This window comes from Actinoplanes awajinensis subsp. mycoplanecinus (assembly GCF_001509495.1).
Classification (GTDB): domain Bacteria; phylum Actinomycetota; class Actinomycetes; order Mycobacteriales; family Micromonosporaceae; genus Actinoplanes; species Actinoplanes palleronii.
Genome location: NZ_LLZH01000281.1, coordinates 57672 through 170822, shown reverse-complemented (window position 1 = coordinate 170822; position 113151 = coordinate 57672). Strand labels below are relative to the sequence as shown.

101 protein-coding genes, 1 pseudogene and 1 riboswitch (2 of these 103 running past the window's edge) are annotated in these 113151 nt (G+C 71.4%); of the genes and pseudogenes, 46 read left to right on the top strand and 56 right to left on the bottom strand.

What is annotated here, in order from left to right:
• The 8 genes from ADL15_RS29345 to ADL15_RS29315 form a co-directional block, all read right to left on the bottom strand.
• A protein-coding gene (locus ADL15_RS29345) for a hypothetical protein (RefSeq protein WP_157441678.1) crosses the window boundary here: on the bottom strand, positions 1-345 show its 5' portion. Its footprint begins 198 nt before the window's first position; 345 of the gene's 543 nt are visible here — the first part of the coding sequence; the start codon lies at positions 343-345; its stop codon lies off the left edge, out of view.
• 387 nt (positions 346-732) lie between these two features.
• Positions 733-1314, bottom strand: a complete 582-nt coding sequence (locus ADL15_RS29340) for a hypothetical protein (RefSeq protein ID WP_067697935.1) — start codon at positions 1312-1314, stop codon at positions 733-735.
• A gap of 22 nt (positions 1315-1336) precedes the next feature.
• Positions 1337-1792, bottom strand: coding sequence for a hypothetical protein (locus ADL15_RS55725; protein WP_232344462.1), 456 nt, complete (start codon positions 1790-1792; stop codon positions 1337-1339).
• Positions 1729-2079: a methyltransferase domain-containing protein gene (locus tag ADL15_RS55720; RefSeq protein WP_232344460.1), complete on the bottom strand. Its 351-nt coding sequence runs from the start codon at positions 2077-2079 to the stop codon at positions 1729-1731. Before ADL15_RS55720 ends, ADL15_RS55725 begins: the two co-directional genes overlap by 64 nt.
• A gap of 120 nt (positions 2080-2199) precedes the next feature.
• Entirely contained in the window at positions 2200-3378 is a 1179-nt protein-coding gene (locus ADL15_RS29330) for an aminotransferase class V-fold PLP-dependent enzyme (RefSeq protein ID WP_067697933.1), read from the bottom strand.
• Complete coding sequence (locus ADL15_RS29325) at positions 3371-4687, bottom strand: pyridoxal-phosphate dependent enzyme (protein ID WP_067697931.1); 1317 nt, start codon at positions 4685-4687, stop codon at positions 3371-3373. The genes ADL15_RS29330 and ADL15_RS29325 overlap by 8 nt, the downstream gene beginning before the upstream one ends.
• Complete coding sequence (locus tag ADL15_RS56560) at positions 4684-6114, bottom strand: type III PLP-dependent enzyme domain-containing protein (protein ID WP_067697929.1); 1431 nt, start codon at positions 6112-6114, stop codon at positions 4684-4686. The genes ADL15_RS29325 and ADL15_RS56560 overlap by 4 nt, the downstream gene beginning before the upstream one ends.
• A gap of 182 nt (positions 6115-6296) precedes the next feature.
• The gene (locus ADL15_RS29315) at positions 6297-7868 is read right to left on the bottom strand and encodes a lysyl oxidase family protein (protein ID WP_067697927.1); all 1572 of its coding nucleotides are present in this window, start codon (positions 7866-7868) and stop codon (positions 6297-6299) included.
• Between the two features lie 131 nt (positions 7869-7999).
• Between ADL15_RS29315 and ADL15_RS29310 the strand changes: the two genes are divergently transcribed.
• Positions 8000-9205 carry an MFS transporter gene (locus ADL15_RS29310; protein ID WP_067697925.1) on the top strand — a complete coding sequence of 402 codons (1206 nt, stop codon included), beginning with the start codon at positions 8000-8002 and terminating at the stop codon, positions 9203-9205.
• Between the two features lie 241 nt (positions 9206-9446).
• Here the strand turns inward: ADL15_RS29310 and ADL15_RS29305 are convergent, their stop codons facing one another.
• The gene (locus tag ADL15_RS29305; protein ID WP_067697923.1) at positions 9447-10496 is read right to left on the bottom strand and encodes a pectinesterase family protein; all 1050 of its coding nucleotides are present in this window, start codon (positions 10494-10496) and stop codon (positions 9447-9449) included.
• Positions 10497-10728: 232 nt separating this feature from the next.
• Between ADL15_RS29305 and ADL15_RS29300 the strand changes: the two genes are divergently transcribed.
• Positions 10729-11418, top strand: a complete 690-nt coding sequence (locus ADL15_RS29300; protein ID WP_067697920.1) for a GH12 family glycosyl hydrolase domain-containing protein — start codon at positions 10729-10731, stop codon at positions 11416-11418.
• 44 nt (positions 11419-11462) lie between these two features.
• Here ADL15_RS29300 and ADL15_RS29295 read toward each other — a convergent pair whose 3' ends face one another.
• The 5 genes from ADL15_RS29295 to ADL15_RS29275 all read right to left on the bottom strand — a co-directional run bounded on the left by ADL15_RS29295 (position 11463) and on the right by ADL15_RS29275 (position 15246).
• Positions 11463-11801, bottom strand: a complete 339-nt coding sequence (locus ADL15_RS29295; RefSeq protein ID WP_157441677.1) for a hypothetical protein — start codon at positions 11799-11801, stop codon at positions 11463-11465.
• A 239-nt stretch (positions 11802-12040) separates the two neighbouring features.
• Positions 12041-13207, bottom strand: a complete 1167-nt coding sequence (locus ADL15_RS29290; protein WP_067697917.1) for a S8 family peptidase — start codon at positions 13205-13207, stop codon at positions 12041-12043.
• Positions 13208-13296: 89 nt separating this feature from the next.
• Positions 13297-13749: a DUF6114 domain-containing protein gene (locus ADL15_RS29285; RefSeq protein ID WP_198171063.1), complete on the bottom strand. Its 453-nt coding sequence runs from the start codon at positions 13747-13749 to the stop codon at positions 13297-13299.
• A 2-nt stretch (positions 13750-13751) separates the two neighbouring features.
• Positions 13752-14357, bottom strand: a complete 606-nt coding sequence (locus tag ADL15_RS29280; RefSeq protein WP_067697915.1) for a DUF6230 family protein — start codon at positions 14355-14357, stop codon at positions 13752-13754.
• 157 nt (positions 14358-14514) lie between these two features.
• Positions 14515-15246: a TetR/AcrR family transcriptional regulator gene (locus ADL15_RS29275; RefSeq protein WP_067697913.1), complete on the bottom strand. Its 732-nt coding sequence runs from the start codon at positions 15244-15246 to the stop codon at positions 14515-14517.
• 183 nt (positions 15247-15429) lie between these two features.
• Here ADL15_RS29275 and ADL15_RS29270 point away from each other — a divergent pair, with 183 nt between their 5' ends.
• The 3 genes from ADL15_RS29270 (at position 15430) to ADL15_RS29260 (ending at position 18096) form a co-directional block, all read left to right on the top strand.
• Positions 15430-16341: a hypothetical protein gene (locus ADL15_RS29270; protein ID WP_067697911.1), complete on the top strand. Its 912-nt coding sequence runs from the start codon at positions 15430-15432 to the stop codon at positions 16339-16341.
• Between the two features lie 25 nt (positions 16342-16366).
• Positions 16367-17026, top strand: coding sequence for a hypothetical protein (locus tag ADL15_RS29265; protein WP_067697909.1), 660 nt, complete (start codon positions 16367-16369; stop codon positions 17024-17026).
• A gap of 296 nt (positions 17027-17322) precedes the next feature.
• Positions 17323-18096, top strand: a complete 774-nt coding sequence (locus tag ADL15_RS29260; RefSeq protein ID WP_067697907.1) for an RNA ligase family protein — start codon at positions 17323-17325, stop codon at positions 18094-18096.
• Here ADL15_RS29260 and ADL15_RS29255 read toward each other — a convergent pair.
• Positions 18093-18389: a hypothetical protein gene (locus ADL15_RS29255; RefSeq protein WP_067697905.1), complete on the bottom strand. Its 297-nt coding sequence runs from the start codon at positions 18387-18389 to the stop codon at positions 18093-18095. The two genes, ADL15_RS29260 and ADL15_RS29255, sit on opposite strands and share 4 nt — an antisense overlap.
• Before the next feature lie 351 nt (positions 18390-18740).
• Here ADL15_RS29255 and ADL15_RS29250 point away from each other — a divergent pair, with 351 nt between their 5' ends.
• The gene (locus ADL15_RS29250) at positions 18741-19355 is read left to right on the top strand and encodes a nucleotide sugar dehydrogenase (protein ID WP_067697903.1); all 615 of its coding nucleotides are present in this window, start codon (positions 18741-18743) and stop codon (positions 19353-19355) included.
• A gap of 118 nt (positions 19356-19473) precedes the next feature.
• Here ADL15_RS29250 and ADL15_RS29245 read toward each other — a convergent pair whose 3' ends face one another.
• The 5 genes from ADL15_RS29245 to ADL15_RS29225 all read right to left on the bottom strand — a co-directional run bounded on the left by ADL15_RS29245 (position 19474) and on the right by ADL15_RS29225 (position 26008).
• Entirely contained in the window at positions 19474-20844 is a 1371-nt protein-coding gene (locus tag ADL15_RS29245; protein ID WP_067697901.1) for a glycoside hydrolase family 43 protein, read from the bottom strand.
• Positions 20841-21704: a family 43 glycosylhydrolase gene (locus ADL15_RS29240; protein ID WP_067697899.1), complete on the bottom strand. Its 864-nt coding sequence runs from the start codon at positions 21702-21704 to the stop codon at positions 20841-20843. Before ADL15_RS29240 ends, ADL15_RS29245 begins: the two co-directional genes overlap by 4 nt.
• Before the next feature lie 181 nt (positions 21705-21885).
• A complete protein-coding gene (locus tag ADL15_RS29235; protein WP_067697897.1) occupies positions 21886-24585 on the bottom strand; it encodes a helix-turn-helix transcriptional regulator in 2700 nt (899 codons plus the stop codon).
• A gap of 257 nt (positions 24586-24842) precedes the next feature.
• Positions 24843-25451 (bottom strand): VOC family protein, encoded by a 609-nt coding sequence (locus ADL15_RS29230; protein WP_067697895.1) that lies wholly within the window; start codon positions 25449-25451, stop codon positions 24843-24845.
• A gap of 98 nt (positions 25452-25549) precedes the next feature.
• Positions 25550-26008, bottom strand: a complete 459-nt coding sequence (locus tag ADL15_RS29225) for a DUF6174 domain-containing protein (protein ID WP_157441676.1) — start codon at positions 26006-26008, stop codon at positions 25550-25552.
• A 241-nt stretch (positions 26009-26249) separates the two neighbouring features.
• Positions 26250-26455: riboswitch (cyclic di-AMP (ydaO/yuaA leader) on the top strand.
• 43 nt (positions 26456-26498) lie between these two features.
• Between ADL15_RS29225 and ADL15_RS29220 the strand changes: the two genes are divergently transcribed.
• Positions 26499-26999 (top strand): LysM peptidoglycan-binding domain-containing protein, encoded by a 501-nt coding sequence (locus tag ADL15_RS29220; RefSeq protein ID WP_232344454.1) that lies wholly within the window; start codon positions 26499-26501, stop codon positions 26997-26999.
• Between the two features lie 7 nt (positions 27000-27006).
• Here the strand turns inward: ADL15_RS29220 and ADL15_RS29215 are convergent, their stop codons facing one another.
• Positions 27007-28128: a hypothetical protein gene (locus ADL15_RS29215; RefSeq protein ID WP_067697889.1), complete on the bottom strand. Its 1122-nt coding sequence runs from the start codon at positions 28126-28128 to the stop codon at positions 27007-27009.
• A gap of 189 nt (positions 28129-28317) precedes the next feature.
• On the opposite strand from ADL15_RS29215, the gene ADL15_RS29210 reads away from it, so the two are divergent.
• Positions 28318-31113 carry a GH92 family glycosyl hydrolase gene (locus tag ADL15_RS29210; protein WP_232344452.1) on the top strand — a complete coding sequence of 932 codons (2796 nt, stop codon included), beginning with the start codon at positions 28318-28320 and terminating at the stop codon, positions 31111-31113.
• Between the two features lie 499 nt (positions 31114-31612).
• Here the strand turns inward: ADL15_RS29210 and ADL15_RS29205 are convergent, their stop codons facing one another.
• Complete coding sequence (locus tag ADL15_RS29205) at positions 31613-32380, bottom strand: class F sortase (protein ID WP_083971879.1); 768 nt, start codon at positions 32378-32380, stop codon at positions 31613-31615.
• A 9-nt stretch (positions 32381-32389) separates the two neighbouring features.
• Complete coding sequence (locus ADL15_RS29200; protein ID WP_067697885.1) at positions 32390-33178, bottom strand: LPXTG cell wall anchor domain-containing protein; 789 nt, start codon at positions 33176-33178, stop codon at positions 32390-32392.
• A 210-nt stretch (positions 33179-33388) separates the two neighbouring features.
• Between ADL15_RS29200 and ADL15_RS29195 the strand changes: the two genes are divergently transcribed.
• Positions 33389-34639, top strand: a complete 1251-nt coding sequence (locus ADL15_RS29195) for a GDSL-type esterase/lipase family protein (protein WP_083971877.1) — start codon at positions 33389-33391, stop codon at positions 34637-34639.
• Between the two features lie 333 nt (positions 34640-34972).
• On the top strand, positions 34973-35767 hold the full coding sequence (locus ADL15_RS29190; protein ID WP_067697883.1) for an NYN domain-containing protein: 795 nt from the start codon (positions 34973-34975) through the stop codon (positions 35765-35767).
• A gap of 10 nt (positions 35768-35777) precedes the next feature.
• Here the strand turns inward: ADL15_RS29190 and ADL15_RS29185 are convergent, their stop codons facing one another.
• The 3 genes from ADL15_RS29185 to ADL15_RS29175 are packed head-to-tail and all read right to left on the bottom strand — an operon-like array spanning position 35778 to position 37120.
• On the bottom strand, positions 35778-36053 hold the full coding sequence (locus ADL15_RS29185; protein ID WP_157441675.1) for a hypothetical protein: 276 nt from the start codon (positions 36051-36053) through the stop codon (positions 35778-35780).
• Positions 36054-36094: 41 nt separating this feature from the next.
• Positions 36095-36493, bottom strand: coding sequence for a hypothetical protein (locus ADL15_RS29180; protein WP_067697878.1), 399 nt, complete (start codon positions 36491-36493; stop codon positions 36095-36097).
• A gap of 36 nt (positions 36494-36529) precedes the next feature.
• On the bottom strand, positions 36530-37120 hold the full coding sequence (locus ADL15_RS29175) for a hypothetical protein (protein WP_067697876.1): 591 nt from the start codon (positions 37118-37120) through the stop codon (positions 36530-36532).
• A gap of 102 nt (positions 37121-37222) precedes the next feature.
• Here ADL15_RS29175 and ADL15_RS29170 point away from each other — a divergent pair, with 102 nt between their 5' ends.
• Positions 37223-37492 (top strand): phosphoribosyltransferase, encoded by a 270-nt coding sequence (locus tag ADL15_RS29170; protein WP_083971876.1) that lies wholly within the window; start codon positions 37223-37225, stop codon positions 37490-37492.
• A 3-nt stretch (positions 37493-37495) separates the two neighbouring features.
• Here the strand turns inward: ADL15_RS29170 and ADL15_RS29165 are convergent, their stop codons facing one another.
• Positions 37496-37687: a hypothetical protein gene (locus ADL15_RS29165; protein ID WP_067697874.1), complete on the bottom strand. Its 192-nt coding sequence runs from the start codon at positions 37685-37687 to the stop codon at positions 37496-37498.
• 114 nt (positions 37688-37801) lie between these two features.
• A complete protein-coding gene (locus tag ADL15_RS29160; RefSeq protein ID WP_269748390.1) occupies positions 37802-39400 on the bottom strand; it encodes a Na+/H+ antiporter in 1599 nt (532 codons plus the stop codon).
• Positions 39401-39591: 191 nt separating this feature from the next.
• Here ADL15_RS29160 and ADL15_RS29155 point away from each other — a divergent pair, with 191 nt between their 5' ends.
• The gene (locus ADL15_RS29155; RefSeq protein WP_067697870.1) at positions 39592-40281 is read left to right on the top strand and encodes a hypothetical protein; all 690 of its coding nucleotides are present in this window, start codon (positions 39592-39594) and stop codon (positions 40279-40281) included.
• 7 nt (positions 40282-40288) lie between these two features.
• Here ADL15_RS29155 and ADL15_RS29150 read toward each other — a convergent pair whose 3' ends face one another.
• On the bottom strand, positions 40289-41074 hold the full coding sequence (locus tag ADL15_RS29150; protein ID WP_067697868.1) for a polysaccharide lyase family 7 protein: 786 nt from the start codon (positions 41072-41074) through the stop codon (positions 40289-40291).
• A gap of 387 nt (positions 41075-41461) precedes the next feature.
• On the opposite strand from ADL15_RS29150, the gene ADL15_RS29145 reads away from it, so the two are divergent.
• The gene (locus ADL15_RS29145) at positions 41462-42835 is read left to right on the top strand and encodes a glucose-6-phosphate dehydrogenase (RefSeq protein ID WP_083971874.1); all 1374 of its coding nucleotides are present in this window, start codon (positions 41462-41464) and stop codon (positions 42833-42835) included.
• Between the two features lie 38 nt (positions 42836-42873).
• Positions 42874-43635, top strand: a complete 762-nt coding sequence (locus ADL15_RS29140) for a hypothetical protein (RefSeq protein ID WP_067697864.1) — start codon at positions 42874-42876, stop codon at positions 43633-43635.
• 3 nt (positions 43636-43638) lie between these two features.
• On the opposite strand, the gene ADL15_RS29135 is transcribed toward ADL15_RS29140, so the two are convergent.
• Together ADL15_RS29135 and ADL15_RS29130 are read right to left on the bottom strand one after the other, a co-directional pair.
• Entirely contained in the window at positions 43639-45237 is a 1599-nt protein-coding gene (locus ADL15_RS29135) for an AMP-binding protein (RefSeq protein ID WP_067697862.1), read from the bottom strand.
• Between the two features lie 2 nt (positions 45238-45239).
• Complete coding sequence (locus ADL15_RS29130) at positions 45240-47861, bottom strand: type II toxin-antitoxin system Rv0910 family toxin (RefSeq protein WP_067697860.1); 2622 nt, start codon at positions 47859-47861, stop codon at positions 45240-45242.
• Between the two features lie 121 nt (positions 47862-47982).
• Here ADL15_RS29130 and ADL15_RS29125 point away from each other — a divergent pair, with 121 nt between their 5' ends.
• From ADL15_RS29125 to ADL15_RS29110, 4 genes are all read left to right on the top strand, one after another.
• Positions 47983-48603 (top strand): TetR/AcrR family transcriptional regulator, encoded by a 621-nt coding sequence (locus tag ADL15_RS29125; RefSeq protein WP_067697858.1) that lies wholly within the window; start codon positions 47983-47985, stop codon positions 48601-48603.
• A gap of 2 nt (positions 48604-48605) precedes the next feature.
• Entirely contained in the window at positions 48606-49757 is a 1152-nt protein-coding gene (locus ADL15_RS29120; RefSeq protein ID WP_067697856.1) for an acyl-CoA dehydrogenase family protein, read from the top strand.
• 101 nt (positions 49758-49858) lie between these two features.
• Positions 49859-50665 (top strand): SAM-dependent methyltransferase, encoded by an 807-nt coding sequence (locus ADL15_RS29115; protein ID WP_067697854.1) that lies wholly within the window; start codon positions 49859-49861, stop codon positions 50663-50665.
• Positions 50662-52701 carry a putative bifunctional diguanylate cyclase/phosphodiesterase gene (locus ADL15_RS29110; protein ID WP_067697852.1) on the top strand — a complete coding sequence of 680 codons (2040 nt, stop codon included), beginning with the start codon at positions 50662-50664 and terminating at the stop codon, positions 52699-52701. The genes ADL15_RS29115 and ADL15_RS29110 overlap by 4 nt, the downstream gene beginning before the upstream one ends.
• 77 nt (positions 52702-52778) lie before the next feature.
• Here the strand turns inward: ADL15_RS29110 and ADL15_RS29105 are convergent, their stop codons facing one another.
• Both ADL15_RS29105 and ADL15_RS29100 read right to left on the bottom strand, forming a co-directional pair.
• On the bottom strand, positions 52779-53864 hold the full coding sequence (locus ADL15_RS29105; RefSeq protein ID WP_067697850.1) for a hypothetical protein: 1086 nt from the start codon (positions 53862-53864) through the stop codon (positions 52779-52781).
• On the bottom strand, positions 53861-54211 hold the full coding sequence (locus ADL15_RS29100; protein ID WP_067698049.1) for a PadR family transcriptional regulator: 351 nt from the start codon (positions 54209-54211) through the stop codon (positions 53861-53863). Before ADL15_RS29100 ends, ADL15_RS29105 begins: the two co-directional genes overlap by 4 nt.
• Before the next feature lie 83 nt (positions 54212-54294).
• On the opposite strand from ADL15_RS29100, the gene ADL15_RS29095 reads away from it, so the two are divergent.
• A complete protein-coding gene (locus ADL15_RS29095; RefSeq protein WP_067697848.1) occupies positions 54295-54735 on the top strand; it encodes a hypothetical protein in 441 nt (146 codons plus the stop codon).
• Between the two features lie 121 nt (positions 54736-54856).
• Positions 54857-55903: a LacI family DNA-binding transcriptional regulator gene (locus ADL15_RS29090; protein WP_067697846.1), complete on the top strand. Its 1047-nt coding sequence runs from the start codon at positions 54857-54859 to the stop codon at positions 55901-55903.
• Here the strand turns inward: ADL15_RS29090 and ADL15_RS55705 are convergent.
• The 4 genes from ADL15_RS55705 to ADL15_RS29070 all read right to left on the bottom strand — a co-directional run bounded on the left by ADL15_RS55705 (position 55896) and on the right by ADL15_RS29070 (position 59052).
• Positions 55896-56999: an Imm51 family immunity protein gene (locus tag ADL15_RS55705; protein WP_067697844.1), complete on the bottom strand. Its 1104-nt coding sequence runs from the start codon at positions 56997-56999 to the stop codon at positions 55896-55898. The genes ADL15_RS29090 and ADL15_RS55705 overlap by 8 nt on opposite strands.
• The gene (locus ADL15_RS29080) at positions 56999-57457 is read right to left on the bottom strand and encodes an Asp23/Gls24 family envelope stress response protein (protein WP_067697842.1); all 459 of its coding nucleotides are present in this window, start codon (positions 57455-57457) and stop codon (positions 56999-57001) included. The genes ADL15_RS55705 and ADL15_RS29080 overlap by 1 nt, the downstream gene beginning before the upstream one ends.
• A gap of 79 nt (positions 57458-57536) precedes the next feature.
• Positions 57537-58589: an NAD(P)-dependent alcohol dehydrogenase gene (locus ADL15_RS29075; RefSeq protein WP_067697840.1), complete on the bottom strand. Its 1053-nt coding sequence runs from the start codon at positions 58587-58589 to the stop codon at positions 57537-57539.
• A 1-nt stretch (position 58590) separates the two neighbouring features.
• Positions 58591-59052: a DUF4334 domain-containing protein gene (locus tag ADL15_RS29070; RefSeq protein ID WP_067697838.1), complete on the bottom strand. Its 462-nt coding sequence runs from the start codon at positions 59050-59052 to the stop codon at positions 58591-58593.
• 58 nt (positions 59053-59110) lie between these two features.
• On the opposite strand from ADL15_RS29070, the gene ADL15_RS29065 reads away from it, so the two are divergent.
• Entirely contained in the window at positions 59111-59461 is a 351-nt protein-coding gene (locus ADL15_RS29065; RefSeq protein WP_232344442.1) for a hypothetical protein, read from the top strand.
• A 59-nt stretch (positions 59462-59520) separates the two neighbouring features.
• Positions 59521-59877, top strand: coding sequence for a nucleotide pyrophosphohydrolase (locus ADL15_RS29060; protein ID WP_373872805.1), 357 nt, complete (start codon positions 59521-59523; stop codon positions 59875-59877).
• Between the two features lie 10 nt (positions 59878-59887).
• Here ADL15_RS29060 and ADL15_RS29055 read toward each other — a convergent pair whose 3' ends face one another.
• Both ADL15_RS29055 and ADL15_RS29050 read right to left on the bottom strand, forming a co-directional pair.
• Positions 59888-60319: a hypothetical protein gene (locus ADL15_RS29055; protein WP_083971897.1), complete on the bottom strand. Its 432-nt coding sequence runs from the start codon at positions 60317-60319 to the stop codon at positions 59888-59890.
• A 61-nt stretch (positions 60320-60380) separates the two neighbouring features.
• On the bottom strand, positions 60381-62093 hold the full coding sequence (locus ADL15_RS29050; RefSeq protein WP_157441674.1) for a proline-rich domain-containing protein: 1713 nt from the start codon (positions 62091-62093) through the stop codon (positions 60381-60383).
• 678 nt (positions 62094-62771) lie between these two features.
• On the opposite strand from ADL15_RS29050, the gene ADL15_RS29045 reads away from it, so the two are divergent.
• From ADL15_RS29045 to ADL15_RS29035, 3 genes are all read left to right on the top strand, one after another.
• On the top strand, positions 62772-64793 hold the full coding sequence (locus ADL15_RS29045) for a hypothetical protein (RefSeq protein ID WP_157441673.1): 2022 nt from the start codon (positions 62772-62774) through the stop codon (positions 64791-64793).
• An 88-nt stretch (positions 64794-64881) separates the two neighbouring features.
• Positions 64882-69189, top strand: coding sequence for an AAA domain-containing protein (locus tag ADL15_RS29040; RefSeq protein WP_232344440.1), 4308 nt, complete (start codon positions 64882-64884; stop codon positions 69187-69189).
• Positions 69190-69246: 57 nt separating this feature from the next.
• Positions 69247-70920, top strand: a complete 1674-nt coding sequence (locus tag ADL15_RS29035) for a DEAD/DEAH box helicase (protein ID WP_067697821.1) — start codon at positions 69247-69249, stop codon at positions 70918-70920.
• Between the two features lie 92 nt (positions 70921-71012).
• Here ADL15_RS29035 and ADL15_RS29030 read toward each other — a convergent pair whose 3' ends face one another.
• Entirely contained in the window at positions 71013-71618 is a 606-nt protein-coding gene (locus ADL15_RS29030) for a hypothetical protein (RefSeq protein ID WP_067697819.1), read from the bottom strand.
• Between the two features lie 199 nt (positions 71619-71817).
• Between ADL15_RS29030 and ADL15_RS29025 the strand changes: the two genes are divergently transcribed.
• Together ADL15_RS29025 and ADL15_RS29020 are read left to right on the top strand one after the other, a co-directional pair.
• The gene (locus ADL15_RS29025) at positions 71818-72630 is read left to right on the top strand and encodes a hypothetical protein (RefSeq protein WP_067697817.1); all 813 of its coding nucleotides are present in this window, start codon (positions 71818-71820) and stop codon (positions 72628-72630) included.
• Positions 72631-72675: 45 nt separating this feature from the next.
• Positions 72676-72942 (top strand): hypothetical protein, encoded by a 267-nt coding sequence (locus tag ADL15_RS29020; protein ID WP_067697815.1) that lies wholly within the window; start codon positions 72676-72678, stop codon positions 72940-72942.
• A 79-nt stretch (positions 72943-73021) separates the two neighbouring features.
• Here the strand turns inward: ADL15_RS29020 and ADL15_RS29015 are convergent, their stop codons facing one another.
• Positions 73022-73489: a hypothetical protein gene (locus ADL15_RS29015; RefSeq protein WP_157441672.1), complete on the bottom strand. Its 468-nt coding sequence runs from the start codon at positions 73487-73489 to the stop codon at positions 73022-73024.
• Between the two features lie 113 nt (positions 73490-73602).
• The gene (locus ADL15_RS29010) at positions 73603-74736 is read right to left on the bottom strand and encodes a GGDEF domain-containing protein (RefSeq protein ID WP_198171062.1); all 1134 of its coding nucleotides are present in this window, start codon (positions 74734-74736) and stop codon (positions 73603-73605) included.
• Between the two features lie 111 nt (positions 74737-74847).
• On the opposite strand from ADL15_RS29010, the gene ADL15_RS29005 reads away from it, so the two are divergent.
• From ADL15_RS29005 to ADL15_RS56555, 3 genes and pseudogenes are all read left to right on the top strand, one after another.
• A complete protein-coding gene (locus tag ADL15_RS29005) occupies positions 74848-76164 on the top strand; it encodes an extracellular solute-binding protein (protein ID WP_067697809.1) in 1317 nt (438 codons plus the stop codon).
• A 159-nt stretch (positions 76165-76323) separates the two neighbouring features.
• Entirely contained in the window at positions 76324-76731 is a 408-nt protein-coding gene (locus tag ADL15_RS55700) for a DNA/RNA helicase domain-containing protein (RefSeq protein WP_067697807.1), read from the top strand.
• A pseudogene (locus ADL15_RS56555) lies at positions 76646-76819 on the top strand (hypothetical protein); the annotation flags it as partial. The gene ADL15_RS55700 and the pseudogene ADL15_RS56555, both read left to right, overlap by 86 nt.
• 162 nt (positions 76820-76981) lie before the next feature.
• Here the strand turns inward: ADL15_RS56555 and ADL15_RS28995 are convergent.
• The 4 genes from ADL15_RS28995 to ADL15_RS28980 form a co-directional block, all read right to left on the bottom strand.
• Complete coding sequence (locus tag ADL15_RS28995; protein WP_157441669.1) at positions 76982-77692, bottom strand: hypothetical protein; 711 nt, start codon at positions 77690-77692, stop codon at positions 76982-76984.
• Positions 77679-77918, bottom strand: coding sequence for a hypothetical protein (locus ADL15_RS28990; protein WP_067697803.1), 240 nt, complete (start codon positions 77916-77918; stop codon positions 77679-77681). Before ADL15_RS28990 ends, ADL15_RS28995 begins: the two co-directional genes overlap by 14 nt.
• Positions 77919-78397: 479 nt before the next feature.
• Positions 78398-78985 (bottom strand): DUF7711 family protein, encoded by a 588-nt coding sequence (locus ADL15_RS28985; protein WP_067697801.1) that lies wholly within the window; start codon positions 78983-78985, stop codon positions 78398-78400.
• Positions 78986-79010: 25 nt separating this feature from the next.
• Positions 79011-79697, bottom strand: a complete 687-nt coding sequence (locus tag ADL15_RS28980) for a Crp/Fnr family transcriptional regulator (RefSeq protein WP_067697799.1) — start codon at positions 79695-79697, stop codon at positions 79011-79013.
• A gap of 186 nt (positions 79698-79883) precedes the next feature.
• Here ADL15_RS28980 and ADL15_RS28975 point away from each other — a divergent pair, with 186 nt between their 5' ends.
• Genes ADL15_RS28975 through ADL15_RS28965 form a run of 3 tightly spaced genes read left to right on the top strand, consistent with a single transcriptional unit; the run spans position 79884 to position 83598 of the window.
• The gene (locus ADL15_RS28975) at positions 79884-80642 is read left to right on the top strand and encodes a hypothetical protein (protein ID WP_067697797.1); all 759 of its coding nucleotides are present in this window, start codon (positions 79884-79886) and stop codon (positions 80640-80642) included.
• The gene (locus ADL15_RS28970; protein ID WP_067697795.1) at positions 80639-82786 is read left to right on the top strand and encodes a hypothetical protein; all 2148 of its coding nucleotides are present in this window, start codon (positions 80639-80641) and stop codon (positions 82784-82786) included. Before ADL15_RS28975 ends, ADL15_RS28970 begins: the two co-directional genes overlap by 4 nt.
• On the top strand, positions 82783-83598 hold the full coding sequence (locus tag ADL15_RS28965; protein WP_157441668.1) for a hypothetical protein: 816 nt from the start codon (positions 82783-82785) through the stop codon (positions 83596-83598). Before ADL15_RS28970 ends, ADL15_RS28965 begins: the two co-directional genes overlap by 4 nt.
• A 6-nt stretch (positions 83599-83604) precedes the next feature.
• Here ADL15_RS28965 and ADL15_RS28960 read toward each other — a convergent pair whose 3' ends face one another.
• A complete protein-coding gene (locus tag ADL15_RS28960; RefSeq protein WP_067697791.1) occupies positions 83605-84759 on the bottom strand; it encodes a hypothetical protein in 1155 nt (384 codons plus the stop codon).
• Between the two features lie 66 nt (positions 84760-84825).
• Between ADL15_RS28960 and ADL15_RS28955 the strand changes: the two genes are divergently transcribed.
• The 10 genes from ADL15_RS28955 (at position 84826) to ADL15_RS28910 (ending at position 101103) form a co-directional block, all read left to right on the top strand.
• Entirely contained in the window at positions 84826-86175 is a 1350-nt protein-coding gene (locus ADL15_RS28955; RefSeq protein ID WP_067697790.1) for a DUF6880 family protein, read from the top strand.
• A 75-nt stretch (positions 86176-86250) separates the two neighbouring features.
• Positions 86251-86988 carry an NUDIX hydrolase gene (locus ADL15_RS28950; RefSeq protein ID WP_067697788.1) on the top strand — a complete coding sequence of 246 codons (738 nt, stop codon included), beginning with the start codon at positions 86251-86253 and terminating at the stop codon, positions 86986-86988.
• Positions 86985-88130 (top strand): 5'-methylthioadenosine/S-adenosylhomocysteine nucleosidase family protein, encoded by a 1146-nt coding sequence (locus ADL15_RS28945; protein ID WP_067697786.1) that lies wholly within the window; start codon positions 86985-86987, stop codon positions 88128-88130. Before ADL15_RS28950 ends, ADL15_RS28945 begins: the two co-directional genes overlap by 4 nt.
• Positions 88127-90127: a hypothetical protein gene (locus tag ADL15_RS28940; RefSeq protein ID WP_067697784.1), complete on the top strand. Its 2001-nt coding sequence runs from the start codon at positions 88127-88129 to the stop codon at positions 90125-90127. Before ADL15_RS28945 ends, ADL15_RS28940 begins: the two co-directional genes overlap by 4 nt.
• A gap of 120 nt (positions 90128-90247) precedes the next feature.
• Entirely contained in the window at positions 90248-91825 is a 1578-nt protein-coding gene (locus ADL15_RS28935) for a TIGR02677 family protein (protein WP_067697782.1), read from the top strand.
• Positions 91822-93147: a DUF2398 family protein gene (locus ADL15_RS28930; protein WP_067697780.1), complete on the top strand. Its 1326-nt coding sequence runs from the start codon at positions 91822-91824 to the stop codon at positions 93145-93147. The genes ADL15_RS28935 and ADL15_RS28930 overlap by 4 nt, the downstream gene beginning before the upstream one ends.
• Before the next feature lie 22 nt (positions 93148-93169).
• Positions 93170-97315 carry a TIGR02680 family protein gene (locus ADL15_RS28925; protein WP_067697778.1) on the top strand — a complete coding sequence of 1382 codons (4146 nt, stop codon included), beginning with the start codon at positions 93170-93172 and terminating at the stop codon, positions 97313-97315.
• On the top strand, positions 97308-98501 hold the full coding sequence (locus ADL15_RS28920) for a TIGR02679 family protein (protein ID WP_067697776.1): 1194 nt from the start codon (positions 97308-97310) through the stop codon (positions 98499-98501). Before ADL15_RS28925 ends, ADL15_RS28920 begins: the two co-directional genes overlap by 8 nt.
• Positions 98502-98510: 9 nt before the next feature.
• Positions 98511-100544: a helicase-associated domain-containing protein gene (locus ADL15_RS28915; RefSeq protein WP_067697774.1), complete on the top strand. Its 2034-nt coding sequence runs from the start codon at positions 98511-98513 to the stop codon at positions 100542-100544.
• Between the two features lie 97 nt (positions 100545-100641).
• The gene (locus ADL15_RS28910) at positions 100642-101103 is read left to right on the top strand and encodes a hypothetical protein (protein WP_067697768.1); all 462 of its coding nucleotides are present in this window, start codon (positions 100642-100644) and stop codon (positions 101101-101103) included.
• A 29-nt stretch (positions 101104-101132) separates the two neighbouring features.
• Here ADL15_RS28910 and ADL15_RS28905 read toward each other — a convergent pair whose 3' ends face one another.
• Positions 101133-102041, bottom strand: a complete 909-nt coding sequence (locus tag ADL15_RS28905) for a DUF5995 family protein (protein WP_067698039.1) — start codon at positions 102039-102041, stop codon at positions 101133-101135.
• Between the two features lie 343 nt (positions 102042-102384).
• On the opposite strand from ADL15_RS28905, the gene ADL15_RS28900 reads away from it, so the two are divergent.
• Entirely contained in the window at positions 102385-102726 is a 342-nt protein-coding gene (locus tag ADL15_RS28900) for a hypothetical protein (protein WP_067697766.1), read from the top strand.
• Complete coding sequence (locus ADL15_RS28895) at positions 102726-103127, top strand: roadblock/LC7 domain-containing protein (protein WP_067697764.1); 402 nt, start codon at positions 102726-102728, stop codon at positions 103125-103127. Before ADL15_RS28900 ends, ADL15_RS28895 begins: the two co-directional genes overlap by 1 nt.
• A gap of 51 nt (positions 103128-103178) precedes the next feature.
• Here ADL15_RS28895 and ADL15_RS28890 read toward each other — a convergent pair whose 3' ends face one another.
• On the bottom strand, positions 103179-105317 hold the full coding sequence (locus tag ADL15_RS28890; RefSeq protein WP_198171061.1) for an Ig-like domain-containing protein: 2139 nt from the start codon (positions 105315-105317) through the stop codon (positions 103179-103181).
• A gap of 299 nt (positions 105318-105616) precedes the next feature.
• Positions 105617-106753, bottom strand: a complete 1137-nt coding sequence (mycP, locus tag ADL15_RS28885; RefSeq protein ID WP_157441667.1) for a type VII secretion-associated serine protease mycosin — start codon at positions 106751-106753, stop codon at positions 105617-105619.
• Between the two features lie 121 nt (positions 106754-106874).
• Here mycP (ADL15_RS28885) and mycP (ADL15_RS28880) point away from each other — a divergent pair, with 121 nt between their 5' ends.
• Complete coding sequence (gene mycP / locus ADL15_RS28880; protein WP_232344438.1) at positions 106875-108077, top strand: type VII secretion-associated serine protease mycosin; 1203 nt, start codon at positions 106875-106877, stop codon at positions 108075-108077.
• A 168-nt stretch (positions 108078-108245) separates the two neighbouring features.
• Here the strand turns inward: mycP (ADL15_RS28880) and ADL15_RS28875 are convergent, their stop codons facing one another.
• From ADL15_RS28875 to eccCa, 6 genes are all read right to left on the bottom strand, one after another.
• A complete protein-coding gene (locus ADL15_RS28875) occupies positions 108246-109580 on the bottom strand; it encodes a WXG100 family type VII secretion target (RefSeq protein WP_067697752.1) in 1335 nt (444 codons plus the stop codon).
• A gap of 22 nt (positions 109581-109602) precedes the next feature.
• Complete coding sequence (locus tag ADL15_RS28870; RefSeq protein WP_067697751.1) at positions 109603-110175, bottom strand: hypothetical protein; 573 nt, start codon at positions 110173-110175, stop codon at positions 109603-109605.
• 32 nt (positions 110176-110207) lie between these two features.
• Entirely contained in the window at positions 110208-111635 is a 1428-nt protein-coding gene (gene mycP / locus ADL15_RS28865) for a type VII secretion-associated serine protease mycosin (protein WP_067697750.1), read from the bottom strand.
• An 89-nt stretch (positions 111636-111724) separates the two neighbouring features.
• A complete protein-coding gene (locus ADL15_RS28860) occupies positions 111725-112006 on the bottom strand; it encodes a WXG100 family type VII secretion target (protein WP_232344436.1) in 282 nt (93 codons plus the stop codon).
• A gap of 31 nt (positions 112007-112037) precedes the next feature.
• Entirely contained in the window at positions 112038-112352 is a 315-nt protein-coding gene (locus ADL15_RS28855; RefSeq protein ID WP_067697749.1) for a WXG100 family type VII secretion target, read from the bottom strand.
• Positions 112353-112551: 199 nt separating this feature from the next.
• Positions 112552-113151, bottom strand: the end of a protein-coding gene (gene eccCa / locus ADL15_RS28850; protein ID WP_067697748.1) for a type VII secretion protein EccCa. 3354 nt of this gene lie beyond the right edge of the window; the window shows 600 of its 3954 coding nt (coding positions 3355-3954); its start codon lies beyond the right edge, outside the window; its stop codon occupies positions 112552-112554.

Here is a 113151-nt window from a genome sequence, read left to right as displayed (position 1 = left end):
GCGGGAGCCGCCCTTGTCATCGCCAGGCTCGGCGTGGCGGGTGCGGGAGCCGCCCTTGTCGTCGCCGGATTCCGATCGCTTCCGGTCACCACCGTGATCGTCCACCCGGCCCGAAGCCGACGGGGAGGCCGATCGCTTCCGGTCACCACCGTGGTCATCCACCCGGCCCGAAGCCGAAGCGGAGGCCGAGGGTGACACCGAAGCGGACGCCGACACCGAAGCCGACGGCGACGCCGAGGACCGCGGGCTGTCATCGGCCCCGTCGGACGCCAGCGCCGTCCCGGCCAGCCCGAGAACGGTGAGAGCGCCGGCCGCGAGCGCCACAGCGGTACGAATCTTGTTCATCTCAAAACCTCCAGGTCGATCTGACCTGCAAAGAATCGCGCCCGGAGACCTATCGGCACGCTGTCCGACCGTTAAGGCCCGGCTAAGAACCGATCCCTTCCGGTCACTGCCACACCCTTTTCGGTACGAATACCGAGCGACCGCCCGCAGGCTACAAGCCGAGTCCCGTGGTGATCTCGCGCGACGCCGCCCCCACTCCCGACCGCGGCGCGCCCCCAGACCTCGGCTGGCGCTGAGGGGTCCCTCAACAGCCCGGAGACAACCCTCACCGCCAGCCGGAGCAGTCGAGCTGGCGCTCAGGGCTGCCTCGACGCCCGCGAGACAACCCCCAGCACCAGCCGGGACCCGGGAGCGCACCGCGGCCCGGGGTGGCGGTGGCCTCGCGGGTCAGGCGAGCGGGGTCCAGGTGCGCTGGTAGGTGCCCAGCCAGCGGTGGGGGGCGTAGGAGCGGACCGCCTGCTCGATCCGGGCCGGGACCGCTGACGCGTCCGGCATCGGGAGGCGGAACCGTTCGGACGGCAGGCCCGGGTGCGGCGGCGGCTCGGTGGCCGGGCGCAGGCCCGCGACCCGGTCGGTCAGGTCGACGCCGGGTGCCGGGAAGAACTCCAGCACGTGACCCTGGCGGCGGACCCCCTCGGGCAGCGGCACCTTCTGCGGGGCGGGGTTGACCTTGTAGGCGATGCCGACGCCGGCCAGGTCGGACCAGGGGATGCCGTGGATGCCGGCCTGGTCGACGGTGACACCGGTCCGGCCGAGCAGCTTCGGCGCGAAGATCACCAGGGCACCGAACGGGATCAGGAACAGGAACGTGCAGACCCAGGCCAGGAACCGGGTCGTCGGGTCGTCGCCGCCGACCAGGTGCTCCTCCGGGTTGACCGCGGCCATCAGCGCCGCGAACCCGAAGAAACCGGACCCGAGCACCCCGCCCGCCCAGACCCGGAAATTACCCTGACGGAAGTCGATGTACATCCGCGCGATGATAGCCGCGCGGTCAGCGGCAGGCGGCCAGCGCGGCGTGGCGGCCTTCGCGCCAGAGCGCTCCGGCTTCGCCGAATCCGGCGGTCCGGGCCGCGGCGGCGTGCCAGCTCAGCCCGGCCGTGAAACCCGCCGGCGGACGATCGCGGAACAGCGCGGCGCGGGCGTCCATCAGGCCGCCGATCTCCGGTACGGCGGACAGCTCACTCCACCACCGCGCCCAGGCGAGTTCGGCGGCCGCCTCGCCGGGGCCGGGGTCGAGCACCCGCATCAGCCCGGGCAGCCCGTCGTCGGGCATCAGGTCGGCGACGACGAGCACTCCGCCGGGCGCGAGCGCCTCCCGGGCCGCGGCGTAGAGCGCGTGGATCGCGGCCGGGGACAGGTAGTGCACGGTCATCACCGCGGTGATCAGGTCGTGGCCGCCGCCGGCGCGGGCCGTCCACGCGGTCGAGGCGAGGTCGGCACCGACCACCCGATCACGTCGGGCAGGCCGGCCCGGGCCAGTTCGAGCAGCACCGGGTCCAGGTCGACGAGGGTGACCGTGGCGTCCGGCCAGCGGGCGGCCATCCGTTCGGCGAGCAGTCCCGGGCCGCCGCCGAGGTCGAGCACCCGGCGCGGCGGGCCACCGCGCAGCGCCTCGACGGCGGTGCCGAGCGCCCGTTCCAGGCCGGCCAGGCCGGGGATGAAGCCGGTCATCATCGCGTCCCAGGTGCTGCGCCAGGCGGCGACGCGCACCGGGTCGAGAGCGATCGGGGTCATGGCGGCTGCTTTCGTGGCTCCACGGCGTCGTGTCCCGGAACCCGGCCGGTCGACGGCACGCGGCGGGGCTCCGGAACACATTCTGAAATGACAACCGTTTTTAACAGACCGGGGTGGCGTTCAGTCGTGATTCAGCGCGGCGAGCCGCTCGAGCAGGCGGTCGATCTCGGCGGGTGAGTTGTGCACGTGCAGGCTCACCCGTACCGAAGAGGTCTTCTCCCCCTCGTCTCCCTGGCAGTGGCCGTCGGCCCGGACCAGCAGGCCGTCCGCGGCCAGGATGAAACCGAGGTCGTTGGAGCCGATCGTGCGGTGCCGGAACGTGACGATGCCCTGCCGGCGCTGTGTCGCCGAGGCCGCCGCGAGACTGCTCTGACAGCCGAGCACCTGATAGGCGTCCAGCTCGGCCAGACCCGCGGTGAGCCGGGCGCCGAGGTCGCGGGTCCACCGCTCGATCCGGTCGACGCCGGCCGCGTCCAGCCAGTCCAGCGCCGCGACCAGGCTGACGATGCCGCTGGTGTTCGGGGTGCCGCGCCAGCCGGCCTCGGCATACGCCGGTCCGCGCCGGTTGCCGGACCAGATCGCGCCGGTGCCGGGCAGCGCGAGGGCCTTGTGGCCGGAGAAGACCAGGAAGTCGACGTCCAGCGCGGCCAGCGAGATCGGCAGGTGCCCGACGCTCTGCGCGGCGTCCAGGCAGATCGGCACGCCCGGGCCGGCCGCCGCGCGCAGCCGGGACACGTGCATGTCGTTGCCGTAGACGTGGTGCACGTGGGTGGCGGCGATCAGCCGGGTCCGCGGGGTGACCAGCCGGGCCAGCCGGGCGGCGTCGTAGTCGTGGGCGTCGTCGTACGGCATGGGGCGCAGGGTGACGTGGGCGCCGCGGGCGCGGGCCAGGGCGGCGGCCTCCTGCCAGGGGACGATGTTCGCGTTGTGGTCGGCGTACGGGACCACGATCTCGTCGCCGTCGCGCAGCTGCGGGGCGAGCCAGTCCCGGGCCACGGCGCGCAGGCCCTCGGTGGCGCCGCTGACGAAGTGCACCCCGGAGCGGTCCGGCGCCGGGTCGCCGAGGAAGACGCGCACCCGGTCACGGGCCTGCTCGATCCGGGCCGTGGTGCGGTTGGCCCAGGGGTACGTGCCCCGGGCGGCGTTGGCGTTCTCGCCGGTCAGATAGTCGAACACGGCGTCCAGGACGGGTTGCGGCTTCTGCGAGGTGGCCGCGCTGTCCAGGTAGGCCACGTCCGGGTGGCCGGTGACGATCGGGAAGTGGGCGCGCAGCTCCCGCTGCCAGGCCGGGTCAGTCACGGACCAGCTCGGCTCCGGCGTCGCGCCAGGCGATGATCCCGCCGTGCAGGGAGCGGGCGTCCGGGTGGCCCATCCGGGTGAGCAGCGCGGAGTATCTCGCGGACTTCTCGCCGACCGGGCAGACCAGCAGCACCGGGCGGCGGCGACTGAACGGCAGCCCGGCCGGCAACAGCTCGGCGAACACCTCGTCGACGATGTTGATCGAGCCGGCGATGTGCAGCGCCTGGAACGCGTACGGGCTGCGCAGGTCGACCACCACGGCGTTCGTCTCGGCGAGCCAGCGCTGGGCGTCGCCGACGCCGAGCACCGGCGCGGCGGCCAGCTCGGCGCCGGTCAGGGTGCCGGCCGAGTTGCGCCGCGGTGGCCGGCCGAACAGCTCGGGGCGGCGGTCCCGCACGTAGGAGAGGTAGCTCTCCACCCGGTCGCAGACGATGAACACCGCCGTCTTGCGACTCGTGAGGCCGGCGTCGATCGTACGAAGGAAGCGGACCGCCCCCTGGAACGCGCCGCCACCGGTCGGACCGGTCAGGATGCCGCAGCGCCGCACCAGGGTCAGCAGGCCGTCGATCGCGTCGTCCGCGTCGATGGTCTCCAGGGCGTCGTAGACGGCCGGGTCGAACAGACCCACCTCGTGCACCTCGTCGATGGTCCGGATCCCCGGGATGAAGTCGCCCTTCGCCGCGACCAGCCCGACCACCTCGACGTCGGCGTGGTGCTGGCGCAGCACCCGGGCCACCCCGGTGGACGAGCCGGCCGTGCCCACGCAGGCGACGAAGTAGTCCGGCGCGCGCCCGTCCAGGTCCTTGACGATCTCCGGGCCGGTGCCGTACGCGTGGGCGTCCACGTTGCGCTCGTTGAAGTACTGGTCGGTGTGCAGGTAGCCGCCCCCGGACGCGGCCAGCCGCTGGTGCATCCGGGTGAGCGGGTCGTCGGTGTCGGTCGGGTCGAGGCACTCGGACTGGCCGGGCAGCTCGTCGATCTCCGCGCCGAGCAGGAGCAGCAGCTCCTTGATCTCGGGCACCTTCATCCGGTTGGTGACGCTCTTGAACGGCACGCCGTGCATCCCGGCGAGCAGCGCGAGGGCCTTGGCGGTGTTGCCGCTGGACAGCTCGACCAGGGTGTCGCCGGGCGCCGCGCCGGACAGCAGCGGGGCGGCCATGTGCCAGGCGGCCCGGTCCTTCACCGAGCCGAACGGGTTGAGCAGCTCCAGCTTGGCGTACAGGTCGACGTTGGCCAGGCCGTGCACGGCCGGGTCGATGCGGACCAGCGGGGTGGCGCCGATCGCCTCGGTGATGTCGTCGTATCTCATCGGGTCTCCTGCCGGGGGTGGACAGGCCAGTACTGCTCGTCGAGGCACCAGCGGTGGCGGCCGCCGGACCGGTGGACCGCCACGGTGCGGGCCACCGGCTGGCGCAGGGCGGTGGTGGCGCTGAAGTCCATGAAGTAGCCGGCCGTGTTGACGAAGGCGAGCAGGTCACCGGGGCGGGGCAGCACCGGCAGGAACACCGTGCGACGGGTGATCAGGTCGGCCTCCAGACAGAGGTTGCCGAACAGGTGGACGGCGGCCGGGCCGGCGCGGCGGTCACCGGTGCGCGGGATCACCACCGGATCCATCAGTACGCCGTGCTCCTCGAGGCTGACGTCACGGGCGTTGAGGTCCAGCCGGACCGCGTCGCCGTCGGCCGACAGCACCCGGGCCAGGACCAGGCCGCACTGGTCGAGCAGGGCGCGGCCGGGTTCGATGTCCAGGTCGTACATGTGGTCGAGCAGCAGCTCGCCGAGCGGGCGGCCGAGCTCCGGTGCCGGGGTGCCGAGCAGGCGGTCCAGGTAGGCGGCGCCGGACACCGGCCGGTGGGCCGGGTACAGCGCCAGGGTCCCGCGCAGGGTGCCGTTCTCGGCGCGCAGGCCGTACCCGTGGCCGTCCCAGGTCATCGGGGGCCGGCGGCCGAGCACGGCCTGCCCCAGCTCGGTGGTCCAGCGGTCCCACTCGGCGCCGTCGGCCAGGTAGTTCACGCCGAAGCCGCCGCCGATGTCCAGCGACCGCGGGCGCAGGCCCCGGGCCCGGCACGCGTCCAGAGCGGCCAGGCAGCCCTCCAGCGCGACCGCCTTCTCGGGCAGCCCGACGGTGTCCAGGTGATAGGCCACCCCGGTCAGCTCCAGCTGGTCGGGGTGTTTCTCCAGCACGTCGAGCAGCTCGGGCAGCCGGCCGGCCGGGGTGCCGAACCGGCTGCGGCGGGTCAGCACCCGCACCCCGGTCGAGGTGAATCCGGCCAGTCGCAGGCTGACCGGCACCCGCGGCAGCCGGTGCCCGGCCACGATGCCGGCCAGCTCGGCGAGCTCGTCGGCGGAATCGAGGCTGACGGTCACCCCGGTGCGGGCGGCGAGCCAGAGGAATTCGCGATTCTTCGGCCCGGTCGCGACGATCCGGTCCGGGGTGAATCCGGCGCCCAGGGCGTGTTGCAACTCGCCGAGGGAGGCCACGTCCACCCCGGTGTCGCCGGCCGCGAGTTCTCGCAGCAGCGCGCCGGAACGGTTGGCCTTGTGCGCGTAGTAGAGGCGGCCGGCGAGACGGTGCCGGCGGTAGGTCTCCCGGAACGCGGCGACGTTCGCCGCCAGCTGGCGCGGCAGGACCAGGTTGAGGGGTGAGCCCAGCGCGTCCAGCAGTTCGGCCAGGAATTCGTGGTCGTCGAGCAGGGATTGGAGGTTCGTGTCGATTCTCGGCGTCAGACTCAGCATCTGCGTCTCCCGATTTCACCGGCGTTTTCTCAACGTATCTGACAACGAGTTTCATCGCCAGTCCGGATCGGGTGAATGCCGTGTCAACGGTTCTGTCGGCAATTCCTTGAAATGCTCATATGAGCACCTACGAATAAATGGGCGGCCGAGGGCCGCCCATCCATTCACTCATTCCGTTTCATTCAGCCCCTGATGCCGTAGACCGCCGGAACGCTCAGGGTGCGTGCGGTCTTGGTGCCGCCCAGCACGATCTTCCGGTACGAGATGTTGTTCTTCGTGCTCAGCTCGCTGAGCTTGCCGACCGGGTTGGCCTTCACCCGGATGTAGTAGGTGCCGTTGGCCAGGCCGGTGACGTCGAACGACTGACCCGGACGGTCCTGGCTGTAGGTGTCACCGTTGCCGATGTCGAGCACCTCACGCACCGCCACCGCGGTGTTGCCGCCGCACGCCGTGGACAGGTCGGTGTTCTCCGGCCGCCACTTGGCGCTCTTCAGCGTGTAGTCGACCGCGTCCGTGTTGGCCAGGCAGAACGCCTCCTTGCCACTGCGGACCGCGAGCTTCTTGTCGGCTTTCAGCAGGTCGTAGCGCGCGAAGTCGGTGAAGTGCCAGTGCTTGTGGCCCTCCCGCTTGTCCCACTCCATGGTGCCGGCCGCGAACGAGCCGACCTGCTTGCCCTTGGCGTCGAAGACGTACTGGTAGGCGTCCATCAGCTCACTGCCGGTGCGGCGGAAGCCGTCGACGAGCAGCGGGGACGAGCCGGCGTTCCAGACGGTGGCGCCGAAGTTGACGTACCACCGGCCGTTGACCTGGCCGGTCGTCTCGTTGCGGCCCTTCTCCAGCGAGATCCCCCAGGCCGGCAGCGAGCGCAGGTCGGGGCGCGGGCCGGTCTTCGGCGCGACCTTGGCCGCGGTCGGACGGGACGCCGGGGCCCGGAACTGCGGCAGATAGTCGGAAATCTGCGCGGACTCGTCGCCCTCGCCGTGGTTGTGCCCGCCCGGCGTGGTCTTCGGCGCCACCGCGGCGGCACTCGCGGCCTTCTGCTCCGGCGTGACGTTGACGACGGTCACCGCGACCGACGCGGTCGCGCTCTTCACCGGGACCTTGAAGAACTTCCGGTACGCCGGGTTGAGCGCGACGCTCACCTGGTACTTGCCGGCGGCCAGGTCGAACGCCTTGCCGTTGGTCGGCATCGGGTTGATCCCGGCGTTCCAGCCGGCCTGGATGCCCCACACCGAACCGAGCAGGAACGGGTTGCCGCCCTCGCTGGTCCGGCCGGCGCAGTACCGCGGGTACGGCGTCTGGGCCGGGGCGTCCCGGCGGGTGCGCACCGAGTCGTAGGTGTTCGGGCAGAAGTCCGTCTGGTACTTCTTGACCACCTTGCCGGCGCTGTTCTTGATCGTGATGGTGGTGAAGTTGCGCAGGCCACTGAAGTCGCTGACCGAACCGGCCGGCAGCTTCACCGCGGTCTTCTTACCGTTCTTGGTCACGATCTGCCGCGCCACGATCTTGCTCTGGTACGACGTGCGGGTGGTCCGGATCTCCAACGGGGACTTGCCCGCGATCACGTTGACACCCAGGTCGAGGTAGATACCGCTGCCCTCGTCGCCGACGTAGCGCTCCGCGATGACGCTCTTGGTGGCCGCGACCAGGCTGATCGCCCCCGGTGCGGGGGCCGCCTGCGCGACCCCGATCCCCGAGCCGAGCAGTACCAGCGTGGTCGCGCCGGCGACCACTGCCCTTCGCTTACCGGTCATGCGTTTCCCCCAGGTTCTGTCCTACGTGTGGGGGTCATGCAACCGGGTTACCTGTGTGGTGGCTGTGAACAAGACGGTGAAACCTGTCGAAGCAGTTTGCAAACCGTACGTACGTCTTGTTAGATCGCAGCATGCCCGTGCTTCTCCTGGCCACGCTGATCAACGCGTTCGGCAACGGCGCCTACCTGACCACCAGCGTGCTCTTCCTGACAACTGTCGCCGGGCTGAGCCCCGCGATGATCGCCATCGGACTCAGCGCCGGCGCGGCCGCCGGGGTGCTGGCGATGACCCCGCTCGGGTACGTCGCCGACCGGTACGGGCCGAAACGACTGTCCATGCTGTCCATGGTGGTGCTGGCCGGCGCGTACACCGGGCTGCTCGCGGTGCACTCGGTCGTGCCGTTCGCGCTGCTCTCCTGCCTGATCGCGGTGGCCACCGCGATGGTCAAGGGCGCGAACGGGGCCCTCGCCGCCGGTGGCGTGCCGCCCGGGCAGCGGCTGGCGATGCGGGCCCGGATGCGCACCATGTCGAACGCCGGGATCGGACTGGGCACGCTCGCCGGGAGTGTGCCGCTGCTGGTGCACCACGACCTCGCGTACGTGGTGGTGCTGCTGGTCAACGCGGCCACGTTCCTGGTGGCGGCGGTCCTGCTGACCCGGGCGCCGGCCGTCGCACCCCAGGTCACCCCGGCCGGTGGGCCGCGTCTGGTGGCGTTGCGCGACCGCCCGTTCCTGGCCTTCGCGGCGCTGGACGGGTTGCTCTCCAGCACCTACAACGACCTGCTCGCCATCGGCCTGCCGCTGTGGCTGGCCACCGGTGCGCACGCCCCGCTCTGGCTGATCTCGGTCGCCCTGGTGATCAACACAGCCGGGTGCGTGCTGCTGCAGGTACGGATGACCCGCGGGGTGCACGACCTGGCCGCGGCCGGCCGCTCCGCCCTGCGCGGCAGTGTGGTGATCGCCCTGGCCTGCGGGGTGTTCGCGGCGACGGCGGGCCGGGCGCCGTGGACGGCCGGAGCGCTGATCGTGGTGGCCGCGGTGGTCCACGTGCTCGGCGAGCTGTGGCTGTCGACCGGGAGCTGGGGCATCCTGTTCGAGCTGGCGCCGCCCTGGGCGCAGGGGCAGTACCAGGGGACGTACTTCGCCGGGCGCGGCCTCGGCGACATGGTGGCGCCGCCGCTGATCACCGCGTGCGTGCTGGGCCTGCACGCCGGTGGCTGGCTGGTGCTGGGCCTGTTCTTCGCGACGGGCGGGCTGCTCTACCGCCCGCTCACCCGCTGGGCCGGCGCTCAGGGGTCCCTCAGCGTGCCGGAGGCACCGCTGAGCACCAGCCGGTAACCGCAAGGCGCGCCACGGCCCGCACCGGCCGGCAACCCCGCGAGCCCGCGCGGCGCGCGAGAGCCGCGCGGCGCCCGGCTGGCCGTGAGGGGTGCCTCAGGGTGCCGGAGGCACCCCTGAGAACCAGCCGGGACCGGGAGGCGCGCTGCGGTCCGGGGTCGACGCGGGCGTCGCGCGAGACCACCACGGGACGCGGCTCGTAGCCTGCGGACAGGGAGTCATAGTTCGTACCGTAAAAGGGTTAAACCGCGCGGCGGGCGCACTCCGGTGACCAGGCGTCGGTGCCTCGCAGGAAGTCCGGGATCTCCGCGGCGGCGGCCTCGGCGCGGGCCAGTTGCGGGCGGTCGGCGGTGACCAGCGCGCCCGGGCCGGTGTTGCGGTATTCGGCGAGGCGGGCGTCGCGCCAGGGCCAGGTGCCGAAGTCGCTCCAGGCGGTGGCGCCGATGTGCGCGCCGATCCAGGAGTCGCGGATGATCGTCTGGCCGACGGCGTTCGGATCGTTGCTCGGGTGCCAGGGGCGGCCCAGGAAGACCGTGCCGGCCGGTGCGTCCGAGGTCAGCCGGCAGTAGCTGAACAGCAGGCCGTGCGGGTTGGTGAGGTCGGTGCTGGGCGCGGTGACGTAGCCGTTGGGGCTGCTGCCGCGGTCGAGCGAGTGGATCCGGCAGCGGTCGAAGACCGCCGTGGCCCGGCCGAAGATGAAGTCGACGTCGCCCTCGACGTAGCAGTCGCGGAAATACGCGCGGGCGACGACGCCGGCCGCGGTGCTGTTGACGTAGAGGGTGTCCTGGTTGGCCAGGAACCGGACCCGGTCGAAGACCAGCTTGTCGGCGCGGGTGAGCACGGCGACCGCCTGCCGGTTGGTGATCTCCGGGTGGGCGGCCTCGTCGAAGAGGTTCGCGAAGGTCAGGTTCGTGGCGCGGAACCCGGCGCCGTTGATCGTGACCGAGGCGCTGCCCGAGGTGCCCCACGGGGTGCCGTCCGGTTTGAGGGTGCCGTTCGCGCGGTCGTCGGCGATCACCACGTCGGACGGCGAGCGGCCGAGGCCGCGCAGCTCGATCGCGGTCTTGCCGGCCGGGACGATCACCTGGCCGAGGTAGGTGCCGGGGCGGACGCCGATCACGTACGGCGTGGTCGCGCCGGACGGTGCGGCGTCGATCGCGGCCTGGGCGGTGGTGACGTCGCCGGAGCCGTCGGCGGCGAGGACCAGGTCCAGCCGGGGATGGGCGGCGGCCGGGGTGCCCCAGGCGACTCCGGCACCGGCGGTCAGGGCGAGAAGGGTTCGACGGCGCATGGCTGGCTCCCTGCGGGAAAGGGCTTTCCTCCCGGCACCGTAGGCGAACGGATCCAGGCTCGTCAATCACCCGTGGCGTAACACGTCGGCAATCGTGGTGTTGCACGAGCGGGATCCGCGCCCTAGGTTGAGGGACACGCCACATCGAACAGCGCCGATGCCCATCCCCCATCGTCGAAGCGCTTCGACGGTCGGGCTCCGGCGCTGCCATCCCCCTCGAAGGAGGCGCTTCATGCGCAAACTACGGATCGCGGTGTCCGCCCTCGTCGCCGCCGCCTTGCTGTTCGTCGCACCCCAGGCCGCCCAGGCCGCGGTGTGGGGCTCGTCCGACCAGTGGGCCACCTGGAGCAACGGTGGTTACACGCTCTACAACAACATCTGGGGCAGCGGGGCCGGCCCGCAGTCCATCTGGGCGAACTCGTACAGCAACTGGGGCGTGTGGGCGAACCACCCGAACACCGGCGGGGTCAAGGCGTACCCGAACGCCAGCAAGAGCGTGAACAAGAAGTTGAGCGCGCTGGGCAGCGCCACCAGCAGCTTCAACGTGACGGTGCCGTCCAGCGGGGCGTACACCACCGCCTACGACATCTGGGCCAACAACAACGCATACGAGATCATGCTCTGGATGAACAAGCAGGGCGCGGTCGGCCCGCTCGGATCGTTGCAGGCCACCGCCACGGTCGGCGGGCACACCTGGAACGTCTACAGCGGATCGAACGGGGCGAACGCGGTGTACTCGTTCGTCCGGACCGGCAACACCAGCGCCGGCACCGTCGACATCAAGGCGATCATGAACTGGATCAAGGGCAAGGGCTGGTTCGGTGACGTCACCCTCGGCAACATCCAGTTCGGCTACGAGATCACGTCGTCGAGCGGCGGCCTGAACTTCGTCACCAACAGCTATTCCGCGTCCGCTTCCTGAAGCAATTACCGGGCGGGCGACGGCGCCCGCCCGGTAATCCACTCTCAGCAGTACTCCCGGAATCCCGCGCCGAATCCGCGATCGAATCCCCGGTCGTATCCGCGTTCGTAGTCCCGCTCCCGGTCACGGAAGCCCCGGTGCATGCTCATCGCCCGGCGGCAGTCGTCCTTGGCCTGGTCCCAGCCGTCGCCGTACCCGTCCCGGTAGCCCTGACGGTAGTCCCGATCACTGACCGGGGCGCCGGCGTGCGCGCTGCCACCGACCACGACAGCCGGCACGGGCGCGGCCGCCGCGGCCGACACGGTGACGCCCTGAACGACGCCGATGCCGCCCAGAAACAGCAGGGTCCCGGCCACCGCGCTCATTTTCCTGATACTCGTCATCACATCTCCCCCAGATTGATGATCCGGGCCGACGACCCGGCACCAAGAAATGTACGCCGCCGTTTCCGGACCGCTGGAGAACACGAATTTCCGTACGAATATCAGCGCGTTATCGGACACCGTTCGCACCTAGGCCGAATCCCGGTTCCCCCATTCGGTCCAGGGCGGTTCGACCGTTCGTCGGAGTGGGCACGCCACCGCGGCGCCGACCGTGATCGGCGCCGCGGTGACACCCGGATTCAGCTCACGAACAGCAGCAGGTTCGGCGAGCCGGTGCCGGGGCTGGTCACCTTGCCACTGGTGGCCTTGCCGGTCAGGTACGCCGACACCTGCGCCGGGGTGTACGACGGGTTCGCCTGCAACGCGAGCGCCGCCGCACCGACCACGTGCGGGGTGGCCATCGAGGTCCCGCTGATCGTGTTGGTGGCCGTGGTGCTCGAGTACCAGGCCGAGGTGATCGACGAGCCGGGCGCGAACAGGTCGAGACAGGTGCCGTAGTTGGAGTAGGACGCCCGGGCATCCGTGCTGGTAGTGGCGCCGACCGTGATCGCGGTGGGCACCCGGGCCGGCGAGTAGTTGCAGGCGCTGCGGTTGTTGTTGCCGCCCGCCACGCCGTACGTGATGCCGGCCGCGACCGAGTTGCGGACCGCGGTGTCCAGCGTGCTGCTGGCCCCGCCGCCGAGGCTCATGTTCGCCACGGCCGGTTTGATCGCGTTGCTGGTCACCCAGTTGATCCCGGAGACCACGCCGGCCGTGGTGCCGCTGCCCGAGCAGTTCAGCACCCGGACGCCGACCAGCTGGACGGCCTTGGCCACACCGTACGTCGAGCCGCCGACGGTGCCCGCCACGTGGGTGCCGTGCCCGTTGCAGTCGGTGGCGTTGCTGTCGTTGTCGACGAAGTCGTACCCGCTGACCGCGCGGCCGCCGAACTGGGTGTGCGTGGTGAGGATGCCGGTGTCGATGATGTACGCGTGCACGCTCGACGCCGTGTTCGGATAGGTGTACGTGGTGCTCAGTGGCAGGCTGACCTGGTCGATCCGGTCCAGGCCCCAGGTCGCGCCGGTCTGCGTGTCGGCGACCGTGACGACCTGGTTCTGCTCGACGTAGGCGACGGCCGGGTCGGCGGCCAGCCGGCGGGCGGCGGACGCCGACATGCTCGCGGCGAAGCCCTGCAGCGCGCTGGCGTAGACCTCGCGCACCGTTCCGGTGTACTTCCTGGTCAGTGCGCCGGCCTGGGTGGTGGCGACGCCGCCGTCCTTGAGGACGACGAGGTAGCTGCCGGCGATGGCGGTGGACGAGTCGGCCTGGCGGATCTCACCGTAGGCGGGCGCGGCCGCGGCAGGGGTGCCCAGGCCGGCGATGACGGTAGCGGTGAGCGCGGCGATGCCGAGGTGCTGGATTCTCACGTGCCGTGGTCCTCTCGATCGACATGGAGAAGAGGAGCCCCCGTGGAATGTGGACGCTACCAGTCATGCATTGACCAAGATAGATGGCTTCAGGCTTCGGTCCCGGCCGGCTCACTGGGTGTCCAGGCGAACGCCAGCGCCCCGCCGACCAGCGCCAGCAGCAGGCCGACGAGGAAGCCGCCCATGTTCGACGTCAGCCAGGAACCGAGCGCGCACACGATCGCGATCAGCGAGTAGAAGACCCGCTGGATCGGGTGGAACCAGAGCAGCAGCCCGCACAGGACGAGCACGATCGGCACCACGTACCCGATGAAGCTCTGGATGCCGACGTGCAGCACCACGCCGAGCGGCGCCCACACGGTCAGCAGGATCTCCACGCCGCCGAGCAGCACGAACAGGCCACCCCAGAACGGCCGGCTGCGCCGCCAGCCACGCCAGGCCCGCCAGGCGGTGACGCCCGGCGGAGCCCGGTGCGACGCGGTCCGAGCCGGCTCCGGGTGCGACGGGTCGGGGGGACCCACCGGGACGCCGATCTCGGACATGGTCAGCAGCCGTCCGAGGTGAACGACATCCGCAGGTTGGGCAGGTGGAACGTGGCCGCCGTGGTGGCGTAGTTGTTCTGCCGCAGGTTCTCGATGGTCACCTCGTCGGCCTGCTGGCCGAAGACGCCGATGCCACCCTTGGCGCCCGGCACCTTGTCCAGCGTGCTGGCGTCCTGACCGATGTCGATCTTCTTGAAGTCGGCGTTGCCGCTGATCACGTCGGAGTCGACGACGAGCTGGTCGGCGGTCACCTTGTTGGTGGCGCTGCCCGCGGTGAGCTTCAGGTTGATGCCGCCGAGGCTGATGGCCTGGCACAGGCCGTCCAGCTCGGCGTCGTTGATCGCGGAGACGATGAGGATCATCTGGCCGCCGGTGTCGCCCTCGTTCGGGCTGCCCGGCTCCATGTTGTCGAGCACCGCGTACTGCTCGAAGCCGTAGCCGTGCAGCTTGGGCGAGGTGACCGTGAACGGCATGCCGGAGATCGAGAAGGACGCCGCGAGCACACCCTTGCCGGTCAGCAGGACCAGGCCGACGGTGGCCGCGAGGCCGGTGAGCAGCATCGCGGTGAACCGGCGCCAGCGGGTCCGGCCGTGACGTGTGGAGGACATCCAGTCTCCTTTGCGATTCCTCTGTTGACGGGGTGAGACGCCGGTGCGGGCACTGCGGATGCCGCACGAACGGGTCACCATTGGCGTTGCTCGATGGATTTCGAGGAAGTTACGCCGCAGTAACAGAGGCCGTCAAGAGGAGCGGGCCGTCATTCAGTCAGTGAAAAACCCCGTCGGTATCTGATGTGGCGCACGGGGCCACCACCCGGGCACCGGCCGGTGGCGTGACCAACTCCCGGGCGGCGGCCTCGCGACCCACGAACGGCGCCATCATGAAATACCCGAGCATCGGCAGCAGCTGCGGCAACTCGGCGACCCGGCCGGTGGAGACGTGCCCGTAGATGGTCGAGTAGACGCCGCCCACCACCGTGTCGACCAGGCCGTCCGGCACCGGCGGGGCGTCGGCGAAGAACCGGGCGAACCGCCCGAGCAGCTCGGTACGCTCCCGGCGCGCCTGCGGACCGGCCGCGTCGATCTCCACGATCGCCATGGTGGCGAACGCGGGGACGCTGGCCAGCACGTCGAGCAGCACCTTGAGCGCGACCCGGGCGCCGTCGCGCCAGTCCTGCTCGCGCAGGTACGCCTCGTCCATCAGCCGCAGCACCACCTGGGTGCCGTGCCGGTAGGTGTCCAGGAACGCGTCCTCCTTGCCGGCGAAGAGCGCGTAGAACGCCGGGCGGGTCACTCCGGCCGCCGTGCAGATGTCGCTGACCCGGGCGTTCGCGTACCCCTTCTCGGCGACCGTGTGCACCAGCGCGTCGAACAGCCGCTCCCGCTGCGTCGCCGCGATGACCTCGGGCGGGAGCGAGCGCGGGCCGCGTTTGATCGCCCGGGACGGGTCCCGGCCGGGCCGGGCGCCGGGCAGGGGACTGATCGTCGGATTCGTCATCGTCGCCCCTCAATGTCTTGACATGGGATACCGCCGGGGTTTCTCATACCGTCAGGCACGGACCTCGATGGTGCAAGTGGCGGCGTCCCCCAGTATCGCCTCCCGTACAAGCCCCGGAACGCTGCGGAAACGGCCGGGGCGGTCATCTCACCGTCCACCGCGCTACCAGCGAAGGAGTGACGCATGACAGCGTCACGGCTCAGATCCGTCCTGGCCACGATCGCCACCGCAGCGACGATCCTGGCCCTCACCACGACTCCGGCTCAGGCGGCTGCGCCGGGTGGCGCCTACACCGGCCTCGGCAACTGCCCGCTCACCTCGGCCACCATGAAGGACCCCAGCAACGTACAGGTCGGCTGCTTCTTCTCGGTGACCAACGGCGGCAGCGTCACGATCGGCTCCACCACGGTGGCCTTCGACAGCCCGATCACCCTGCAGTTCGGCGTCTACTGGCCGGCCGCGGCGCCGGTCCGGGAGTTCCCGGACGGCACCGTCGCCAACGTCTACTCGACCGTCCCGGCCGCCAACGGCAAGACCCTGGTGGCCAAGCCGCTGCAGGTCACCCTGCCCGGGATCGCCAACATCATTCCGGGCGTGACGAGCGTCTTCGCCCAGGTCGAGCTCGCCGGGCCGATCACCGAGTTCGTTCCGCTGGCCACCGGCGAGAACACCCCGGTCTTCGTCCTGCCGGTCAAGCTGCACCTGTTCAACGCGCTGTTCGGCACCAGGTGCTACATCGGCTCGGACAGCACGCCGATCCGGTTCAGCCCGACCACCGGCACCACCAGCCCGCCGGCGCCGAACCAGCCGGTCACCGGCGACGCCGGCACCCTCACCGTGGAACCGGACCCGAACGGCTTCGAGACCCTCGGCGTCGGCTTCACCGGGGCGACCCTGGTCGACAACGCGTACCCGGTCCCGAAGGCGACCGGCTGCGGACTGATCCCGGGCAGCCTCGACCCCCTGATCAACCTGGCCTTCGGCCTGCCCTCGGCGGCCGGCAAGAACGCCGTGGTGTTCAGCGGCAACAACACCACCTTCGCGCTCTCTCCCAGCCTGGACGACCTCAACAAGGCCCTGGCCGCCTCGGCCTGAGCCCCCAAGGAAAGGTGATCCCCCCATGCGCACCTCTCGTCTCACCGTCGCCGCCGTCGCCGGCGCCACGCTCGTCTCCCTGCTCACCGCCGCGCCGGCCCTGGCCTTCGACGCCACCGTGCTGACCACCGACACCCTGGCCGGCCCGGCCGTCGCGGTCGGCGACACCATCTCGGCGAGCATCGCCACCGGCAGCCAGGCCCTGTTCGCCACCGCGCCGGCCGGCCCGAACGGCATGAAGTGCAACACCTCGAGCTTCAGCGCCCTGGTCAACGACAACCCGGCCGCGCCCGGCGCCGCCGCGCTCGGCTCCACCCTGGCCGTCTCGAACTGCACGGTCACCGGCATCCCCGGGGTGACCGGCGTCAACAGCGTCACGATCACCAACCAGCCGTATGCCACCACGGTCGCCAGCGACGGCACCGTGGCGGTCGCCGGCACCGCCACCGCACCGATCTCCGCGACCCTGGTGCTTCGCTCCCTGCTCGGCACGGTGACCTGCGTCTTCGTCGCCAACAACAACGCGATCACCGGCGTCGCCGACAACACCGACAATTCGATCTCGTTCACCGACCAGCAGTTCAACAAGGTGACCGGCCCGGCCGCCTGCGTAGCGAACGGCTACTTCACCGCCAAGTACACCCCGGTAGTCACCGGTAGTGCCGCTCCGGTCTTCGTGAACTGAGCCGACCCCGCGCCGGCGCCTCATCCCCCAACGAGTCGCCGGCGCGGCCCAAAAACATCCATGGGTACGCATACGGAGCGCACGTCCGCAGGCTACGAGCCACGTCCCGCCCGTGAGGCGAACGCGCCGCGGCTGCCCACTCCGGACCGCAGCGCGCCCCACGGCCCCGGCAGTTCTCAGGGGTGTGTCCGAGCTTGCGAGGCACCCCTGAGAACCAGCCGAAGCCCGGAGTCGCGCCGCGGTCCGGCGCGCCTAAATGCGTGGCGGTGGGGGCGGGGGCGTGACATACCTGGGGCATGGCCGATTTCGATCTGCGGAGTGCGGATCTCAGAGCACTGAACTCACTGACCAAGTACCCGTCGATCCCGACCTACCACGAGCTAGACCCGCGCAACGGCGGCCTGACCGGGAGCGTGACCGCGTTCCCCGGCCCGGTGCTCGGCACCGAGAAGGTCGACGGCACGAACTCCCGGCTGATCATGTTGCCGGGCGGCGACTACCTGATCGGCTCCCGGGAGGAGCTGCTGCTCGCCCGCGGCGACCTGATCGGCAACCCGTCGCAGGGCATCGTGGCCGCCCTGCGCGCGGTGGCCGACGCCCTGCCGGATCAGCAGCTGCCCGTGGACACCCTGCGGGTGTACTTCCTGGAGCTCTACGGCGGCAAGATCGGCGCGCAGGCGAAGCAGTACAGCACCCGCGGCGCGGTCGGCTGGCGGCTGTTCGACGTGGCCGAGGTGCCCGATCTCGCGGAGCGGCTGACCTGGCCGGCCGAACGGATCGCGGCCTGGCGCGACGGCGGCGGGCAGAGCTTCGCGACCGAGGACGCGTTGCAGGCAGTGACCGGCTTCGAGCTGACCCCGCGGCTGTTCACCGTGGACGGCGCGGACCTGCCCGCCGACGTGGCCGGCATGCACGCGTTCCTCGGCGAGCGGCTGCCGGAGACCCTGGTCGCGCTGGACGACAGCGGCCAGCGCCGGGCCGAGGGCATCGTGCTGCGCTCCCCGGACCGGTCGGTGATCGCCAAGGCCCGCTTCCAGGACTACGAGCGCACCCTCAAGCGCCGGGGTTAGCTCTTCTCGTCGGCCTGGTGCTGGCGGCGCTGGAGGCGGCGTTCGTGCAGGCGGCGCCAGCGGTCGTATACCTCGGCGGCGGCGGCCGGCGGCTCGGCGGCGCGGCCGGCGTTCCACTGGCGGGGCAGGAACGCCTCGGCGCCGGCCCAGAGCAGCTCGCTCATCGGGACCGTGCCGCCGTGCAGCTTCATCAGCTCGGCGGCCACCGCGGCGGCGTGATCGCTGCGGCGCCAGCGTTCCACCATCGACGTGCCGTGCACCAGGTCGTCGTAGTCCTGCGGATCCAGTTCCATCCCGGTTCCCCTCACCGTCTGTAACCGTATGCCGACTGGCGTGTTGCCGGAGGGCAGGGTGCCGAGACGTCCGAGATCAACAGGCCTTAGGCGCTACACCCTGCTGGGAAGGGCCGCGCATGTCAAGGTCGAAGGTCACGCTTCGTGCACTCCAGCGGAAACAGTCATCCGTACGTTCCGTGACGGTTCCGGCTCAAGCGACTGACCGGATACCGACAGCGGAATCGCTCGAACGGCGCGGAAAGCACCGTTCGGGTGACCACCGGCGAGCGATTACCGACAGAGCCGAACTCGTTTACGGTTCTTTCTCGTCCGTTCTCGTCACCGATGGCAAGGAGCCCCGTCATCGTCATGTCACCCGAGCCCGCCACGCACGGCCACCGCGTCGCCGTGATCGGGCAGGACCGCGCCGGTCTCGCCCTGGCCCGGACGGCGGTCACCGCCGGGCACACCGTCGCCGGGTTCGACACCGACCCCGAGGTGATAGTCAAGCTGCGCGCGGGACGGTCGCCGATCGGCGCCGACCTCGAGGCCATGCACGAGACCGGGCGATACCACGCCACCGACGATCCCGGCTGGCTCGCCGGGTGCGTGGTCTACCTGGTCGCGGCGCCGGTCCCGCTGCGGCGCGGCCGGCCGGACCTGAGCCTGGTGCTGGCCGCCGCGGACACCGTGGCCGGGCATCTGCGGGACCGGGACCTGGTCGTCCTGGAGTCCTGGGTCGCACCCGGGACCACCCGCGGCGTCTTCCAGGACGCGCTCGCGGCGCGCAGCAGCGCGCGGTACCACCTGGCCTTCGCACCGGAGCGCCAGGGCCGGGCGAAGCTGGTCGGCGGGGTCGACCGGCGGTCGGCCCTCGCGGCGACGGCGTTCTTCCGCACCATGCACGACGTGGTGGTGGCGTGCGCGAACGCCGAGGAGGCCGAGGCGGCGAACCTGGTCGCGGCCGAACGGCGGTCCGCCTAGGAACGAGCCGGTCGTTGTCGCCGCCGCGGTCCCGGTGGCCGCGACAACGACCGGCGCTTGTGGAATCCGGCCCGCGCACGTCGGCTGAGGAGGCGAGCGCGGGCCGGGGTCTAGGTGATCAGTAGCCGATCCGGAACGTCGCGTCCTGCTTGACGGCGGCGGTGGAGCTGCTGGTGACCGGGTCGATGCGCAGCACGTAGTTGCTGTGCCTCAGGTACCGCTCCGGGTAGTTGTAGGAGCGGAACGACGTCCAGCCGGAGTCCGCGAACCCGGCGGCCTTGTAGAACGTGGCGTCGGCGGCGAACGTGCTGGTCCCGTCGTTGGCGTTGAGCACCATCGCGTAGTTGCTGTGCCGCAGGTACCGGTCCGGGTAGTTGACCGAGCGGAACGACACCCCGGCCGCGTCGGCCAGCCCGGGCACCAGCGTCCACTGCTGATCCTGGTACGGGTCGAACGGGTACGCGTCGATCCGCCCCACGTTGCTCGCGTGCCGCACGTACCGGTCCGGGTAGTTGTACGACTTGATCCGGTTCCAGGCGGGTGTCCCCCACTTGGCGGTCAGGTTCGCCACCTCGGTCCCGGTCAGCGGCGTGATGCCCAGGTGCTTGGAGTTCAGCGGCTGGGTGTACGCCCGGTCGTTGAGCAGCGTCCACGCGCCACCGGCCAGGCTGGTGGTCTGCCAGCAGAAGAACCGCCCGTTGGGACTCCAGGTGTCGCCCCACATGTACCAGACGTCGGACGTGTTCGACTTGCTGATCTGTGGTGCCTCGACCCCGCGCCCGGGAGTGATCGCCCCGGTGTAGACGCTGAAGCTGCCCGCGGCGAGCGACGAGGACTTGGTGCCCAGCAACGTACTGTTGGAATTGTTCTTGTAGTACATGTAGTTCACGCCGCCGGCCGTGACGAAGCTGCCGTCGATCGCGTCGTAACCGGGGTCGTAGAAGACCGCGTTCGCCGAGGCGGTCACGAAGTCGCTGGTGTAATTGACCATCAGGACGTTGTGGCCGGTGCCGTTGACCGCCGAGTAGACGATCGCGTACTGCCCGCGCGACGCGTCCCAGTACGCCTCCGGCGCCCACGCGTGGGTGGCCAGCGAGTGCACCTTGAGCAGCCGGTAGTTGCTGAACGTGCGCAGGTCGGCGGAGTCCCAGACGTGCAAGTACTGGCTCTGGTACGACCAGTCGGTCCCGTTCAGGTCGGTGGCCAGCACCACGAACGTGCCGTCCTGTTTGCGCAGGATGAACGGGTCGCGCAGGCCTTTGCTGCCCAGCGTCGGGGTGGCCACCGCGTTGTTCTGGTTCAGCGGCGTCCAGTTCAGCCCGTCCGTGCTGACCGCCAGGTGCAGGCCGTAGTTCGCGCCGGTCATCGACGGGGACTCGGTGAAGTACGCCATCGCGTAGCCGGAGTAGGTGGCCGCCCGGGCCGCGTCGGGCAGCAGCACCGTGGACGCGCCGGCCAGACCGGCAGCGAGTACCGAACGCCGCTTCACTTGGCGATCGCCGTCCCGTGCCGACACCCCGAGCAGGTGATCTTGCTGAGGCTCGACCAGGTGTTCAGGTCGGTGCTGGTGGCGGTGTAGATGCCGTCGCCGGCGCTGTAGTGGTCGACGTACATCCGCCAGCTGCCGTTGTCGAGCTTGACCAGCGACGGTCCCTCGTAACCGGACGCGAACAGGTTGCCCTTGTTGACCCAGCCCTCGGTGAGGTTGGCCGTGGTGGTCCAGTGCTCGATGTACTTGGTGGTCTCGTTCTTGGTGAACGCGTGCCAGGTGCTGCCGGACTTCACCACGAACGTGTCGATGTGGTTGGTGCCCAGTCCCCACATCTGCGCCGGGCCGCTCCAGCTGGTCAGGGCGGTGTTCTGCGCGGTGTAGACGTACGGGCGGAAGCAGAACGAGCAGCTGGTCGCCGCGACACTGGTGATCAGCTTGACGGTGCTGCCCTCGACGTAGAACTCCGGCGCCCAGGTGTAGTTGGCGCCGCTGATCCCGGCCGGGATGCTGGCGATGTTGGTCCAGCTGGTCAGGTTGGTGCTGGACGCGACGTTGAAGTACGTGCTGTTCGTCGTCCAGGACTGCACCGTGTACGCGAGGTAGTAGACGCTCCCCCGCTTGAGGATCGTCGGGTCACGCAGCACACCGGTCGGCCCGTGGAAGTTCGTGTCGACCAGGGTGCTGTAACTGGTGCCGCCGTTGGTGGACTGATAGATCCACAGTTCCTCGTCGGCGGCGGCGTCACCCTTGAACGTGGCGTAGATCAGGGTGGTCGCCGCGGACGCGGGCTGGGGCAGGACGAAGACACCGAGAAGCAGGGCGAAAACAGCGGCCACGCCGCCGATGAGGCGCTTCACAAACGTTCTCCCATTCGACTGTTAGCGCTAACAAATCAGCGCGTACGGGGATGTGCCGAGGGCAGAGCAGGGGGATCCAGCCATGTCGGGCCGGGGGGGCAACCCATTCATGGTTCGAAGTTTCTGAATGATTGCGCTCAGATTGCGGCGCTGTCAAGGAGTCCGGCCCCAGTGACCGGCATCAACGGACGACGGCCGCCGCCAGCTCCTTGCGGGACGTGATGCCCAGCTTCGGGAAGATCTTGCGAAGGTGCCATTCGACGGTCCGGGGGCTCAGGAACAGCACCGCGCCGATCTCCGGATTGGTCCGGCCCGCCGCGGCCAGCCGGGCGATCTGCGACTCCTGCGCGGTCATCTCGGCGGTCGTACCGGCCACCCGCTTGCGTACCGTCTCGCCGGTCGCGGTCAGTTCCCGGCCGGCCCGCTCGGCGAAACCCTCGGCACCCATCGCGCGGAACGCCTCGTACGCCGGGCGCAGCTGCTCCCGGGCCTCCGCGCGCCGGTTCGCGCGGCGCAGCCATTCGCCGTACAGCAGCCGGGCCCGCGCCTCCGGCAGCCGCAACCGGCTCGCCGCGAACTGCTCGACCGCCTCCCGGTAGTCCGCCTCGGCGTCGTCGACCAACGCGTCGGCCAGCGCCCGCGCGCCCCGCGCCCACGGCGTCCCGCCCGCCGTGCGGGCCCGCGCCACCAGCTGGTCCCGGGCCTGCGCCGCGATCTCCCCCGCCCCGGAGCGCACCGCCGCCTCGACCAGCTCGCCGAGTGTCCACTGCAGCACCGCGAGATCCTCGTACGACGCGGCCTCCCGCGCGGCGGCCAGCGCCGCCGCGTAGTCGCCGTGCCCGTTGTGCAGCACCGCGTTGCTGTACCCGGCCACCCCGAGCAGCCAGCCGACCCCGCCGGACGACGCGTCCCGGGTCAGCCCGCCGATCAGCGCCGGCGCCTCGCCGTCACCGCGGAACGCCGCCAGGATGCTCGCGGCGGCCGGATGCGGCGCCGGGCCGGTGACCCGGGCCAGCGCGGTCGCCTCGTCGATCAGCTCGGCGGCCTCGTCGAACCGCCCCGCGTAGATCAGCGCGGTGGACCGGAAACTCAGCGCGCCCGGCAGCCGGGACAGCGCCCCGGCCGCCCGGGCGACCGCGACCGCCTGCTGGGTGCGCTCCAGGAACGCCGCGTCGTCCCACACCTCGGTGACCAGCATCCCGGTCAGCCAGAGCAGGTCCAGCTCGCTGTCCGGCGGCACCGCGTCCAGGGCGAGCCGGAACGCCGGCCCGGCAACCGCGTGGCCCCTCCGGCTCCACGTGATCAGCGCGGCCAGCAACCGGCCCGCCGGTTCGTCGCCGGCCGGCCCGTCGGCCGCGGCGTCCACGGCCCGGCGCAGGTCGTCGCCGCCCAGCCGCCCGGCGTTGATCGCGGCGCCGACCGCCGACAGGTACGTCTCCCGGGCCGCCACCGGATCCAGCTCCTCGAGCCGGCGGGCGGCCGCCAGCAGCGGCGGCACCTCGCGCCCGGCGGTGAGCACGAACGCCACCCGGGCCCGCAGCCGTTCCACCCCGGCCTGCCGCACCGGGTCGGGCGGTCCCAGCTCGACCGCGGCGAGAAGCTCCGGCACCGCGGCCGCGGCACCCGAGGCGAGCCGGGCCCGCGCAGCCGCCAGGGTCCGGTCGGCGCGCGGACCGGGCGCCGGGGTGAGCGCGGCGGCCCGTTCCAGGAACGCCGCGGCGGCGGCCCGGCCACCCCGGGCCAGGGCCCGCCCGGCCGAGCTCGCCAGGTCCCCGGCGACCGCCTCGTCGGCGCCGAACGCGGCGTACCCACGATGCCAGGCGCGCCGGTCCGGGTCCCGATCGGCGTCGGTCACCTCGGCCAGCGCACGGTGCACGGCACGCAACTCCGCCGGCTCGGCGCCGCGCCAGGCCGCCGACCGGACCAGCGGATGCCGGAACCGCACCCGGGCGCCGATCTCGACAAGTCCGGCCGCCTCGGCGGCGGCCGCCGCGTCCGGGCTGATCCCGAGGTGATCGGCGGCCGCCCAGAGCAGCGGCACGTCACCGACCGGTTCGACCGCGGCGGCCAGCAGCAGGGTGCGGCTCGCCGCGGGCAGGGCCACGATCCGCCGCGCGAACTCCGCCTCGACCCGGCCCGCGACGGAACCGGTGGCCGGGATGCCGTAACCGAACGCCGGATCCGCCTCCCGGGACAGCTCCAGCAGCGCGAGCGGGTTGCCCCGGGTCTCGGCCACGATCCGGTCCCGGACCCGGGCGTCGAGCAGACCGGGCAGCACGGTCGCCAGCAGCGCCCGGGCGTCGGCCTCGGGCAGCCCGTCGACCTGCAGCTCGGGCAGCCCGGTGAGCAGTGCGTCGCCGGCCGGGGTACGGGCCGCGAAGACCAGCGCGACGGATTCGGCGTCCAGCCGGCGCGCCACGAACGTCAGGATCACCTCGGACATCCGGTCCAGCCACTGCGCGTCGTCGACGACCACGACCAGCGGCCGGTCGACGGCCGCCTCGGCGAGCAGCCCGAGCACGGCCAGCCCGATCACCAACGCCTCCGGCGGCGGCCCGGCACTGAGCCCGAACGCGGTCGACAACGCGGCCCGCTGCGGCTCCGGCAGCCGGTCCAGACGGGTCAGCAGCGGCGCGCAGAGCTGCTGCACCGCGGAGTAGGCCAATTCGGTCTCCGGCTCGACCCCGGCGGTGCGCACCACCTGGGCCGCCGTGGCGTGCCCGGCCAGGTGGTCGAGCAGCGCGGACTTGCCGGCCCCGGCTTCTCCGCGCAGCACCAGCACCCGGCTCTGCCCGCCCCGCACGTCCCGCAGCAGCCGATCCAGCCGCTCCGTCTCCCGGCCCCGCCCCAGCAGCCCGCCCGTCTCCACAGCCCTCGGCACGGCGAAAGCCTACCCAGCCCGCTCCCGACCGCTTCCGGTCAAACCCCTATTCGGTACGCCTACGGAGCGCCCGCCCGCAGGCTACGAGCCGAGTCCCGCCCGTGAGGCCACGCGAGACCGTGGCCACTCCCGGCCGCAGCGCGACTCCCGGCCCCGGCTGGCTTCCAGGGGTGCCTCCGCGCTGCGGAGGCACCCCTGGGGACCAGCCGAGCCCCGCCGGCGCGCGGCGGTCCGGGGCGGTCACGGTCTCGCGGGGGTCAGGAGGTGAGGCCGGCGGCGGTGGCCATGTGGGCGGCGTACCAGGTGGGCCAGGCCTCGTCGTGGACGCCGTGCAGGGTTTCGGCCTCGTAGACGCCGTGGGCGGTGGCGGCGTCGCGGAGGGCCTGTTCCAGGGCGGCCGCCGAGTCGTAGACGACGTGGTCGACCCGGCCGGGCAGGCGGCGGGTGACCTCCTGCAGGGTGAACAGGTTGCCGTCCGGGTCGGTGAAGGTGAGGAACGAGCCGTAGGTCTGGCGCTCCGGATGCGGGCCGGCCAGCCGGGCCTCGGCGCCGGCGTGGTGGAAGACGCCGCCCGCGTCGTGGAAGATCTCGCTGGGCGCCGCGCCGCGTTCGGTCAGCTCCTTGTGTGCCGCCTCGATGTCGTCGACGACCAGGTGCACGCCGTGGTCCGAGCCGGGGGCGGCGTCGGTGACCCGGCTGCCGATGATGATCGAGGCGGCCGAGCCGGGCGGGGTGAAGTGCACCACGCGGAAGCCCTCCGGGCCGGTGTAGTCGACGTCCTCGCGCCAGCCGAGCCCCCGGTAGAACGCCTGGGACCGATCCACGTCGGCGACGGGCAGGACGACGATCTCGAGCTTGAAATCCATGACGGCTCTCCCTACGGATTCTGTGGTGCCTTCACCATCGCGCGCCGGGCCGCCCCGCGGAACCAGGGACAGTCACTGGCCGGCACCCGGGCCCCGGGTCAGCGCGACGCGACCGGGGCGGACGGCAGCGGCTGGATGTCGGTGATGTCGTAGCACTCCTCGTCGTCGATGGCGTTCGGACGGTGGTCGATCGACACGTGGGCGGGGCGGCCGGCCGCGTCGGTGGTGAACTCGACCACCGCGTCCGGTTCCGCCGACTCGACCTGCTCGACGATGTACTTCAGGGTCGGGAACGACGCGAGCGGCACCTGCACGGTCGACTCCGGGTCGGCGGGTTCCGCCGAGACCACGACGTCGCGGTCACGGACCACGATGCGGAAAGTACCGATCACGGCGCGTTCGCCACAGCTCGCCGTGACGACGTACGAGTAATGGTCGGGCAGAGTGCCGGCGACCGCGCGGACGGTCGTACCGGAGGGGGTGCTCGAACACCCGGAAAGGGTGAGGGCGGCGGTGACGGTGAGCAGCGCGGCCCGGCGCGGCCGGAGATCGGTCATGTGGTGTTCGACGCACGGTGACCGGCGCCGGTTCCGCGCCTTCTGCCGGAGCTGCGGCATAACGACAGGAGGGACGGAACCTCGGGTGTCGGAAATGCCTGTCATTCCAGGTCACGAACAAGATCAAATCGGTCCAATACCGTGAAGAACGTCACTATTAGGTACGTAAAACTTGGTCGATGCCCGTCCGGTGTGGTTACCGTCGGTCGTCCCGCGATGGCGGGCACTGTGGACGGACCGCCGAGTCCTGCCGCCGATCCACAGACACGAAGAGATGGCAGGAGCGGGGGAACCACGTTTTCCGGCGCGCACCGCGCACGGTTCGGGAGTCGGCCGGCTTCCGAAACGGGTGACAGGGGGCGCGTCTTGGGGTGAAGCCGCATAGGACGGCCGGGCCACTCTGCCCGAACCCGACAGCTCACCTCGTAGGCGTGGAGGAATTTCCATGTCTCGGATCGGTAGACGAACGCGCCTTGCTGCCCTCAGCCTGGTGACCGCCGGCGTGACCGGAGCGGGCCTCTTGCTCGCACCGGCAGCTCCGGCCCTGGCCGCCAGCGTCAACTGGGACGTGGTCGCCAAGTGCGAGTCCGGCGGCAGGTGGCACATCAACACCGGGAACGGGTACTACGGCGGTCTGCAGTTCGACCGCGGCACGTGGAAGGCGAACGGCGGGGCCAGGTACGCCTCGACCGCCGACAAGGCCACCAAGGCCGAACAGATCAAGATCGCCAACAAGCTGTACGCGAAGCGCGGCCTGAGCCCGTGGCCGGTGTGCGGCAAGAAGGCCGGCGTCTACAAGAAGGCGACCGCCAAGCCCGCGAAGAAGGCCAAGGCGAGCGGCAAGACCTACGTGATCAAGTCTGGTGACACGCTCGCCAAGATCGCCAAGCGCTATCACGTCAAGGGAGGCTGGCGGGCGCTCTACGCGCTCAACAAGGACCGGCTGAGCAGCCCGAGCCGGATCTTCCCCGGTCAGCGCATCCGGCTCTGACCTCCGCTCACGCCAGCCAGCCCCGCAGGGTCTGCACGGTGTGCGGATCGAGCGGGAAGGTGACCCGGTCGTAGCGGTCCCAGCGCTCGAGGGACCAGTAGTTGCGCTCCTGACGCACGGTCACCTGGACGTTCGTGGCGGCGCCGTGCCACACGGCGCCGCTCGCGGACACCCCGTAGCGGCCGCGCTGGAACATGCCGACCTTGGTGAGAGCGGCACAGGCCGGGCAGCGGCCGTCCGGGGTGGCCACGCAGTCGCCGCAGACCGTGCCCTGGCACAGGCGGCACGGGCGGACCGCCTCGGAGCAGAGCCGGCAGGTCGGGTTCAGGCAGTGCGTGCACCAGTCGAGGGCGCCGGTGAGGTGGTGGTTGCGGCAGGCGTGCAGCGCGCTGAGCGGCGCGCCGGTGGTCTCGTCGGTGACGTACCCCTGGGTCTTGCCCGGCGCCACGTCGTAGACCAGCGGCAGCTCGAAGCCGTCCGGCAGCCGCCAGGTCTCGGCGATCCGCAGCCCGACCGCGATCCGGACCGCGTCGGCGGGTTTGCGGCGCAGCCGGCGCACCAGCTCCGCGGTCAGCTCCTCGGGCAGGTCGAGCGGCGCGGCCGGTGACTGCGCCGCGAGGGTGGTGACCGAGCCGCGGATCATCGCGGGCGGGATCTCCTCGCCCGGCGGGTGCTCGACGACACGCGGGACGACGAGCTGCTGGATCCGTTCGGCGCCCTGGACCTGGACGCCGACGAAGTCGTCCCGGCGGGTCAGCGCGGTGACCTCGGCGAGCCGGCCGGGCGCCAGCAGGGTGGCGCCGACCAGGCCGCGGTTCATGTCGTCGGGTGACTTGCTCAAGCCGTGCCAGACCGGCCGGCCGGCGTCGTGCCGGACACCGAGCTGGGCGTGGCCGCCGACCCGGACCAGGGCCGCTTCCCAGACGCCGAGGCGGGCGTAGGCGACGATCTCCGGCTGCGGCTGCCAGTCGCCGGCGGCCCAGCTGCCCCGGTTGCCCGGGTCCTGCCACTCCGAGACGATCTCCTCGCGCTTGTCCGAGGCGTCGTCAGGGGCGCGGTCGACGATGCCACGACCGTCGATCCCGATCACCGCGCCCGGGACGCTGTCGTCGAGGACCAGCCAGTTCACCGTGTTCTTACCTCTCCCCGTCGTGACCTCGATGGTAGTCGGCCGGGCACAGCGGCCACCCGGGCCGTGACCCGCGCGCCAACTGTCTGATGTTTTTTCGACATGCGCCGGTCCTCTGCGGACAGTTAGATCGACGAAATGATTAGCTTTCCGTCCAGAAGAGCGTGGCTGGCGGGGATCCTCGCGCCGGTGCTGTCGACGGTGGCGCTGGCCGCACCCGCGACCGCGGCGCCGGCGCTCGCCCCGTTCGACGCGGTGAACCAGTTCATCGGCACCGAGCTGGACACCACGCAGAACAAGAGCAACGACGCGTACGGCAACACGTTCCCCGGCGCGGCCGTCCCGTTCGGGATGGTGCAGCCCAGCCCCACCACGTACAAGCCGGGCAACGCCGGGGTCGGCGAGAAGGGCGGGTACGAGTACACCGCGAGCCTGATCCGGGGCTTCGGGATGACCCGGCACTCCGGCACCGGGTGCACCGGACGGTTCGGTGGCTACGAGTTCCCCACCATCCCGTACGCCGGTGACTCCCTGCCGGTGAACCCGGCCACCGACGTCAAGGGGTACTACCTGAGCTTCAGCCACGCGAACGAGGTGGCCCAGCCCGGGTACTACAAGGTGGCGCTGGACAACGGGGTGACCACCGAGCTGACCGCGACCACGCGCACCGCGGTGAGCCGGTACGCGTTCGCGGGCGCGGCCACCCTGCTGCTCGACGTGTCCGGGCAGAACAACCGGTCGTTCGGCAGCGAGATCACCATCGACCCGGCGAGCCGGACGGTCTCCGGGTGGATGTACGGCACCGACGTGTGCGACGTCGGGAACCTGTACAAGGCGTACTTCTCCACGACGTACGACCAGCCGTTCAGCTCCTACGGGACGTGGAACGACGCCGAGATGGTCACCGGGAGCACCCACGCGGAAAAGAGCGGCACCGACACCGGCGTGGACTTCCGGCACGACACCGGCGGGTGGCTCACGTTCGCACCGGGGACGACGGTGACCGCGAAGACCGGGCTGAGCTACGTCAGCGTGGCCGGTGCGGCGGCCAACCGTGATCGGGAGACGGGCGGGAAGAGCTTCACCGACGTACGAAAGCAAGCGAAACGGTCCTGGCAGGAAGCGCTCGGGACCGTGACAGCGGCCGGCGGCGACGACGCGCAGCGGACGTCGTTCTACACCGCGCTCTATCACGCGTTCCTGCACCCGAACGTCCGCGAGGACGTCACCGGCGAGTACCTCGGTTATGACGACGAGGTGCACACCGTGGCGCGCGGGCGGCACTTCTACCGCGACATCAACTTCGCCGGGTCGGGCTGGGACATGTACCGCAGCCAGGCGCAGCTGATCGCGCTGACCTTCCCGCGGGTGGCCGACGACATCAACCAGTCGATCGTGGCGCTGGTCCAGCAGACCGGCAGGTGGGCGCCCGGCGCGGCCCGGATGCAGGGCGACAACCTGCAGGTCATCCTGGCGACCCTGGACGACATGGGCGCGACCGGTTATGACCGGCAGGCCGCGCTGGCCTCGATGGTCGCCACCCAGCGGCTGCCGGCCACCACGACCACGCGCAGCGACGGGTATCAGTACTTCGCCACCGGCATGATCGAGAACCGCAAGGGTGACTTCGCGACGTCGCGGGTCCTGGAGTACTCGGTCGACGACTTCGCGATCGCGGAGCTGGCCGGGCGGCTCGGCTCGGTGGCGGCGCGCGACTTCTTCATGGGGCGCGCGCAGAACTGGATGAACGTCTTCGACCCGGTGACCGGGCACCTGCGGCCCCGGGAGCGGACCGGTTTTGATCGCTCGTTCGACCTGCGGACGCGCGACGACGGCAGCGGGCGCGGGCAGTTCAACCAGTCCACCGGATATCAGTACGGGTGGATGGTCCCGCACAACCTGGCCACGCTGATCGCCAAGCGGGGCGGTGTCGCGGCGGCCACCGCGCAGCTGGACACGCTGATGGCGCAGTTGGACGCGGGCGCGTACACGCAGACCGGGAACTACCTGTCCAACCAGCCGGCGTTCACCACGCCGTGGGTCTACAACTGGCTGCAAGCGCCGGCCCGGACCGCCGACACGCTCCGGCGGGTGGTGTCGGAAATGTACGACACGACGCCGTCCGGGCTGCCGGGCAACGACGACCAGGGGTCGCTGAGCGCCTGGTACGTCTTCGCGCAGCTGGGCGTGTATCCGGCGATCTACGGGACCGGCGACCTGGTGATCTCCGGCCCGATGTTCTCGAAAGTCACGATCGACCCGGTCGGCGGTCGTCCCGTCAAGATCACGACCTCGGGCGCAGGACGTTATGTCAGCTCGCTGAAGGTCGACGGGGTGCGGCAGACCGCGAGCTGGGTGGACGCGTCGTTCGCGCGGCGCGGTGGCACGCTCGCCTTCACCATGTCGGACACGCCCGGCACGTGGGGCACCGCGGCCGCGGACGTGCCGCCGTCCTACACCGCCGGCGCGGACGCCCGCAACAGCGTCGGCACCACGCCGGACGGTCAGGGGAACCTCGGTTCGCTCGACCTGAGCGACTGGTCCCTGCCCCGCTCCGCGTTGCCCGCGCCCGGCGCCGCGATCGCCGGCTTCACCTGGCCCTCGGCCGCGCCCGGCACGCCGGACAACTGGATCCCGCACGGCCAGCGGGTCGACCTGCCGGATGCCGCCGCGACCAGCGTGTCCTTCCTCGGACTGGCCACCAACGGGCCGGCCACGGGTGTCGCCACGGTCCAGTACACGGACGGTTCTTCCCAGCAGGTGAACGTCACCTTCGGTGACTGGGCGGCGGGAGCGGTGGGCGGCAACGTCGAGGTTCTCTCGGTGCCGGCCCGCAACAACGCCAACGGTACGAGTGCAGCCGGCACGTTCCGGGTGTTCTCGGCGTCGGTGGCGGTCGACGCGGCGCGGACGGTGGACGCGGTGCTGCTGCCGGAGGGCACCGACAAGGGCATCATGCACGTGTTCGACGTGGCGGCATCATGAGCGCAAGGGCGCGGCGGGGCGGCGCGAGCACGCAACCGGCAACGGCAGGGCGGTAGGAGCACGCAACCGGCATTGGCGGGGCGGTAGGAGCACGCGAACGGTGGGGTTCGGGGGGCGGTGGCGGCACGCGATCGGGTTATGCGGACGTTTGCAGCCCACCTGGGGGCGACAGGAGCACGCAGTCGTCGATTGCGTGCTCGCACCGCCCCGCCGCCGGCTTGAAATGGCCGGGCCGAGCCGTTGGCTGCCAGGCTGAAAACGACCAGGACGACAACGGTCCGGCCGCTCCGCCCGCTGCCGGGTTGAAAGACCCGGGCGAAAACGGCTGCGCCGCACTGCCGTCTGCCAGCCGAAACGGCCAGCCACCGGGCTGAGAACGATCAGGGGAAAACGGTCAAGGCCGGGCGATGCCGCCGCATCGCCCGGCCCTGACCTCCCGTCCCGTGGATCTCCCGGATCCCGGCGGGGGATCAACACGGGGACGGGTGGTTCCGGTGGGTCACGCGGGGTGGGCCATCGCCAGGTCCGCGTAGACGACGATGTTGTCCTCGTAGTGGCCGGCGGCGCTGTCGAAGTCGCCGCCGCAGGTGATCAGGCGCAGGCCGGCGCGGTTGATCGCGCCGTAGACCGCGTCGGTCGGGAACCGGTCCTTGGCGTAGCGGTCGACCTTGACGACGCGGAACATCGCCATGCTGCCGTCCGCGCGGTCCACGTTGATCGAGTCGCCGGCCTTCAGGTCGGTGAGCTTGTTGAACGTGCCCGGCTTGTTCTTGAAGTCGACGTGCCCGGCGAGCACCGCCGGGCCGAGGGCGCCAGGCGTGGGCGCCCGGGTGTACCAGCCGACGGTCTTGGCGTCCGTCGGGACCTGCATCGCACCGTCGGCCTGCAGTCCGAGACCGGTCAGCGGCACGTCGACGTCGAGGGCCGGGATGACCACCCGGGTGGGCACCGACGTGCTCATCAGCGGGCCGACGGTCAGGGTGCCACCGGCGGCGGTCGAGGTGGCGGCGGCACCGGCGGACGGCGCGGTGCCCGCGGGGGTCACGGCACCCTCCGGCGGGGCCGCGCCGACGACCGACGCGGCGAGCGGTGGCTGGTGCGGCTGCTCCCGCGCGCCGGTGACCAGGGCGGTGATCCCGACCGCGGCGAGCACCAGGACCGCCGCCGGGAGCGCATAACGCCCCCAGCGACTGCCGGCCTTCGTCGCCGCCGGTGCGGGGTGGTCAGCGCCGGCCACGGCCGGCTCGGTTCCCTCGGCGTCGGTCATCGGACCGGCTCAGCTCTGGCCGGTGAGGCGGCGGCGGGCCAGGAAGACGCCGGCCGCGCCGAGCAGGGCGACCCCGCCGAGCGCGTACATGGGGGTGGAGTCGTGGCGGGTGCTGCCGTCACCGGTGGCGACGCCGCCGACCGGCACCGAGCCGACCGCCGCGCCGGCCACCATGCCGCAGACCGCCGGGTCGGTGACCTCCTCCGGGATGCCCTTCAGGCCGGCCGCCTTGGCCAGCGTGGACTCGCCGAGGCCGGCCAGGTCGTACTTGCCGTTCTTGTTCGCGTCGATGCCGTGCTCGACCACGTGCAGGTCCTTGAGGTGCGTGATCGTGCCCGCGGGCAGCTCGGCGCCCGGGATGGTGCGGTCGTAGGAGAGGTTGCCCTTGGCGTCGGCCGTCGGCATCCGGTCGACGGCCAGGCCGCTCTTCGGGGTGGTGTCGCCCTTGGTGGTCAGCGAGACGAAGATGTCGCCGTAGTCCGGCATGCCCTCCTCGGTGCTGACGTAGCCGTTGCCGTCCTTGTCGGCCGACATGTCCGGGCAGTGGAAGTCCATGCCCTCGGTGGAGCCGTGCAGGTGCTGGGCGTGCGGCGCGTTCGGGACCAGGCCGGTCGACCGGATGCTGATCTTCAGGTCCCCGTTGGACAGCGCGGTCAGGGTCGCGGCGCCGGACGCGCCGGAGTGGTTCAGGGCGTCGAGCTTGACGTGGACGCTCTCGTCGGCGAACGCGGCGCTCGGCACGGCGAACAGGATCGCGGCGGCGGCGGGCACGGCGAGCAGGGTGCGGGCGAGTTTCACGGGCGGGCTCCAGACGAGGGGGGTTCGACTTTCTTGATCACCATGGATTCGGAGCGGTCGCTCGAGCGGATTGGTGCGAGCCTCCGTCCGATCGCCGTGGAGCCCGCCGGACGTGCCGAATGCCATGAATCTCTGGTGTTGACAGCCCGCACACAAGGTCGAATGTGAGGATGTTCCGCGAAGCGCGGACGAAGTGAACACGGGGGTTTCATGCGGTCGATTCCTGCTGCCTGGGTGGCCGGTAGCACGATCTTGCTGCTCACCGCATGCAACACGGCACCGCCGTACGCGTCCGGAGCCTCGGCACCGCCCTCGGCGGGCGCCTCGCCGTCGGCGCCGGCCGGACCGGCCTGGGTGGCGACCTGGGGTGTGGCGATGACCGACGGCGGGCAGGCGTTCGCCAAGCAGACGCTGCGGCAGATCGTGCACACCAGCGTCGGCGGGGACGGCGCCCGGCTGAAGATCTCCAACGCGTTCGGGACGCAGCCGCTGGTCCTCGGCGGGGTGCGGATCGCCCAGCGGGTGAAGGACGCGGCCATCGACCCGGTCACCGACACCGCGGTGACCTTCGGCGGGAAGACCACGGTGACGCTCGCACCGGGCGCCTCGGTGGTCAGCGACCGGGCGGAGTTCGCCGTCGCGGCCGACACCGATCTCGCGGTCAGCGTCTACCTCCCGGCCGCGACCGGCGAGACGACCCGGCATCCGCTCGGGACGCAGACCAACTTCATCGGTACGGGTGACCAGGCCGCCGCGACCACGATCAGCGGCGCCACCGCGGTGAGCAGCTACTTCTTCCTGACCGCCCTGGACGTGGTGAACCAGGAGGCGGCCGGCACCGTCGTGGCGTTCGGCGCGTCGATCACCGACGGGCGGGGCTCCACGCCCGGGGCCAACCTGCGCTGGCCGGACCTGCTCGCCGACCGGCTGCGGGCCTCCGGCCGTACGTTCGGTGTGGTCAACACCGGGATCAGCGGCAACCGGCTGACCAAGAACGGCAAGGACGGCCGCGGCGAGAGCGCGCCGAAACGCTTCCAGCGCGACGTGCTGGACCGCACCGGGGTGGCGTGGGTGCTCATCTCCGACGACCCGCTGAACGACCTGGGCAGCCGCAAGCCGGTCACCAGCGACCAGATCATCGCGGTGCTGAAGCAGCTGATCGCCCGCGCGCACGCGGCGGACATCCGGGTGATCTGCTCGACGCTGACGCCGTTCGAGCGCGCGGGGTACTGGTCGGCCCGGGGTGAGCAGGGGCGGACCGCCTACAACGCGTTCGTGCGCAGCCCGGAGAGCGGCTGCGACCAGGTACTCGCCCAGGACACCGCGACCCAGGACCCGGCCGACCCGACCCGGTTCTTGGCGGTGAACGACTCCGGCGACCACCTGCACCCTGGCGACAAGGGTATGCAGGCGATCGCCGGAGCTGTCGACCTCGACTGGTTCGGCCCGGCCACCAGGTGACCGGCGGCGCTCTCGGGTCGATGCGCCGACGGCTGGGCTAGCAGCCGGAACCAGGAAGTACGACGTTGGAGCAAGTCTTGAGGTGCAGGAATGCGCTTTCCGAGCCAACCTACGGCAACAATTTAGAAACGTCAATGCACTAAAACGAGGGCCGCCGGGACCACCGGATCCGGCCCGGCGGGGCGTCGCGGCCCGGTGCGGGCCGGGCGTCGCGTGGAGGCCCGGGAGCGGGCCGCTGCTTCTGTGACGGCCGCCAGGTCGTACCGAAAGGGTCTGCGGCAGTGATCTGTCGCGGTCTGATGGGTAGTGTCGGACCCGGTGGCGGGAGGGCCGATGAGTATCAGCAGCAACGAGATCGCCCGGTTGGCGGTGCTGGTCGACGCGGACAACGCGCAGCCGGCCATCGTCGAAGGGCTGCTCGCGGAGGTCGCGAAATACGGCACCGCGCACGTCAAGCGGGCCTACGGCGACTGGACCGGGACGAACCTGCGCGGCTGGAAGGAACATCTGCTGGCCTACAGCATCCAGCCGATCCAGCAGTTCGCGTACACGACCGGCAAGAACGCGACCGACGCGGCGATGGTCATCGATGCCATGGATCTGCTGTACTCCGGGCGGCTCGACGGTTTCTGCATCGTGTCCAGCGACAGCGACTTCACCCGGCTGGCCGCGCGGATCCGGGAGTCCGGGCTGACCGTGTACGGCTTCGGTGAACGCAAGACGCCGAAACCGTTCGTGGCGGCCTGCGACAAGTTCATCTACACCGAGAACCTGGCCGTGCACCACAGCCCGATCGAGCCGGCCGACACACCCGCCGCTCCGCGTCCGCCACTGCCCGCCGCACAATTGAAATCGGACAGCGCGCTCGTCAACAAGCTGCGCAACGCGGTCGAGGCGGCGTCCGACGACGACGGCTGGGCGGCGCTCGCGGCCGTCGGGCACATCCTGACCAAGCAGAGCCCCGACTTCGACGCTCGCAACTGGGGTTACACCAAGCTCAGCGATCTGCTGCTGACCACCGGGCTGTTCGAGTCGGAACGGCGGCCCACCGAGCGCGGCAAGACCTCGGTGATCTACGTCCGGGACCGGCGCCGGCGCTCCGAGCGCAAGGCGGCCGAGCCGCTCTGACGCCGGCGCGTCACTCCAGGTCGAGCTGCAGGTGGCCGGGCAGCCGGTAGCCGTGCGCGTCCAGGTGACAGGCGGACCGGACCCGGGTGGTCCGGCCGGTCGGCAGGGTGACCAGCGAGCCCGGCGGGACGTCGGCGTCCGGCGGGCAGAACACGATCGTCCGGCGGTGGTCGACCACGCACGGGCCGACCAGGGTGGGTTCGGCGAACCGGTCGCCGTGCCGGGCCGAGACCCGCACGGTGGTCGGCGCCGAGGTGTGCAGCAACGCGAATTCCAGCCAGGTCATGGTCATCTCATGCCCCGTCCGGGAACCGTCATGCCGATCATTCAGTGCGTGTCCCGGTGCTGGCGCAGGCCCTCCAGCCGGGCCTGGGCGCGCTCGACGGCCGCGCGGGACCGGTCCAGGAACGCGTTGCTGCGGTCCAGCCGGGCCACCTCGCGGGCGAACGCGTCCTCGATTCCCTCGATCGGGTCGGCACCGGCGGTGTCCAGCTCCCGCTGGTCGAGGACTCGTTCCCGGGCCGACTGGACGACCTCGCGCTCGTTGGCCCGGGCCTCACGCTCGTCGGCGGCCCGGCTCTGCTCGTCGGCCACCCGCTCCCGGACGCCGACCAGGCGCTCGCGCTCCTCGACCGCCCACTCCCGCTGTGCCAGGGCGCCCTCCCACCGCTCGAGCTCCGCATGGCGGGCATCGAGCCGGTCTTCGCGGGGCTTCTCAGGGGGCACCCCCCGATAATAGGAAACCTGGGGCCGTCGTAGTAGTCAGCTTCCGGTGACGAACGCGGCAAGAGCGCGGGCGTCGCCCGGATCGATCCACTCGAACGTGCCACGCAACCGGTCGGAACGCTGGTCGACGGTGGTGATGGCGGCGTTCATCTCCCCCCACGGCATGCTGACGTGCAGCAGGGTGCGCAGGATCGCGGACGGCAGGTGCGGGCTGGCGTCGTCGGCGGTGGCGCGCAGCAGCAGGCCGCTGGTGGAGACGTCCTGGACGTGCCCGGAGAGGGCCACCAGGCGCTGGGTGGTGCCGGTGTCGACCTGCGCGGTGCCGGTCGCCGGGTACGACCCGGGCCGCCGCGGCGAGTCCCGCCGCTGGACCACGCCGGCCGGGGTGTCACCGAGCACGGTGATCAGCCCGTCGCGCAGTTCCGCCTCGACCCAGGTGACGCCGGCGCTGCTGGCCAGCTCGAGGATGCCGTACCGGCGGGTGCCCGGCTCGTCGAGGCTGAGCACCGGCATCGGCGGCAGCTCGGCGAGGAACGGCGCGCGGACCTCGGACAGGCAGACCAGCGGGATCGCCTCCATGTCCGGGCAGCGCAGGGTGAGGGTGCTCCCGGCGGGCACCGTGATCATCGCGATCGCCTCCTCCGGGCCGTCCGGCCCTGTCCTCTGACGTTCTCACGCGTGAGGGGCCGGGTTAGGGTTTGCCGCAAGATCGGGTGAACGGGAGCGCGAATGACCGAGCGGGAGACGCTGACCTGGGACGGTTTCGGCCGGGTGGGGCGGGAACTGGCGCAGGCGATCGTCGACGACGTGGCCGACACCGGCGCGACGCTGAAGCTGGTCCGCGACTTCTGCGCCGGGCACGCGGCCACCGTGCGCACCGCGGTGATCTACGAGAAGCCGCACTCCGGGGTGCGGTGCGACTACGTCTGGGCCCGCACCGACAAGTGGATCAATTTCCCCTGGTCGAGCGAGCCCGCGGTCACCGCGGCGCCGGTCTGACGGTCAGGCGTCGCCGGACTTCTGCTCCGGTGCCTTCGCCATCAGCGCGTCGAGGTCCAGCTGCAGGGTGGAGAGCAGCCCGCCGTGCTTCTGGGTGTCGACGTCGTCGGGCAGTTGCTTGTCGACGAAATCCGCGCGGTGTGACAGGCCACGACCACGCAGTTCGGACAGGATGAGGTGCTTCGGAATGATCATTTCGATGGTGCCTTTCCGACGATCGCGAAGCGCAACGCCGGCGCGCCGCGGAAAATGCGTGCCAAAACCAAGGCGGGCCGAAACTAGCACGTATCCCGGTTCGGCGCTCAATTGTCAACCAGGTGGCAGCATTCTTTCCTCATGGTCCAGCTCGCGTTCCAGCACCCGCAGGCCGGCGTCCGGCAGCCGGCCGGCGTCGCGCCAGCGCAGCAGTTCCTCCCGCTGCGCGTCGATGGTGACGTGCCGCAGCCAGGCGCGGGTCTCGTAGCCCTCGGCATGACCCTCGATCTCCGCGCCGGTGGTCCGCAGCGACTCGATCCGGCCCTCGTACCGGCGTAACCGGACCTGCAGGGCCTCCCGCATCTGCGCGATCTGCCGCGGGTCGAGCTCCGGTTCCTGGGCGCCGAGCTCGCCCAGCCGGATCAGGGCGGCGTGCACCGACGCCGAGCGGGCCTCGTTGCGCAGCGCCGCCTGGTCGTCCGGGCTGGCGTGCAACCCGAGCAGGCGCACCAGCGGGGCGAGCGTCAGGCCCTGCCCGAGCAGGGTGACCAGCACCGCGGTCAGGGTGCAGAACACCAGCAGGTCGCGCAGCGGGAACGGCGAACCGTCCACGGTGGTCAGCGGCACGGCGAGCACGGCCACCAGGCTGATCACCCCGCGGGTGCCGGTCCAGCTGAGCGCGATCACCTCGCGGCCGGTGAGTGCGCCGGAACGCCAGCCGAGCCGGGCCGGCAGGGTGTGCGTGGCGAGCAGCCACAGTGGCCGGGACACCAGGACCACCCCGACGGTGACCGCCACGGCCGGGAGGATGACGGCCGCGTCGTACTGCCGCAGGTCACGCAGGATGGCCGGCAGCTGCTGGCCGATCAGCAGGAAGATCATGCCCTCCAGCAGGAAGTCGACGAGCCGCCAGACGGCGCTGGTCTGCAACCGGCTCGCGCCGGAGGCCCACCGCGGCGCGTCGTGCCCGACGATCAGCCCGGTCACCACGACCGCCAGCACGCCGGAGACGCCCGCCCACTCGGCCAGCAGGTACGCGGCGAACGGCGTGGCCAGCGAGATCGCGTTGGCGGTGAGCGGGTCCCGGGCCAGGTGGCGCAACCGGCGCACGCCGTACGCGACGAGCGCGCCGGCCACGATCCCACCGGCCGCGGCGAGCAGGAGCCGGCCCAGCGCGGCCGGTCCGGAGAACCCGTGCCCGGCCGCCGCGGTGATCGCGACGCTGAGCAGGGTCAGCGCGGTGGCGTCGTTGAGCAGCCCCTCCCCCTGGATCACGGTGACCAGCCGGACCGGCAGCCCGGACCGGCGGGCGACCCCGAGCGCGACACCCGGGTCGTGCGGCGCCACCGCCGCACCGATCGTCACCCCGGCCGCGAGGGTCGCCCCGCCGACGAACCAGGCGAACCCGGCGCCGATCGTCAACGCGGTGATCAGCACCAGCAGCACGGAGAGCCCGATCACGGTGACCAGGTTGCGGCGGATCGCCAGCAGCGAGGAGTCCAGCGCCGCGCTGTAGAGCAGCGGCGGGATCAGGTAGGTCAGCACGAACTCGGGGTTGAGGACGACGTTCTGGCCGGGCAGCAGGGAATAGCCGATGCCGGCCAGGGTGAGCAGGGCGGCGGAGGGCAGGCCGGTGCGTTCGGCGACCCAGCGCACCATCACCAGCACGACGAAGCCGGCAAGGACGAAAGTCAGTAACCGCTCGTGGCTCACCGTCCGATTCTCCCGGACTGACCGGATCACCGGGATGAGCCGGATCACCATCGGCTCCGATGTCGTTTTCCATGCTAGGGTTCGGCATTCCCGAACCGCTGACCTGCAGTTTTGTGCGTCCTGCGGTTCCCGCGCCACGGATCAGTGATCGGCGCCACCTCATGCGAGAACCCCCCGTACCGGAGCCCGACATGCCGATCATCCCGTTCCCGACGCAGCGCGGGCCGTCCCGTCCGGAGCCGGCGTCACCCGGGCACCGCGCCCCGGCGATCCACGCCAGCCTGTCCAGCGTGCTGAGCCGGGTCGGCGCGTTCACCCTCGAGCTGCGGAACACCACCGCGCCGGCGCCCGTCCCGGACGCGGCCATGCTGCAGCCCGCCGACCTGCGTGGCGCGACCGGCACCGCGGTGACCGGCGACCGATGGGCCGGGCTGTGCCCGCCCCGGCCCGATCTGAGCAGCGCGTCGCCGCTGGCCGGGACGGTCGTCGCCGAGCGGGCGATGTCCGCGGTGGTGACCGTCGACGACCGGCCCACCCTGGTCCTGGAGTACCTGTCCGTGCACGGACCGGACGACCCCGCCCGGTACCTGCGCGACCTGCGCGCCTCACTGGAGCAGCACCTGGTCGTCGACGGCGGCGGTCACCTGTGGTCGATCACCGGCCGGGACGTGGCCGGCCCGGATTCGCTGCTGCTGCGGCTGCGCCGGCGGTTCCGGCACGACGGCGACGTGGTGACCACGGACGTGCACGTGGCGGTCGCCGCGGCCGGCCGGGTGCTGGTGATGGTCGCCGACACCGGGTGGGAGACCACCGACGGCCGGCCCGCCCTGGTCCAGGAGTTGATCGCTCCTGCGGTCCAGCGGGCGCGCCGGCTGCGGTGAGGAACGGTCAGCTGTGCTTGACGGTGAGGCTGTAGAACTTCACCTTCGCGCCGTTGCTGGTGCTCTCCGACGAGGACTGGTTGTACGAGCCGGCCTTGAAGTACTGCCGGTACGGGTTGAACGAGGACGGGATCGCGTAGCTGGTCCTCGTCCCGTTCACGGTCAGGTTGATGGTGTTGCCGGTCACGTTGATGACGTAGGTCCACTTCACACCGAGCGCCACGTTCCCGACCTTGTGCAGGGTCTGCCCGCCGGCCGGTGAGTTCTCGGTGCCCAGGTAGATGTCGCCGTTCGGCCGGTAGTAGAGCTCCAGCAGCGGCTTGGTCGACGTGCCGCCGGAGCCGAGGTGCACCTGGCCGACCGCGACGTTCTTGGTCACCGACGGGATCCGCAGCTGCGCGGTGAGCGTGTGGTTGCCGGACAGGGTCCAGTCCGCGGCGCTGCCGTTGGTGTTCATCTCCCGGAACTCGGACCGGGCGTAGTTGGAGTTGGGCGTGGTGACGCCCTTCTCCGGCGCCCAGAAGGTCATCGAGCCGTCGTTCTTGTCGGTCCAGAAGTAGGTCGGGTTGCTGTAGCCGTTCGCGCCCTTGAGCTGCGCGGGCGAGATGGTGTCCGGCTTGCCGGGCGAGCCGGTCGGCAGCTGCAACTGCCAGACCGACAGGTCGAAGTTGCCGCCGGGCGCCACGGTGGGGTCGAGGGTGGCGGCCGCCGACGCGGTGGTGATACCGGCGACGCCGAGCCCGCCGACGATCACGGTCGACACGGCGAGGGCCAGCAGGGTGCGCTTGCGCATGGGGAAACCTCGATGCGATAGGGATTCACTCGCCGGGGGGAATTGGCAAGTTACTTGCCAATAAAGCAGGAGGTCGATGCCGGGTCAACCGTTTGTCCAGGTCAAAACCTTAAACAACCTTAAATCGTACGACCTGGGCCGTCCCCAAACGCAGCGTGACCGTCCCGGGCCATCAACGCGACGCCCAGCCACCCCAGACCGCTGCGCGTGCGCCGGGGTGGTGCGGGCGGTCCGGGAGGGGCCGCTACACCCCGGCGGGCGCTCAGCGATCGGGAGGGGCGGCGGCGATCGCGTCGTGCGGGCGGGACCGGGCGTTGCGGTGGGGGACCTGTCCCTTCGTACCGGAGAATGGTTTTGATCTTGGGGGTGGCGGGGCAAGCGAGGCGCATGACGAATGACGCGCAGACTCTGCTCATCCTGGGTGCCTCCGGGGACCTGACCGCGCGGCTGCTGCTGCCCGGGCTGGGCGCGCTGCTGGCGGCCGGGGACGCGCCGCCGCTGACGCTCGTCGGCGCCGGGATGGACGCGTGGGACGCGGAGCATTGGCGCAAGCGGGTCGTCGACGCGTTCGGCGACCACGGCACGGCGGAGCAGGCCGCGAAGGTCATCGAGGAGAGCACGTACGCGCAGGCCGACGTGACCAAGGCCGAGGACCTGCGGCGGCTGCTGGACGGGGCCGAGCGGCCGGTGATCTTCTTCGCGCTGCCGCCGGCGATCACCGCGAAGGCGTGTGAGGCACTGACCGAGGTGGACCTGCCGGAGGGCACCCGGCTGGTGCTGGAGAAGCCGTTCGGCACCAGCGCGAGCAGTGCCGCCTCGCTGAACCGGCTGCTCACCCGGCTGGTGCCGGAGGAGCAGGTGCACCGGGTGGACCATTTCCTGGGCAAGTCGACGGTGCTCAACATCCTCGGCGTGCGGTTCGCCAACCGGATCTTCGAGCCGCTGCTCACCTCCGAGCACGTGGAGAGCGTGAAGATCGTCTTCGACGAGGACCTCGCGCTCGAGGGGCGGGCCGGCTACTACGACCACGCCGGCGCGATGTCCGACATGATCCAGAGCCACCTGCTGCAGATCCTGGCGATGCTGACCATGGAGGCGCCGCTCACGCTCGACCCGCAGGAGTTCCGTGACAAGACGTCCGAGGCGCTGCGCGCCACCCGGCTCTGGGGCGGCGACGCCAAGGAGTCCAGCGTGCGGGCCCGGTACACGGCCGGCGAACTGAACGGCAGACAGCTTCCCGCGTACGCCGAGGAGAAGGGCGTCGACCCGTCCCGCGAGACCGAGACGCTCGCCGAGGTCACCCTGGCCGTGGACAACTGGCGCTGGGCCGGTGTCCCGTTCACGCTGCGGTCCGGCAAGGCCGTCGCGAACAGCCGCAAGGAAGCGATCATCACGTTCAAGGCGGCGCCGCGGGTGCCGGGCGGGCTGCACGGGCACGACGCGCCGAACCGGCTGCGGATCGGGTTCGGGCCGGACATGCTGGCGCTCGACTTCACCGTGAACGGCCCCGGCGACCCGTTCGAGCTGGACCCGGTGACCTGGGACGTCGACTTCGGCCCGGGTGACCTGCCGCCGTACGGCGAGGTGCTGCGCGGGGTGTTCGACAACGACCCGATGCTCTCGGTGCGGGGCGACGCCGCCGAGCAGTGCTGGCGGATCGTCGAGCCGGTCGCGGCGGCGTGGCGGGCCGGCGAGGTGCCGCTGCTGGAGTACCCGGCCGGGAGCGCCGGACCGGATTCACCCACCCGTACGGATGGTTGATCGTTGCCCGTGACCGGATGAGCGGAGAACCTCGTTCCGTGGCCGACTGGATTCTGGTGCCCTGCCTGGTGTCGTTGCGCACCGAGTTCGACACCCTCGCACCGCACCGCGACCGCACCTCGGACGGCTCGATCGGCAATCCGGCGCACGCCCGGTCGAGTTCGGACCACAATCCGGACGAGACCGGGAACACGCCGTCCGAGGACGCCGACCGGGTCAACGAGGTGCACGCCATCGACGTCGACGACGACCTGCGCAAGCCCGGCTGGACGATGGCCCGGGCCGTGCAGGTCATCGTCGGCCGGCACCGGGCCGGCAAGGACGACCGGCTGCAGAACGTGATCTTCGACCGGCAGGTCTGGTCGCGCAGCTGGGGCTGGGCCGCCCGGGACTACGCCGGCCCCAGCCCGCACACCGAGCACGCGCACTTCTCCGCCCGATACACCACCGCGCAGGAGCGGGACACCCGCCCGTGGGGACTCTTGGAGGACGACATGACCGAAGCCGAGGTGATGGCCGCCGTGCTCAAGGCCCTGGAGTCCGATCGCGGGCAGAAAGCGGTCGGCGCCGGCTCGTGGAACCACGTCGAGATCAACCCGGCCACCGGCAAGAAGGACTTCCGGATGGGTGGCTGGGCCCGTAACGACCTGGTCCGCAGCGCGGAGCGGATGGACGTGCTCACCTCCGGCCTGGACGAGATCCTGGCCGTGCTCGCCCAGCGCCCGGCGCCCGAGATCGCCGAGGTGCTGCGCCGCAGCCTGGGCGACCGGGCCGGCGAGGTCGGCCGGCTGCTGCAGTAGTGCTCAGAGCGGCCCGGACGGCAGGTCGCGGCGGACCACCTTGCCGGTGGCGTTGCGCGGCAGCTCGTCGATGAAGATCACGTCGCGGGGCACCTTGTAGCGCGCCAGCAGCGCCCGGACGTAGTCCCGGATCTCCTGCGGGTCCTGCGCCGCGTCCGGGGTGGACACCACGAAGGCGCGCAGCCGGCTGCCGAACTCCGGGTCGTCGACGCCGATCACCGCGGCCTCGACCACGTCGTCGCGTTCGGCCAGCAGGTTCTCCACCTCGAGCGGGTAGACGTTCTCCCCACCCGAGATGATCATGTCGTCGTCGCGGCCGTCGATGTAGAGCAGGCCGGCGTCGTCCAGGTGGCCGCGGTCGCCGGTGGCCATGAAACCGTCGATGACCTGCTTGCGCTGGCCGTCGGTGTAACCCTCGAACGGGATGCCGGTGCGGACGAACACCCGGCCGGTGACGTGCGCCCGGGTGATCTTGGCGTCCTGGTCGTCGTAGAGCCCGACGTGCACGGTGACCGGCGGCCGGCCGACCGTGCCCGGCGCGCGGCGGGACTCAGCGGGCTGGGCCACCGAGGCGACGGCCACCTCGGTCGACCCGTACACGTTGTAGATCACCTCGCCGAAGGTGTCCTGGAACCGGGTGGTCAGCTCCGGGGCGAGCGGGGAACCGGCCACGAAGACCGAGCGCAGCGACGACGTGTCGTACTTGGCGATGACCTCCGGGCCGAGCGCCAGGATCCGGGTGAGCATGGTCGGGATCGCGACGAGCATCTGCGCCCGGTGCTCGGCGATCGCCCGCAGGATGGTCTCCGGGTCGAACCGGCGCAGCAGCACGGCGTGGTCGGCGAGCGACAACCCGACGGTCCAGGCCCCGAAGCCGGTGCTGTGGAACAGCGGCGAGGCGACCACGATCGCGCCCTGCCGGGGGAACGGGATCCGGTCCGCGATCAGGGCGCTGGCCAGCGGCGACACCTTGGTGCGCGGAGCGCCCTTGGGCAGCCCGGTGGTGCCGCTGGTCAGGATGATGAAGCCGGGCGGGCGTTCCGGCATCGGCAGCGGGGTGATCGGCCGGCCGGCGATCAGCATGTCGATGGTCTTGTCGGCGGCGCCCTCGTCGGCCCAGGTCAGGTAGCGCGGCAGGTCACCCGGCAGCGCCTCGATCACCGGGGCGAACTCGCTGTCGTAGAGCACCGCGCGGACGTTCTCCCGTGCCACCACCTCGGCGAACTGCTGCGGCGCCAGGCCGGTGTTCATCAGGGCCAGGCGCAGGTTGGCGCGGGCCGCGGCGCTGATCGTCAGGACCAGGCCGCGGTGGTCGCGGGCCAGCACCCCGATCACCGAGCGCTCCGGCAGGTTCAGCTCGCGCAGGGCGTGCGCCAGCGCGTTCGACTGCTCGTCGAGCTGACGGTAGTTGAGCGTGCCGCGCTCGTCGGTGAGCGCCGGCGCGTGGGGATGCTCGGCGGCCGCCTTCATGATCAGGGCGGCCTGCGGGCCGAGCCGGGCGTTGCGTTTCGCCGCACCGAGCAGGTGGTCCGGGCGCAGCAGGTTGACGATGCCGATCTGGTGCATCCGCAGTACCGCGCGCAGGTTTTCCAGGGTGCTCATGATCAGGCCTTTCGCCGGAGGTCGTCGACGGTGCGGTGGGCACGGAGCAGGGCCTCCGCCGGGTGGGCGGCGATCGAGGCCGCGAGATCAAGAGCTGTCCGGTACGCCGTGCCGGCCGGGGTGATCCGGTTGATCAGTCCGAGGTCGTGGAGGCGGCGGGCCGGGATCGGGTCACCGGTGAGCAGCAGTTCCATGGCGAGGGCGCGGGGCAGCAGGCCGGCCAGCCGCCGGAGCCCGCTCCCGGCGTCGTCGGCGTCGCTCTCCGGGACGCCGATCAGCGCGTCCTCGGCGGCGACGATCAGGTCGGCGGCCAGGCCGGCTCCCCCGCCGTCGGCGGCCTCGACCGCGGCGATCAGCGGCTTGCCGGCGGCGAACGTGATCGTGCCGGCCGGGGCCGGGCCCGCGAGGACGGCGACCTTGGCGTCCGGGTCGGCGTCGAAGTCCTCGACCGCGTGGTGCAGGGCTTCGGCGGTTGCCGTCGCGCGGAGCCGGATCACGGTGACCGGGCCCCGCCACTCGACCAGCACCGCGGGCTCACCGGGCGGCGGGAGCGGCTTGCCCTCCGGCTGCACGTCGCCGGCCGGATCGACCCGGCGGACCACCCGGCTGCCGTCGTCGAGGATCTCCGTGACGATCCCGGCCTCCGGCTCACCGTCGCGGCGGTAGACGACGGTGCCGGCCTCCCGCACCCCCGCGCCGCCGGTGCGCACCGCGCGGGTGGGGCGGTGCAGGCGCAGGCCGGCGTTGACGTCGCGGAACGGCCGGTCCGGCGGCGACGCGGAGAACACCGTGGCGGCGTGCTTGGTGAGGTACCAGCCGACCGCGGTGGCGAGCCCGATTCCGTCCGGGTCGGCGCGCAGCCTCGGCACCAGGGTGGCCACCGCGTGACTCGCGTAGTTGTTGCCCGGCCCGCCGGCGAAGGTCAGTCCCCCGGTCACGGTGAGCGGCCGGTCCGGGTCGTCGATCGGCAGGCCCAGCTCGGCGGCGGCGATCTGGACCGCGGACGGGAAGCAGGCATAGAGATCCAGGTGCCGGACGTCGCCGATGGTCCGGCCGGTGTGCGCGAGGACCGCCGTGCCGACCGCGTGCAGGGCCGGTGAGGTGGTCAGGTCGGCGCGTTCGGTGACGAACCAGGTGTCGGCGGCGTGCGCACCGGCGTACGGAAAAATCCATCGGTCCTGCGGGACGCCGGCGTCGCGGGCCGCCTCGGCGCTGCACATGATCAGGCCGGCGGCCTGGTTGACCTGCAGGTTCGCGGTGAGCAGTTTGGTGTACGGCGCGCAGACCGGGCGGTTGCCGCCGTCCGGGGTGGCGAGCTCGGTCGCGGTGCGCGGCTGGCGCAACCAGGCGTAGGGGTTGGTCGCGGCGACCTCGGCGAAGCGCGCCCACAGCCCGGTGATCCGCTTCAGGTGATCACTTTGGGACAGTCCGAGGCGGGCGCGGAGTGCGGACTCGATCAGGGCGTAGACGTGCAGCGGGGAGATCAGGCCGGCGGCGGTCTCCGCGGCGTTGTTCGGCTCGCGGTCGGCGCCGAGGGTGCGCGAGGGCGCCGTGCCGTCGGGTTGGGTGGGCCAGCCGAGCGGGCGGCCGGCGCGCTCGGCGGCGGCCGCGGTGGCGGCGGCCTCGGCACCGGCGATCAGGGCGATCGTGGTCTCGCCGCGGGTGATCGCGGCGGCGAGGTCGTTGATCAGCCGGAGCGGGCCGTCGCCGCCGAAGAGCCCGGTCTGCACGGTGGTCTGTGGCGCGGCGCCGACCTGCGCGGCGATGAGCGCCCCGCCGTCGGGGTATTGCCAGGACACACTGGCCACCCATCCGACGGTATCGGCGTTCTTGAGGAGATCGGCGCTGCCGCGCCCCGCGCCGCCGTCCGCGCCGCTGGACCGCGCTGCGCCGCTTTCCGGCGCGCTTGCTGCGGCGCTGTCCTGTGCGGCGAGGTGCAGGGCGCGGACCGCGAGCGACACCGGGTCGCCGTTGCGGACGTCCGTGGTGTGGTCGCTGACCTGGCCCACGCCGACGATGACCGGGGTCCACGGGTCGAGGTCACGCCCGCTCCGCTCATGCCGGATTTTTCCCGACTTCTCGCGCTTTTTCCGGGCGCCGGGCGGCGCGGGCGCTGCGGCGGCCGGCAGATCAGCGGCCGCCAGCCGCCGCAAGGAACTCCGCAGCGCGTCCGCGAGACTCCGCGCCACCATCGGCCCGAGCGGTCCCGCCGTCGGCCCGCCCTGCACCCCGCCGTCCAGCCGCACCAGCGCCCCGGCCCCACCCGGGCCCGCTTCCAGCGACAGGTAGACACCGACCTCGATGCCCATCGGCCCGGTCCCGTCCAGCCAGAGATACCGCGGCCCGTCCGCCCCGGCGACCGTCCAGCGCACCTCGACCGGCGTACCCATCAGCTTGACCCGCTCGGCGAACCGCACCCCGGCCGACAGCACCGGCGGCGGCTCGGCCGGCCAGCCGGTGTGCATCACCAGCCAGTCCGCCATCCGGGCCGGCGTCGCCAGATAGCCGAACACCCGCTCGACCGGCGCGGCGACCGCCACGGACAGCGCCCACGGCCGGGCCAGCACGCGCGGCGGCGGCACGGCGGGCGGTGCGGCGGGCACGGATCGGCGGCGAAGACGCATCGACTCCTCTTAACAGTCTCGCGTGACGGTAATTCAGTGACCTGCATCACGACAAGACCGAAAACGGTCGGGAAAGTTCGGTCATGGACGCCACTAACCGTCACGTCGTACGGTAAGTGCCGTGAGGCGGACCCAGGCCCAGCGCAGCGAGGCCACCCGAGAGCGGATCCTCGACGCGACGTGCCAGTCCCTGGTCGAGCGCGGCTACGCGGAGACCACCACGGCCGAGGTCCTGGCCCGTGCCGACGTGCCCCGCGGCACGCTGCTGCACCACTTCCCCACCAAGGTGGACCTGCTGGTCGCCTCGGTCCAGCACGTCGCCCGGCGACGGCTGGACGCGCTGGTCGCCGAGCTCGACGCGGTGCCCGGCGACGGCGCCGAGCTGGACGCGTTCATCGACATCGTCTGGCGGCACTTCTCCGCACCGCTGTTCTGGGCCGCGCTCGAGCTGTGGAACGCCGCCCGTACCGACACTGAGCTGCGGGCCGCGCTGATGCCGGTGGAGAAGGAGGTGTTCGGGGTGCTGCACGACCGGGGGGTGGCGCTGCTCGGGGAGGATCCGCGGGTGCCCACCGTCGTACAGATGACTTTCGAGGTGATGACGGGCCTGGTGATGACCGGCATCGTGAGCGGGGAGCTGGGCCGTCGGGAACTGCTGATCCGCCGGTGGAAACGGGCGGCCGCGGTCCTGCTCGGGCGGCGTGCCCCGGACACCCTCGTCGAACGCGCGAAGGGACACTGACCATGTACGAGGACCCGTTCGAGACCGCGGAACGCGTCACGTTGCGCGCGTCGATGACCCGGTTCGTCCAGCGGGAGATCACCCCGCACCTGGACGACTGGGAACGCGCCGGCGAGATCCCCCGTGAGCTGCACCTCAGCGCGGCCAAGGCCGGCCTCTACGCCGTCAGCTTCCCGGAACAGGTCGGTGGCGACGGCGGCGACACGGTCGACATGGTGGTGGCCACCGAGGCGTTCCTGGAGGCGGGCGGCTCGTCCGGCTGCCACGCCGCGCTGTTCACCCACGGCATCGCGCTGCCGCACATGGTCGCGACCGGCGATCCCGGCCTGATCGAGCGGTTCGTCCGCCCGGCGCTGGCCGGTGAGAAGCTCTGCTCGCTGGGCGTCACCGAGCCGGACGCCGGGTCGGACGTCGGCGCGCTGCGCACCACGGCGGTCCGCGACGGCGACGACTACGTGGTCAACGGCGCCAAGCTGTTCATCACCACCGGCACCCGCGCCGACTTCGTGACCACCGCGGTCCGCACCGGCGGCCCGGGCGCGGCCGGGATCAGCCTGCTGGTGATCGAGCGCGGCACGCCCGGTTTCGCGGTCTCCCGCAAACTCGACAAGATGGGCTGGCTCTGCTCGGACACCGCCGAGCTGTCGTTCACCGACTGCCGGGTCCCGGCCGCGAACCTGGTCGGGCCGGAGAACGGCGGGTTCCCCCTGATCGGGCAGGTGTTCGTACCGGAAAGAATCGTCACGGCGGTGCACGGCTACGCGATCGCCCAGCGCTGCCTCGACCTGACCCTGGCGCACGTGCGCCGGCGGGAGACGTTCGGCCGCCCGCTGATCAGCCGGCAGGTGGTCCGGCACAAGCTGGTCGAGATGCGCCAGCGGATCGAGCTGGCCCGCGCCTTCACCCGGCGGGTCGCGGCCCGGCACGCCGCCGGCGAGTGGGTGGCTGGCGAGGTCTGCCTGGCCAAGAACGCCGCGGTCGAGGCGTGCAAACACGTCGTCGACGAGGCGGTCCAGCTGCACGGCGGCATGGGCTACCTGCGCGAGTCCGAGGTCGAACGCCACTACCGCGACACCCGCATCCTCGGCATCGGCGCCGGCACCACCGAGGTCATGACCGACCTGGCCGCCAAACTCTTCCACTACGACCGCTGAGGCGGCCGCCGGGCCGATCGGACAGTTGCCTTCCTGGGGCAGGAACGATAGACAGTTGTGGTTCTTGGCGGAGTGTCCGATGGGGATCATGGAGGGCTGGCGTGACGGAGCCGATCGAGTGGGTGCCGGCCGGGATCGACGTGAATCGGCCGAGTGCGGCGCGCGTCTACGACTACTTCCTGGGTGGGGCGCACAACTTCGCGGTCGACCGGGCGCTCGCCGAGCAGATCGCCGCGATGACGCCGAACATCGGTGAGACCATGCGGTCCAACCGGGTCTTCCTGCGCCGGGCGGTGCGCTACCTGGCCGGGCAGGGCATCCGCCAGTTCCTGGACATCGGCTCGGGCATCCCGACCGCCGGCAACGTGCACGAGATCGCGCTCGCGGCGGCGCCCGGCGCGAGCGTCGTCTACGTCGACATCGACCCGGTGGCGGTCGAGCACAGCCGGGCGATCCTGGCCGGCGTGGACCGGACCGGGGTGATCTGCGCCGACGTGCGCGACGCCGACCGGGTGCTCGCCGAGGCGGAGAAGCTCGGCCTGGACTTCACCCGGCCGGTCGCGGTGCTGCTGGCCGGGGTGCTGCACTTCGTACCGGACGCCGACGATCCGGCCTCGGCGGTGGCGGCGCTGGGTGCGGCCGTCGCGCCGGGCAGCTACCTGCTGATCTCGCACGCCACCGGGGACGGGCAGCCGGCCGAGGTGATCGAGGCGCAGAAGCTGTCCGGGCGGACGGCCACCGAGATCGTGCTGCGCCCGGCGGCCGCGGTCACCTCGTACTTTCAAGGGTTTGATCTGGTCGAACCGGGCCTGGTCTTCATCCCGCAGTGGCGGCCGGACCCACAGGATCCGGTCGACGAGCACCCTGAGCGAGTGGGAGCGTACGCCGGCGTCGGCCGCAAGGGATGACCGACTTCGTCCAACTCTGGCTGCAGAAGATCCCCCAGACCGGCTTCGTCCCCCTGGACGGCGTCGACTTGGAAGCCCTGCTGCAGCGGCTCGCCGACCGGCTCCACCAGGGCACCGACGGCCGGGAGGTCGGCGCGGAACTGGTCCGGGCGCACCTGACCGATCCGGAGGTGCTGGCGCAGACCCTCCCGCTGATCGCCGACCGGGAGCTCGCGGGCGCGGTCGCCGCCGGGTACGCCCAGGCGCTGCGCCAGGCCACCATGGCCGAGCAGGAGCAGCTGACCCGGGCGGTGTTGCAGGGGCACGCCTCGGTCGAGCGGGCGTTGCGGGCCAGCGAGTCCCGGCTGCGGGCGATCTTCCACCACGCCGCGATCGGCATCGGGGTGAGCACCATGGACGGCCGGATCGTCCGGGTCAACCAGGCGTTCGCCGACCTGCTCGGCTACACCGTCGACGAGATGTGCACGATGACCGTGCCGCAGCTGGCCCACCCGAGCGACCCGCCCGGCATGTGGCAGCTGTACGAGGAGATGATCCGCGGCGAGCGCGACCACGTGCGGCTGGAGAAGGCGTACCCGCGCTCGGACGGCGGGGCGGTCTGGACCGACCTGACGTCGTCGCTGATCCGCGACGAGCAGGGCGCGCCGGAGTTGACCATCGCGATGGTGCACGACATCACCGAGCCCCGGCGGCTGCAGGAGAGTCTGGAGCACCAGGCCACCCACGACCCGCTGACCGGCCTGCCGAACCGGACGATGATCGCCGCGCACCTGGAACGGATCTTCGAGACGGCGGGGCGGGTCGGCCTCTGCTACCTCGACCTGGACGGCTTCAAACGGATCAACGACACGCTCGGCCACCTCGTCGGCGACGCGCTGCTGGTGGCGGTCGCCGAGCGGCTGGCCGGGTGCGCCGACGAGCCGTGCCGGGTGGCCGGCCGGATGAGCGGTGACGAGTTCGTGCTCGCGGTCCGGGACCCGTCCGGGCCGGACGAGATGCGCGCGCTGGCCGAGCGGATGCTGACCGAGCTGACCCGGCCGTACGAAATCGGTCGTCATCATCTGCGCGTCTCGGCGAGCATCGGGGTGGTGGACAGCGACGTCGGCGCCACCACGCCCGCCGAGCTGATGAAGGCCGCCGACCTCACCCTCTACGTCGCGAAGTCCGAGGGCCGCGCCCGCTACGTCATGTACGACGCCGACCGCAACGCCCGGCAGTCCGCCCGCTACGCCCTGGCCGCCGCGATGCCGGACGCCCTCGATCGCGGTGAGTTCAGCGTCGTCTACCAGCCGCTGGTCTCGCTCGCCGACGAGCGCCCGCGCGGCGTGGAGGCGCTGGTCCGCTGGCAGCATCCGCTGCTCGGCGAACTCTCCCCCAGCACGTTCATCCCGCTCGCCGAGGAGACCGGCGTGATCGTCGCGCTCGGCCGGCACGTGCTGGAACAGGCCTGCGCCCAGGCCGCCGACTGGGCCCGCCGCCTCCCGGACACGCCGATCTTCGTGAGCGTCAACATCACCGTCGCCCAGGCCCACGAGCCGGCGTTCCCCTCCGAAGTCGCCAAGATCCTCGCGGACACCGGCCTCGACCCGCGCCTGCTCGTCCTGGAACTCACCGAGAGCGCGATCATGGACACCGACGGCGCGCCGCTCGCCGCCCTCGACGGCCTCGCCGACCGCGGCATCCGGATCGCCATCGACGACTTCGGCACCGGCTACTCCAACCTCGCCTACCTGCGCCGGCTCCCGATCCACATCCTCAAACTGGCCGGCCCGTTCGTCGACGGACTCCGCAATCCGGCATCCGCCTCGGAGGGCGCCGCCGTCGACGAGCAGATCGTCGAGACAATCGTCCGGCTCGCACACGCCCTTAACATCACGGTCACCGCCGAGGCCGTCGAAACCCGCCTCCAGGCCGACCGCCTGCGCCAGCTGGGCTGCGACACCGGCCAGGGCTATCTGTTCTCCCGGCCGCTGCCGCCCGACGCCATCCTCCCCTTGCTGCACAAGTCCGGCCCCAGGTTCGCCGCCCACCCCTGACCGCATTTTCCTGGTACGGCTACGGAGCGCCCGTGTTCGTACCGGAAAAGGGGTGACCGGAAGCGGACAGCGGATCGTCAGTCGAGGATGCGTTTGCGGTGCCGGGCGAGGCGGACGGCCTGGCCGGTGGCGAGGGGGAGCAGGACGCCGGTGATCAGGACGCCGAGCAGGCCGGCGATGACCACCTGGCGCTCGTAGTCGTGGGAGCCGACGAGCCGGCTGATCGTGGAGAACGGGGCGATGTCGTTCAGGCGCATCGCCTCCATCAGGGTCATCGGGGTGAGCAGGATCAGCAGGGTCCAGGCACCGCGGGCCCGGCCGGCCCCGGCGTCGCGCAGCGCCAGCAGGACGGCGGCGGTCAGCAGGGCCAGGGCGATCAGGTGCAGGATGTACATGGTGGGCGTGATGTAGCCGCAGCAGAAGCGGTAACCCCAGGTCGTGGTGTCCCAGACGTTGCCGACCGGCTCGTCGACGCCCACCGCGAGCGAGGTCAGTGGCAGGTGTGCACCGCCGGCCAGGAACGTCGCGACGGCGGCGGCGAGCGGCAGGAGCCGGACCGGCCAGGACGGGGTGCTCGGCGCGGCGAGGGCCAGCAGGGCCAGGGCGACCAGCGGGAGCAGGAGGTAACCGGGCATCGAGACGACCGGGATGCCGACCGTCGCCCGGACCAGCAGCACCGCCGTGACCAGCAGCAGAGCGACGACCGCGACCACACGGGCGAACCGGCCGGGCCGCGCGGCGAAGGCCAGCACGGCCATCAGGCAGGCGAGATAGGCGAGCGCGGCCGGCGTGCGGAACGGGCCGAGCGGCAGGTTCACCTGGGTCGCGTTCGGCCAGAGGTGCTGCACCTCGACGGTGGACAGGAAATAGACCGCGAGCGCGCCGAGGGTGGCGAGGGCCAGCACGCCGGCCGCGGAGACCCCGTCGGCGAGGCCGCCGAGGCCGATGGTGCGCAGGCGTTCGCGCAGGCCGCCACGGATCAGGTCGGCGGTGTCGGCGAACCCGGGGCTGCGGCGGTCGCCGGCCATCTCCAGGTAGAGGTCGACGAGCTCGGGGCCGCGTTCGCGCCGGTAGCGGCTCGGGTAGGCGAACAGGAGTCGCTGGTAAGCGGCGGCGAGATCGGCGGTCGGGGTGGTCGACGGCTCGGTGGGGGTGTCGGTCATGCGAAGCTCACCCCTGCCTGCGTGGCGCCGCCGATCGGGCCCAGCTTTGCGGTGGCCGCCGCGACGTGCCGGCGCATCCGGTCGGTCTCGGCGCGCAGGGCGCGCTCCCCGTCCGGGGTGATCCGGTAGTAGCGGCGCAGCCGGCCGTCGACGACCTCCTCGCGGTCCCGGGCGACCAGGCCCTCGTCGGCGAGCCGGTCCAGCGCGCCGTAGAGCGTGCCGGGTTTGAGGGCGACCCGGCCCTCGGAGAGCCGGCTCACCTCGGTGATCAGGCCGTATCCGTGCCGGGCCTCGTCGGCCAGCGCGGTCAGAATCAGGAACGTCGGTTCCCGCATGGGATCTGCCATGATCGCCACTATACCTTGGTCACCAAGATATGGTGGCGGTCATGCAGTGGTGACCATCCGGCGGCGCTCTCGTTGACCCGGACATGTCTCGCACGCTTGCCATCGCCGCCACCCTCGCCGCCCTGACCGTCTGCGTCACCGGATGCTCCAGCGGATCCGAATCGACGATCGCCCCGGCCGCGCAGGACTCGCCGGTCGCCGTCGGCACCGGGGCGGAACCGGGGCTCAAGGCCAGCGCCGAAGCGCAGCTCGGGTTCCCGCCGAAGCCGGACGCGGCGACCACGCAGTCGTACCTCGCGGATCTGAAGGCGATCGACCCGGCGCTCGTCGCCACCACCGACCCGGAAGCGCTGGTGAACCGCGGCCGGGACCAGTGCCGCGACATCAAGGCCCGCCCGGAGAAGGAGTGGACGAAGGTCGCCGGCCAGCGGTTCACCACGGCGAAGACCCCGGACGGGCTGGCCGATGCCACCGCTTCGCAGGTCATCAAGGTGGTGCGGGCGCGGTTGTGCCCGACGTACTGACCTCGATCGCCCGGCCGTGCATCGACCCTCGCTCGCCCGACCTTGCATCGGCCCTCGCTTGCCAGGCCGGTGTCGGTGCGAACTCGTTTGACTAACCGGTATCGATGGATGAGGGTCGGTTATGACCTCGTCCAGGGTGACCATGCAGTCGATCGCGCGGGTCGCCGGAGTGTCCGTGCCGACCGTGTCCCGGGTGCTGAACGGCCGGGACGGCGTGTCGCCGTCGACCCGGTCCCGGGTTGAGGATCTGCTGCGGGAGCACGGATACCGGGCCCGGAACTCGCTGCGGGCCGGCTCCTCGCTCGCCCTGTTCGACGTGATCTTCCCGGAGATCGAGTGTGCCTGGGAGACCGAGCACATCCGGGGCATCGAGGAGGTCGCCCGGGACGCCGGTGTCGGCATCGTGGTGTCCTCGCTCAGCGGCGGTGCCACCGCGACCGAGCAGCTGCTCCGGCGGCTGCGGATCGGCCGCACCGACGGCGTGATCCTCGCCGCGAACACCGGCGACGAACCCATGCGATCCGCCCTGAGCAGCCTGAACATCCCGGTGGTGGCACTCGACCCGGCGATCCGGGTGCCGGGCCAGGTCCCCACTGTCGACGCCGCGAACTGGGCCGGCGCCCACGCCGCGACCCGGCACCTGCTCGACCTCGGCCACCGCCGGATCGCGACGATCACCGGGGATCCGGGCCTGCGCTGCAGTCAGGCCCGGTTCGACGGGTATCGGGCCGCGCTGGAGGAGGCCGGGCTCGTTGGTGCTGCCGGGCTCTCCGGCGGCCTTGTCGACGGGCTTGCCGGCGGGCTTGTCGAGTGCGGGGATTTCCTGCACCGGTCCGGCCTGGACGCGGGGCTGCGCCTGCTGACCCGCGACCACCCGCCGACCGCGATCTTCGCCGCCAACGACCACATGGCCCTGGGCGTCTACGAGGCGGCCCGCCGCCTGCGCGTCGGCATCCCGGAGCAGCTCAGCGTGGTCGGCTTCGACGACCTGCCCGGGGCGGGGTGGGCGTCGCCGCCGCTGACCACGGTCCGGCAGCCGCTGCAGGACATGGGCCGCAGCGCCGCCGAGACGCTGCTGACCCTGGCCCGGGGCGAAACCCTGGACACCCCGCACGTCCGGATGACCACGAGCCTGGTGGTCAGGGAGAGCACCCAGCAGGTCAGCTAGTGCCGGGTCGCGGGAGGGCGAGCAGGTGTCGCACCCGTGCCTGGTCCGAGGCCGCGGCGGTCAGCCGCGCGGCGAGATCCTCCAGCGCGGCCCGGTCGGGGCCGTAGGCGGAATACGCCCCGGCCTCCGGGTCGGGTTTGAAGCGGCCCGCGAGATGCGGCGCCTCGTGCGCCACGATCCGGTCGACCACGCCGTCCCAGAAATAGCCGTTGGGCAGGTGCCCGAGCTCCGCGATGACCTCGTTGACATCGTTCATGTCGGCCTCCAGCCACAGGCTGAACTCGCCGGGCCGCAGCTCGCGGACGTTGATCGCTTTCATACCCGGAAGGCTAGCCGCCACCTCCGACAAAAATGCCGCGTCCAGTTCCTCGAAGAGCACGACCGGTACGGACGGCACCAGCCGTACCCAGTACCCACGCCCGCAGACCCACGCCGCGGCGAGCGCCGGCGTCACCGATGCCGCGTCGCCGGTCACCCGGTGCAGGGCAGCCACCACGTCCGGAGGCAGGTCGGTCTCCGCGGCCCGGGACGGCGTGAGCCAATGCTGGGTACGCCCCTCGGCAAGCCGGGCCATCCACAGCAGATGCCGCTGCACGTGCGCCAGCGCGTCCACCGCCCGCAGCAGCTCACCCCGCGCCGCCACCCGGTACGCCAGCACCAGCCAGTTCGCGAACCGCCCGCACAACTCCCCCACGTCGTCCGGCAGCACCGGCTCCGCGGGCAGCGAGTCGAGAGCCACCCGCAGCGCCCCGGTCCGATCCACGACGACCATGCGCTCGGCCGGCGCGCCCCGAGCCGGCCACGTCCCCACCGAGGCGATCTCCGCGGTGCCGGCGAAGTGGAACTCCCCGCGCACCAGCCCGGGGAAGAACACCACGTGCGCGCCGAACTCGTTGACGACCACGTGCCGGGCCGGCCCGATCGCGTCCAGCCAGGCGAGCGGATCCATCGGCTCGTCGGAGAACAGCCAGAACTCGACGTCGCTGTGCTCGTCGGCCTCCCCGGTGACGAACGAGCCGTAGATCAGCGCCGCGCTCAGCCGGGCGTCCTCCCGGCAGAGTTCCCGGACCCGGGCGATGAGCCGCTCCTGGAGCACTACGACATCAGGATGTCGTCGACCTTGACCGTGCAGTTGTTGACGTGCACGCCGTACTTCTCGACGGCCTCGATCACCCGGCTGCGCACCTCTTTGGTCACCTCGGCGACCACCTCGCCGGCCCGCAGGCAGAGCACCACGGTGAGGTCCACGTCGATGCCGTCCACCTTGGCCGTCACGCCGCGGCGGGCGTCGCCGACCTCGTCCAGGCCGACCTTGTCGAGCACGGCGTTGAAGAACCGCGCCACGTCCCCGCCCAGCTCGGCGACACCGGGCACCGACCGCGCCGCGGCGCCGGCCAGCTTCTCGATCACCTCGCGCTCGAAGACGGTGTCGCCCCGGTAGGCGGCCGCCTCGACCACCTCGGCCCCGCCGTGCTGCGGAGGCACCGGCTGCGCCGTCGCGCGAAGGGTGATCTCCTGGGTACGGTCCGCGTGGAACCCGGACTCGTCGTTCATCGGCTGGATCCCTCGGCTTGCGTTCGGCGGTGTGTCGAGGGCGAGCCTACAAGAGGGATCGATCCGCTTCGGTCCGAGATCACGGCGCGCCGAACAGCAGCACCGGCTTGATCGTCCGGCCGTCGAGGGCGTCCTGCGCCGCCGCCTCGATCGCGCCGAACGGATACGTGGTGACCAGCCGTTCCAGCGGGAACCGCCCGGCCTGCTGCAACGCGATCAGCTCGGGGAGCAGCCGGAACGGATCGGCGTCCCCCTCGATCACTCCGCGGATCCGGATACCACCGGCCAGTACGGTCATGATGTCGACACTTGCGCTGCCGCCGATGCCGACGAGGGCGAGCGTGCCCCGCCGCCGCAGCGCGGTCACCGCCCGCGCGATCGTGTCCGGCCGCCCGGTGGTGTCGATCGCGTGGTGGGCGACCTGCCGCAGTTCCACGCCCGGCTCGACCGTCTCCGCCGCGCCGAGCGCCCGGGCCAGCTCCCGTCGCGCGGGCTGCGGCTCGACCACGATCACCCGGCAGTCCCGGGTGCGTGCGGCGAGCAGTGCGCTGAGCCCGACCCCACCGGCCCCGAAGATCACCACGGTGTCACCGGGCGACGGGTCGAGGACGGTGAACACGGTTCCCGCCCCGGTCTGCACCCCGCACCCGAGCGGCGCGGCGAGCACGGCGGGAAAGTCCGCGGGGATCCGTACGGTGTTGCTCGGGTACGTGATCGCGTACGTCGCGAAGCTGGACTGCCCGAAGAAGCCACCGAACACCGGCCGCCCGGCCCGGCTCAGCGTGGTGCTGACCCCTCGCGTGTTCACCGCACTGTCCAGGCAGTACGCCGGCTGCCCGGCCGAGCACTCCGAGCACGTGCCGCAGCTGCGGAAACTCAGGCAGACGTGATCGCCGGGCCGGACCGTGGTGACCGCGTCGCCGGCCGCCTCGACGATCCCGGCGCCCTCGTGCCCGAAGACCATCGGCAGCCGCGCGGCCGGCCAGCGGCCCCGCATGATCAGGTCGGTGTGGCAGATCCCGGCCGCGGAGATCCGCACCAGGATCTCGTCCGCCCGCGGTTCCGCGATCTCCACGTCCCGCAGCACGAACGGTCCACCGGGCTGCTCGACGAGGGCCGCCTCGATCCGCACGTCAGCCGGGGTCGCGGTCGAGGCGGAAGTAGTAGTACCGGCCCTGGTCGCGGACGCCCTTGCCGTTCATCACCCCGAGCAGGGTGTGCTCACCGGCCCGTTTGAAGTGGTCGAGCACCGGCTGGCCGTCGTAGATCATGGTCGCCGTCGGCTCGCCGCGGAACTCGACGGTCCACAGGCTCGCCCGGCCCTTGGCCATCTCGATGTTGTCGTAGAGCGCGCCGTCCGGCCGGCGGCAGACGATCGGGGACACGTCGGTCAGCGAGGTGAAGATCTTCCCGTACCAGTCGATCCGGGCCAGGGTGCCCTCGAACCGGTGCCCGGTGACGAATTCGCTGCCCCGCCAGGCCCCGAGGATCTCCTCGGGACGGACGGTGGGCAGGGCCGCCCAGATCTCGTCCAGCTCGTCGAACGTGAACTTGTCACCAGCCCCGAGCCGGGCGCGGGCTTGATCGGCGTCCATCGCTCGACTCTAGAGCGAAGGAGGTCTCGACTCCAGAGAAGGACGTAAGGTCGATGAGGTGACGCAACCGCTGTCGGGACTGCCGGACGAGCAGCTGGCCGAGCTGGCCCGCGGCCGCGGCTCGCAGCGCGCCCCCGCCGTCCTCGAGCTGATCACGCGGGCCGGCCGGGACGAGATCGCCGACCTGCTGGGCGAGCTGAGCCGGCTGCCGCTGCTGCGCGAGGACCGGCTGTTCCACCTGGTCTCGGTCGCCTGGGCGGCGATCATCGGGCTGCTCGCCGCCGAGACCCCGCACGCGCGCGAGGTGGCCTATGCCGCCTACGCCGATCTGCCGCAGCGTGACCAGGAGTTACTGCTGATCTACCTGCACGCCGGCCGCATCGAGGACGCCCACCCGGTGCTCGACTGACCGGTCGCCGCGCCTACCATCGCGCTGACCACCACCGCGACCTGAGGCCGGGAAACGTCTTGTCGAGCATCGCTGAGCTGACCGAAAAGGTGCGCGCGTTCGCGCGGGAGCGGGACTGGGAGCAGTTCCACACGCCGAAGAACCTGGCGATGGCGCTGGCCGGCGAGGTCGGCGAGCTCCTGGCCGAGCTGCAGTGGCTGACGCCCGAGCAGTCCGCGACCGTGATGACCGATCCGGATCTCGGGCCGCGGGTGCGCGCGGAGATCGGCGACGTCACGATCTACCTGGTGCGGCTCGCCGACGTGCTCGGGATCGACCTGGTCGAGGCCGCGACCGACAAACTCGCCGAGGCCGGGCGCCGCTACACGGTCGAGGCCGCCCGCGGCTCCGCCGACAAGATCAACACCAAGATTTGACCGTACGGAATCAGCCGTCCCCCGGCCGGTCCCGCTCCGGGTCCACCCGCACCACGTCGACGCCCCCGAGGGCCAGCACCTCGTCGACGGCCGGGACGCTGCCGCTGAGGCCGGCCCACGGCGGGTCGACGTCGTTGGCGACGCACCACGCACGGGCGGCCGGCCAGATGAACCCGGGATCGGGCATGGCGAATCGCGGCTGGCCGGGCCACATCTCGGCCCCGCCCCAGTCCCCGAAGTCGGTCAGCGCCCCGCGGAACAGGTAATACGCCCGCCCCCACAGCTGGAGCCTGGGCCCGTCGAGCACCTCGGGCGGGAACCGCAGCCGCGCGTACGCCGGGAAGCCGGCCGGGCCGACGGTGAGCAGTTGGAACCCCCACGGCTGGGGATCGTCCATCAGCCAGCGGGCGGCCGACAGATCGGTGCAGGGGGTGAGCGTCACCGGCACATCCTGCCAAGACACAGCGGCGCCACCTGGCCGGGTGACGCCGCTGTGCGCTGGGCTACTTGACGACGAACTTCTGGAACTGGGTCTTCACGTCCTTGGCGTTGACCTTGACGTCCATGTGGCTGGGCGGGCCGAGGTCGCTGCCGAGCGTCGACGTGTACGACACCGTCGACGGGCAGCTGGAACCGCCGAACTGCATGGTCTTGTTGAACACCACCCGGCCGGTGCGGATCTCGTACGCCTTCACCGCGACCTTGACCTTGTGGAACGTCACCTTGTAGCTCGGGCCGGTGCCGAAGTTGCTCCGGTAGCTGCACGACTGGACCGAGGCGCCCCGGGTGTCGTCGCCGATGCAGACCACCAGGGTCGCATTGGTGACGTCACTGGCCGACCAGGTCTTGGGCAGCCGACCCGACTCGGTGTCGTTGCCGAAGAACAGCGCCTTGTTGACACCCTTGCCGTACGCCTTGGCCGCGCTGTACTTCGCTGGGCTGCCGCAGTACGCCGGCTGGGAATTCGTCCCGGTGCCCTCCAGCTTCTCCCGGACGGTGGCCAGCTCGATGGCCAGGTCGGCCTTGGCGATCCCGGCGACCGCCTTGGCCTTGCCCGCGTCGGCCGGGTACGCCTGGATCAGCGACTGGTACGACGCCTTCGCCGAGGTCCACTGCTCCGCCGCCATGTGCTTGTCGCCGCAGCCGAGCAGCGCGGCCGGCTCGTGCTTGGCCACCGCCTCGACGGACCGGTCGAGGGTGTTGCCGGTCTTCGGCCGCTTGGTGATCCAGTCGGTGATCGTCACGGTGGTGCAGGGATCCTGGACCGGCAGCCCGGCGAGGAACCCGTCGACGACCGCGTCGGCCATCTTCTCGTGCCCGGGCCGGGTGGCGAGCACCGTGCCGATCTGGTTGAAGCCGGTGTTGAGGTCGGTGACGTCACCGGACAGGCCGTCGGTGAGCTTCGTGCCGGCGGCGGTCAGCTCCCGGCACGCGGAGACGGTGTCGTCACCCTCGGCCGCCAGCGGCGCGTCGGCGATGCGCAGGCCGAGCCACACCTTGTCGAGGCTGTCCATGGCGTGCTGGCAGTCGCCACTGGCCTTGGCGTCCGCCACGGTCTGGCCGATGCCACCGGCCTGCACCCGCAGCAGGCCGAGGACCAGCAGCGCGGCGACCGCCGCGGCGATGCCCACCCCCCGCTGGCGGAGCTTGGCGGCCGGCTCGACCGGGCCCTTGGCCAGGAAGAAGCCGTGCACGATCATCGCGAGCCACCAGAGGACCGCGACGATCTCGATCAGCACGGTGTGCACCGACGGCACGACGAAGAACAGCAGGACGAACGAGACGATCAGGGTCAGGAACCCCCACCCACCGCGCCGGGCCATGAAGTAGCCGACGCTCAGGAACGAGGCGCTGCCGGCCGCGACCGCGAGCCGGTCGGACTTCTTGGGCTCGCGCGGCGGCGCGGGCACCACCGGCGGTGGCGGCGTCAACGGCGGCTGCCAGCCCTGCTGAGGCGGCTGCGGCGGCCAGCCACCCTGCTGGGGAACCGCCTGCTGCGGCCACCCGGGCGGCGCCGGTTGCTGCTGCCACCCGGGCGGTGGCGCCTGTTGCTGCCAGCCCTCCGGCGGTGGCGGCTGCTGCTGCCAGCCCGCCGGAGGAGGCGGCTGTTGCTGCCAGCTCGCCGGTGCGGGCGGCTGCTGCCAGGGGTCCTGCGGCTGGGGCCAGCCCACCGGCGGGACCGGCGGTTGCTGCGGCTGGCCTTCCGGCGGAGGCACCGGCTGAGGCCGGCCCTCCGGCGGGGGCGCCGACCCTTGCTCCGGGACCGGCGGCCCCTGCTGCGGGACCGGCGGCGTCGGTGACGGCGGCTGAGGTTGTGGTTGCTGCGGCATCTGCGGAGGCTGCCGGTCATCCTGCGACGGCTGCTCCGGTTGCCCACCCGACGGCGGCTGAGTCATGCGATCCCCCGACTCGAAAACGTGCGGCCGATGCTCCAGGAGTCGAGCAAGCCATCGACCATGACCGCAGCGTACCGTCCGGGTGCGACAGAATTTCGGCTCGCACCCGCCGGCCGCCGAACGTGCCAAATCGTCGTTCCGATCCGCCGGTTATCGACTCTCCTCACTAGGATCGTCCGGGCACGCACCGGGAGGTTGTGGATGGATCCGGAGGGCGACGACGCGGAACGGGCACCCAGCCCCGGCCCGTGGGACACACCCCCGCGCAAAACCGACCCCGCTCCCGCGCGCAAACCCGGTCACAGCCCGCCGCGCAGGACCGACCCCACTCCTCCCCCGCGCCAGGCCGCTTCACCGCCGCCGGGCCGCACCCGGCCGGTGCCGGCGCGCTCGGCAGAGCCCGAGCCGCCCGCCGGGGATCCTGCGAAGGTCACCGACGCCGAGCCACCACAACCGACGGTCGTCTCGAGGGAATCGCCATCCCCCGCCACCCCGCGCATGTCCAACCCGTGGGCGACACCGGTTCGCCCGCAGACCCGGAAACCGGTCGCCCCGCCGCGCACCCCCGAACCGGTCGCCCCGCCGCCCCGCGCCCCCGACCCGGTGACCCCACCCGCCGCACCGGTGCCGCAGCAGCACCAGCCGCTCTTCACCCCCGCCCGGCGCCCGCCGCCCGCTCCCCCGCAACCCTCACGGGCGACACCCGGCGTGGCACCACCCGCGCCGTCGACGAGCGGGGACGGACCACCGGCGGCTCCTGTCGTACCCGAGGAAAAACGCGCGGCCGAAAGGTCGCCCCGCGGACCCGGACTGCTGATCGGCGTCGCGTTGGCCCTGGCGCTCGCCGCCACTCTCGGCCTTTTTTATCTGCAGACCCGGCCTGCGACGACGCCGGATTCCGCGGCGGCCGCCGCGCAGGCCGCGACGGCGCTGCGGGACCGGGACACCGCGTCGCTCGAGGTGAGTTTCTTCGACCAGGCCGGCGTTGACGTCACCGGCGACCTGACGGTCACGAAAGACGGATTCGCGATAGGCACGCTGACCGACGCGGGCGGCGGGAAAGCGGATTATCACGCCTCCGGCGACACCATTGCGGTACGCGGTGACAGCGCCTGGTGGTCCCGTCGCGCTCCGGCCCGCACCGACATCGTCACCGACCTTTGGGTACGCCCGGACGACCCCCCGTTCCCGGTCGACGACAGCCGGCTGGCACCGGCCGCCCTGGCCGGAATGCTGGACTGGGTGCGCGACGGCGGCACCCCGGTCACCGACGCGGAAACCATCGCCGGCACCTCGGTGGTCGGATTGCGCCGCAACGGCTGGACAGCAATGGTCAGCCGCGCGGAACCGCATCGACTGGTGTGGTTCGGCGGCCCGATGCAGGACGGCACCCCGCTCGGCACGCCGCTGGGCCTGGAATCCCGGCCGCTGGTGACCCCGTCCTATGTGAGCGTGCTGGTGAATCCGACACCGGAGAATGCCCGCCAGCCCCGCACCCCGCAGGAGTCGGTGCCGATCGGCGAGGTGCCGGCGAAACGGCCCGCTTTCGACACGACTGTCCGGGCCACCACCTGCCGCACGGTGACCTGCACCTGGTCAGTGACGGTGCGCAACACCGGCACGGCGGCCGGCGACGCCTCGGTGATCGCCTCGGTGGCGCCCGGGATGACGCAGACCCAGGTCAAGAACCTCGGTTCCATCGCACCCGGGAAATCGGCGACCACACCGTCGATGAGTTTCCCGAATCCGGCGCCGACCAACAAGAACGTCACCGCCGACTACCAGGCGCAGGTGTTCAACCGGGAACTGCACGGCTCGACCCTCGGACTGATGCGCCGGCTGCAGGAGAACGGCATCGTCCCGGGCCGCTCGAAAATCCTCGGCGCCCTGGGCCCGGCACCGACCGAGACGGTGCTCTTCGCGCTGGACGCCATGCGCCGCGCACGCGGTTTCGACGCCGGCAAAGCGATAGCGGCGATGGAGGACGTGGTCACCGCGGGCGCGCTGCCGGAGGTCGGCGAGCTGGTCCGCTCCACCCGGCTGACCAACCCGGAAATCCTGTACACGAAACTGCCGGACCTGATTTTCGAGTACGACACCGGGACACCCGGAACGCCGGTGAACGAGCAGATCGGGCACCGCCGGGAATTGCAGATCGCCGCCGGGATGCTGCGCGAGGACCCGGCCGCGAAGCTGACGATCGGATCGGATTCCGGCCTCGTCGTGCGCAGCGGCCCGCGCACCTCCACCGTGCAGATCAGATCGGTCAGCGGCGACGCGGTGTCCGCCAATCTGGAAAGCGCGCTCAAGGACCTCGAGAAGGCCACCGGCACCCGGACCGTGCTGCTCTATGTGGATCCCTCGGCCGGATACACCTACGTGGCCGCCCGCGACCATTTCGACAGCTACGTCAAACCGGTCTGGTGCTCAGGCAACGGCAACCGCGCCGACGAGGTCGTGGTGATGAACCAGACCGGCACCCAGCGCTGGGCCAAGAAAGACTTCCCCGGCTGCGCCTGAGACCCGGCACGGACCGCATCGACACGACCACCTAGCGTGTAGGGGGTCCGTGCTCGATCCCCGGTCCGGCTGAAGGAGAACTGCCTCGGTGCTGCACGAGGAACCCGGCACCATCCGTACCCGGGCCGCGAGCCTGACCGAATATCTCCTCGCGGTGCGTGCTCAGATGGAGAAGCCGACCCGGACCGTGCCGGCCGAGGCCCGGGTGTGGCAGCACCAGCTGCCCGCGCATCCGCAGTGCCGGCTCGGGCCGCAGGGCGACGAGGCCGCCTGGCTGCAGGTCGGACGGCCACCGAAGGTGCGGGCGCTGGAAACGCCCCGGCGCCTGGCCGAGGCGCTGCGGGAGCCGGTCGTCGCGGATCAGGAGCCGGTCTTCCGGGCGCCGCCCGGCGTGGACCCGGACCGGGCCGCCACGCTGGAGACCGAGGTCGCGGAGTGGCGCGAGCAGGTCTGGCGGCCGTGGGCGGCCGAGACCCGGCCGGTGGACGCGACCCGGGAGTTGCACGCGCGGCTGAGCGAGATGCGCAGCCGGCTGGACATGAACACCGCGGCCGAGGAACTCGTCTGGGGGCACGGGGTCGTCCACCTGACCGTCGCCGATCAGCGGGTCGCCTATCCGCTGCTGGTCACGCCGGTGACGATCGACTACGACGCGGACCTCTCGGTGGTCAGCGTGTCACCGCAGGGGCCGCCCCGGCTGCAGACCGACGCGCTGATCGGCATCGACGACCGGCACCTGCGCCAGCTGCTCGCGCTCGGCGACGGCGGCCTGGTCAGCGTCGACCTCTGGGACGACCTGGAGCGCCGGGAGCTGTTCGAGCGGGCGCTGCGCCGGCTGGGCCACGATCCGGTACTGCGCGACGCCACCGGGCCGGCCGTCGACGGGCCGCACGTGCACGACACCGGGGTGCTGTTCGTCCGCCCCCGGCAGCGGATGCTGCGGCGCTTCCTGGAGCAGCTGCGGGACCGGCTCGCGGCCGGTGACCTGGACAGCGTCGGCGCGCTGGCCTCGATCGTCGCGCACGAACCGAGCCGGTTGGCGATGCCCGGCGACGAGCCGGAACGCTGGAAACCCGTCGGTGGGCGGCTGCTGATGCCGCTGCCGACGAACGAGGCGCAGGAGTCGATCGCGCGCCGGCTGGCCGGCAACCGGAACGTCGCGGTGCAGGGTCCGCCCGGCACCGGCAAGACGCACACCATCCGGAACCTGATCTCGCACCTGATGGCGCACGGCAAGCGGGTCCTGGTGGTGGCGCAGAAGGAGGATCCGCTGCGGGTGCTGCGCGACGGGCTGCCGGCCGAGATCCGGGCGCTGTGCCTGGCCGTGCTGGGCCGCTCCGCCGACCAGCTGACCCAGTTGCAGCACGCGGCGCGGGAGCTGTCCGACCGGGCGGCGACGCTGGACCAGCACCGGGAGCAGCAGCGGATCGACGCGCTGACCGGTCAGGTGGAGGAGACCGAGCGGGAGCTGGGCCGGGCGCTCGCGGCGTTGCGGTCGATCGCCGAGAACGACGCGCGCACCTACCGCATCGACGGCGCCCCGCTGAGCCCCGCGGACGTGGGTGAGTGGCTGGTGGCGCGGGAGGCCGCGTTCGGCGACATCCCGGATGCCGTACCGGAGGATCAGCCGCCGCCGCTGAGCGCCGACGAGTTCGCGCAGTTGCTGCGGCTGGCGGTGACGCTGGATCCGGCTGACCGCGTACAAGCGAAAAGACATCTGCCGCCGGCCGCGGAACTGCCGCAAGCAGCGGCGATGCTCGCGAATCGGCGCCGGCAGGCGGCACTTGCCGCGGACCTCGCGGCGCTGGCGGACGCCGGGGTGCACCTCGCCGCGGTCCGTCGGTCCGGTCCGGACGGGTTGTCGCAGCTCACCCTGCGGTTGCACGACACCGTGGGACTGTTGCGGCGGCGCGAGGGCGCGTGGGTGGACCGGCTCGGGCGGCAGCTGGCCGACCCGCAGTGGGCACAGCAGTGGCAGCAGCACGTCGCCGGGTGCCAGGCCGCGCTGGTGCAGCTGGCCGAGGCCGCCGGCGCGATCGGCGGGCACACCGTGACCGTTCCGGACAGCCACCTCGGGCAGCCCCGGCAGTTGCAGGCCGAGTTGGCCGAGCTGCGGCAGCGGTTCGCCGCCGGCAAGGGGGTGAGCCGGGTCTTCCAGAGCGGGCTGGCCCGGCTCGCCGCGGAGTGCCTGGTGGACGGCGAGCCGTTGCGCACCGCCGACGACGTCGTTCTGGTGATCGCCTACGTGACCCGGGTCCAGGTCCGGAGCCAGCTGGCCGGGCGGTGGACCGACTGGGCGCAGTGGCTGCACATCCCGGCCGATCAGTTCACCGGGTTCCCGGAGCTGTGGGCGAGCGGGCTGATCGAGCAGGCCCGGATCGCGGTGCGGTGGGACCACGACGAGTGGCCGGCGCTCTACGACGAGTTGCGGCTGGTGCTGCCTCAGCTGGAGCCCCGGGCCGAGAGCGCGGTGCTGGCGCAGGCGGCCGAGCTGCTGGGCCGGGTCGCGGTGCTGTTCGAGCACGATCACCTGACCGAGACGGATCAGCGGATCGTGGCCTACCTGCAGGACGGCATGTCGCAGCCCGACGCCAGCGACCTGTGGCGGCTGCTCGACATGCAGTGGCAGGACGCCGACCTGGCCGGATGGGACGGCACGTGCGCGGAGATCCGCCGGCTGGCCGCGCTGCGCCCGGACGCGCTGGCGTACACGGAATTCTCCGCGCGGCTCGGCGCCGTCGCGCCGACCTGGACCGCGGAGATCGGCGCGGGCACCGCGGCCGCCCTGCACGGCAACGGCGCCGACTGCCTGCAGCGATGGCGGTGGCGGCAGGCGCAGACCTGGTTCGACGAGGTGATCGGCGACCTGGACGTGGAGACGCTGGGCCGGCGGGTGGAGCGAGCCCGGCAGGCGATCCGGCAGCTCACCCACGAGCTGGTCGTCGCGTCCGCGTGGCTGGCCGTCTCCCGCGCGCTCGACGACCGGAAACGCGCCGCGCTCGCCGACTGGGCCACCTCACTCCGCAAGATCGGCAAGGGCACCGGGAAGAAGGCCTCGCACTGGCAGGCCGAGGCGCAGCGGCAGATGTCGGCCGCGGTCGACGCCGTGCCGGTCTGGGTCATGTCGATCGACCGGGCGATCGAGCAGTTCGCCGGCGGCGCGCGCTTCGACGTGATCATCGTGGACGAGGCGTCGCAGGCCGACATGTTCGCGCTGCCGGTGCTGAGCCTGGCCGAACGCGCCGTGGTGGTCGGCGACGACCAGCAGATCGGCCCGCAGCTGACGTTCCTCGGCGACGTGCAGGGCCTGATCGAGGCGCACCTGCCGGACGTGCCGTCGGCGAACCAGTTCGACCCGGAGGGCAGCCTCTACGACCACGCGGTGCGCCGCTCCGAGCGGATCCTGCTGACCGAGCACTTCCGCTGCGTGCCGCAGATCATCGAGTTCTCCAGCGCCACCTACTACGAGCACCGGATCGAACCGTTGCGCACCGATCGGCCGGCCGGGATCGGTGAGCCGGTGCGCGCGGTGCACGTACCGGACGGGACACGGCAGGCGATCGCCGCCTTCGGCGACGTCAATGTCGCGGAGGCGGAACGGTTGCTGACCCAGGTCCAGACGATCGTCGAGGATCCGGCGTACGACGGGAAGAGCCTCGGCGTGATCAGCCTGCTCAGCGGCAGCGACCAGGGGATGTATCTCCTGCAACGGTTGCAGGCCACGATCGGGCTGGAGGAGATGGAGCGGCGGCGGCTGCGGGTCGGCGACTCGTACACGTTCCAGGGCGACGAGCGGGACGTGGTGCTGCTGTCGATGGTGGTGTCCGCGAACGACGGGCGGATCGCGGCGTTCACCAAACGCGACTACCACCGGCGGATCAACGTGGCGGCGTCCCGGGCCCGCGATCAGCTGTGGGTGTTCCACTCGTTCCAGCCCGGTGACGTGCCGGGCGACGACGCGCGCGGGCAGCTGCTGACGTACTGCCAGAACGTGGGGACGGCGACCGAGTCGTACGGCGACCTGGAACAGCGCTGTGACAGCGACTTCGAGCGGGCGGTGCTGAAACGGATGCTGCTGCGCGGGCTGCGGCCGCTGCCCCAGTTCAAGATCGGCAGCTATCGGATCGACTTCGTCCTCCCGACGGGTGACGGGCGGCGGCTGGCGATCGAGTGCGACGGAGACGCGTATCACGGGCCGGACCGCTGGGAGGACGACATCCGGCGCCAGGCGCTGCTGGAGCGGGTGGGCAACTGCGTTTTCGTACGGATCAGGGGCAGTGTCTTCAGCCGTGACCCGGAGAAGGCGCTCGCGCCGTTGTGGCGGCGGATCGAGGAGATGGGTGGGGTAGCTATCGTCCCTTTTAGCACGTCAACGGCCGACCAGCGCGTACGTTAAGTAACACCTGTACGGCCCGCACGCGGGCCGCCAGAACGGCTCCGTATCCTTGCTTCCATGGACGAAGACCTCGCTACCAGCACCGATGGAGGCTTCGCCGGACTGGGACTGCGGCCCGAGCTGCTCCGCGCCCTTTCCGATCTCGGTTACGAGGAGCCCACGCCGATCCAGCGGGAGGCAATCGCCCCGCTCATCGCGGGCCACGACCTGGTCGGTCAGGCCGCCACCGGCACCGGCAAGACCGCCGCCTTCGCGCTACCCCTGCTGCAGAGCCTGACCACCGGCGGCACCAGCCCCGCCGCGCTGGTCCTGGTGCCGACCCGCGAACTCGCCGAGCAGGTGTCGCAGGCCGTGCACCGGTACGGGCGGGACCTGAACGTGCGGGTGCTGCCGGTCTACGGCGGCCAGCCGATCAGCCGGCAGCTGCAGGTGCTGCGCCGCGGCGTCGACGTGGTCGTCGGCACCCCGGGCCGGATCCTGGACCACATCGAGCGGGAGACCCTGCAGCTCGACGCGGTGCGCACCGTCGTGCTCGACGAGGCCGACGAGATGCTCGACATGGGCTTCGCCGAGGACATCGAGGCGATCCTGGCCGAGACGCCCGCGGAGCGGCAGACCGTGCTCTTCTCGGCCACCATGCCGCCACGGATCGACGCCATCGCGCGCCGGCACCTGCGGGACCCGCTGCGGATCCGGATGGGCAAGGACACCTCCGCCGCCGATGGACTGCCGACGGTGCGCCAGAGTGCGTACCTGGTCGCCCGCGCGCACAAGACCGCGGCGCTCGGCCGGGTCCTGGACGTCGAGGCGCCCACCGCGGCGATCGTCTTCTGCCGTACGCGGGAAGAGGTCGACGAGGTCACCGAGAGCCTGAACGGTCGCGGGTACCGGGCCGAGGCCCTGCACGGCGGCCTCAGCCAGGACCAGCGTGACCGGGTGATGGGCCGGCTGCGCGGCGGCGCCACCGAGCTGCTGGTGGCCACGGACGTGGCGGCCCGCGGCCTGGACGTGGAGCAGCTGACCCACGTCATCAACTACAACGTGCCGTCGGCGCCCGAGGCCTACGTGCACCGGATCGGCCGCGTCGGCCGGGCCGGGCGTACCGGTGCGGCGATCACCCTCGCCGAGCCGCGTGAGCAGCGGATGCTCAAGGCCATCGAGCGGCTGACCGGCCAGCGGATCGCCCTGGAGAAGCTGCCCACGGTCACCGACCTGCGCGCCCGCCGCCTCGAGGTGGTCCGGACGACGGTGCAGGAAGCGCTGACGGCCGAGGATCTCGAGCGGTTCCGGGCGGTGCTGGACTCACTGACCGACGAGTCGGACATCGAGCTGGTCGCGCTGGCGGCGCTGAAGCTGCTGCACGAGGCGAACGGCGGCGACGTCGACGAGGCGGAGATCCCGACGATCTCCCCGGTCCGCGAGCGCGACGAGCGGGGCCGTTCGGCGGGTGGTCCGGGCACCGGACCGCGCCGGGGCCGCGCCGACGGCGGCGCGGTGACCCGGGTGTTCGTCGGCCTGGGACGCCGGGCCGGGGTGCGGCCGCAGGACCTGGTCGGCGCGATCGCCGGTGAGGCCGGGCTGTCGGCCCGCGACGTCGGTGCCATCCAGATCACCGACCGGTTCTCGCTGGTCGAGGTGCCCGAGGCGGAAGCGGAGAAGGTGATCCGCGCGCTGAGCCACAGCACGATCCGCGGCCGCCGCCCCACGGTGCGCCGCGACCGCCCCAACTGATCCGACCGTTTCTGATCGCTGTTTCTGATCGCTGACGAGGCCCCCGTGAGGGGGCCTCGTTTTTGTTGCTTTGTGGTGCGCACCGCTGCGGGTCAGGGCAGGTAGATGCTCTTCAGGCTGACGATTTCGCCGCCCTTCACCGTCAAGGCGAACAGGGTGCTGTTGTCCTTGTCGGCGAGGAAGCCGGGCAGCTTCGCGAACGAGCTCGGGACCGGGTTGACCGAGTCGCCGGACCCGGTCTTGATCACCGACACGCTGACCGAGCCGGAGACCGGCAACGTCCGCTTCAACTTGTTGTCGTTGACCAGGACGTAGTCGTTCGGCGGGCCGTCGGTCTCGCCGGGGTTCTGCTCCTGGTACTTCTTCCGGGCGGCCTCGCCGGTCAGCATCTCGACCTTGTCGAAGGTGATCGTGCGCTTGCTCGTGTCGACCTTGGTCAGGTAGGCATCGTGCTTGCCGTCGGCCAGCGCGGTGCCATCGGCGCCCGCGGTACCGCTGCTGCTCGGCGTGCCCGTCACCGAGCCGGTGGCGGTGCCGGTCGGGGCGGTGGTGGTGCTCGTCGGGGTGGTCGCCGGGGCCGCTGGGGCCGGGTTGCCGGACGAGGCGCCCGCACTGCAGGCGCTCAGGGCCAGGACACCGGACACCACCAGCGGAACCAGGCCGGTGCGGGCAGGGCGGCGGATGTTTCGTTGAGCCACTTCTTCGTCTCCTCTGAGTGCCAGCCATTCCGCCGGATCGCCATCAACGTAGTGACTCACGGCAGTCCGTGTGATCACGGATTCGCGCCATCCCGGTCAGCCCTTGTCGCGGGTACCTGGTCCTACGTACAGTTGTCGCATGCCACCCATCCCTGGGGATTGCGGTCCCGACGCTGCCCCGGCGCGAGATTACGACAGCTTGTACAAGGCGCTGATGGAGGCGCATCCGAAGGACGCCTTGCGGCTCCTGTGCCGAGTCGAGGTCGGCGATCACACGGTGGTCACCGACGGGCCGACCGAGCAGGTCCGGCAGCGCAGCCTGCAGCGCGACAAGGTGTTCATGGTGTCCCGGCCGGACGGCACAGTCGACGTGCACCACATCGAAGTGCAGGTGAAGCGGACCGGCGACTTCCCGGCACGGATGGCGGCGTATTGGGCGGGACTGGCCATCAAATACGAGGATCCCCGTCATCAGATCCATCAGACCGCGGTGTGGCCGGTCGGTGGCGGCCCTCCCGGATCCCTCCGGCGGAACCGCATGCATCTGGAATGGGACTCGGTGAACGTCCCGGACGATCTCGACCCGGAGGCGCTCCTGGCGAGTCCGCTCGCCCCGCTCGTGCTGTGGTCGAGCCGGCGGCCGGCCGATTTCGCCGACCGGATCGGCGGGCGGATCGGCGAGCTGCCGAACCCCGAGCAACAGTTGGTTCTCGTCGACCTTTGTATGCTGGCCGAGGAAGGTCTCGCAGCTCAGGTCGTCACTGCGTTGAGGAGCAGAGGAATGGGCAACGTTCTCGAAGGAACAGAAGCCGGCCGTGAGATCGCCCAGAAAAACCTGGACCGAGGCCTCGAGCAAGGCCTGGTGCGCTCAATGCGCCTGACGCTGCAGACCCGGTTTGGTGACATTCCCGGCCTGGACGACCTCGCAAGGAAACTCGTGGCGGAAGACCACGACGCCAACCTGGTGAAAGTCGTCAGCGGAGTCCCCCTGACCGAACTGCAGCAACTCTGATCACAACGTCACCGTCGATCAGCGCGAGCGTAGAGGAGCAGAGGGATGGGCAACTTCCTCGAAGAAACGGAAGCCGGCCGTGAGATCGCCCAGAAATACCTGGAGCGAGGCCGCAAAGAAGGCCTCAAGCAACAATTTGAGCAAGGCTACAAACAGAGTCTGGTGCGCTCAATGCGCCTGGTGTTGCAGACCCGGTTCGGTGACTTCCCCGGCCTGGATGAGCTCGCCGCTGCCCTCGTGGCCGCGGACCATGACGCCAACCTGGTCAGGGTCTTCAACGGAGTGCCGCTGGACCAACTCCAGCAGCCTTGACCCCGAAAAACACTGGAAACGCCGCCGGGTCGCCCCTCCGCCTGACAAGGTGTTTGGGGCGACGCAGCTCTAGCGTCGGCTAACTCTCCTCGGCCACTGCCACCGGCTCGACGGCCAACTCGCCGTCCCAGGCGAACGCCAGGTCAGTGGCTTCGCCGCTGACCGTCACGCCGTCGGTCGACGCCAGCGCGGTCTGGACCTTGCGCCATTTGGCAGCGAACCGCTTGCGTTCCACACCCAGATCGACGAGATACGTCGCGATCTGGCCGCGGGTCATCGGCGTGCCGTTCTCTCCCAGCACCCGCAGCACGATCCCCAGCGGATCGGCCTCGAAATCGGCGCGCACCGCTTCGGCATCGACGAACGATGCGAACCGCAGCGAGTCACGCGGGGCCAGAAGTTCGTACTCGCCGGGCTTGATCTCTTCCTCGGCTCCGTCGTCCCACCGGACCAGATAGAGCTCTCCCTCTTGCGTCAGGACGGTACCGACCCTGATCGGCCTGCCAGGCAGGTAGGGGACTCGAACAACGCTCAAATCATGCTCCACAGGTGCGACTCTATCGGGCGCCCAGGCAGAGCCTCAAAGACTCGACCACATCCCGATCCCCCACAAGTGTGCAATCAGCGAGTAATGTCCACTTTTCCGCGCATAACCGCTGGTCACGCCGTATGGGCCGACCCGGCGACCGCATACCCGCCCTTGCTGGCCTGCTTCACCCGGTACATCGCCTCGTCCGCCTCGCGGAGCAGCAGATCGCCGTCGACGACGTCCGCACCGACCGCGACACCGACGCTGGCGCCGATGTGGACCGTGGTGCCGGCGATGTGGAACGGCTCCCCGAGCTGGTCGACGATGCGTTCGGCGACGTGGACGGCGGCCGCCGCGTCGCCGTCCTGGACGAACACCGCGAACTCGTCGCCACCGAGCCGGACCACGCTGTCACCCTCCCGGACGCAGCGGTGCAGCCGCCGGGCGACGGTGACGAGCAGTTCGTCGCCGGCGGCGTGGCCCAGCTGGTCGTTGACCGGCTTGAAATCGTCCAGGTCGACGAGGAGCAGGGCTTGCCGTCCGCCGCCCGCCAGCAGCGCGCTGAGCGCCCGGCGATTGGGCAGCCCGGTCAGCGGGTCGTGCAGCGCCTGGTGGCGTACCAGCGCCTCGTGCTCGGTGAGCGTCTCCAGCGCGATCGACTGCTGGTGCAGCATCTCGTCGGTGACCCGCCGCGCAATGCGGTGCTCGCGTTCGAAGCGGTACAGCAGCAGCCCGATCAGGGCGGCCACCGCGATCATGGCCAGCGCGAGGGTCAGGCCGGCGATGTTCTTCGCCACCCCGGCCGCGGTCATCTCGGCCTCGCCGAGCTGGTCGAGTTCGGCGGCCAGCGCGACGAAGGCCGGCTCGGTCCGCTGCTGTTCCAGGGCCAGCGCGTCCGCGGTCTTGCCGACGCCGAGCAGGCCGAGTTCGGTGTCCAGCACGGCGTGGTAGTCGGCGACCTGCTTGCGCAGCGCGTCGCTGACCCCCAACTCCTCCTGGATCTTCTTCTCCTGTGAGCGGATCGCGCCGAGCTCGCGCGCCACCCGTACCGGAGTGTTGCCTTTTGCCAGGGTCTTCCACTGCAGCGAGCTCTCCTCGTGCAGCAGCATGTCGAGTTGGCTGAGCCGGGACCGGGCGAGTTCGTGGTCGCCGCTGCGCCCGTGCAGCACGAAGTTGGCGACCGTCACGCTGGCGAGCAGGAGCATCGTCAGCACCAGGATGCGCGGCCACCGCCACGACTCCGAGGTCCCCCGTCCGCCGGTCACGGTCCTCATATCGGCGGGCGGAGGCGTCCGGCCAAGCGTTTTCCCGCTCAGCGGTCGCCGGGCACGGCCGATGAGGCTGATATGACGAGGCGTCTCCCTGCCGTCGCGACGATGGTCGTTCTGCTGCTGCTGACCGCGTGCGGCACCGCGCCCTCCCCGTCGCGCGGGGGCGTCGGTTATCCCACCGGCCAGCCGTCCGTCACTCTCGACTTCTGGTACATGCCCTACGGCGGCCCGATTCAGGACCGTGCGGTGCTCCAGGAGGCCGAGAAGTTCCACGAGGCCCACCCCAACATCACCATCAATCCGGTACGCATCGAGTGGAGCGAGGCGCTGACCCGCCTGAGCACGGCCACGACGAGCGGCGAGGGCCCGGACGTCACCGTGATGGGCACGACCTGGGTCGGCGGGTTCAGCGCGCTGGGCGCTCTGCGTCCGTACACCGAATCGGAAGTCGCCGCGGTCGGCGGCCCGGACGTGTTCGCGGCCGCGAGTTGGAGCGCCAGCCATCAGCTCGGCTCGGCCGAGATCACCGCGCTGCCCTGGCTGACCGACGTCCGCGCGCTGTTCTACCGCAAGGACGTCCTCAAGCAGGCGGGCGTCGACCCGGCGACCGCGTTCACCGACTGGCCCGCATTCGAGAAAACCCTCAAGAAAATCAAAGACGCCAACGGTACGGTGTGGCCGCTGGCGATCGGCAACGAGAACAATTTCGGCATCATCCACAACGTCGCCCCGTTCATCTGGGGCGCGGGCGGCGACCTGCTCAACAGCGCCGGCGACCATTCCCTGCTGGCCGAACCCCCCGCCGTCGACGGTGTGGCCTACTACCAGCGCCTGGTCGGCCTCTACGACGACCCGAAGGCGATGAGGCTGACCTCCAGCGACGTCCCGGAAGCGTTCGCGAACGGCATCGGCGCCATCACCATCGACAATTCCCAGTCCGTCGGGGACTACTTGTCGGAACCGAACCGCCCGGGCTTGCGTAATGGCTGGGGAACGGCCCCGATGCCGGCGGGAAAGACCGGCCGCTTCGGCTTCCTGGGCGGTTCCGGCCTGGCAATCCTGAAGTCGGCGCAGCACCCGGACGCCGCTTTCGAGTGGGTGAAGTATCTGACGAGCGAGGAAAGCCAGCGCCGCTACGGCGTGACGTCGGGCTTGTGGCCGTCGCGGACCGCGGCCATCAAGGGCACCCGCCTGGAGTCGGACCCGGCCTACGCGGCGTTCCGCGAGATGATCCCAGCCGGCAAGATGTACCCCTCGATCCCAGCGTGGATCGTGGTCGAAAGCATCATCGCCAAGGACCTGGCCGACCTGTGGCAGTCCGATGGAGCCCTGACCCGCCCCCAGATCCAGTCCATCCTGACAAAAGCCAGCGCCGACATCGACACGGCCCTGAAGGACCCTTCACAGACCGGCATCAAGTAACCGCCCGGCGGCGCCCGCCGACGCCGGACCCGCGTCGTAGCGGCCTGCTAATGCGACCGCTACAGTCTGCGTTGTCCGTATGCGGTTCCGACAGGCTTCCGAAGCTGGATATGCCTCCCATCCGCACGATAAATTCGTGCTGCCCGGGGGCAACAGCTCATGTCGGCATTCCGCGTGTCCGCGGCCGGTCTCCTTCGTTTCGCCACCGAGAACACGCTGGCCCTGACCAGCCGCTGCATCGACGCCGTACTCGCCGGCGTCCACCCGGGAACCGGCGAATACTGCGAGTACCTGGTCGATTTCCTCGGCCCGCTGTCCGGCCACGGTCACACCGTGCGCGGTGTCGCCTACCTGCACAACGCGGTCGACCGCGACATCACCGAACTGTTCCCGTGGAACGTGAAGAGCGACCGCAGCGTCGGCGACGCGCCCGGCAGCCCGTTCTGGGCCACCGACCCGAACGGTTTCGGTCAGGTCGGCTGTGTCTACACGGCACAGGGCTTCGAGTACGAGTGGTCCGGCGTCATCATCGGCCCGACCTGGTGGCCCGGGACGGCCGTCTGGTGACCCGGCGAACGGAGTTCAAGAACCCGGCGTTCGCAAGTCGCTGCCGGACGACGAGGTCGACCGCCTGATCCGCAACACCTACAAGGTCCTGATGACCCGCGGCATGCGCGGCACCGTCCTGCACTCCGCCGACCCGGAAACCCGCGACTTCCTGACCAGCCTGGTCCACGTCAGCCGTGCCCCAGAAACGGTCTACGCGAGCTGAAGGCGACATCTCCAGCAGGCTGGATCCGCTGATCGTGACGATGCATCAAGACCGATTTTTTCGACTTCGGCGAAGCCCGGCCAAGAATCCCTCCTCGGATTTCTTGGCCACGTCCCATCCGGTTTCCCGGAGCACGGAAGCAGCTGTCTCCTGATTCGATCGGACCAAGGCAGAGATCTGCTTGACGCGGTACTCCCGCCGCGAATCGCCGAGGATCTTTTCGTGCCCGGGTTTCGGGTCCAGGAGCCGCTCGGCGATCAAGCTCTCCAAGAGATCCTCCAGAGACGGCCGAAGCCGACGCCCTCCTACCGGCAGATGGAGATCCTTCATGTGGTCGCCATTGCGACCCACCTCCCCCAGCATCCGTTCCAGTGCGGGATGCACGCCGGCGACCTGGATATGAGCCTCGGTGTAAAGGTCCTTATCGCGCTCGTAGTCGTAGTGCAGGAGCAGATCCTCATGCTCCTCGCCGAGATAGACACCCCAATAGGTGCTCGTGGCGGTAAGGAAGCCCTCGTCGTTCCGATACCAAACCGAACTGACGTCAAGCCAGATCTTGGTGCGAGCCCGCGAGCGCATCTGGACTTTGTCCGTCATCAGGTCCACGCGATTCAGGCGCGTGCCGATGTGAGCACGTTTGGTTCGGCTGTTGATGACGGCGCCTAGCTGTGTGTGATCACAGACCGTCTTGTTGAGGACGTCTTGCAAGGCCTGAGCGAATCGCCGCGCCTGCGAACCAAGATCAAGGCCGCTCACCGCCAAGGACCCGCCAGAACTTCAGGGCCTCGGGAGTCTCGAACCGACGACTGGCCGCCTGCTGCGCAAGCTCGTCGAAGGTAAGGCCGAGTCGCTGCAACCCGAGACGAGCGGCCGCGCGCCACTCGTCGTCGCTCAGCTCTGTCACCTCGACAGCCGGCTTCGCGGGGCTGAACTTGACCTTCCGGGACCGGATGCTTCCCGGCTTCTTGCTCTTGATCGCCATCTAGCTGACCCTTCCAGGCGGAGGGGTGGACCTGGTTGGTTGAGCAACCAATTCTAGAACGCGGCTCTGACATTTCCGATACCCCATGGCGCTGACAGTAAGCGGAGTGTGGCAAACCTCAGGACGGAACGGGCAGGCGGGGCCACCGGAGATCCAACACCCTCTGAACCGCCGGAGCTCGGCGACCTTGCAAGGTCAGCGGGCTGACCGTAAACGGATAGATCACCCTATGTCAATTGAGTGATCACTCGTTCGGCTGAATACTCACCGATTCCTTCAGAAGACATTCCGGCCAGTTGCCAGCCAATCACCCATAGCCATTCTCCAGCTCGGATCATCGATAGAGAAAGGGATCATCCAATTGGATCTTCAACGACCCCAACGCCGGTCTCAACGATCGCCATATATGTGGCACCCCGAGGAGGCCAGCAAAGGTAGACCTGGTGTTCCGGCTCTTGAACTACCCGCCAGCGGTGATGTCAGGAGATGGCGTCGAGGAGGTCGAGGTAGCCGTGGGTGGCGTCCCACAAGTGGTTCTCCGGGTAGGTGCCGCCGCCCCGGTTGTCCCGGCGCCACTCGCGCTCCCAGTAGCTCCCCTCGACGCGACGTAGGTGGGCGAGGCTCGTCGCCAGCTCCGCGGTGAGCTGCTCCCGCAACTCGGCGGCGCCCGGAGCCGCCGGCCGCAACTCCTCCGCCTCGCCGCGGCGAAGTGCGTCCAGAGCGACAGCGTCCGGCCCGTCCTCGCGAGACCAGATCCGCAGTGGCCGGACGATCCGGTGGTTGGACACCGGCCTCGACGCGGAGCGCCAGAACCGGTCCACGCCACCCTTGTCGATCTGCAGGAAGTACGGCATGCTGCTGCAGCTCTGGGGTTGCGTGTGCCACGGCAGATCGTCCGGCGGCAGGTCGAGGACGAAGGCGACCTGCACGAAGTCCAGGTCGCCTGGTTCGTCGAGGACCGCACCGAACGCATACGCGCCGACCAGCAGGAGCTCGTCCAGGTCACCCACGTGCTGGCAGCGGTCGGCGATCGTCTGCAGCCGCTTCACCGCGGTCCCGTACTTCATCCGGAGATTCTTGCGTGCCGGACGGTCATGAGGCGAGCCTTGCGGCGGACTTCAGCGATTCCGGGTCGCGGATGACGAAGCCGCGGTAGACCGTGTCGATGAGTTTCGCCTCGCGGAGGTCGTGCAGGGCCTTGTGGACCGTGATGTCCGCGGCGCCGCACAACGTGGCGAGCTCCGACTGGGTCAGCTCGATGTCGACGGCGATGCCGTCCGGGGTGCGGTGGCCGTGGCTGGCGCCGATCTCCGCGAGGGCGCGGGCGACCCTGACCTTGGCCGGGTAGGACGCGAAGTCGACCCGGCGGCGGTTGGCGGCCCGCAGCCGGTCGGCGACGATCCCGGCCACCTCGATCGCGGCGTCGGCGTGCTGACGCAGGAAGTCGCGGAACCGGTCGCGGCCGATCACCCGGATCGTCGAGGGCCGGCAGACGGTCACGGTGGCCGAGCGGGGCAGGTTGTTGAGCGCGGACATCTCGCCGACGATGTCGCCGGAGATCCGGATCGAGATCAGCGCGTGCCGGCCCTTCGGCAGGCGCGCGGTCACCTTCGCCAAAGCACTTTCCAGTACGACCACGTGCGTCTCCAGTAGGCCCTCGTGCATCAGCACCTCCCCGCTCCGGTAGCTGCGGCGCACCCCGGCTCCGAGCAGCGCCGCCCGGGCCTGCGGGGCGAGCCGGCCGAGCAGGGTACGGACCGACCAGTGCGTGTCGTCCACCGGAACTCCTCGAGGGCCAGCCAGAGAAAACCGCTACGCAGAGCATCATGTCCAGCACTCTGGGCAACTTCAATCGGGGACGCCATCGATGACCGAAAATTGGCATTTCATATTTATATGCATTTCGCGGTGGGCCCGGCCGGTAGAGATATCAGGGTCCGACATCCCACCGGAGAGGGTGCGCAGATGCCCGAGTTCAGTGACCCGAAACGGCGAGTGGTCGTCTCCGTCGACATGGAGAGCTACAGCCGTCGCAGCAACGCGCTGCAATACCGCGCCCAGCAGGACTTCCGCCGCATCATGGACGAGGCCGCCGCCGAACTCGGCGTGGACCGGCCCACCTGGCTGCAGCAACAGGCCGGCGACGGCGAGCTGGCAATCCTCCCGCCGGACGCCAGCGAGCGGGCGCTGGTGGGCAACCTGACGCCGACCCTGGACCGCATGCTGCGGCAGTACAACCTGGGCCGCAGCGAGGACGGCCGGATCCGGCTGCGGGTCGCCGTACACCAGGGGTTGGTTCATCTCGACGGCGCCAACGGATATCCCGGCGAAGCGGTGGTCACGGTGTGCCGGCTGATCGACTCACCAGTGCTGAAGGACGCGCTCAAGCGCCGCTTCCCGCGCGCCAACGTGGTGCTGATGGTCTCCGACCCGATCTACGCGGACGTGGTCCGGCACTACCAGGACCTGCGACCGGACCTGTTCCAGGAGGTCTTGGCCGAGTTGACGGAGAAGGATTTCGCGCAGCCGGCCTGGCTCTACGTCCCGCACGAGAACGCGGCCTCCGGCGACGCGCCGGAGCACAGTGCCGCACCGCGGCAACCGCAGCCCAGCGCTGCCGCCGCCGAGTCGCAGCCGACGCAGATGTTCCGCGACATCCGGACGGAGGGCCCGGCGGTCTTCGGCAACCACAACACCCAGAACAACCGGGGGTCCTGGCGATGACCGACGAGGCGAAGCCGCCCGCGGACGAACCGGCGGCCACCGACGACACCCCGCAGACCGCAGAGACCAGACACCGCGCGGACGCCGAGCCAAAAGCGGATGAGTCCGATGAGTCCGCAGAGAAGGGCAAGAATCCCGCGGAAAAGCCGGACGACGCTGAGCAGAAGGACGAGGAGAAACCGGAGCAGCCCGAAGAGAGCAAGGTCGAACCGGACGAGCTCCGCATGGCGGAAGCACTCCTCAAGCGGATCCTGGGTCCCCACTTCGACAGCCAGACGTTCGCGCGGATCACCGCGACCGGCGCGTCCATGTACGGCAACGGCAACGTCCAGGTCAACGCGTCGGAGCGCAAGCGCCCGAATCTCACCCCGCCGGCGGTCCCGCCGGACATCAAGAACTTCTACGTCCCGGTGGGCGTGGAGGAGGAGCTGGGGCGTCATCTCGACCACCGGACCACCGTCTGCCTGACCGGCGGTTCGGGGACCGGGCGGCTCAGCACGGCCTACCACGCGCTCGCGGAGCGTTTCGGTGACGCCATCGTCGAGATCCAGGTTCCCCAGGACGAAAGTGTCGCCGCCGCGGTCCACGAGAAGGTGGACCTACGGCTCCGGCACGGGTACCTGCTCTCCATCGGCGACGAGGACCCCGCACCGATCATCAGCCGGCTGGACGCGGAGATACACCGCGCCGAATCGAAACTGGTGCTGATCAGAAATCGCACCGACCGCGCGAAACCGTACAGCGACGGCAACGTCGATCACGTCATCCCGAACTCCGGCAATGTTTTCCGGGCCCACGCGCAACGCCTGGCCGAAAATGCGGACCAGCGGGCGAAGTGCCTCAGAGTCCTGGAGACGGACATCTCCCTGCCGGCCACGCCGGGCGAGGTCGTCGCGCTGGTGGAACGGCTTCTGCCGCTGCCCGGGCCCGATGTGGTGGACTTCGCCCGGACAAACAGCCATGCCGCGTTGCTCAAGCGGGCGGCGAGCTACCTGGAGGTCCAGCAGGAGAGCGGCCCGCCGGGGCGACGGCGGCTCCGGCAACATCGACGGGCGTTCCGGATCGCCTACGCCGCCGCGGCCGGCCGGCCGATCGGACAGGTCTTCACCATCACCGGCCTGCTCCTGTCCCAGCTCGACGCGGAGTCCGGCTGGACCGACCTGGGCCGGACCGCGCTGGAGCACTCGACCGCGGCCCTGCTCGGCGACTGGCACCCGGAACGGTGGGGATCGCGTCCGCTGGCCCGGCTCGACGACGACCTGCTCGACGCGGTCTTCGACGTGGCCTGGCACGAGTTCGACCACACCCGGCCCGCCCTGGTCGCCTGGCTGAACGAGCTCGTCGCCATCGACGAGTTCCGCCCGACGGCGATACACGCCGCGACCAAACTGGCCATGGCCGACTTCGACGAGGCATTTCCCCAGATCGTCGACGCCTGGAGCCGCGACCGGAAGCTCCGGGTCCGGCAGGCGGCCGCACAGACCGCGATGGCACTCAGCCTGACCCGGACCCACCGTGACCGGGCACTGCAGGCGGTGCACGACTGGGTCTCGGCCGCCACGAAGGCCAGCCGGGACACCGCGGCGGCCGCGTACGCGAGTGGCCTGCGCCAGAACGATCCGCAGTGGGACCTCGCCGATCTCCGCACCATCGCCGGCGACCCGGCGCAGTGGCGGAGCTGGACGATCGCCGAGGCGGTCCGTCAGCTCCTCGAGCCCGCGCTGGCCGGGGTGATCGTACGGACGCTCGCCGACTGGATCCGCGCGGACGGGCCGGATCGGATGGTCATCCGGCACGCGGCCCGGGCCCTGGTCCGGATGGCCGACGTGCCGGTCGGATCCGGCTGGGACAGCCCGCCGATGCTGCTGGCCGGCCTCCGCGACGGCACCGTGCCGGTGCACGACCTCGGCCCGCTCTGGCATGCCGCGTTGCTCGCCGACAGCACCCGGACGATGGCCTGGCCGGCGCTGCTCGGCTGGCTGCAGTACGCCGACGCCGTCCGGGAGTTGCGCGGAGCCGCCGGTGACCTGCTGACCGAGTTGACGACGAAATCACCACCGTTGCGGCGCCGGTTGCGACTGCTGCTGGACCGCCCGGACGCCCCCGGCTGGATCGCCGGACTGATCAAGGAGTGGACGACGTGACCGACCCGAAGAACCCGCCGCCCGCCGCACCCGGCTGGTGGCGACGCCTCGGCATCCGCCTTGCCGCTCTGTGGAAACGGCTGCTGGCCGGCTTCCGCGGACCGGATCCCGTTCCCTCCGTCCCGCCCCGGCCGCCCACGCCGCCGGGTCGCCAGACCGAGCGCCGCAGCATCACCGCCCTGACCGTCCCGGCCCGCGGTTTCGCCTTCCACTTCGAGGTGTCCGGCACGTTCGTCTGGACGACCGACGGCTTGGAACGCTACGCCCTGCACTCCCTGGTGGAACGTTTTCTTCCGTACGCCCACAGCTACCTGAAGGAGATCGCGACCGACGTGGCTCGCGGGGTGGAGGCGCACCGCGGTGGCGACTTCGAGAACCGCCTCCGCGAACGGCTCGACCGGGTGGGCGAGTGGAAGTATCAGCGGCGCGGCCAGGAGGTCGCCTGCCGAGCCCACGTCCGGGTCGATCTCGACCAGCGTGTCCAGCAGCACGTCCGCCCGTTCTGGGAACGGCTGATCACCCTCGACTACGAGCGGGATGTCGCCGCCCGCCGGGCCCGGAACGTCGCCGGGGTCAGCTCCCAGTGGGCGGTGATCCTGCAGAAGCTCCTCGACGGCCCGATGCCGGGCGGCGCGGCCGCCATGACCGACGACCAACTGGCCTCGGTGGTCCGCGGCCTGCTCGAGGAACGCGCCGCGGACCTGGATCCCGTCTGGGAGGCGCTGCGAGGCGTCGACCCGCAGAACGAGTACGCGAGGGAAGGCTACTTCGACCTGATCCCCGGCAGCCGCCCGCCGCAGTCCCCGGCCTGAGCCGGGCTATTCGACGACGCAGGCGAGGGGGTTGTCGTCGTAGACGGCGGTCTCCACCGCTTCCAGTGCCCGGTCGAGCAGCTCCGGCTCCGCACCCGTCGTCGACGCCAGCCACCGGATCCACTCCGGCAGCGTGGCGAGCAGCAACGACCCGTACGCCTCGTCGTAGTCGTCGTGGACGTACTGCTTCGTGTACGCCACCCGGTGCGGCGAGAAAGTGTCGAAGCTGATGTCCCGCGCCCCGCCCCAGATCTCGGTCAGCGACGCCGCGACGTCGTGCACGTCGTCGGTGCTGAGGGTGGTCCCCCGCTCGGTCAGCCACGCCGAGAACAAGGACGCCGCGTCGGCCGGCTCGGCGGGCGGTGGTGCCGGCAGCTGCAGCAGCGACTCGGCCAGCCGGCGGCAGCGGTGATACTCGGCGAACTGGTCGGCGGTCTCGCCGCCCATCCGGAGATCACCCTCGGACACCGGCAGCAGCTTCCGCAGCAGCGCACGGTCGTCGATCTCACCCCACGTCGTGCCGGCCGCGGCGAACTCGCCGACGCCCTGCTGCCACGCGGCGAGGGCGTCCTCAGCGGTCGGGTAGAAGCCGCTGTGCACGGTGGCCACCAGGAGGGCGCAGGTGTCGACGTCCCACAGATACCAGCGCTCCCCGTCGCCGGCCGGGAACGACGCGGTGATGCCGTAGCGGCTCCCGTACCGGTCCCGGGTCCACCGGGTCTCGCCGACCGGCGGGGCGGCCGCGCCGGTGAACGACTGGGGCAGGACCCCGGCCAGGGCGGACAGCACCCGCGGCGCGTCCGGGCCGTCGTTCGCCGTGGCCGCTTGGGCCAGCGCCCCGGCGAAGATGTCCGGGCTGATCATCCGGGTGACCGGCTTGCGGGCGTCCAATTCGGAGAGCAGCGGTCCGAGCCGCGCGCAGAGCTCGTCCGCCAGCTCGACGTCCGACCGTGACGCGGCGAGCGCCGTCAACTCCGCGACCAGGGCGGCCGCCGGCGCGACCGAGGCTTCACGACGGGCCGCGTCGAATCGCTCCCGATCGGTCCGGACCCGGCTGTCGACGTCCATCATCGACTCCACCGGCCGCTGCGCCCGGAGCCGGGCGGCCTTCGCCGCCGCGTTGGGCTTGCTGGGCTTCTTCCGCTTCTTCGACACCGGCACCCGCGCAGCATAAAACGCCGCGGGCCGCGCTCGGCCCGAGCCCCACCCCGATGGTGGAATGAGTCCATGGTCAAGGCACCGAAAACAGATCTTCGGGATTATCTGCGCGCGATCGGGCCGGACGCCCTCGTCGAGCTGGTGATGGAGCTGGTCGAGGCCGATCCGGGGTTGCGGCGGACGCTGACGCTGCGGGCCGCCACCCACGGCACGCCCGACGTCAAGGAATTGCGGCGGGTGCTCGGCGCCCTGCGCGGTCGCGGATTTCTTCCGTACGGGCGCAGCTTCGACTACGCGCGCAAAGCCGGCGAGGTGCTGGACGCCCTCGACGTGGCGGCCGCGCAGTCCCCGCAGGAGATCGGGCCGCTCTACCGCACGGCCATCCAGCACCTGACCAAGACGACCGAGCAGGCCGACGACTCCTCCGGGATGATCGGGGACGCGATCCGCCGGGCCGTCGCCGGCTATGCGAAGGCGTGCCGGGCCGCACCGCCCGCCGACCCGGCCGAGCTCGCCACCTGGATGATCGATTTCCAGGTCAACGGGCCGGGGTGGCCGGAGGTTCCGATCGGCGACTTCGCCGACGGGCTCGGGGAGAGCGGCCTGGCGGTGTACTGGCAGCACCTCACCGACCTCGCCGGAACGCGGCTCGGATCCGCCGGCCAGTGGGCCGTACGGCACCTGCGCGAGGAGTACCTGAAAGCGATCGCGCAGGACCCGGACGCGCTGGTCGCGGTGTATGCCGAGGAGCTGCCGCAGGCCTATCGGTACGTCCAGATCGGCGAGGTGCTCCGGGACGCCGGGCGGCCGGTGGAGGCCATCGCCTGGCTGCGGCGCGGGCTGGCCGAGGCGGACCGGCGCGATCACCGCATCGATCTGCTGCTCGCCGAGTTGCTCACCGGCGAAGGCGACGACGCCGCGGCCGCCGAGGTCCGGTGGAGGCTGTTCGCCGAACGCCCGGACAGCCCCGGTCACCGTGCCCTGCTCGACGCGGCCGAACGCGCCGGAACGCTGACCGAGGTGGCCGAACGCGCCAACACCCACCTGCACGACCGCGCGGCGCACGGCGGCTACCACGCCGACCCGCTGGTCCAGATCCTGCTGGACGGCGGAGACGTCGACGCCGCGTGGGCGGCCGCCGGGAAGTACCAGTGCAGCACCGGGAAGCTGTACCAGGTCGCCGAGGAACGCGCGAAGACGCATCCTGCGGATGCGATCCCGGCCTTCGCCCACCGGGTCGAGGCCGCTGTCGACCGCAAGGACAAGAAGGGGTACGCCGAGGCCGCGCGCCTACTGGCCGACCTGCGTGACCTGCACGAGCGAGCCGGCCGCGACTACCCGGCCTTCCTCGCCGGCGTCAAGGAGACCCACGCCCGCAAGACCACCTTCCTCGCCACCCTGGCCGCCGCCGGCCTGTGATCACCCGCGCCGAGTCGGGAGATTGACACTCGCCAGCACTTCCTGTCAGATTGACAGTAAGGCAGCGTGGCATCCATGGACATCGACGCCTGGGAGCCGCCGCACGTGCTGCTGGCAGTGGACTTAGTGATCTTCACGTTGCGCGGCGGGCGGCTTCAGGTGCTGCTCGTGCAACGCGGTGTCGCACCGTTCGCCGGGGCCATGGCGCTGCCCGGCGGCTTCCTCAACCACGCCGAGGAGGATCTCGCCGCGGCAGCGGGACGGGAGCTCGCCGAGGAGGCCGGGCTCGCCGCCGAGGAGCTGCACCTGGAGCAGCTCGGCGTCTACGGCACGCCGGGCCGGGATCCGCGCGGGCGGGTCGTCTCGGTGGCCTACCTGGCGATCGCGCCGCGACTGCCGGAGCCGGTCGCCGGGACCGACGCGGCGCAGGCCTGGTGGGTGCCGACGGACGTGGCGCTGGCCGACGGGGCCGCCCTCGCCTTCGACCACCGGCAGATCATCACGGCCGGTGTCGAGCGGGCCCGGACGAAGCTCGAGTTCTCGGCGCTGGCCACCGCGTTCTGCGGGGCGATGTTCACGATCGCCGAGCTGCAGGAGGTCTACGAGGCGGTGTGGGGCGTCCGGCTCGATCCGCGGAACTTCTACCGCAAGGTGCAGAGCGTGGACGGCTTCATCGTGCCCGCCGGACCCACCAGGAAGAACGACAACGGCCGCCCGGCGCGGCTGTTCCGTCCCGGGCCCCGGGACACGCTGCACCCCCCGATGACCCGGCCGCCGGCACCGGCGGACAACGTGAGGACAGAGCGAGCATGAGCACTGACGTCGTCGTGATCCTCACCGCCCTGAACGTCGAGTACGAAGCCGTACGGAAGAAAATCAACGATCCGCAGGTGCACTGGCATCCGGCCGGCACGCGGTTCGAGACGGGCCGGCTCGGCCCGCGGGGGTGCCGGGTCGTCCTCGGGCTGGTCGGCCAGGGCAACAACTCCTCCGCCGTCCTCGCCGAGCGGGCCATCACCGAGTTCTCCCCGGCCGCCCTGCTGTTCGTCGGCGTGGCCGGCGCGCTGTGGCCGGGCGTCGAGCTGGGCGAGGTGGTGGTCGCCTCGCAGGTCTACGCGTATCACGGCGGGACGTCCGAGGACGACGGCCTGAAGGCCCGGCCGAAGGCGTGGGAGATCTCGCACCGGGCCGGGCAGATCGTCCAGCACCTGATCCGGACCGGCGAGTGGTTCCCGGAGCCGCGGGCCCGGGTGCGCTTCGCGCCGATCGCGGCCGGCGAGGTGGTGCAGGACTCGCGGATCTCCGAGCAGGCCCGCTGGGTGCGCCAGCACTACAACAACGCGCTGGCGATCGAGATGGAGGCGGCCGGTGTCGCCCAGGCGGCGCACCTCAACGACGCGTTGCCGGTCGTGGTGGTCCGCGGGATCAGCGACCGGGCCGACGGCACGAAGGCGCAGGCGGACGGGGCGAACTGGCAGCCGCGCGCCGCGGCGCACGCGGCGGCGTTCGCCGCGGCACTGGCGAACGAGTTGGTCACGCAGGGCGGCAACGGTCAGCGGCAGACGCGGGGAAGGGAAACACCCATGGGTACGAACGGCCCCTCATTCACCAACATCGCGCAGGGCAACGCCCGGGTTGGCGCCCAGTACGGGCAGGTCATCGGCAATGTGACCTCGGGTGGCAACGCACCGGATGCAGCCGACCTGGCAACCGAACTCGCGACGTTCCGCGACCTGCTGAACAAGGCTCACCTGGACGGCCGCCTGGACGACGACACCTACGCGGCGGCGAACGACGAGCTGGACGGGGCGAGCGGCCGCGTCGACGAGCAGACACCGGCCAGCCGCGGAAAGCTGCTCGTAGCGCTCAAGAAATTGAACGGCCTGGTCGGCGACACGGCCGACCTCGCTGCTCATCTGGCCGCCATCATCTCGCTGGCCAAGGACCTGTCGTGAGCACGGCGACACATACCAACGTTGCAGGAGGCAACGCCTCCGTCGGCGTTCAGGCCAGTGTGGTCCAAGGCAACGTGGTCCACGTAGCGGGCGACTACAAGGCGGAGAACGACACTTCTCCGGAGGACACCTTCCGAAGAGGGGTCCGTCTCCTGGACGCCCACATTCCGGCCAAGGCGCGCGACGTCATCGAGCAGGCTGTCGCCGACGGATACGAAACCGCCGAGGTGCACTTCTACCGGCTTCTCGCGTTGTTGACCGGGCGCACCAGGCACCAGTTGGACAGCGCAGACTTCGATCAGATCGACGTCATTTGCGATCACGTCAGGCCGCTCGACGGTCACGACGCGTGGCACGCCGGCCTGCGAGCGATCTTCCTACTGCTCAGTAGCGTCCGAAGAGGAGACACCGGAGAGGTGGTCAAAGCGGTTGAGCGTCTCGCGCCCCGCCAGCGTGACCTCATCCTGAGGCACCTGGGTGTGCTGCAAGAAGGCTCGATCGAGGATCAGATGTGGCAGCTCTCCGTGGACCAGGCATACATCGGGAAGGCATCCGGCGACCGCGAGAACCGGGTCTGGGCCTTCTTCGAACCGAAGCCGACGGAGCCTCGGGCACGTCACGCGCGACCCTTCTCCGCGGAACCGATCGATTGGCTGCGCGCGCTCGGTGGCGGCGGAATCTTCGGGTACGCCTGCCTCCAGGTGGGTTCGTCGGCGCTGCGGTCCGGTGAACTTTCGCTAATGCTCGCGTCCGCGCTGGCGGTCGTGGGGGCCGCGGTATTTCTGGTGAACGGATCAGACTGGTACTTCCGGATCCAACGGGTGCGAGCCAAGAACGAGCAGATGAAGGCCGCGCGCAAGGACGAGAACGCTCCAGTGGACGGCTTCGCCCGCGGGGTGGGCCGCCTGGTCGACAACTACTTCCGCAAGTACGTCCCCAAGGACGGCACGGACCGGGAGAGCTGGCTCGAGCAGACCGCAGGAATCCGCCAGAGCATCCGCGACGAGCTCTCGGAGCTCTACCGGGAAAAGCGGACCAAACATGATCAGATCGCCTGGCTCGTCCGTCACCTGGTGAGTGAGGTACGGGCCCAGTGGGACAACGGCACCCTCCTCGCCTATCAACAACAATGGCGCGCGCCGCTACGGGTGAAGGCCGCGTGCATAACCGGATTCGCGGTGGTGATCGCCGCCGGCTTCTGGATCGTGCCGACCGCGCTGACGACGGCGCCACTCGTAGGAACGGCATGGCTCCTGATCAGCGTGCCGTCCGGAGTATTCGCCGTGATGGGGGTGTTCCGACTCGATGCGGAACGACGGCGGACGAGAGCCGACGAGAAGGAGTATTGGCAGCGACTCGCTCGGCGCCAGAAGGCATACGAACGATGGGTCCAGAAGCTGACCTGCAAACCGACCGACGCGGAGATGGCCGAGTGGCTCGAGTGCGACCGCCGGATCCTCGTCGAGGAGACCATGCGTTACTACCGGCTTAGGCCGGATCACGTGATCGCGCACGCTTTCATCGAAGCCCGAGGAGGATCCGCGAAACGCGCCCGGGTGCAGCACGGCCCTTGGCGCTACTCGCGATATCGGATGCTGCTGTTCCTGCTCACCGATGAGGGCGTCCGGCAGGTCGACATCGATCTCGACTTCTATGCGGGTGCCTCCCAGCGCACGCAGCGACTCACTTACCGATACGCCACGGTCACCGCGGTACGTGTTGCCGGGGTCGAGGGGCAGCGACAGACCTTCGAGTTGACTCTGTTCAGTGGCGAGCCGGTCACCGTGCCGGTGTTCGATCCGTCCGATGGTGAAGACACGGACGAGGACGACAAAGGCCTGTCCCGGCTCGCCTTCGACGCCTCTGGGCTGACACAGACCCTCGACGTGCTCGAAGGCATCGCCGCCGAGGGCAAGGAATGGATAAGGCGCAGACGGAATCGTGCTGATGAACGCCTCGGCGACCTCGCCGACGCCATCCGCGACCTCATCGAGTAGCGACACCACGACGGATCGAGGCGCGGGCGGGATCGCCCGTCCGAGGCCTTGACGAATCGCGTATTTCACCCACGCCGCGGCGGTGGATAGGGTGGGTTGAAGATCTTCGGGAGGGGTGGGATGGCCGGGCAGCGGAGTGGGTCGTTCGGTCTCGACGACTTCGGGGTCGATGATCGGCTGCGGCTGTTCAGCTACGTCAACGCGGACAACCGGCTCGCCTACCTCTGGCTGTTGCGCGCCTTCGAGGCCGCCCGCACCAGCTACCAGGTCGTGCTGCACACCTCCGATGTGCACGCCGCCCTGGCCGGGCTCAGCGCGGCCCACGCCGAATGCCCCGATCCGGCCACTCTGGAGCTCGCCCGGCTGCTGGACGCGCTCGTCGACTGGGGTGTGCTCGACCGCGGTCAGGACGGCACCCGGGCCGCGACCCTCGCCGAGTACCGCAACCGGCACTCCGTCTACCAGTTCACCGAGGCCGGCTACCGCGCGCACCGGGCCGTCGAGAGTGTCCTGGCCGCCGGGATCGAGGACAGCACCCTCTCCCGGCTGGTCTTCGCGGACCTGCTCGCCGACCTCAAAGCGCTCAAGGACGCCAACGAGAGCGGCGACGCCGAAGAGGTCTACCGCAAGCTCAACCGCCTCGACCGGGCGCTCGCCGACGTCGCCGAACGGGCCGCGCGGTTCTATCACATGCTCGGTGACCTAGGCCGGACCCACGACATCCGGCCCGAGGTGTTCCTCGCCCACAAGGATGCGCTGCTGGTGCACCTGCGGGACTTCCACGACGAGTTGCAGCGGTACACGCCGCGGCTGCGCGAGGCCGTGCACGAGGTCGAGGCGACCGGTCTCGACCGGATGATCGAGGCGGCCGCGGAGGCCGACGAGCGGCTGTTCGCGACGCCGGCCGAGCGGATCAGCGACTGGGCGCGGCGATGGCAGGGGCTGCGGTCGTGGCTCGCGCCGAGCACCGACGTGCCGAGCGAGGCGGAGCGGCTGTCCGGGGCGACGATGGCGGCGATCGGGGACGTCCTCGCGCTGCTGCGCCGGGTGACCGAGGCGCGCCGGGGCGGGGTGAGCCGGGAGTCGCAGCTGCGGCACCTGGCCGCCTGGTTCACCGGCGCCGGGTCGGCGGAGGCCGCGCACGCGCTGTTCGAGGTGGTGTTCGGGCTGGGCGCGCCCCGGCACGCCGGGGTGGCGTACCCGGACCCGGAGGCGGTCGCGAGCCGGTTGTCCTGGTGGGAGGCGCCGGCCGTGGAGTTGTCCCGGTCGCTGGTGCAGTCCGGGCGGATGCCCGGGCAGGGCAACGGGCGACCGGCCCGGATCGACCGGTCCGAGGCGCCGCGGCGGGTGCTGCGGGAGCGGCAGCTGGCCGACGAACGCCGCCAGACCGAGGCCGCGGCGGGCCTGGTCGAACACCAGGGATTGACCGGGGAGAAGGACAGCAACCTGAGCGACGACCAGACCGCCGCGCTGCGCCGGCTGCTGGACATCGCCCTCTCGGCGCGGGCGGCCGGCCGCCGGGATGCGCCGTTGGCCGCGGCGGCTTTCGGCGTACGCCTGACGTTGCACCCGTGCCCGGGCCGCTTCAGCACGGTCACCACCGACGCGGGCCGCCTGCACCTGGACGGCTACGAACTGACGGTGACCATCGCCGGGCACACCACGGCCCGTCGCCCGGCGGAAGCCGTCACCGCATGAGGTTCGCCGCCGACGTCGCCGACCTGGAGATCGCCGACTACCAGCGCGCCGTCCGCCTGGTGCTGCGCCACCCGCTGATCACCGCCACGTTCCCGGACGAGAAGGCCCTCCCCCGCGTCCGCCGGTTCGCCGCCGACCTGCGCACCGACCTGTCCGAGGCGTTCGGCTACCGGCTGGAACTGCACGGCGCCACCGCCCGCCTGGTCCGCACCGCCGACCGGCTCGACCCGGACCGCGGCGCGGTGTCCCGGACCGGCCGCCCGTTCGACCGCCAGCGCTACGCGTACCTGTCGTTGTGCCTGGGCACGCTGGGCCGGGCGGGCATCCAGATCACCCTGAGCGAGCTCGCCGAGTCGGTCGGCGGTGACGCGAACCGGATCACCGGGCTGGGCCTGGACCCGGACGTCGGCGCGGACCGGCGCGCGTTCGTCGACGCGGTCGCCTGGCTCGAGGAACGCGGCGTGCTGCGGCTCGCCGACGGGTCCAGCTCGTCCTGGGCCAGTGACCCGGGCGCCGGCGAGGCGCTCTACGACGTCGCCCGCGACGCGGTGTTCGCGCTGTTCCGCCCGCCGCGCGTGCTGCAGCACATCGACTCGGTCGGCGCGCTGCTGGAACGGTCGCCGATCAGCAGCGGCAACGCCGAGCGGCGGGCCGCGGCGCAGGCCGCCCGGCGGGCCGTGCTGGAGCGCCCGGTGGTCTACTTCGACGACGTGCCGGCCGAGGTCGGCAACCATCTGCGCGGGCAGACGCTCGCCGCCGACCTGCAGCGGCTGACCGGCCTGCGCCTGGAACGCCGGGCCGAGGGTGTGCTGCTCGTCGACACGGCCGGCTGGTCGTCCGAACGGTTCCCGGGCACCGGGTCGGTGGCGCAGGCCGCGGTGCTGCTCGCGGTCGCGATCGCCGAGCGGGTGTCCGACCCGGACGGTCGCAAGGCGCGCCGGATGCCGATGCCGGACCCGGGTGAGGCGCGGGCCAAGCTGGCCGGGCAGATCGACGCGGGTCTGCCGGCCGGCGTCCCGCTGCTGCTCGACGAGCCGGACCCGGTGGACCCGGCCGGCGATCCGGACGAGACCGATCAGCGGAGACTGCCCCTGATCACCGACAGTTTCCTGCGGGAGGCGACGGCCGAGGTGCTGTCGGCGTACGGGTCGGCTTTCGGTACGGCCTGGCACGCGGATCCGGAGCGCCTGCGCACCGAGGCGGTGGCCCTGCTCGTCCGTTTCGACGCGGTCGTGGTGGTCCCCGGCGGGGTGCTGGCCCGCCCGTTGATCGGCCGGTACCGCAGCACGGTCGCGCAGGTCAAACAGCGCACGCTCTTCTGAGACCGTCGAACGAAGGACGCACGTGGCACGCTTCGCACCCACCCGGGCCGGGATCATCAACCTGTGGGACTACCGGGACGAGGAGTTCCTGTTCGTCGACGGCTGGCTGGTGCTGCGCGGGCCGAACGGCTCCGGCAAGACGAAGGCCCTCGAGGTGCTGTTCCCGTTCGTGCTGGACGGGCGGATCGAGCCGCGCCGGCTGAACCCGTTCGCCGGCGAGGACCGGACGATGAAGTCGAACCTGCTCTACCGGGGGCAGGACTCCGCGTACGCGTACGTGTGGATGGAGTTCGGCGACGGCGCGTCGTTCGTGACGATCGGGATCGGGCTGCGGGCGCACCGGCACAACGACCGGGTGACCCGCTGGCACTTCGTCGCGGACGGCCGGGTCGGCGTGGACCTGTCGCTGCTGGACGCGGACGACCGGCCGGTGTCCCGCCGTGACCTGATCGACCGGCTCGGCGCGGAGGCGGTCCGCGACTCGGCCGAGGAGTACCGGCACCTGGTCGACGCGCGGCTGTTCCAGCTCGGCCCGGCCCGCTACGAGCAGCTGCTGGACCTGGTGCTGACGTTGCGCAAGCCGCAGCTGGCGAAGGATCTCAACCCGGTGGAGCTGTCCCGCACCCTGCAGCGGGGCCTGCGGCCGGTGGAGGACCAGCTGCTGGTCGAGGCGGCGCGCTCGTTCGACGACATGGAGGCGGTGGCCCGTACCCTCGAGGGGTTGATCGCGGCGGACGCCGCGACCGGCGCGTTCCTCGGGGTCTACGCCACCTACCTGCGGACCCACGCGCGGTCCGCCGCGGACGCGCTCACCGCACGCCGGGACGCGGCCGCGGAACGCCGCGCGACCCTGGAAGCGGCCCGGCATGCGGCGGAGGGCGCGCAGCAGCGGGCCGGCGAGGCCACCGAGCGGCTGCGCACCGCCGAGGGGGAACCCGGCCGGCTGCGCGCGCACCTGGAACGGCTCAAGGGCTCGGCCGCCTACCGCTCGCACGAGCAGCTCGCCGACCTGGAGCGGCACGTCACCGACCTGGCGAAGGCCGCCCGCGACGCGGACGAGCTGGCCGACGGCGAACGGGCGACCGCCGGGAAACGACAGTCGGAATCGGTCAAGGCGGCGACAGCGGCGCAGGACGGCCGGGCCCGGACCGGGCGGATCGCCGCCGCCCTCGCGGCCGAGGCGGAGTCCGGCGGCCTCGACTGGCACACCGCGGACGCCGCGCCGGACGGGCTGGCCACCCGCCTGGCCGCCCGGTCCGAGACCCGCCGCGCCGACGTGCGGGCGGTGCGCGGGCTCGCGGATCGGCTCGCCGAGGCGGAGCGGGACCACGTGCGGTCCGCCGACGCGGACCGCGACGCCCGGGCCGCCGTGGACGACGCGATCACCGCGGAGCGGGGCGCGGCCGAGGCGCTGGGCGTGGCCCGGCGGGAAACCGCCGCCGCGGTGCGTGCCTGGGGCGTCCAGCACACCGCCCTGCTGACCGAGCTGGACCTGCCACATCTGCCGGAGCGGCTGGCGGCGACGCTCACCGAACCGGACACCGCCCCGGAACCGGCGCACCCGGCCGGGCCGGACGACAGCCGGACCGGCGACGCGATCTCGCTGCGCGATCTCTACACCGAGCAGGTCGCGGTCCCGGTCGCGGCGATCCGCGACGAGGTCGCCGCGCTCGGCGCCGAGGCGGACCGGCGGGGCCGCGAGCGGGACGAGGTGGCGGCGGAGCGGGCCGCGATCGCCGCCGAACACGACGACGCCCCGCCGGCCTCACCGACCCGGCCGGCGCCGCGCACCGGCCGCTCCGGCGCGCCGTTCTGGCGATTGGTCCGGTTCGCCGACGGCATTCCGGACGCCGAGGCGGCGGGCATCGAAGCCGCTCTGCACGCGGCGGGCCTGCTCGACGCCTGGGTTCACCCGGCGGACACCGACACCGAGACCGCGCTCGGCCGGGGCGCACAGGACGCGTTCCTGCGCACGACCGGCGGGCAGCCCACACCTCCGGCCGGGGGAAAGACCGCGGGCCAGGAGGCGGACCCGCCGATCGGCGGCGCCACGCTCGCGACCGTGCTGGTCCCGGAGGATCAGGAGATGGTGCCGGCCGCGCGGATCACCGAGATCCTGAGCGGGATCGCGCTCGGCGCGCTCACCGGGGCGTCCGGGGTGGCCGGTGACGGCCGGTGGGCGCAGGGCAGCGGCGTCGGCCGGTTCGTCAAGGACCGCTGCGAGTACATCGGCGCGACCGCCCGGGCCGCCCGGCGCGCGGCCCGGATCGCCGCCTGCGACGAGCGGATCGCCGCCCTGGACACCGAGATCGCGCGGGTCGAGGCGGTCCGGCAGGCGCGGCGGACCGTGCTGGCCGAGGTCGCCGCCGCGGGCGCGGCGTTGCCGCCACGCACCGCGATCCATCAGGCCGAGAGGCTGGTGGACCGGGCCGCGACACTGCTCCGGGTACGACGGGAAGCCGCGTCCGAGGCAGCCGGCCGCCTCGACGGCGCGGTCGCCGAGCAGGCGTCGGCCGGAGCCGCGCTGCGCCGGGCGGTCGCCGAACGATCACTTCCGGTCGACCGGGTCGAGCAGACCGCGGCGGCACTGGACCGGTTCGACCGGTTCGGCCTCGAGCTCACGCACGCCTACGAGACCGCGGAGCGGGCGGCCGTCCTCGCCGACGAGGCCGCCGAGCGCCACGCCGAGGCCGAGGAGCGGGCCGAGTCCGCCGCGCGGACCGCCCGGGAGAGCCGGCAGCGGCACGGCGAGAAGGACGAGGAGCTGCGCACCCTCGCGGCGGCGATCGGCGCCGAGGCGACCCAGATCCTGGCCGAGGTCAAGGACACCGAGCAGGCCGTGACGGTGGCCGAGTCCGCACTGCGGGACGCGCAGGCCGCACAGAGCGTGGCGCTGCAGGAGAAGGCCGGCGCGACCGCCCGGGTGGAGCTCGGTGAGCAGGCCGTGGCGGAGGCGGCCGCGGAGACGGCACGGGAGGCGGTGCGGCTGCGCCCGTACGCTCAAGCAGATCTTCTGGGGCTGATGCGCTGCCCGCCGCACCTGCGGTGGCCCACCGCCGGCCTCGCGGATCTGGATCTTGATCCGGCGGTGGTGGCGCTGCACGAGGCGGTGCTGACCGCGACCCGCGAGCTGAGCCCGACCGAGTCCTCGCTGAAGCAGTCCGCGACCCGGCTGACCAGCGCGCTCACCGAGTTGCAGGCGCAGCTGCCGGCGGCCGGGCTCGACCACCGGCCGGAGTGGGACACCGACGAGGGCGTGATCGTGGTCCGGGTCGCCGACGAGCAGGGGATGACCCCGGTCGCGCACTTCGCGGAACGGATCGCGGGTGAACGCCGCGACCAGGAGCAGTTGCTGACCGCAGCGGAACAGCGGGTCTTCGAGGACGCGCTGCTCGGTCAGCTGGCCGGGCAGATCCACCGCCGGACGATCGAGGCACGGGACCTGGTCGACGCGATGGACACGCAGATGCGGGCCCGGCGGATGTCGTCCGGGCTGACCGTCGGGGTCGGCTGGCGGCTCGCCGACGACCTCGACCCGGACCAGCGCGAGGTCTGCAAGCTGCTGGAACGGGACCCGGCGCGGCTCGGCCCGGTGCAGCTGACCATGCTGCGGCGGCACTTCGCGACCCGGATCAAGGCGGCCCGGGCGCAGGCGGCGGAGAAGCCGTACCGGGAGTTGCTGGCCGAGGTGCTCGACTACCGGCAGTGGCGGGTGTTCGCGTTCACCCTGCACCGCCCGGGTGGCACCACCGAGCCGCTGACCCGGGCCCGGCACAGCCAGCTCTCCGGTGGCGAGCAGTCGGTGTCGCTGCACCTGCCGCTGTTCGCCGCCGCGAACGCGCTGTTCGGCTCGGCCCGCCCGGACGCGCCGCGGCTGCTCGGCCTGGACGAGGCGTTCGCGGGCGTCGACGACAACGGACGCGGCGAGCTGATGTCCCTCGCGAAGCAGTTCGACCTGGACCTGTTCATGACCGGGTACGACCTGTGGGCCACCCATCCCGCGGTGACCGGTTGCGCCCACTACGACCTGTCGCACTCCACTGTCGAGCACACCGTCTCCACGGTGCTGCTGGTCTGGGACGGCACGATGAACGTCGCCGACTTCGACGGCACCCTGGCCCGCGCGCTCGGTTCGCCGGAGACCCGCCGGGTGCCCGCCGATGCCTGACCCGGGCGCCGAACCGGGCTGGCAGCGGTTGCTCGCCGCGGCCCGGCGCAGCCTGGAACGCACCGGCGGCAGCCTGGCCGGCTCGGTCTCGCTCGCCGCGCCCGACGAGGCCGAACGCCGCGTCGTCATCGGGGTGACCGGGGTGCACCGGCCGGCCGGGGTCGCCCGGGTCACCGTGCGGCTCGCCGAACTGGACGCGTTCCTGCGCGCGGCACACGGCGCCGGCCTGGCGGAGACGGTCGGCCCGTTCCGGGACCGGCCGGGGGAACGCGCCCGCGAGGCGGTCGGCCGGGACGCGGCGCTGTCACTCGCGGGGGAGAGCCGGCACGCCACCCAGCCCTGGTATCTCGACTTCGTGGCATCGCTGCGCCGGGACGGCACGCTGACCCGGATCGTCCGGGCCGGACTGCCGCTGCCCGCCGTGGTGACGGTACTGGACGCGCTGCCGGCAGCCGGCGAGCCGATGCCGGTCTTCGCCGAACGGGTGCTCGGCGACACCAAGGCCCTCACCGACGGCCCGGTACGCGGACTGGTGTTGCGCGCGCTGGCCGGCTGGCACCAGGTGCCGGTCCCGGCCGGCGCGGAGCAGGAACGGGCGCTGTGGGAGCTGGCCGGGGTGGTGCCCGACGACCTGGCCAGTCAGGTGCTGGTGCTGAACCTGCCGGCCGGCGGCGGCCTGCTCGGCGAGTGGCTGACCGGGGCCGCGGCGGCGCACGTGCCGTTCCGGGTCACCCTGCACCAGTTGCGGCTGACACCGCCGGTGCTGGCCGTACCGGAGATCTTCGTCTGTGAGAACCCGGCGGTGCTGCGCGCGGTGACCGGGCGGGCCACCGCGCCGCTGGTCTGCACCGAGGGTGTGCCGTCGGCGGCGGTGCACCTGCTGCTCGGCGCCGCCGGGCCGGGCACGGTGATCCGCTGGCGCAACGACTTCGACTGGACCGGGGTGCGGCTGACCGGGTCGGCGCTGGCCCGGTACCCGTCGGCGGTGCCGTGGCGGATGGGCGCCGCCGACTACGCGGGCGCCGCGGGTACGGGTCCGGGGCTGCTCGGCGCCGCCGCGGCGACATCGTGGGACCCCGAACTGGGCGAGCTGATGACCCGGGAGGGACGGTCGGTGATGGAGGAGCGGCTGATCGACACGCTCGCGGACGACCTGTGCGGGTACCCGGGACGGGCGGTCGCGTAAATTCTGCGGGTGCCGTTTTCCGAGGCGTCCCGTGCGGCGCTCATCACCCACCTCACGGGCCTGTCCGTCCGGCAGCTCGCCGAGCTGACCGCGGTCCGGCCGGAGCTCACCGCCGCCCCGGCGCCCCGCACCCCGGCGAAACGGGCCGAGCGGCTGCTGGACAGCGAGGCGATCGAGCTCACCTGCTCGGTGCTGACGTTGCCCGGGCTGCAGGTGGCCGAGGCCGTCGCGGCGCTCGGCGACGGCTGGACGATGGACCGGCTGGCCGCGCTGCTCGGCGTACCGGAAAATGACGCGGCCTTGCGCACGACGGTCGCGCACCTGTCCGAGCGAACCCTGATCTGGCCGATCGGTGGCGGTTTCGCCGCCGGGCATCTCGACGTGATGTGGCCGAACCCGCTCGGTCTCGGTGCGGGTGCCGCCGAGATGCTCAACGGGCTGGCCACCGCGCAGCTGCGGGAGATGGCGCAGGATCTCGGGGTGACCGCCGGGCGGTTGAAGGGCGACGTGGTGGCCGCGCTGACCGCGTGGTTGTCGATTCCGGACAACGTGCGGGGTGTGGTCGAGCAGGCGCCGGCCGAGGTCCGCCGGCGGTTGCAGGACGTGGCGCTGGAACCCGTGGACCTCTACACGTTCAACGGCTTCGCGTACGGCGGTGTCGTGCCGGCACCGCCGTGGGCGACCCAGCGCGGCCTCATGGTCCAGGCCGGCTGGGGCAGCGGCGGCCGGATGCCGCGGGAGGTGGCGCTGGCGCTGCGCGGCGCCGACTACCACGCGCCGTTCGACGGCGAGGCGCCCGCGCTGCCGGCCGTCACGGTCGCCGCGGAGGCGGTGGCCCGGGACGCGGCCGCCGCGGCCACCGAGACCCTGGCGGCGGTCACCGCCGTGCTGGAGACGATCAGCAAGGCGCCGGTCGCGACGCTCAAGACCGGCGGGCTGGGTGTCCGCGAGCTCCGCAGGATCGTCAAGGCGGCCGGGCACACCGAGGACCGCACCCGGCTCACCCTCGAACTGGCCGCGGCCGGTGGGCTGATCGCGGTGCAGGACACCGTCACGGTGTCCGAGGCCTATGACGACTACGCCACCATGGCGCCCGGCGGGCAAGTGCTGGACACCGTCGAGACGTGGCTGGAGATGCCGGCCTGCCCGCTCGCGCCGGGACGGCCCGGTGACCCGGCGGAACGCGCGATCTACTGGGACGCGAACGAGCACGCGATCCTGACCGCGTTGCGGACGGCCCTGCTGCGGACGGTCGTGGCGACGGTGCCGGAGGGCCGGGCGGTCACCGCGGACGACATGGCCGCGCAGATCGCCTGGCGGTTCCCGGCGCTCGCCGAAGCGGCCGGGTACGACCTCGGCCGGTTCCTGACCGGGATCTGGCGCGAGGCCCACGCGATCGGGCTGCTGGCCCACGGCACGCCGACCGTGTTGTGCCGGCTCCTGCTGGCCGGCTCGGATGAGCCCGGCGACGAGACCGCCACGGCCCTCCGAGCCCAGGCCGACGCCATGGTCCCGGCCACCCGGGCCACCGCCCTGCTGCAGAACGACCTCACCGCGGTCGCCACCGGCACCCCGTCCGCGGCACTGCTCGCGCTGCTCGACAGCGCCGCCGATCCGGAGTCCCGCAGCGGCGCCTGGACCTGGCGGTTCTCCCCGGCCAGCGTGCTACGGGCGGTCGACGCCGGGATCGAGGGCGCGGACCTGCTGGCCCGGCTGCGCCAGGTCGCCGAGGGCGGCCGGTTCCCGCAGCCGCTGACCTACCTGATCGAGGACACCGTGCGGCGGCACGGCCGGGTCCAGGTACGCCCGGTGGGCTGCTGCCTGTGCAGCGACGACGAGCCGCTGCTCACCGAGATCCTGCACACCAAGTCGTTGCGGGCGCTCGCGCTGAACCGGCTCGCGCCGACCGTGCTGGCCAGCGCGAAACCGCAGGCCGAGACGCTGACCGCGCTGCGGGCGGCCGGGTTCGCCCCGGCCGGGGTCCGCGCGGACGGCACCCCGGCGATCGAGCGCCTGCCCCGCCATCGGGCACCCTCGAGGTGATCAGGCACGGAATGCGACACGTCACCTACTCACGGTTTCGTGCCCCGTCGATTCACCGTCCCGGCCAGGCCGGCGAAACGTCGGTTCACTGTGGAGCATGTGCTTCCCGCGACCGCGCGACAGAGGTCCGATCGCGTATCTGACCGTCTCGGCGTCCGCCGTGCTGCTGGGGATCGGCACCGGCCCGATGGGGCTGGGCTCGCCCGGCGCCCCGATCGTGGCGCTGTTCTGCTGGGTCCTGACGGCGGCGGCCGCCGAGGTCGTGGCCGGGAACCCGCGGCGGCTGAACCTGCTGCCCTGGATGATCGGCGCCATGGTGCTCGTCGCCTTCGCCGGCCCGGGCGCGGTCACGGCCCTGCTCGGCGCGGCGGCCGCCGGCTACGGGCTGACAACCATCGTGACGGCGGCGCCGGCCCGACGGATCCCGCCGAGGGCGCACCGCGTCGAGCCCGCCACGACGGCCGGTGGCCGGACCTTCGACATCACCACCGACCTCAACCGGCTGCCTGCCTCGCATCCGGCCGACACCGGTCCCCTCCCGGTGCTCGTCCCCGCCTGACGCGGCCCCGCCGGGGCCGCGCGTTCTGATCAGGCGGCGACCGGGCGCAGGCGGCGCCGGAGACCGCGGAACCACGCGGTGAGGGTCAGCCACACCACCCGCAGCAGGCTGGTGCCGTTGAGCAGTGTCTCCCCGGCACAGGCGGAGACCCGGTCGAGCACCAGCAGCGCCTGTGCCAGGTCCTCCGGGTCGTCCCGCAGGCGCCAGAGGATCTCGGCCTGCTCCCAGGCCAGGGCCCGGGTGGCGCGGACCAGGATGCTCTGGCTCCAGTCGTCCAGGTCGCCGACGCAGCGGTCGATCTCGAGCTGCCAGGCGGTGGCGAACCGGCGGCGCAGGATCGGGATCTGCTGGTAGAAGATCCGGTTCACCAGCAGGTAGTCGGGGTGCTGCGGACCGTCGCCGGGGAAGCCGAGGCGTTCCCAGGTGGCGATCACGGCGAGCGCCAGGTCGTGGTTGATGTGCGCGTTGACGCCGAGGACCGCGGCGTCCATCACGGTCATCGAGTCGTCGTGGGCGCGGCGGAACAGCACTTCCCAGGCGTCGGCCGGGTTCCGTCCGCTGACACCCCAGTCGCCGAGCGCCCGGAAGTAGAGCCGGGCGAACTCGACGTCGAGCGTCTCCAGCCACTCCGGGTCGGTGCACTCCGGCGTGGTCAGGCTGTCGGCGACCTTCTCGGTGATGGTCAGGTAGAGGGTGTTGAACGCCGCGACCCGATTGGTCCCGGGGCTCGGTGGCAGAGAATCAAGGATTTTCTGTACGACCCTGAGCCGCTCGATCACGCCGGCGATGTCGTCCGGCGCGTTCTCGACGGCGGTGAGCATCTCCTGCTGGGCCGGCGACCAGTCGTGCGCCGTGGTGGTCACGGCACGCGCCAGCCGCTTGCGGCCCTGGGCGAGCAGCTCGGCGCTGGACTCCGCCCGTACTCGATCGAATGTCACGTTCACCATGCTGACGCGTGTCCGTCGTACGCGAAACATCCCCGCGCCGTCGGATCTCTGACGTATCAGCCTGCCTATCGGTTATTTCGGATAATTGCCCCGGTAGGCGGTTCTCGAATCGTCTCGTCCCTGGTGCGACGCCCCGCCGGACGGTTCGGGAAATGTCCATCCTTCGTTGCGACTCTTTCCGGCTCGATCCAGGCCACCGGCCGCCGGATCTTCGGCCCGACCTGGCTTAGTTCAGTGCCCTTGCAAATATCGCGTGTCACTGTTGGCAGCGCCTGATCATGTCGGTCGAAATGGAGTACGTGCAGTGAATATCGAGACGGCGCTCAAGGAAGCGATGACCATCGAGGGCGCTATCGGCGTCGCTCTGGTGGACTACACCAGCGGGCTCACCCTGGGCGTGCTCGGCGGCGGCCCGACCATGGACATGAACATCGCGGCGGCCGGCAACACCGACGTGATCCGTGCCAAGGTACGCACCCTCGGGATGCTCGGGCTGCAGGACGGCATCGAGGACATCCTGATCACCCTGGACAGCCAGTACCACCTGATCCGCCTGCTGCAGAACAAGCGCAACGGCGAATCGTTCTTCCTCTACCTGTCGCTGCGCAAGGACCGGGCCAACCTGGGGCTGGCTCGCCACCAGCTCCGCCGGATCGAAGCGGAACTCGACGTCTGATGCCCACCCAGGAGGATCTCGACGCCTCCGTCCTGGCTGAGCTCGCCGCGCTGCGCATGCAGGTGCCCGGCGTCGCGGGTTGCGTGGTGGCCGGTGTGGACGGCCTGCTCATGCTGTACGACACCACCATCGGCACGGAGCCGCACGACGTCGCCGCGCTGGCGGCCGGCGCGCACGGGATCAGCCGCACGACAGGTGCGGTTCTCGGGCAGGGCGGCTTCTCCGACGTCACCATCCACAACCAGAACGGCTACCTGACGGTCTACGCGATCGGGGACCTGGCCCTGCTGGTGGTGATCGGTGAGGGTGGTCTGAACATCGCCCGGCTGCACCTGGAAGCCCGCTCGGTGACCGCGAAGCTGTCCGGCATGCTGAAGATCCGGCCCGCGCACCACATGTGAAACGGCATACGCCCTCTGATCCGGCTCCGGATCAGAGGGCGTCGTCGTGTGTCAGGACAACGTGACGAAACCGTCCACGTTGAGCCGGCTGGCGCGGTTCACGAACCGGACCGTGTGCGTGCCGGACCCCGACCAGGTCAGGGTGTAGACGACCGACCGGTTCCCGGCCGTCGCACTGGCCAGGTTGACGCTGCTGAACTTCGTGCCGTCGACGTAGACGTCCGCGACGCCGCTGGACTTGTCGCGGGTGCCGACCAGCCCGACCGAACGGCCGGTGAACGTGTACGACACCGCCGCGTCCTTCGCCACCGTGGTCTGCTCACTGCCACCGAGCCGGGTGCTCCCGCTCGTCGTCGACCACGCCCCGGTGTACGTGCCCCCGCGCACCTCGACCGCCGTGGTCGCCCACTCCCCCACGACCTTGCCGGCGTGCCCGAGCTTGTCGGCGACCGCGAGATCCCAGCGGGTCCGTACGCCGGGCTTGGCCGTCGCCGCGAACTGCCGCGCCGCCGGTGCCAGGGTAGTCGCGCCGCTGCCGGTGCTCGCCGTGATCTTCTGCTGGGCGACACCGTTCGGGTCGGTCAGGTCCCAGCGCACCGACACCGGCACCCCGCTCGCGCTGACCGTGCCCCCGGCCTGCAGGTACGCGGCCGGCACCGGGCTGCCCACCGGCGCGTTGCCGTCCGCCTTGATCGTGATCGCGGCGGTCCGGCTGGTGTTGCCGTACGGGTCGGCCGCGACCGCCTGCAGCTTGTGCGTCCCGTCCGGGATCGCCGCCGCCACCGACGTCGCGGTCCCCGGGGCGGTCGCCACCACCACGCCGTCGACAAGTACCGCCACCGACGTGACAGCGGAGTCGTCGGTGACCCGGCTCCAGGTCACCGTGGTCTTCGCGGTGGTGATCGACGCGTTCGCCTTCGGGGCGGTCAGCGCGAACGCGGACGGCGCCTTGGTGTCGACCACCTTGCCGATCGTCACCGGCAGCCCGGCCGCCGTCGCCGGGCCGGTCCGGATCGCGACGGTGCCGGCCGGGTCGTTCCAGCCCTCGCCGGGCAGCAGCACCGGGATCGCCGGGTGGTAGGACACCAGCTGGTGGTCGTGGACGTACTCGCTGGCCAGCCCGGTGTCGACGAACCGCACCGCCAGCCCGGTGCCGGCCTTCGCGAGGGGCTGGTCGAGGCGCCCGCCGGTGCGGTACTCCAGGAACCAGGTGCGGGTCCCGCTGGTCCAGGTGACCTGCCGCAGACCCTTGCCGCCGGAGAGCGGCGCGAGCACGACCTGCTTGCCCGCCGTCGCCACCTGGGTGCCACCGGCGCCCAGCACCCCGAGCGCGTCGAGGTGCGCCGCGGTCAGCTCGCCGGCCGCCCGGTTGCCCATGATGTCCCACGGGTCGGCGTACCCCTCGACGGCACAGGTCGCGGAGAGCGGCACCGTCGTCTTGCGCGTGGCGTCGGCGTAGCAGTGGTAGCCGTCGCTGTGCCACAGGCCCAGGTTGTGACCGAGCTCGTGCCCGGCCACCTGGGTGGATTCGTAGCCGTTGAGCCAGACGAAGCTGTCGCCGTACTGGCCGGCGCCGATGGTGCCGAGACCGGCCCAGGAGCACGCGGCCAGCCGGGGGAACCAGACGACGACGTGGTGGAACCGGTCCTTCACGGTGTTGCCGGCGATCGCCCGGGCGGCCGTCTCGATCGCCTTGTGGTCGCAGCCGCTGATCGCCGTGCTCAACCTGGTCACCGCGGTGACCTTGTCGACGGTGAACCGGATCGCCCCGCCGCTGACCGTGTCGTAGTACTTGTCGACCTGCTTGCCGAGCGCGGCGAAGTCCGGCACCGGCGCGAGCGCGGCCTGCCAGTGGACGGGGACGACGACCAGGTGGTGTGTCCCGGCCACCGACGTGGTCGCGGCGGTTCGCATCCGCCCGTCGACCTCGCTGACCGTCCCGTCCGCCGCCCGGTCCACGGTCACCGTCGCGCCGGAGGTGATCCCCTCCGCCAGGTCCGCCGGCACCGCGATCGTCGTCCCGGCGCTGGTCACCACCTCGGTGCGGGTGACGTCCGCGCCACCCGGGAACGCGTCGGCGACGGTGCGCTGCAGCACCCCGGTGAGCGTGGTCCCGGCCGGCGCGGCCTGCGCGACGGCGGGAGTGGCGCACAACAGTGCGGCGGTGAACAACGCAACCGGTCGGATCATGCTCAGCCGGATCGGCCGCCCCCGCACCCACATGAGAACAACGAGGCCACTGAGACCCCAGTCAAACCCGCGCCGGTACGAACAGCCACGCGAGACCGATCCCACCCCGGACCGCAGCGCGACTCCCGGCCTTGGCTGGCTCTCAGGGGTGCCTCCGCACCCCTGAGACACCCCCAGGAACCAGCCGGGGACCCGGGGACGCGCCTCGGATCCGGGTGGTGGCGGTGTCGCGGCGGCCTCACGGGCGGGACGTGGCTTGTAGCCTGCGGGCGGGACTCGGTATGCGTACCCGATGGGGTTCAGCGGCGGCGCAGGAACAGGAACAGCGAGCCGGCCACGACCAGGAGGCCGGCCAGGGCCGCGGCGGTGATCGTGAGGACCTGGCGCAGCCACGCGTCGGCTTGCGACTCGGGTTCGGCGGCCTGTGGCTCGGTGGTCGGGGTCGGGTCGCCGAGCGGGTTCGCGGTGACCGCGGGGACCTTCGCGGTGAGCGCTTTGACCAGGTCGAGGCGGCCGAAACCGTACTGGTCGTCCCGGCCCTTCGGGCCCGCGTCGGTGGCGGTGGAGATCAGCCGGTTGATCACGTCGGGGGCCTTGAGCTCCGGGTATCGGGACCGGATCAGGGCGGCGGCGCCGGCGACCATCGGAGCCGCGCCGCTGGTGCCGCCGGGCGCCAGCACGTAACCGCTCGCGCCCCGGTCCATCACGCCGAGAGTGATGATGTTGACGCTCGGCGCGGCGAGGGCCACCTCCGGGCCGTGCACCGAGCCGCTCCAGAACCTGCCCTTCTCGTCGTATCCGGACACCGCCAGCACGCCCGGGATTTTGGCCGGCGAGTCGACCCCGGTGGACGACGCGCTGTTGCCCGCCGCGGCGACCAGCACCACGTCGTGGTCCAGCGCGTACTGGATCGCGGCACGCTCCTCGGGGGAGGTGATCCTCCCGCCGTACGACATGTTGATCACCTGGGCGCCGTGGTCGGTGGCCCAGCGGATGCTGTCCGGCGGGACGCTGCCGCTGTAGATGCCGCCACTGCCCTTGCCGACCGTCACGGACACCGGCAGGATCTTCGCGCCGGGGGCGATGCCGAGCGCGCCGTACTTCCGGCCGTTGGCGGCGATGATCCCGCTCACACTGGTGCCGTGCCCGCCGTGATCGATCTTGCCGCCGCCGCCGGCCGGGTCGGCGGGCCAGTAGCTCTTGCCCGCCAGCACCCGCCCGGCCAGGTCGGGATTCCGGGCGTCCACCCCCGAGTCGATCACGGCGACCACTACGCCCTTGCCCGTGGAGATCTTGTGCGCCTCGCGTACGTGCAGGTAGTCCAGGTACCACTGGCGTTCCTGAATGGACTCGGCGAGCGCCGGGGCGGCGGGCACGACCCCCGCGAGGAAACCCAGCAGGACCGCGCCCACCGCGGCCGTACCGCGCTCTGCCATCCGCCACCGGTTCACTCGCAGCCTCCCCAGGCACGTCCGTCGAATCGCAGGCACCCTACCGACTCCCGGCCGGCGCCGGTCACCCCCACCACGCCGGGCTCCGGCCCGCTACCCTCGCTGGGTGCCGAATCGTCCGCGAACCGCGCCCGCACACCCCCGCCGTACCGGCCGGACCGCCAGGCTGCTGACCGCGGTCCTGCTCGCGGCCGCGGTCCCGATGGTGGTGGCCGAGCCGGCGCTCGCCGCCACCTGCGGCCCGAAAGGCACCGCGGCGCCCACCACCGCGCCGTGGGCGCAGACCCGGCTGGCCCCGGACGCCGTCTGGCCGCTCACCCGCGGCCTGGGCACCACGGTCGCGGTGATCGACTCCGGCGTCGCCGCGGACCACCCGGCGCTCAAAGGCAAGGTGCGCAACGGCAAGGACTTCATCCAGCCCGCTCTCCTGGGCCGCTGCGACCAAGCGGGCCACGGGACGATGGTCGCCGGGATCATCGCGGGGCGGCAGACCGAGGACTCGGCGTTCAGCGGCATCGCCCCGGACGCCCTGATCCTGCCGGTGCGGGTGCTGCAGACCACCGACAAGAACTACGACCAGCAGTTGCCGTACCGGATCGCGCAGGCCATCCGCTGGGCGGTCGACAACGGCGCCGACGTGATCAACCTGTCGCTGGAGACCGTGCCGACGTCCGAGCTGGCCGCGGCGGTGAACTACGCGATCGCGCACCGGGTGGTGGTGGTCGCCGCGGCCGGCAACCAGGAGAGCGGCACGCAGCGCAACCAGCCGGCGTACCCGGCCGGTTATCCGGTGGTGCTCGCGGTGGCCGGGGTCGACCAGCAGGACAAACACGTGGACACGTCGATCAGCGGTGACTACATCGACGTGGCCGCGCCCGGGCTGCAGATCACGGCGCCGGCGCCGGGTGGTGGCTTCACCAGCGAGGCCGAGGGTGGCACGAGCTTCGCTGCCGCGTACGTGTCCGGGGTGGCCGCGCTGGTCCGGTCGTACTACCCGGACATGCCGGTCGACGAGCTGCTCAAGCGGATCGTGGCCACCGCGGACAACCCGCCGGAGGGCCTGACGCCGGAGGCGGGGGCCGGGGTGGTCAACCCGTACCGGGCGGTGACCAGCGTCCTCGGCGAGCGGGAGAACCTGCCGGCCGCGGCGCTGCCGAAACCGCAGAACGCGGACGACGCGATGGCCGGGGTGCGGACCGCCGCGGAGATCGCCGCAATCGTGGCGGTGGTGCTGGCGATCCTGATCCTGCTGGCCCGGCCGATCGCGCGGCGGGGCAAGGAGCGGGGCTGGCGGGCCGGTCCGTCCTAGTTCCCGGGTCGCCCGGCCTTCCTGCGCGGCCTTTCTTCCTGCGGCCCTTCCTGCGCGGCTGGATGCGTGGCGTGGCCTTCGTGAGCGGCGGGGTGGTCGGGGGTTGAACGGGACCCGGCCCGGCCGCGTCAGCGGGTCCGGGCCGGGGCCTTCGTCGTCAGGTCGTCGTCAGCGGAGCACGCCGGGCGGGAGGTCGCCGCCGGTGCCCCAGACGTCCTCGTCCTCCTGCAGCCAGCTGTTGCGTTCCTGGCCGTCCTCGCCGTAGCCGGCGCCGCCGCGCGAACCCGCGGCTCCACCGGCGCCCGGAGCGCCCCCGCCGGCCCGCAGGGAACTGCCGGCCTTGGTGCCGCCCGCCTTGCCCGCGCCGCCCTTACCCGCGCCGGCACCCGCGCCGCCGCCCATCATGCCCGGGCCGGCGCCGGTGCCGACCGGCTTGCCGAGCGCGCCGCCACCGGGGATCGCGCCGGCCGCCGCGCCACCGGCGCCGCCACCCAGACCGGCCGTCGAACCCAGGCCCGCCGTGCCGCCGCCGAGACCGGAGCCGCCGCCTAGGCCGCCGCCCAAGCCGCTGCCCAGGCCACCAGCGCCCGCGCCGCCGCCGCCCGCACCGGCGAGACCGGTGCCGTACTCGCTCGGGTCGTAACCGGTGCCGCCGGAACCGCCGGGGTAGCCGCCGGAGCCGGTGCCGGGGTAGGTACCGGAGCCACCGGTACCGCCGGTGTAATCGCCGGCGCCGGAGCCCGGGTAGCTACCGGAGCCGGAACCGGGATAGCTGCCGGTGCCCGTGTCGCCGATGCCGCCCGAGCCGATGCCGCCCGAGGGAGAGAAACCCTTGCTGCTCGGCAGGCCACCGGAGCCGGCACCACCGCCACCGAAGCCACCGGCGCCCGCACCGGAGCCGCCCGAACCGTCCAGGTTCGGGATGGTCGGGTTCGGGTCACGGATATCTTTCCCCTTGCCATCACCCGGCATGTCCGCAGCCTGATAGACGTATTCATTGTGGATGCCGTTGTAGACCTTCTGGGCATCTTCGGTCTGGTCGAAGAGCCAGTCGTGCATCTTCGGACCCCAGTTCATCGGGCCCCAGCTCAGGAAGGACGGCTTGACCTTCACCTCGAAGGAGCCGATGCCCAGCGTGAGCCGGCCGTCCCTGGCCGCCATAATCTCGTCGGTCATCGCCAGCGGAACCGGCATGTTGGCCTGCGCGTTCTGGAGCTTGTCGGCCGCGTTGTTGAGGCTGTTCACGATGCCGTCGCCCTCGTTGACATTCGCGACGACCGTCCCGATCGACGAAGCCAGGAGCTCGACGTGCTTCTTGAACTCGTCGTACCCGGTGCCCTCCCAGGTGGCGCCCAGGTCTGTGACGTTGGTCTTCAGGCTCTCCTGGACCTGGCCGAGGTTCTTCAACAACTCCTGCCAGCCCAGCGCCGCGCTCCGGACGTCACCGGGACGGCCGTCGATGACGACCTGTTGGACCATCTCTTCCCAGCTCAGTTCACTCATCGGTGGCTATCCCCCGTTCTCGTTACTGCGGGCCCGCGGGCGACTCGGTGTTGACCGGGACGCCTTTGGACACCTCGGCAAAGACCTGCCTCATGGTGTCCATCGACAACGCGTTGCGTTCCTCGGCGCGCTCGTAGTTCTCCTTGACCTTCTCCAGCGCCGCCTTGGCGTCGTAGATCTGCTGGGAGAGCGTCGTGACCGCAAGCTCGGTGGAGTTGTACAGGTCCGCGTGCTTGGCGCTGAGCGTCTGGGCCATCTTGAAGCCACCCAGCGGGCTCTTCCCGCCGGACGCCGCGTCGCCGCCCATCAATTCCTTCAACTCGGCCATCCGGTACGACAGGCTCTTGAGGTAGTAGGCGTGCGCGTCCAGCCACCCGATCGCACTCTGCAACGAGGAGGCGTCCCACTGGGTCCGCACACCCGCCTCGCCCGTCCCGGCGATCAGATTCTTCGGCGTGTACCCGGTGTAGGTGTCGTCGATCTCCAGGCCGGCGGAGGCGGGCACCACCACCATCGGCACGCCCGGGACCGGGCTCGGGATCGGGGCGTAGAAGTCCGACTCGGCGCTCAGCTTGCCGGGTGTCTCATCCGCCATCTGCTTTTCCTCCCCGTCGTGCGGTGTACGTGTCAGCGTTGCTCAGGCCCGGAATACGGTCCCGGGGGCGGAGCCTGGCCCGGCGGGTAGCCGGGCGGCGCCTGGTAACCGGGCGGTGCGGGCTGCCCCGGGTAGGCACCGGGCTGCCCCGGATAACCGGTAGGCGGCGCGGGGTACCCCGGCTGGGCCTGCGGGTAACTCTGGACGGCACCCGGTTGGGCCGGCGGATAACCCGGGGGCGCGCCGGGATAGCCGGGCGGAGGCATTCCCGGTGCGTAGGCCACCGGCTTACGACGGCGTCGCACGGTACGCACGATCAGGAACACGATCAGGGCCACCACCGCCAGGCACAACCCGCCCTGGAGCGCGGCCGATTTCGGGTCGGTGACGGAGAATGCGACCGCCGGCTCCTCGTCCTTGCCCTCGCCCTTGCCGGTGTCCGTGCCGCCCGGTGCCGTGGTGCCACCGGCCACCAGCGGGTTGGCCGACACCTTCGCGACATCTGCGGTCAGCGCCGCCACCGGGTCGACCTCACCGAAGCCGTATTGGTCGTCGCGACCGGATGTGCCACGGTCATCGGCGGTGCGGATCAGGCGGTTCACCACGTTCGCCGCGTCCAGGTCGGGATACTTCGCCCGGACCAGCGCGGCGATCCCGGAAACGATCGCCGATGCGTCGCTGGTACCGGTCGCCAGGCGGTAGCCGTTCGGGCTCACACCCTTCGCGGCCGACGAGATGATGTTCTCCACCGGGGCGGCCAGCACAGCTTCCGGCCCCGAGGCGGAGTCCTTCCAGAAGTCACCCGACTTCATCGTTCCGGTCACAGCGATCACGCCGGGGATGTTGGCCGGGTTGGTGACACCCACGTCACCCTGCTCACGGTTGCCGGCCGCGGCTACGACGACGATGTTCTTCGACAGGGCGTATTCGACGGCCTTCCGCGTAGCGCTGTCGTCGGTACCGCCCCCGAAGGACATATTGATCACGTCAGCGCCGTTGTCCGCGGCCCAACGGATGCCCTCGGCTGAGTTGAGCGAGCTGGATTTGCGGAGAAAGGACACTGGAAGGATCTTGGCCTTGGGGGCGATGCCCAGCACGTGCTGAGATCCACCCCCGATACCGGCGATGATGCCGGCCATCGCAGTGCCGTGGCCCGACTCAGGGTCGGTGTCCTTGCGCCCATCGCCCGAGGACCCGACGCTGTGCCCGGCGAGCACCTGGCCCTTCAGATCCGGATGGGTGGCGTCGACGCCGGTGTCCACCACCGCGACGACAACGCCCTTTCCCTGGGTGATCTGGTGGGCGGCGCTGACCTTCAGCGCGTCGAAGTACCACTTCTGGTAGTCGGCGACCGTGTCGGCGTGTGCCACGCCCGGCCAGCTCAGGACCGACGCGATCGTCGCCGCCAGTGCGGCCGCGGCCACCCGGCTCACCGGCCTCGTTCCCACCGTCAAACGCATCGCGCGTAGTCCCTTTCCTGAAGCCGACACACCCGCGGCTCCGGCCCCGGACCGAACCGGGAACGGAGCCGCGTGCGGAGGAGCTGGGATCAGCCCCAGAGTTTCGAGTTGCTCATCTCGGTCGAGACGTAGTTCTCGCGGGCGACGCCCACGGCTCCACCGATCTCGTTCAGGATCTGGTTGATGTCACGCACGGCCGCGTCCCACTGAGCCTGGTGCTGCTCGTAGGCGGCGCGGTCCTGACCATCCCAGACCAGCTTCGACAGCATCTGCCGGAGGGTGTCCAGCTTCTCGTCGATGGTCCGCGAGATCGACGTCATCTGCGCGTGCGAATTCTCGAGGACGGCGTAGTCGACCTTGATCATGCTCATCAGTAATCCACCCAGGTTCTCGTCGTCAGGCCTACGGGTTCAGCGCAGAGTGGAACTTGTCGAGCATCTGCTGCTGCTCTTCGTCGGTCACCTGGTGCGCGGTACCGGACTTGTCGAGCAGGTTCGCGATGTCGTCCAGCGCGGTCTGCAGCTTGGTGGTGTCTTCGTTCCACCGCTGCATCAGGCTCTGGAAGCCACTGGACGCCTGACCCTGCCAAGCGATCGCCAGATCGTCGACTACACCCAACAGCTTCTTGAGCTCACCGTCGACCTCGCTGCGCGTGGTGCGGACGTCGTTCGCTGCGGAATGCAGTGTCGCGTGATCGACCTCGAACGGGGACGTCATGCTTCTCACCCCTTCGTCATCGTTAAGGCGGCGTGCTGCCGCGCCTCCCCCGCGGTAAGGCGCTGAGACCTAACCGTCGGACACTTTGCGCCATACCGTAACTGAGGTTTGCCACCCCCAGCAGCCCCGGGCAGCGGCGAACCCGGAAATCCTTCACGATTCCCGTCGATATCGGTCGCCATCTGTCCGATTTGAGTCATCACAATTCGCTCCATGCGGTCTGCACGACGCGATGTCCGTCACGCCGGCGCACCAGGGTGCCGCGGCCCGGCGGCTGCGGGCTGGGCCGCAGGTTGCCGAGCAGCTGACCCTCCTCGCGGTTGCCGGACATCAGCAGACCGGGCGTGTCCAGCTCCCGCATCCGCTGCAGGACCGGCTCGAACATGGCCCGCGCCGCGCCGCCGATCCGGCGGGTGACGATCAGGTGCAGTCCGATGTCCCGGGCCTGCGGCAGCAGGTCGATCAGGGCGCTGAGCGGGTTGTTGCCGGCCGATGCGACCAGGTCGTAGTCGTCGACCAGCAGGAACAGCTCCGGACCCTTCCACCAGTTGCGGGCCCGCAGCTGCTCCTGGGTGACGTCCGGTCCGGGCAGCCGCTTCTCCAGCGCCGACTTGATCGAACCGAGTCCCTTGCTGAACACCTGCGCCGACGGCGCGTAGTCGAGCAGGTGCGACTCGTCGAACGCGCCGAGCAGCCCGCGCCGGTAGTCGGCGACCACCAGCAGCGCCTCCTCGCGGGTGTACCGCTGCGAGATGGACCGGCCGATCAGGCGCAGCAGGTTCGTCTTGCCACATTCCGC

What these genes read in the sequence shown, in the direction of transcription:
- ADL15_RS29340 (WP_067697935.1), bottom strand. Translation starts at nt 1,314, where the DNA reads ATGTACATCGACTTCCGTCAGGGTAATTTCCGGGTCTGGGCGGGCGGG.
- ADL15_RS55720 (WP_232344460.1), bottom strand. Translation starts at nt 2,079, where the DNA reads ATGACCCCGATCGCTCTCGACCCGGTGCGCGTCGCCGCCTGGCGCAGC.
- ADL15_RS29325 (WP_067697931.1), bottom strand. Translation starts at nt 4,687, where the DNA reads ATGAGATACGACGACATCACCGAGGCGATCGGCGCCACCCCGCTGGTC.
- ADL15_RS56560 (WP_067697929.1), bottom strand. Translation starts at nt 6,114, where the DNA reads ATGCTGAGTCTGACGCCGAGAATCGACACGAACCTCCAATCCCTGCTC.
- ADL15_RS29315 (WP_067697927.1), bottom strand. Translation starts at nt 7,868, where the DNA reads ATGACCGGTAAGCGAAGGGCAGTGGTCGCCGGCGCGACCACGCTGGTA.
- ADL15_RS29310 (WP_067697925.1), top strand. Translation starts at nt 8,000, where the DNA reads ATGCCCGTGCTTCTCCTGGCCACGCTGATCAACGCGTTCGGCAACGGC.
- ADL15_RS29305 (WP_067697923.1), bottom strand. Translation starts at nt 10,496, where the DNA reads ATGCGCCGTCGAACCCTTCTCGCCCTGACCGCCGGTGCCGGAGTCGCC.
- ADL15_RS29300 (WP_067697920.1), top strand. Translation starts at nt 10,729, where the DNA reads ATGCGCAAACTACGGATCGCGGTGTCCGCCCTCGTCGCCGCCGCCTTG.
- ADL15_RS29295 (WP_157441677.1), bottom strand. Translation starts at nt 11,801, where the DNA reads ATGACGAGTATCAGGAAAATGAGCGCGGTGGCCGGGACCCTGCTGTTT.
- ADL15_RS29285 (WP_198171063.1), bottom strand. Translation starts at nt 13,749, where the DNA reads ATGTCCGAGATCGGCGTCCCGGTGGGTCCCCCCGACCCGTCGCACCCG.
- ADL15_RS29280 (WP_067697915.1), bottom strand. Translation starts at nt 14,357, where the DNA reads ATGTCCTCCACACGTCACGGCCGGACCCGCTGGCGCCGGTTCACCGCG.
- ADL15_RS29275 (WP_067697913.1), bottom strand. Translation starts at nt 15,246, where the DNA reads ATGACGAATCCGACGATCAGTCCCCTGCCCGGCGCCCGGCCCGGCCGG.
- ADL15_RS29270 (WP_067697911.1), top strand. Translation starts at nt 15,430, where the DNA reads ATGACAGCGTCACGGCTCAGATCCGTCCTGGCCACGATCGCCACCGCA.
- ADL15_RS29265 (WP_067697909.1), top strand. Translation starts at nt 16,367, where the DNA reads ATGCGCACCTCTCGTCTCACCGTCGCCGCCGTCGCCGGCGCCACGCTC.
- ADL15_RS29260 (WP_067697907.1), top strand. Translation starts at nt 17,323, where the DNA reads ATGGCCGATTTCGATCTGCGGAGTGCGGATCTCAGAGCACTGAACTCA.
- ADL15_RS29255 (WP_067697905.1), bottom strand. Translation starts at nt 18,389, where the DNA reads ATGGAACTGGATCCGCAGGACTACGACGACCTGGTGCACGGCACGTCG.
- ADL15_RS29250 (WP_067697903.1), top strand. Translation starts at nt 18,741, where the DNA reads ATGTCACCCGAGCCCGCCACGCACGGCCACCGCGTCGCCGTGATCGGG.
- ADL15_RS29230 (WP_067697895.1), bottom strand. Translation starts at nt 25,451, where the DNA reads ATGGATTTCAAGCTCGAGATCGTCGTCCTGCCCGTCGCCGACGTGGAT.
- ADL15_RS29225 (WP_157441676.1), bottom strand. Translation starts at nt 26,008, where the DNA reads ATGACCGATCTCCGGCCGCGCCGGGCCGCGCTGCTCACCGTCACCGCC.
- ADL15_RS29205 (WP_083971879.1), bottom strand. Translation starts at nt 32,380, where the DNA reads ATGACCGACGCCGAGGGAACCGAGCCGGCCGTGGCCGGCGCTGACCAC.
- ADL15_RS29195 (WP_083971877.1), top strand. Translation starts at nt 33,389, where the DNA reads ATGCGGTCGATTCCTGCTGCCTGGGTGGCCGGTAGCACGATCTTGCTG.
- ADL15_RS29190 (WP_067697883.1), top strand. Translation starts at nt 34,973, where the DNA reads ATGAGTATCAGCAGCAACGAGATCGCCCGGTTGGCGGTGCTGGTCGAC.
- ADL15_RS29185 (WP_157441675.1), bottom strand. Translation starts at nt 36,053, where the DNA reads ATGACCTGGCTGGAATTCGCGTTGCTGCACACCTCGGCGCCGACCACC.
- ADL15_RS29175 (WP_067697876.1), bottom strand. Translation starts at nt 37,120, where the DNA reads ATGATCACGGTGCCCGCCGGGAGCACCCTCACCCTGCGCTGCCCGGAC.
- ADL15_RS29170 (WP_083971876.1), top strand. Translation starts at nt 37,223, where the DNA reads ATGACCGAGCGGGAGACGCTGACCTGGGACGGTTTCGGCCGGGTGGGG.
- ADL15_RS29165 (WP_067697874.1), bottom strand. Translation starts at nt 37,687, where the DNA reads ATGATCATTCCGAAGCACCTCATCCTGTCCGAACTGCGTGGTCGTGGC.
- ADL15_RS29155 (WP_067697870.1), top strand. Translation starts at nt 39,592, where the DNA reads ATGCCGATCATCCCGTTCCCGACGCAGCGCGGGCCGTCCCGTCCGGAG.
- ADL15_RS29150 (WP_067697868.1), bottom strand. Translation starts at nt 41,074, where the DNA reads ATGCGCAAGCGCACCCTGCTGGCCCTCGCCGTGTCGACCGTGATCGTC.
- ADL15_RS29145 (WP_083971874.1), top strand. Translation starts at nt 41,462, where the DNA reads ATGACGAATGACGCGCAGACTCTGCTCATCCTGGGTGCCTCCGGGGAC.
- ADL15_RS29135 (WP_067697862.1), bottom strand. Translation starts at nt 45,237, where the DNA reads ATGAGCACCCTGGAAAACCTGCGCGCGGTACTGCGGATGCACCAGATC.
- ADL15_RS29130 (WP_067697860.1), bottom strand. Translation starts at nt 47,861, where the DNA reads ATGCGTCTTCGCCGCCGATCCGTGCCCGCCGCACCGCCCGCCGTGCCG.
- ADL15_RS29120 (WP_067697856.1), top strand. Translation starts at nt 48,606, where the DNA reads ATGTACGAGGACCCGTTCGAGACCGCGGAACGCGTCACGTTGCGCGCG.
- ADL15_RS29110 (WP_067697852.1), top strand. Translation starts at nt 50,662, where the DNA reads ATGACCGACTTCGTCCAACTCTGGCTGCAGAAGATCCCCCAGACCGGC.
- ADL15_RS29105 (WP_067697850.1), bottom strand. Translation starts at nt 53,864, where the DNA reads ATGACCGACACCCCCACCGAGCCGTCGACCACCCCGACCGCCGATCTC.
- ADL15_RS29100 (WP_067698049.1), bottom strand. Translation starts at nt 54,211, where the DNA reads ATGGCAGATCCCATGCGGGAACCGACGTTCCTGATTCTGACCGCGCTG.
- ADL15_RS29095 (WP_067697848.1), top strand. Translation starts at nt 54,295, where the DNA reads ATGTCTCGCACGCTTGCCATCGCCGCCACCCTCGCCGCCCTGACCGTC.
- ADL15_RS29090 (WP_067697846.1), top strand. Translation starts at nt 54,857, where the DNA reads ATGACCTCGTCCAGGGTGACCATGCAGTCGATCGCGCGGGTCGCCGGA.
- ADL15_RS29080 (WP_067697842.1), bottom strand. Translation starts at nt 57,457, where the DNA reads ATGAACGACGAGTCCGGGTTCCACGCGGACCGTACCCAGGAGATCACC.
- ADL15_RS29070 (WP_067697838.1), bottom strand. Translation starts at nt 59,052, where the DNA reads ATGGACGCCGATCAAGCCCGCGCCCGGCTCGGGGCTGGTGACAAGTTC.
- ADL15_RS29045 (WP_157441673.1), top strand. Translation starts at nt 62,772, where the DNA reads ATGTCCAACCCGTGGGCGACACCGGTTCGCCCGCAGACCCGGAAACCG.
- ADL15_RS29035 (WP_067697821.1), top strand. Translation starts at nt 69,247, where the DNA reads ATGGACGAAGACCTCGCTACCAGCACCGATGGAGGCTTCGCCGGACTG.
- ADL15_RS29020 (WP_067697815.1), top strand. Translation starts at nt 72,676, where the DNA reads ATGGGCAACTTCCTCGAAGAAACGGAAGCCGGCCGTGAGATCGCCCAG.
- ADL15_RS29005 (WP_067697809.1), top strand. Translation starts at nt 74,848, where the DNA reads ATGGTCGTTCTGCTGCTGCTGACCGCGTGCGGCACCGCGCCCTCCCCG.
- ADL15_RS55700 (WP_067697807.1), top strand. Translation starts at nt 76,324, where the DNA reads ATGTCGGCATTCCGCGTGTCCGCGGCCGGTCTCCTTCGTTTCGCCACC.
- ADL15_RS28990 (WP_067697803.1), bottom strand. Translation starts at nt 77,918, where the DNA reads ATGGCGATCAAGAGCAAGAAGCCGGGAAGCATCCGGTCCCGGAAGGTC.
- ADL15_RS28985 (WP_067697801.1), bottom strand. Translation starts at nt 78,985, where the DNA reads ATGAAGTACGGGACCGCGGTGAAGCGGCTGCAGACGATCGCCGACCGC.
- ADL15_RS28975 (WP_067697797.1), top strand. Translation starts at nt 79,884, where the DNA reads ATGCCCGAGTTCAGTGACCCGAAACGGCGAGTGGTCGTCTCCGTCGAC.
- ADL15_RS28970 (WP_067697795.1), top strand. Translation starts at nt 80,639, where the DNA reads ATGACCGACGAGGCGAAGCCGCCCGCGGACGAACCGGCGGCCACCGAC.
- ADL15_RS28955 (WP_067697790.1), top strand. Translation starts at nt 84,826, where the DNA reads ATGGTCAAGGCACCGAAAACAGATCTTCGGGATTATCTGCGCGCGATC.
- ADL15_RS28950 (WP_067697788.1), top strand. Translation starts at nt 86,251, where the DNA reads ATGGACATCGACGCCTGGGAGCCGCCGCACGTGCTGCTGGCAGTGGAC.
- ADL15_RS28945 (WP_067697786.1), top strand. Translation starts at nt 86,985, where the DNA reads ATGAGCACTGACGTCGTCGTGATCCTCACCGCCCTGAACGTCGAGTAC.
- ADL15_RS28935 (WP_067697782.1), top strand. Translation starts at nt 90,248, where the DNA reads ATGGCCGGGCAGCGGAGTGGGTCGTTCGGTCTCGACGACTTCGGGGTC.
- ADL15_RS28930 (WP_067697780.1), top strand. Translation starts at nt 91,822, where the DNA reads ATGAGGTTCGCCGCCGACGTCGCCGACCTGGAGATCGCCGACTACCAG.
- ADL15_RS28920 (WP_067697776.1), top strand. Translation starts at nt 97,308, where the DNA reads ATGCCTGACCCGGGCGCCGAACCGGGCTGGCAGCGGTTGCTCGCCGCG.
- ADL15_RS28910 (WP_067697768.1), top strand. Translation starts at nt 100,642, where the DNA reads ATGTGCTTCCCGCGACCGCGCGACAGAGGTCCGATCGCGTATCTGACC.
- ADL15_RS28900 (WP_067697766.1), top strand. Translation starts at nt 102,385, where the DNA reads ATGACCATCGAGGGCGCTATCGGCGTCGCTCTGGTGGACTACACCAGC.
- ADL15_RS28895 (WP_067697764.1), top strand. Translation starts at nt 102,726, where the DNA reads ATGCCCACCCAGGAGGATCTCGACGCCTCCGTCCTGGCTGAGCTCGCC.
- ADL15_RS28890 (WP_198171061.1), bottom strand. Translation starts at nt 105,317, where the DNA reads ATGATCCGACCGGTTGCGTTGTTCACCGCCGCACTGTTGTGCGCCACT.
- mycP (WP_157441667.1), bottom strand. Translation starts at nt 106,753, where the DNA reads ATGGCAGAGCGCGGTACGGCCGCGGTGGGCGCGGTCCTGCTGGGTTTC.
- ADL15_RS28875 (WP_067697752.1), bottom strand. Translation starts at nt 109,580, where the DNA reads ATGAGTGAACTGAGCTGGGAAGAGATGGTCCAACAGGTCGTCATCGAC.
- ADL15_RS28870 (WP_067697751.1), bottom strand. Translation starts at nt 110,175, where the DNA reads ATGGCGGATGAGACACCCGGCAAGCTGAGCGCCGAGTCGGACTTCTAC.
- mycP (WP_067697750.1), bottom strand. Translation starts at nt 111,635, where the DNA reads ATGCGTTTGACGGTGGGAACGAGGCCGGTGAGCCGGGTGGCCGCGGCC.
- ADL15_RS28860 (WP_232344436.1), bottom strand. Translation starts at nt 112,006, where the DNA reads ATGAGCATGATCAAGGTCGACTACGCCGTCCTCGAGAATTCGCACGCG.
- ADL15_RS28855 (WP_067697749.1), bottom strand. Translation starts at nt 112,352, where the DNA reads ATGACGTCCCCGTTCGAGGTCGATCACGCGACACTGCATTCCGCAGCG.